Source organism: Escherichia sp. E4742, from assembly GCF_005843885.1.
GTDB lineage: Bacteria > Pseudomonadota > Gammaproteobacteria > Enterobacterales > Enterobacteriaceae > Escherichia.
Window position 1 is genome coordinate 1,324,983 of sequence record NZ_CP040443.1, and the last position, 115,343, is coordinate 1,440,325.

Consider the following 115,343-nt stretch of genomic DNA (forward strand, 5'->3'; position numbering starts at 1 on the left):
GCGTTATGCCCACCTTGGTTTTCGTATTGCTGATGAAACCCTGGCGCTGATGCGCGAGATGACCCACGCGGGCGAACTGGAACATCTTACGCCTGAACGGGTGTGGAAAGAGACGGAAAGCGCCCTCACCACCCGCAATCCACAAGTGTTCTTCCAGGTGCTGCGCGATTGCGGCGCACTGCTCGTTTTATTCCCGGAAATTGACGCCCTGTTCGGCGTTCCGGCCCCCGCCAAATGGCATCCGGAAATCGACACCGGGATTCATACCTTAATGACGCTCTCCATGGCGGCGATGCTAAGTCCACAGGTCGATGTCCGTTTCGCGACGTTATGCCACGATCTCGGTAAAGGGCTGACGCCGCCGGAGCTTTGGCCACGTCATCACGGTCACGGCCCGGCGGGTGTGAAGTTAGTGGAACAACTGTGCCAGCGTCTGCGTGTGCCAAATGAAATTCGCGATTTAGCCAAACTGGTGGCTGAGTTTCACGATCTCATCCACACCTTCCCAATGCTGAACCCGAAAACCATTGTTAAATTGTTTGATTCCATTGACGCCTGGCGTAAGCCGCAACGTGTAGAGCAACTGGCGCTGACCAGCGAAGCAGACGTGCGCGGCAGAACCGGTTTTGAATCGGCGGACTACCCGCAAGGCCGCTGGTTGCGCGAAGCCTGGGAAGTGGCGCAGTCAGTGCCGACAAAAGCCGTCGTTGAAGCAGGATTTAAAGGTGTGGAGATTCGCGAAGAGCTGACCCGCCGCCGGATCGCAGCGGTAGCCAGCTGGAAGGAACAACGTTGTCCAAAACCTGAGTAAGTATTGGTCATTTTGCCGGATGCGGCGTAAACGCCTTATCCGGCTACATGTCAACGACGGTAGTAGGCCTGATAAGACGCGCCAGCGTCGCATCAGGCATTGATTGCCGGATGCGGTGTGAACGCCTTCTCTGGCCTACGCTATCGTAGACAATTCCAGGCATCCGACACTATTCTTCACATCAAAAGAACACTACATACACCGCAGCCGCCACAATAAAGCGATAAATGGCGAACGGAATAAACGAAATGCGCTTAATCAGCTGCAGGAAGGTTTTAATCGCAATCAGCGCCACCACAAAGGCGGTGATAAACCCAACGGCAAACATCGGGATATCGCCGGTTGTCAGGAAGCCCCAGCTTTTGTAGAGATCGAGCGCCGTTGCGCCCATCATCATCGGCACCGCCAGCAGGAACGAGAACTCAGAAGCTGCGTAACGGCTCACGCCCATCAGCATCCCACCGGAAATAGTTGCCCCGGAACGGGAGAAACCCGGCCACAGCGCCAGACACTGGAAGCAGCCAATCATAAACGCCTGGCGATAGGTCATATCATCCAGACCCGGCGCACGCGGCTCTTTCGGCTTCAGGCATTCAGCGGCAATCAGCAATAGACCGCCAACGACCAGCGCATACATCACATTTATCGGGTTAAACAACGACTTAATCGTATCGTGGAATAAAAGTCCCAACACCACCGCCGGGATCATCCCCAGCAAAATGTGGATCAGCGTTAAACGCCCTTTGCTTTCTCCTTCGCGCTGCAACGGACGGCCAAAATGAATGCCAATCAAACCAAACAGACGCCGCCAGAACATGACAACCACAGCCAAAATCGATCCTAACTGGATCACAACTTCAAAGGTTTTCGCCGTGTCGCCCTCAAACCCCAACAAGTGACCGACAATAATCATATGGCCCGTGCTGGATACCGGCAGAAATTCTGTCAATCCTTCGACCACACCCAATATTGCCGCTATCAGCAGCGAGTGCATATCGCTCATCAATAAACCCCTAAATTATAAAAATGTAACGCTTGTCCGAACTACTGCAGTATGACCAGGTTATAACCGTTTGGTTTAACAGCTGTAAAATTAATTATTTTCTTTCAGATTATTGCCACGCTCAATGATTACGCCAACATTCGCCGCCCGCGCCACTGCGCCTGGCTTGCTAAGTTTGATGCGAACCCACGGCGAATTAAAGCGAGTTAACAGCAGCTCCGCCACCTCTTCCGCCACGCGTTCCACCAGCGCAAAACGCGCCCCCTCGACGTGGCTGACCACCGTTTCTGCAATATCAGCGTAACTGAGGCAATCCGCCACATCATCACTTTTCGCCGCTTTACGGTTATCCCACGCCATTTCGATATCGAACACCAGCTTCTGTTCGATGGTCTGTTCCCAGTCGTAAACACCAATAGTGGTGATTACCGAAAGTTGCTCTATAAATACAATATCCATCACGTCCTGCCTGCTTTTTGGCTAACCGGATACCACTTCCGGCGAAATGTGCGTATTATCCACAGATTCATCGTTGAACACGAATTTTCAAAACGGAACAGCTTATGAGTGCAATCGCGCCTGGAATGATCCTCATCGCGTACCTCTGCGGCTCCATTTCCAGTGCCATTCTGGTTTGCCGCCTTTGTGGCTTGCCCGACCCGCGAACCAGCGGCTCCGGTAATCCTGGCGCGACCAACGTTTTACGCATGGGTGGCAAAGGAGCAGCCGTAGCAGTGCTGATCTTTGACGTTCTAAAAGGTATGTTGCCTGTCTGGGGAGCATATGAATTAGGCGTCAGCCCATTTTGGCTGGGATTAATTGCGATTGCCGCCTGTCTTGGACACATCTGGCCCGTTTTCTTCGGTTTTAAAGGGGGAAAAGGCGTTGCCACCGCTTTTGGCGCTATTGCTCCGATCGGCTGGGATTTAACGGGCGTGATGGCGGGGACCTGGCTGCTTACCGTGCTATTGAGTGGATATTCGTCGCTGGGGGCGATTGTCAGCGCACTGATTGCTCCATTTTACGTCTGGTGGTTCAAGCCACAATTCACCTTCCCGGTTTCGATGCTCTCTTGCCTGATCCTGCTGCGTCATCATGACAACATCCAGCGTCTGTGGCGTCACCAGGAGACAAAAATCTGGACGAAATTCAAAAGAAAGCGCGAAAAAGATCCGCAGTGATTTTTCAGCCCGTGCTTATCCTTTTCACAGGCTGAATCATAGTCTTACGCAGCCGGTAACTCCGCCAGCGGCCAGCGCGGACGCACGCTGACACCAAGATCCGCAGTCGCACCTGCTTTAAAACGCACCATTCCGGCATAGGCGATCATCGCACCGTTATCAGTACAAAATTCCGGGCGCGCGTAGAACACTTCGCCGCGACGCTTTTTCATCATTTCCGCCAGTTTCGCCCGCAGAGTGCGGTTAGCACTCACGCCACCTGCCATTACCAGCCGCTTGAAGCCAGTCTGATCCAGCGCACGCTTACATTTAATCATCAGCGTATCGACCACCGCATCTTCAAAGGCGCGGGCAATATCGGCACGGGTCTGGTCGTCGGTGCCGTTGTCACGAATCGTGTTCGCGGCGAAGGTTTTCAGGCCAGAGAAGCTGAAATCCAGCCCCGGACGGTCGGTCATCGGGCGCGGGAAGACAAAGCGTCCGGCTGTACCCTGCGCTGCCATTTTCGACAGCAGCGGTCCGCCTGGATAATCCAGCCCCAGCAGCTTTGCGGTTTTATCAAACGCTTCACCAGCAGCATCATCGATAGACTCGCCGAGCAGCTCGTACTGACCAATGCCAGTCACGCTGATTAACTGCGTATGACCGCCGGAAACCAACAGCGCGACAAACGGAAATTCCGGCGGGTTATCTTCCAGCATTGGCGCTAACAGATGCCCTTCCATATGGTGTACCGGGATCGCCGGAACATCCCAGGCAAACGCCAGAGAACGCCCCACGGTCGCGCCAACCAGCAGCGCGCCGACTAATCCTGGGCCTGCGGTATAGGCCACAGCGTCAATGTCTTTTGCCGTTAAACCAGACTCCTTCAGCGCCGCCTGGATCAACGGTACGGTTTTACGCACGTGATCGCGGGAGGCCAGTTCAGGCACAACGCCGCCGTAGTCAGCGTGCAATTTCACCTGACTATACAATTGGTTGGCTAACAAACCTTTTTCATCGTCGTAAATGGCGATGCCAGTTTCATCGCAGGAAGTTTCAATACCCAGTACACGCATGACTTGTTTTACCTCGCTTTATTACCGCGCAGTGTAGGACCAATGCGGGTTGATGTAAAACTTTGTTCGCCCCTGGATAAAGCCTCGTGTATACTCCCCACCCTTATAAAAGTCCCTTTCAAAAGAGGCCGCGGTGCTTTACAAAGCAGCAGCAATTGCAGTAAAATTCCGCACCATTTTGAAATAAGCTGGCGTTGATGCCAGCGGCAAACCGAATTAATCAAAGGTGAGAGGCACATGCCGGTAATTAAAGTACGTGAAAACGAGCCGTTCGACGTAGCTCTGCGTCGCTTCAAGCGTTCCTGCGAAAAAGCAGGTGTTCTGGCGGAAGTTCGTCGTCGTGAGTTCTATGAAAAACCGACTACCGAACGTAAGCGCGCTAAAGCTTCTGCAGTGAAACGTCACGCGAAGAAACTGGCTCGCGAAAACGCACGCCGCACTCGTCTGTACTAATTCCCTGAGAGCTTTGCTCTCCGATCAGACCGAGTTGTAGTTGTAAGGCCGTGCTTCCGAAAGGAATGCGCGGCTTATTTTCGTTTATGAATTGCTAAAAATCGGGGCCTATGGCTGGACGAATCCCACGCGTATTCATTAATGATCTGCTGGCACGCACTGACATCGTCGATCTGATCGATGCCCGTGTGAAGCTGAAAAAGCAGGGCAAGAATTTTCACGCGTGTTGTCCATTCCACAACGAGAAAACCCCGTCATTCACCGTTAACGGTGAGAAACAGTTTTACCACTGCTTTGGATGTGGCGCGCACGGCAACGCGATCGACTTTCTGATGAACTACGACAAGCTCGAGTTCGTCGAAACGGTCGAAGAGCTGGCAGCAATGCACAATCTTGAAGTGCCCTTTGAAGCAGGCAGCGGCCCCAGCCAGATCGAGCGCCATCAACGGCAAACGCTTTATCAGTTGATGGACGGTCTGAATACGTTTTACCAACAATCTTTACAGCAACCTGTTGCCACGTCTGCGCGCCAGTATCTGGAAAAACGCGGATTAAGCCACGAGGTTATCGCCCGCTTTGCGATTGGTTTTGCGCCCCCCGGCTGGGACAACGTCCTGAAACGGTTTGGTGGCAATCCAGAAAATCGTCAGTCATTGATTGATGCGGGCATGTTGGTCACTAACGATCAGGGTCGCAGTTACGATCGTTTCCGCGAGCGGGTGATGTTCCCTATTCGCGATAAACGCGGTCGGGTGATTGGTTTTGGCGGGCGCGTGCTGGGCAACGATACCCCCAAGTACCTGAACTCGCCGGAAACTGATATTTTCCATAAAGGCCGCCAGCTTTACGGTCTTTATGAAGCGCAGCAGGATAACGCTGAACCCAATCGTCTGCTTGTGGTCGAAGGCTATATGGACGTAGTGGCGCTGGCGCAATACGGCATTAATTACGCCGTTGCGTCGCTGGGTACGTCAACCACTGCCGATCACATACAGCTGTTGTTCCGCGCAACCAACAATGTCATTTGCTGTTATGACGGTGACCGCGCAGGTCGCGATGCCGCCTGGCGAGCGCTGGAAACGGCGCTGCCTTACATGACAGACGGTCGTCAGCTACGTTTTATGTTTTTGCCTGATGGCGAAGACCCTGACACGCTGGTGCGCAAAGAAGGTAAAGAGGCGTTTGAAGCGCGGATGGAGCAGGCGATGCCGCTCTCCGCATTTCTGTTTAACAGCCTGATGCCGCAAGTTGATCTGAGCACCCCAGACGGGCGCGCGCGTTTGAGTACGCTGGCACTGCCATTGATATCGCAGGTGCCGGGCGAAACGCTGCGAATATATCTTCGTCAGGAATTAGGCAATAAGTTAGGCATACTTGATGACAGCCAGCTTGAACGATTAATGCCAAAAGCGGCAGAGAGTGGCGTTTCTCGCCCTGTTCCGCAGCTAAAACGCACGACCATGCGTATACTTATAGGGTTGCTGGTGCAAAATCCGGAATTAGCGACGTTGGTCCCGCCGCTTGAGAATCTGGATGAAAATAAGCTCCCTGGACTTGGCTTATTCAGAGAACTGGTCAACACTTGTCTCTCTCAGCCAGGTCTGACCACCGGGCAACTTTTAGAGCACTATCGTGGTACAAATAATGCTGCCACCCTTGAAAAACTGTCGATGTGGGACGATATAGCAGATAGGAATATTGCTGAGCAAACCTTCACCGACTCACTCAACCATATGTTTGATTCGCTGCTTGAACTGCGTCAGGAAGAGTTAATCGCTCGTGAGCGCACGCATGGTTTAAGCAACGAAGAACGCCTGGAACTCTGGACATTGAACCAGGAACTGGCGAAAAAGTGATTTAACGGCTTAAGTGCCGAATAGCGATCGGGAAGCCCCCGACAGCCGCACTGAGAGGCAGCGGCAAATATATAAGTACGCCCTCGTAATTATCGTTGGCGGTAAACAGCCGTTGGATTTCAGCGTTAACACCTGAAGGACATCGGGTCAATCGCCCAACACCAACCTCATGAAATAAGTGTGGATACCGTCTTATGGAGCAAAACCCGCAGTCACAGCTGAAACTTCTTGTCACCCGTGGTAAGGAGCAAGGCTATCTGACCTATGCCGAGGTCAATGACCATCTGCCGGAAGATATCGTCGATTCAGATCAGATCGAAGACATCATCCAAATGATCAACGACATGGGCATTCAGGTGATGGAAGAAGCGCCGGATGCCGATGATCTGATGCTGGCTGAAAACACCGCGGACGAAGATGCTGCCGAAGCCGCCGCGCAGGTGCTTTCCAGCGTGGAATCTGAAATCGGGCGCACGACTGACCCGGTACGCATGTACATGCGTGAAATGGGCACCGTTGAACTGTTGACCCGCGAAGGCGAAATTGACATCGCTAAACGTATTGAAGACGGGATCAACCAGGTTCAATGCTCCGTTGCTGAATACCCGGAAGCGATCACCTATCTGCTGGAACAGTACGATCGTGTGGAAGCAGAAGAAGCGCGTCTGTCCGATCTGATCACCGGCTTTGTTGACCCGAACGCAGAAGAAGATCTGGCACCAACCGCCACTCACGTCGGTTCAGAGCTTTCCCAGGAAGATCTGGACGATGACGAAGATGAAGACGAAGAAGATGCTGACGACGATACCGCCGACGATGACAACAGCATCGACCCGGAACTGGCTCGTGAAAAATTTGCTGAACTGCGCGCTCAGTACGTTGTAACGCGTGACACCATCAAAGCGAAAGGCCGTAGCCATGCAGCCGCCCAGGAAGAGATCCTGAAACTGTCTGAAGTGTTCAAACAGTTCCGCCTGGTGCCGAAGCAGTTTGACTACCTGGTCAACAGCATGCGCGTCATGATGGACCGCGTTCGTACGCAAGAACGTCTGATCATGAAGCTCTGCGTTGAGCAGTGCAAAATGCCGAAGAAAAACTTCATCACCCTGTTTACCGGCAATGAAACCAGCGATACCTGGTTCAATGCGGCAATTGCGATGAACAAGCCGTGGTCGGAAAAACTGCACGATGTCTCTGAAGAAGTACATCGCGCTCTGCAGAAACTGCAACAGATTGAAGAAGAAACCGGCCTGACCATCGAGCAGGTTAAAGATATCAACCGTCGCATGTCCATCGGTGAAGCAAAAGCCCGCCGTGCGAAGAAAGAGATGGTTGAAGCGAACTTACGTCTGGTTATTTCTATCGCTAAGAAATACACCAACCGTGGCTTGCAGTTCCTCGATCTGATTCAGGAAGGCAACATCGGTCTGATGAAAGCGGTTGATAAGTTCGAATACCGTCGTGGTTACAAGTTCTCCACCTACGCAACCTGGTGGATCCGTCAGGCGATCACCCGCTCTATCGCGGATCAGGCACGCACCATCCGTATTCCAGTGCATATGATTGAGACCATCAACAAGCTCAACCGTATTTCTCGCCAGATGCTGCAAGAGATGGGCCGCGAACCGACGCCGGAAGAGCTGGCTGAACGTATGCTGATGCCGGAAGATAAGATCCGCAAAGTGCTGAAGATCGCCAAAGAGCCAATCTCCATGGAAACGCCGATCGGTGATGATGAAGATTCGCATCTGGGGGATTTCATCGAGGATACTACCCTCGAGCTGCCGCTGGATTCTGCGACCACCGAAAGCCTGCGTGCGGCAACGCACGACGTGCTGGCTGGCCTGACCGCGCGTGAAGCGAAAGTTCTGCGTATGCGTTTTGGTATCGACATGAACACCGACCACACGCTGGAAGAAGTGGGTAAACAGTTCGACGTTACCCGTGAACGTATCCGTCAGATCGAGGCGAAGGCGCTGCGTAAACTGCGTCACCCGAGCCGTTCTGAAGTACTGCGTAGCTTCCTGGACGATTAATCGGTAGCCGGATAAGGCGTTTACGCCGCATCCGGCACTTGTCCCTTTGCACAAACGCCACATTTTCGGTGGCGTTTTTTATCGCCCACGCACCACCAGTGCCTGGTCCAGTTCCCGATACGCCTCCACCAGCTTTTCCAGAGAAACGCGACTTAAACCGCTGGGATTTGGCAGTACCCAAATCTGCGTCGAACCAATGGTGAGCGTTTGTTTCCCCCACTGTGCGCCGCGCTGGCTGAATCCCTGCTCATAGGCCTGTTTGCCCAGAATCGCCAACGCCTGAGGCTGATAATCTTCAATTTTTTCAATCAGCTTACGCCCGCCTGCGTGCAGCTCCTGCTTTGACACTTCATTGGCTTGCACCGTTGGACGGTCTACCAGTTTGGTCACTCCACAACGATAATCCAGCAAATGCTGCGCCTCCTGCGGCTTCAACTGACGGTCGGTAAATCCGGCCTGATAAATCACCTTCCAGAAGCGATTCGCCGGATGGGCAAACGGAAAGCCAGACTCTGCGGAAGAAAGACCCGGATTGATGCCACAAAACACCACACGCAATCCTGGCGCAAGAATATCGTCAACCATATTAACTCCTGAACAACACAACCCGCAGGAAGTATAACGAATTGAAAACACATTGTTTATAAAAACAGCAGCCGCGCGGTAATGGCTGGATCGCGGCACGGAGTTACTTTATAATCCGCTACCATGGCCCCTTAGCTCAGTGGTTAGAGCAGGCGACTCATAATCGCTTGGTCGCTGGTTCAAGTCCAGCAGGGGCCACCAGACATAGCAAAGGCTGACGAGAAATCGTCAGCCTTTTTCTTTTCATATATCAATTACTTTGCGTGCCAGTAAGCCGCTGCGCGTACCCGTTGAGGATCATACTGTTCCGCTTCAAAGCGGCGGCTTAAATTCTTCACCACCTTCCCTTCGCCGGTTATCCAGATGAAGTAATCATCGGCAGGGATTTGCATCTGCGCCAGACGCGCATCTACCGCCTGCTCATCATGCGCCAACCATTCGATATTAAAACCATCAAGGTGCGCGAGATAATCCTGACAGGCGTTATCCCGCACGCTGACCAGCGCGGTAACTTGCGGTTTAGCAGCATGTTTGCTCAACGTTTCCAGGCGGCGGCGTAGTGCGGGCATCCCGGACTCATCGCAAACATACAGCTGATACGCGTAATCCTCTGGCACCACCAGCGAACCGCGCGGACCTGCCACCGTGAGTTTATCGCCCGGTTGCGCCTGCATCGCCCAGCCGCTGGCGACCCCACCGTCGTGAATAAAGAAATCGATCGCCAGTTCATGGCGTTGTTCGTCATACAGCGGCGTATAGTCACGCGACGGTGGGCGTGGTCCTTCCGGCCAGACGATCCCCTCTTCCGTTACCGTTGGCGGCACAAAGTGAGCGTCAGATTGAGGAAAGAAGAGTTTGCAGTGATCGTCAAAGCCGCGCGACGTAAAGCCGTCCAGCGCCTCGCCGCCGAGGACAATGCGCTGAAAACCGGCGCTGATGCGCTCAACGCGTAACACAGTCAGTTCACGGAAGCGCAGATCATTGCGAACGCGCTGCGGGTAGCGGGGGGAGTTATTCATTGTTATCGCCTTCTTGATAGTAATCAGATATATCTAAATAATTTTCGCAAATGATAATGATTGTTAATCATGATAAATGCAAGCGATTTGTATAACTGATATATCTATAATCTGATAAGACAAGTAGCCTTCTCTCAGGCGTCATCGCTCAATGCCGGATGCGGCGTGAACGCCTTGTCCGGCCTGGATGTGACGTGCGTCTGCGTTTAAAAATCATTTTTATACTTGCAAGAATACTCAGATCAGATATAAATTAGATATATCTAATTGAGCAAAAGGAGGCTGATATGAGCCATCATCACGAAGGGTGTTGTAAACATGAAGGCCAGCCACGCCATGAAGGCTGCTGCAAAGGTGAGAAGTCAGAACACGAGCACTGTGGGCACGGTCACCAGCATGAACACGGTCAATGCTGTGGTGGTCGCCACGGTCGCGGCGGCGGTCGTCGGCAGCGTTTCTTTGGTCACGGTGAATTGCGCCTGGTGATTCTGGATATTCTCTCGCGCGATGACAGCCACGGTTACGAGTTGATTAAAGCGATTGAGAATCTGACCCAGGGGAATTACACCCCAAGCCCAGGCGTCATCTACCCGACGCTGGATTTTCTGCAGGAGCAGTCGCTGATTACCATCCGCGAAGAGGAAGGCGGCAAAAAGCAGATTGCGTTGACCGAACAAGGCGCGCAGTGGCTGGAAGAAAACCGCGAACAGCTGGAGATGATTGAAGAACGCATCAAAGCGCGTTGCGTTGGTGCGGCGCTGCGCCAAAACCCGCAAATGAAGCGAGCGCTGGATAATTTTAAAGCGGTGTTGGATTTACGCGTCAATCAGAGCGACATCAGCGACGCGCAGATAAAAAAGATCATTGCGGTGATCGACCGCGCCGCGTTTGATATTACGCAACTGGATTAATCACCGATTGCCGGATGCGGCGTGAACGCCTTATCCACCTACATACCCCGTAGGCCTGATAAGATGCGTCAGCATCGCATCAGGCATCGTGTACCAACCGCCGGATGCGGCGTGAACGCCTTATCCAGCCTACACACCCCGTAGGCCTGATAAGATGCGCCAACATCGCATCTGGCATCGTGCTCCAACCGCTGGATGCGGCGTGAACGCCTTATCCAGCCTATACACCCCGTAGGCCTGATAAGATGCGCCAGCATCGCATCAGGCATCGTGTACCAACCGCCGGATGCGGCGTGAACGCCTTATCCAGCCTACACACCCCGTAGGCCTGATAAGATGCGCCAGCATCGCATCAGGCATCGTGCTCCAACCGCCGGATCGTGAACGCCTTATCCCGCCTATACACTCCGTAGGCCTGATAAGATGCGTCAGCATCGCATCAGGCATCGTGTACCAACCATCGGATGCGACATACCGATTAATGCAACACCGTCACCGCGTCTTCCAGTCGGCTGGCGCGGTGTTTTACCATCGCCGACACCTGCGCACTCTCTTCTACCAACTCGGCGTTTTTCTGGGTGATCAGGTTAAGCTCATCCACCGCACGGGTCAGGCTGGAAAGCCCATCGGCCTGTTCCAGCGTTGAATGGCTGATCTGGGCGATCAACTGCGTGACGTTTTTTACCTGCACCACAATATCGTCCATCGTCCGTCCGGCTGCGTGCACCTGCTGCGAACCGGATTGCACCTTATCAGCACTGGCATCGATCAACTTGCGAATATCGTTGGCAGCATTGGCACTGCGGCTGGCTAAATGACGCACTTCCCCTGCCACCACTGCAAAACCTTTGCCCTGTTCTCCGGCACGCGCCGCTTCCACCGCCGCATTCAGGGCCAGAATATTGGTCTGAAACGCAATATCGTTAATCAGCGAAGTAATGGTGCCAATGCGCTGGGTACTGTCGGCGATATCGTCCATCGTCTTGATCACCGTGGTCATCGCTTCCCCGCCCTGCACCGCCGCATTACTGGCGGTGATAGAAAGTTTATCTGCAGCCGAAGCAGTAGCTGAGTTCTGTTTCACCGACGCTGCCATCTGGTTCATGGTCGCTACCGTTTGCTGGACATTATCTACCGTCTGCTGAGTATGCTCGTTCAGTTCATCAGTGCCTTTCGCCAGCGTCTCGCTGCCGTTTCTGACACTGGACACCTGGCTTGAAACATCGTTAATTAGCCAACGGCACATCAGGCCTAGCTGCCCTACCGCGCGTAATGTTAGCCCCAGCTCATCGCTGCGATTCAAATGCTCAACACTATTACGCTCTCCGGTCGCCACCTTCAGCGCCTGGCTGGCGACATTTTCTATCGGTCGTACAATTTGCCATTCAAAACAGGTATTTCCCAACAACATCACTAACGCACAGAGGAAATACGTCACCACCGGGGCTGCAACAAACCAAAGCATGGCCGCCAGCACGAAAAACAGCAGCGTCATCACTCCACGCGTTCGCCAGCGAAGCGGTAATGAAGGCAATTTTCCCAACCAACCGTTACGTACCACCAGCCCTTTATGGATACGTTTATTGGTACGTCCGGCGTTTAGCGCCTTGTACAGCGGCTCTACCGCCGCGATCTCTTCATCCGTCGCCCGCGTGCGAATCGACATATAGCCACTGATTTTGCCCTCACGCACCATCGGCACTGCATTCGCCCGTATCCAATAATGGTCGCCATTTTTGCGGCGATTTTTCACAATACCACTCCAGGGTTCCCCTTTTTTCAGGGTGTACCACATATCAGCAAACGCCGCTTTTGGCATATCCGGGTGACGCACCATGTTGTGCGGCTGGCCCTGTAACTCCTGCAAGGTATAGCCACTCACTTGCACGAAAGAATCATTGGCGTGGGTGATATAGCTTTGCAGATCGGTAGTGGACATCAGGGTAGTATCGTCAGCCAGCGGGGTATTTTGCTGGGTGACATACGGATGAGAAGACATAATCGCGTCCTGTGCTGGTTATATGGTTGTTAACTTCTTGTCGGAAGTTATGTCGGCCCCGGCGCGGTTATCTTTAGCACTTTAATTTGATTTAGATCGCAATTTGCGATTAACACACAAGTTCTAATCCCTTGATTTAAAATACTTTCATTCTGTTATTATCCGAGAACGTTAATTATCTTGCCCAAAAATCAGACATTTATTGCCCTGAAAGAATGCATTTGCACAGCGATCGCAAAATTCCCCCCCCGATAAAATCGGGCAAAATAACAACAACAGTTAACAATTAGAATTAAATGTTGCACATATGATAACGCAATTTGTGTTTATCCCGATTTTCGCGATCGCAGCCGGAGTGGCGCAATCCCTGCAATACTTAAATCGGTATCATGTGATACGCGAGCCTCCGGAGCATATTTTGAACAGGTTACCTTCGAGCGCATCGGCTTTAGCGTGCAGCGCCCACGCCCTGAATCTCATTGAAAAGCGAACGCTGGATCATGAGGAGATGAAAGCACTTAACCGGGAGGTGATTGAATACTTCAAAGAGCATGTCAATCCGGGGTTTTTAGAGTATCGCAAATCTGTTACCGCTGGCGGGGATTACGGAGCCGTAGAGTGGCAAGCGGGAGGTTTAAATACGCTTGTCGACACCCAGGGACAGGAGTTTATCGACTGCCTGGGAGGTTTTGGAATTTTCAACGTGGGGCACCGTAATCCAGTTGTGGTTTCCGCCGTACAGAATCAACTTGCGAAACAACCGCTGCACAGCCAGGAGTTGCTCGACCCATTACGGGCGATGCTGGCGAAAACCCTTGCCGCGCTAACGCCCGGTAAACTGAAATACAGCTTCTTCTGTAATAGCGGCACCGAGTCTGTTGAAGCGGCGCTGAAACTGGCGAAGGCTTACCAGTCACCGCGCGGCAAGTTTACTTTTATCGCCACCAGCGGCGCGTTCCACGGTAAATCGCTTGGCGCACTGTCAGCCACGGCGAAATCGACTTTCCGCAAACCGTTTATGCCGTTACTGCCGGGCTTCCGTCATGTACCGTTTGGCAATATCGAGGCCATGCGCACAGCCCTTAGCGAGTGCAAAAAAACCGGTGATGATGTGGCTGCGGTGATCCTTGAGCCGATTCAGGGCGAAGGTGGTGTAATTCTGCCGCCGCCGGGTTATCTCACCGCCGTGCGTAAGTTGTGCGATGAGTTCGGCGCACTGATGATCCTTGATGAAGTACAAACAGGCATGGGGCGCACGGGCAAGATGTTCGCCTGCGAGCATGAGAACGTCCAGCCGGACATCCTGTGTCTGGCAAAAGCCCTCGGCGGCGGCGTGATGCCGATTGGCGCAACCATCGCCACTGAAGAGGTGTTCTCAGTCCTGTTCGACAACCCGTTCCTGCATACCACCACCTTTGGCGGCAACCCGCTGGCCTGTGCGGCGGCACTGGCGACCATCAATGTGTTGCTGGAGCAGAACTTACCGGCTCAGGCTGAACAAAAAGGCGATATGTTGCTGGACGGTTTCCGTCAACTGGCGCGGGAATATCCCGATCTGGTACAGGAAGCGCGTGGAAAAGGGATGTTGATGGCGATTGAGTTTGTTGATAACGAAATCGGCTATAACTTTGCCAGCGAGATGTTCCGCCAGCGCGTACTGGTAGCCGGAACGCTCAATAACGCCAAAACGATCCGCATTGAACCGCCACTGACACTGACCATTGAACAGTGTGAACTGGTGATCAAAGCGGCGCGTAAGGCGCTGGCGGCCATGCGAGTAAGTGTCGAAGAAGCGTAATATCAAATCGGATGGCGATGCAACGTCGCCATCCGATCTTTTTATACGATACGTACGCCCGCAGGCATCATCCGCTCCGGCGTTAACAGCACGCTTTCACTGCCGTCATCGGTCTCCGCACACAACAGCATACATTCCGACGTTTCACCGCGCATTTTTGCTTTTTGCAGATTGCACAAGACCACCACCGTTTTCCCCATCAGCTCTTCTTCGCTGTAGTACGGCACCAGGCTGGTCACGGTTTGCAGCGTTTTTTCACCGACATCTACCTGTACGATGTACAACTTGTCGGCGTTTTCATGGCGTTTCACTTCCACAATTTTCCCGACACGCATTTCCAGACGCGCAAAATCAGCGTAAGCCACGGTTTCCATTGCTTCCTCCTTTCGAGTAAAATTTTACTAAACTATAGCAAAAGTTTTTCTCAATCCTGTAGGCTAAAAATGGAGAATGCAGGCGTGATCACATTCGTAAGCCGCTGTGTTACCGTTACAGCGTCAAAGAAACGCGCTTTATTTACTGAAAACAGGTGACCCGATAAGCACTTCCTCTACAATGGAAGCGCACATCAGGGAAAGTAAAAAAGGTAAACATGGCAACACTAAAAGACATCGCAATCGAAGCTGGCGTATCCCTGGCGACAGTATCCAGGGTCTTAAATGACGATCCGACATTGAATGTGAAAGAAGAGACGAAACATCGCATTCTCGAGATCGCCGAAAAGCTGGAGTACAAGACCAGTAGCGCCCGTAAACTACAGACAGGCGCAGTCAACCAACACCATATTCTGGCTATCTACAGCTACCAACAGGAGCTGGAGATCAACGATCCTTACTATCTGGCGATCCGCCACGGCATTGAAACCCAGTGCGAAAAGCTGGCGATCGAACTGACCAACTGTTATGAACACAACGGATTGCCGGACATTAAAAACGTCACCGGTATTTTAATTGTCGGCAAACCCACGCCCGCCCTGCGCGCCGCTGCCAGCGCATTGACCGACAATATCTGTTTTATCGACTTTCACGAACCCGGCAGTAATTACGACGCGGTAGATATCGATCTGGCACGCATCAGTAAAGAAATCATCGACTTTTATATCGATCAGGGCGTTAATCGCATTGGTTTTATTGGCGGCGAGGACTTGCCTGGCAAGGCGGATATTCGTGAGGTCGCCTTTGCGGAATATGGCCGACTGAAACAAGTGGTACGCGAAGAAGACATCTGGCGCGGCGGTTTTTCCAGTTCGTCGGGCTATGAACTGGCAAAACAGATGCTGGCGCGGGAAGACTATCCGAAGGCACTGTTTGTTGCTTCCGATTCCATTGCTATCGGCGTACTGCGGGCAATTCATGAACGTGGCCTGAACATCCCACAGGATATTTCGCTTATTAGCGTGAACGACATCCCCACCGCGCGATTTACCTTTCCGCCGCTCTCCACCGTGCGCATCCATTCCGAAATGATGGGAAGCCAGGGCGTTAACCTGGTGTATGAAAAGGCCCGCGATGGTCGCGCGCTGCCGCTGTTGGTCTTCGTTCCCAGTAAATTAAAACTGCGCGGCACGACCCGTTAAATCCCCTTACACACTGTCCGGCAATCGTTTTTGCCGGACAGTGCTGCCGTTTATTTTCGTGATCCAGTTAAAGTAAATGCATTTACCTGCTACTTTTTAGTAAAAATTTTACTAAACTCCCCAGCAATTACACAAACTACCATCACCATGAATGGTTCCGATTTCTCTCTACCGGGAGGCCCTATGAATCGCTGGGAAAACATTCAGCTCACCCACGAAAACCGACTTGCGCCGCGTGCGTACTTTTTTTCATATGACTCTGTTGCGCAGGCGCGTACTTTTGCCCGTGAAACCAGCAGCCTGTTTCTACCCTTATGCGGTCAGTGGAATTTCCACTTTTTTGACCATCCGCTGCAAGTACCAGAAGCCTTCACCTCTGAGTTAATGGCTGACTGGGGGCATATTACCGTCCCCGCCATGTGGCAAATGGAAGGCCACGGCAAACTGCAATATACCGACGAAGGTTTTCCGTTCCCCATCGATGTGCCGTTTGTCCCCAGCGATAACCCAACCGGTGCCTATCAACGTATTTTCACCCTCAGCGACGGCTGGCAGGGTAAACAGACGCTGATTAAATTTGACGGCGTCGAAACCTATTTTGAAGTCTACGTTAACGGTCAGTATGTGGGTTTCAGCAAAGGCAGCCGCCTGACCGCAGAGTTTGACATCAGCGCGATGGTAAAAACCGGCGACAACCTGTTGTGTGTGCGCGTGATGCAGTGGGCGGACTCTACCTACGTGGAAGACCAGGATATGTGGTGGTCAGCGGGGATCTTCCGCGATGTTTATCTGATCGGTAAACAACCGACGCACATTAACGATTTCACCGTGCGCACCGACTTTGACGAAGCCTATTGCGATGCCACACTTTCCTGCGAAGTGGTGCTGGAAAATCTCGCCGCCTCCCCTGTCGTAACAACGCTGGAATATACTCTGTTGGACGGCGAGCGTGTGGTACACAGCGGCGCCATTGAGCATCTGGCAATTGAAAAACTGACCAGCGCCAGCTTTGCTTTTACTGTCGAACAGCCACAGCAATGGTCGGCAGAATCCCCTTATCTTTACCATCTGGTCATGACGCTGAAAGACGCCGACGGCAATGTTCTGGAAGTGGTGCCGCAACGCGTCGGCTTCCGTGATATCAAAGTGCGCGACGGTCTGTTCTGGATCAATAACCGTTATGTGATGCTGCACGGGGTAAACCGTCACGACAACGATCATCGCAAAGGTCGTGCCGTTGGGATGGATCGCGTCGAGAAAGATCTCCAGTTGATGAAGCAGCACAACATCAACTCCGTGCGTACCGCTCACTACCCGAACGATCCGCGTTTCTACGAACTGTGTGATATCTACGGCCTGTTTGTGATGGCGGAAACCGACGTCGAATCGCACGGCTTTGCTAATGTCGGCGATATCAGCCGCATTACTGACGATCCGCAGTGGGAAAAGGTCTACGTTGAGCGCATCGTTCGCCATATTCACGCGCAGAAAAACCATCCGTCGATCATCATCTGGTCGCTGGGCAATGAATCCGGCTATGGCTGTAACATCCGCGCGATGTACCACGCAGCGAAGGCGCTCGATGACACGCGTCTGGTGCACTACGAAGAAGATCGCGATGCTGAAGTGGTCGATATTATTTCCACCATGTACACCCGCGTGCCGCTGATGAATGAGTTTGGTGAATACCCGCATCCGAAGCCGCGCATCATCTGCGAATACGCTCATGCGATGGGGAACGGACCTGGCGGGCTGACGGAATACCAGAACGTCTTCTATAAGCACGATTGCATTCAGGGTCATTACGTCTGGGAATGGTGCGACCACGGAATTCAGGCGCAGGATGACAACGGCAATGTCTGGTATAAATTCGGCGGCGACTACGGCGACTATCCCAACAACTATAACTTCTGTCTTGATGGTTTGATCTATTCCGATCAGACGCCGGGACCAGGCCTGAAAGAGTACAAACAGGTTATTGCGCCGGTAAAAATCCATGCGCTGGATCTGACTCGTGGCGAGCTGAAAGTAGAAAATAAACTGTGGTTTACCACGCTTGATGACTACACCCTACACGCAGAGGTACGCGCCGAAGGTGAAACGCTCGCAACGCAGCAGATTAAGCTGCGCGACGTTGCGCCAAACAGCGAAGCGCCATTGCACATTACGCTGCCGCAACTGGACGCCCGCGAAGCGTTCCTCAACATTACGGTGACCAAAGATTCCCGCACCCGCTACAGCGAAGCCGGACACCCTATCGCCACTTATCAGTTCCCACTGAAGGAAAACACCGCGCAGCCAGTGCCTTTCGCGCCGAATAATGCTCGTCCGCTGACGCTGGAAGACGATCGTTTGAGTTGCACCGTTCGCGGCTACAACTTCGCGATCACCTTCTCAAAAATGAGTGGCAAACCGACATCCTGGCAGGTGAATGGCGAATCGCTGCTGACCCGCGAGCCAAAGATCAACTTCTTCAAGCCGATGATCGACAACCACAAGCAGGAGTACGAAGGGTTGTGGCAGCCGAATCATTTGCAGATTATGCAGGAACATCTGCGCGACTTTGCCGTTGAACAGAGCGATGGCGAAGTGTTGATCATCAGCCGCACGGTTATTGCCCCACCGGTGTTTGATTTCGGAATGCGCTGCACCTACATCTGGCGCATCGCTGCCGATGGCCAGGTTAACGTGGCGCTTTCCGGCGAGCGTTACGGCGACTATCCGCACATCATTCCGTGCATCGGTTTCACCATGGGGATTAACGGCGAATACGACCAGGTGGCGTACTACGGACGCGGGCCGGGCGAAAACTACGCTGACAGCCAGCAGGCTAACATCATCGATATCTGGCGCAGCACCGTCGATGCCATGTTCGAGAACTATCCCTTCCCACAGAACAACGGCAACCGTCAGCATGTCCGCTGGGCGGCGCTGACAAACCGCCACGGCAACGGCCTGCTGGTGGTTCCGCAGCGCCCAATTAACTTCAGCGCCTGGCACTATACCCAGGAAAACATCCACGCTGCCCAGCACTGTAACGAGCTGCAGCGCAGTGATGACATCACCCTGAATCTTGACCACCAGTTGCTTGGCCTCGGCTCCAACTCCTGGGGCAGCGAGGTGCTGGACTCCTGGCGCGTCTGGTTCCGTGACTTCAGTTACGGATTTACGTTGCTTCCGGTTTCTGGCGGAGAAGCTACCGCGCAAAGCCTGGCGTCGTATGAGTTCGGCGCAGGGTTCTTTTCCACGAATTTGCACAGCGAGAATAAGCAATGAGGATCATCGATAACTTAGAACAGTTCCGCCAGATTTACGCCTCTGGCAAGAAGTGGCAACGCTGCGTTGAAGCGATTGAAAATATCGACAACATTCAACCCGGCGTCGCCCACTCCATTGGTGACTCATTGACCTACCGTGTGGAAAATGACTCCGCGACCGATGCGTTATTTACCGGGCATCGTCGTTATTTTGAAGTGCATTACTACCTGCAAGGGCAGCAAAAGATTGAATATGCGCCGAAAGAGACATTACAGGTAGTGGAATATTATCGTGATGAAACTGACCGCGAATATTTAAAAGGCTGCGGAGAAACCGTTGAGGTCCACGAAGGACAAATTGTTATTTGCGATATCCATGAAGCGTATCGGTTTATCTGCAATAACGCGGTCAAAAAAGTGGTTCTCAAAGTCACCATCGAAGATGGTTATTTCCATAACAAATAACAACTACGGCGGCAAAAGGAGTTTGCCGCCACCGCTACCCTACTCATTTTCGGAGATGTGTTATGTCTGATACCAAACGTAATACAATCGGTAAATTCGGCTTGCTCTCGCTGACTTTTGCCGCCGTTTACAGCTTTAACAACGTTATCAATAATAATATTGAGCTTGGACTGGCCTCGGCACCGATGTTTTTCCTCGCAACGATTTTTTATTTTATTCCCTTCTGTCTAATCATCGCAGAATTCGTCTCGTTAAATAAAAACTCGGAAGCCGGTGTCTACGCGTGGGTAAAAAGCTCGCTGGGTGGACGTTGGGCATTTATTACTGCCTATACCTACTGGTTCGTAAACCTGTTCTTTTTCACCTCGTTGTTGCCGCGCGTTATTGCTTATGCATCGTATGCTTTCCTCGGCTACGAATATATTATGACGCCGGTTGCCACCACCATTATCAGTATGGTGCTGTTCGCCTTCTCCACCTGGGTTTCTACCAACGGGGCGAAAATGCTGGGGCCAATCACCTCCGTCACTTCAACGCTGATGCTGCTGTTAACGCTCTCCTACATTTTACTGGCAGGAACGGCGCTGGTTGGCGGCGTACAGCCTGCCGATCCGATCACCGTTGACGCGATGATCCCGAACTTCAACTGGGCGTTCCTCGGCGTTACCACCTGGATCTTTATGGCCGCAGGTGGCGCGGAGTCCGTCGCGGTGTACGTTAACGACGTCAAAGGCGGGTCGAAATCGTTCGTTAAAGTGATCATCCTCGCCGGGATTTTCATTGGCGTACTGTATTCCGTCTCCTCGGTGCTGATTAACGTCTTCGTCAGCAGCAAAGAGTTGAAATTTACCGGCGGATCGGTGCAGGTATTCCACGGCATGGCGGCGTATTTTGGTCTGCCGGAAGCGTTGATGAATCGTTTTGTCGGTCTGGTGTCCTTTACCGCGATGTTCGGCTCCCTGCTGATGTGGACTGCAACACCGGTGAAAATTTTCTTCTCCGAAATCCCGGAAGGCATCTTTGGTAAGAAAACCGTCGAACTGAACGAAAACGGCGTTCCGGCGCGCGCGGCGTGGCTCCAGTTCCTGATCGTAATTCCGCTGATGATTATCCCGATGCTCGGTTCCAATACCGTGCAGGATCTGATGAATACCATTATTAATATGACTGCCGCCGCGTCCATGCTTCCGCCGTTATTCATCATGCTGGCGTATCTGAATTTACGCGCCAAATTAGATCACCTGCCACGCGATTTCCGTATGGGCTCCCGCCGCACCGGTATTATCATTGTTTCAATGCTGATTGCGATATTTACCGTAGGGTTTGTTGCTTCGACATTCCCGACTGGCGCGAATATTATGACCATCATCTTTTATAACGTCGGCGGTATTGTTATCTTCCTCGGCTTTGCGTGGTGGAAATACAGTAAATATATAAAAGGATTAACGGCTGAAGAGCGCCATATTGAAGCGACGCCAGCCAGCAATGTTGATTAAGCAGAATAATAAAAAATGAGCAGGCATTTTCCCTCTTCCTGGATGGGGAGAGGGAAAATAGTTTCTGCCTTAATATTTTTATAATTACAACGATAAAAGGCTGTATTTTTTCTTTAGCTCATGGATTAACACAATGAAATTAATCACTGCACCATGCAGAGCATTACTTGCTCTGCCGTTTTGCTACGCCTTTTCTGCGGCCGCTGAAGAAGTGCGTCCGGCAGAACATGACGACACAAAAACACCCGCAATTACCTCAACGTCTTCTCCTTCATTTCGTTTTTACGGTGAATTAGGGGTCGGTGGGTATATGGATTTAGAGGGTGAGAATAAACATAAATACAGCGACGGCACTTATATCGAAGGCGGTCTGGAGATGAAATATGGCTCCTGGTTCGGCCTGATTTACGGCGAAGGCTGGACCGTGCAGGCCGACCACGACGGCAATGCCTGGGTGCCTGACCATAGCTGGGGCGGTTTTGAAGGTGGGATTAACCGTTTCTATGGCGGTTATCGCACCAATGATGGCACCGAAATCATGCTCAGTCTGCGTCAGGATTCCTCACTGGATGACCTGCAATGGTGGGGCGACTTCACACCCGATCTGGGCTACGTCATTCCCAATACCCGCGACATTATGACCGCGCTGAAGGTGCAGAACTTAAGCGGTAACTTCCGCTATAGCGTCACCGCCACGCCTGCCGGACATCATGACGAAAGCAAAGCCTGGCTACATTTTGGTAAATACGATCGCTACGACGACAAATACACCTATCCGGCAATGATGAACGGTTACATCCAGTACGACCTTGCCGAAGGCATCACCTGGATGAACGGTCTGGAAATCACCGACGGCACAGGACAACTCTATCTCACTGGCCTGCTTACCCCTAACTTCGCCGCCCGCGCCTGGCACCATACCGGACGCGCCGACGGGCTGGACGTACCGGGCAGCGAAAGCGGGATGATGGTGAGCGCCATGTATGAAGCGTTAAAGGGCGTTTATCTCTCGACCGCTTACACCTACGCCAGACATCGCCCTGACCACGCTGACAATGAAACCACCTCTTTCATGCAGTTTGGTATCTGGTACGAATACGGCGGCGGACGTTTCGCAACGGCTTTTGACAGCCGCTTCTACATGAAAAATGCCTCTAACGATCCCAGCGACCAAATCTTCCTGATGCAATATTTTTACTGGTAATAAGGACAGTAATCTCATGAAAATCAAAACCATTTTAACGCCAGTAGCCTGTGCTCTGCTGATGAGCTTTTCCGCCCATGCCGCTAACGCCGACAATTATAAAAACGTGATTAACCGTACCGGCGCGCCGCAGTACATGAAGGATTACGATTACGACGATCACCAGCGTTTTAATCCGTTTTTCGATCTCGGTGCCTGGCATGGTCATCTGTTGCCAGACGGCCCGAACACCATGGGCGGTTTTCCGGGCGTTGCGCTGCTGACGGAAGAGTACATCAACTTTATGGCCAGCAATTTCGACCGCCTGACCGTCTTGCAGGATGGCAAGAAAGTCAACTTCACGCTGGAGGCATACAGTATCCCCGGCGCGCTGGTGCAAAAACTGACAGCAAAAGATGTGCAGGTCGAAATGACTCTGCGCTTCGCCACGCCGCGCACCTCACTACTGGAAACCAAAATCACCAGCAATAAACCGCTGGATTTGGTGTGGGACGGCGAGCTGCTGGAAAAACTGGAAGCGAAGGAAGGGAAACCGCTTTCCGATAAAACTATTGCTGGTGAGTACCCTGACTATCAGCGCAAAATCAGCGCCACCCGTGATGGCCTGAAAGTTACCTTTGGCAAAGTGCGCGCCACCTGGGATCTGCTGACCTCCGGCGAATCAGAATATCAGGTGCATAAATCCCTGCCAGTGCAGACTGAAATCAATGGTAATCGCTTTACCAGTAAGGCACATATCAACGGTTCGACCACGCTCTATACCACCTATTCCCACCTGTTGACCGCTCAGGAAGTTAGCAAAGAGCAAATGCAGATCCGCGATATTCTTGCGCGTCCGGCGTTTTATCTCACCGCCTCGCAGCAACGCTGGGAAGAGTATCTGAAGAAAGGATTAACCAATCCGGATGCAACGTCGGAACAGACGCGCGTCGCGGTGAAAGCAATCGAAACGCTCAACGGTAACTGGCGCTCGCCTGGCGGCGCGGTGAAATACAACACCGTCACGCCGTCGGTGACCGGGCGCTGGTTCTCCGGCAATCAGACCTGGCCGTGGGATACCTGGAAGCAGGCGTTTGCGATGGCGCATTTCAATCCGGACATCGCCAAAGAGAATATCCGCGCGGTCTTTTCCTGGCAGATCCAGCCTGGCGACACTGTACGTCCGCAGGATGTAGGCTTTGTCCCCGACCTGATTGCATGGAACCTTAGCCCCGAGCGTGGCGGCGATGGCGGCAACTGGAACGAACGTAATACCAAACCCAGCCTTGCCGCCTGGTCGGTGATGGAAGTGTACAACGTCACCCATGATAAAACCTGGCTGGCAGAGATGTACCCGAAACTGGTGGCCTATCACGACTGGTGGTTACGTAACCGCGATCATAACGGCAACGGCGTGCCGGAATATGGCGCGACCCGCGATAAAGCCCACAACACCGAGAGCGGTGAGATGCTGTTTACGGTGAAAAAAGGCGACAAAGAAGAGACGCAGTCTGGCCTGAACAACTACGCCCGCGTGGTGGAGAAAGGCCAGTATGACAGTCTGGAAATTCCGGCACAGGTTGCTGCGTCGTGGGAATCGGGGCGTGATGACGCCGCCGTCTTTGGGTTTATCGACAAAGAACAGCTGGATAAATATGTCGCTAACGGCGGCAAACGTAGCGACTGGACGGTGAAATTCGCCGAAAACCGCAGTCAGGACGGAACGTTGCTGGGCTACTCGCTATTGCAGGAGTCGGTGGATCAGGCCAGCTATATGTACAGCGATAACCATTATCTGGCGGAGATGGCAACCATCCTCGGTAAGCCGGAAGAGGCCAAACGCTATCGCCAGTTGGCACAGCAGCTCGCAGACTACATCAACACCTGTATGTTCGACCCGACTACGCAGTTCTACTATGACGTGCGCATTGAAGATAAACCGCTGGCGAACGGCTGCGCGGGCAAACCGATTGTCGAGCGAGGTAAAGGACCGGAGGGCTGGTCGCCGCTGTTTAACGGTGCAGCAACGCAAGCCAACGCCGACGCGGTGGTGAAGGTGATGCTGGACACTAAAGAGTTCAACACTTTTGTACCGCTGGGAACGGCGGCGTTAACGAACCCGGCCTTTGGCGCGGATATTTACTGGCGCGGGCGCGTATGGGTGGATCAGTTCTGGTTTGGTCTGAAAGGGATGGAACGTTACGGTTATCGCGATGATGCCCTGAAGCTGGCGGATACGTTCTTCCAGCACGCCAAAGGATTAACCGCCGATGGTCCGATTCAGGAGAATTACAATCCGCTGACCGGCGCACAGCAAGGCGCACCAAATTTCTCCTGGAGTGCCGCGCATTTGTATATGTTGTATAACGATTTTTTCCGTAAGCAGTAATTTGCAACAGCTGGCGGATGCGGCGTAAACGCCTTATCCGCCCTACATGTGCGTTCCGTAGGCCGGATAAGACGCAGCAAGCGTCGCATCCGGCGTTACCCCCGGGCGTATTCTTTTTGAATCCCATCACAAACCCCGCATTCCCCTTTTCCCTTTTCTCCGGCGACGGCTAAATTAGAACTCATCCGACCACATAACAATTATTTTACATACTGGACAATTTTATGAGCTACCCGTCGCTGTTCGCCCCGCTTGATTTAGGCTTCACCACGTTAAAAAACCGTGTGTTGATGGGCTCAATGCACACCGGGCTGGAGGAATATCCAGACGGTGCCGAGCGGCTGTCGGCGTTTTATGCTGAACGCGCCCGTCACGGCGTGGCGCTGATCGTCAGCGGCGGCATTGCACCAGATTTAACAGGCGTTGGCATGGAAGGTGGCGCAATGCTCAACGACGTCAGCCAGATCCCACACCATCGCACCATTACCGAAGCCGTACATCAGGAAGGCGGCAAAATTGCCCTGCAAATTTTGCATACCGGGCGCTACAGCTACCAGCCGCATCTGGTCGCTCCCTCCGCACTGCAGGCGCCAATCAACCGCTTCGTTCCCCATGAGTTAAGCCACGAAGAAATCCTGCAACTGATCGACAATTTCGCCCGCTGTGCGCAACTGGCGCGAGAAGCCGGATACGATGGCGTAGAGGTGATGGGTTCCGAAGGGTATTTGATCAACGAATTTCTGACACTGCGCACCAATCAGCGTAGCGACCTGTGGGGCGGCGATTACCGCAACCGGATGCGATTTGCCGTAGAAGTAGTGCGTGCGGTGCGCGAACGCGTTGGCAACGACTTCATTATTATCTACCGGCTGTCGATGCTCGACCTGGTAGAAGGCGGCGGGACTTTTGCAGAAACGGTAGAACTGGCGCAGGCCATTGAAGCTGCGGGCGCAACCATTATCAACACCGGAATAGGCTGGCACGAAGCGCGGATTCCGACCATCGCCACACCGGTGCCGCGCGGGGCATTTAGCTGGGTCACGCGCAAACTGAAAGGCCACGTTTCGCTGCCACTGGTGACCACCAACCGAATTAACGATCCGCAGGTTGCCGACGATATTCTCTCGCGCGGTGATGCGGATATGGTATCGATGGCGCGACCGTTTCTTGCTGATGCCGAGCTGCTGTCAAAAGCGCAATCGGGGCGAGCCGATGAAATCAACACCTGCATTGGCTGCAACCAGGCCTGCCTCGATCAGATCTTCGTTGGCAAAGTCACCTCGTGCCTGGTGAATCCTCGCGCCTGCCATGAAACCAAAATGCCGCTCCTTCCCGCCATGCAGAAAAAAAATCTGGCGGTGGTCGGTGCGGGACCTGCTGGGCTGGCGTTTGCCATTAACGCGGCGGCGCGTGGGCATCAGGTAACATTGTTTGATGCGCACAGCGAGATCGGCGGGCAGTTTAATATCGCCAAACAGATCCCCGGCAAAGAGGAGTTTTACGAAACATTGCGCTACTACCGCAGGATGATCGAAGTGACGGGCGTGATGCTAAAACTCAATCACACCGTGACGGCGGAGCAGTTACAGGCGTTTGATGAAACGATCCTTGCCAGCGGGATCGTACCGCGCATTCCGCCCATTGACGGGATCGATCATCCGAAGGTGTTGAGTTATATCGATGTCCTGCGCGACAAAACGCCGGTGGGCAACAAAGTCGCCATTATCGGTTGTGGCGGAATTGGTTTTGATACGGCGATGTATTTGAGTCAGCCGGGTGAATCCACCAGCCAGAACATCGCCGAGTTCTGTAATGAGTGGGGGATCGACAGTAGCCTGCAACAGGCTGGTGGCTTAAGCCCGCAGGGAATGCAGATCCCCCGTAGTCCACGACAAATCGTGATGCTCCAACGCAAAGCCAGCAAACCAGGACAAGGGTTGGGCAAAACCACCGGCTGGATTCATCGCACCACCCTGCTCTCGCGCGGCGTGAAAATGATCCCTGGCGTAAGTTATCAGAAGATCGACGATGACGGGCTGCATGTGGTGATCAACGGTGAACCGCAAATTTTGGCGGTAGATCATGTGGTGATCTGCGCGGGGCAGGAGCCAAACCGCGCGCTGGCACAACCCTTAATCGATGCAGGAAAAACCGTGCATTTGATTGGCGGCTGCGACGTGGCTATGGAGCTGGACGCACGGCGAGCGATTGCCCAGGGAACACGGCTTGCGCTGGAGATTTAAATCGTGCATTGAGGTGCCGGATGAGACGCTTGCCGCGTCTTATCCGGCCTGGGGGTAACGTGCTGAACGTAGGCCGGATAAGGCGTTCACGCCGCATCCGGCAGGTCGTATTAATCAATAAACAAGGCGGGAGAAATGCCGAATCGCGTTGCCAGTTTTTTAGCGTGTTCCAGCGTTAATTTTCTCTTCCCGTTCAAAACGCGTGACACCATCGATTTACTGCCAATTTCCGGAAGATCAGAAAGGGTTAAACCGTATTGATCCATCAGGGTACGAATCACAGCAACACCGCCAGGCATGGCTTGAGCCATGGCATTAAATTCAGCAAATTCAGACGCTGATTCTTCCCACGCTGTGATTTTGGCACACACCAGATCCAGCAAGGGGTTTTCAGGATCGTTGAGCAGCAGATGATCGACCAGTTCCAGCGCCTGGGCGTATTGTTCTTCGTTCTGGATACCCGCCAGAAAAGGTGCCACAGCGGTTAGCTTTTCTCCTGCTTGCAAGATGTCGGCAATCGCAATCATTTTTTCCTTACACAATTAATTCAAGCATAGGGTGACTTTTCTATTTTTAATGGTGTATTCCAGTCTAACTTAAATGGACTGTTAGCCACATCCTGATGTTTATTTATAATCACGACTCTATTGTGATAGCAGCCTAATTTTTTAAGATCATGTTGTTGATCTTCCCCACTCCACCAAAGATAACCATATAAATAGCTTTTATTAAATTCGTTCCATGATGAAAAACTTTTCTGAATTTTTGATGTTACATCAAAGACTTCTTTCATATAACGTTGTTCATCTATCCATCCTGCTAAATAGTAATCCGCTAATAAATGATTTGCTCGACTTAAATCCCATGCGAGAATCGCATTGTTGCCAAAATCAAGAAGAGCATCATGCATTACTCTCATTTTAGGCAGTAATTTTTTATCAGTGAGATTTTCGAATAATGTTTGCCAGTTTTGCTCTGTATCTAAATTTATGACATTTTCAGTTAGATGATTAAACTCCTGGAGAAATTGTTCGTTATGGCGGCCATCAACAAGTGACTGGACCATCTCCATACCCGCAGATATGTCTTTTACCCCCCAGAATCGTTTACAACGACCTTTTGCAGTAAAACGATTATCTTTATTATACTCATGGCCCGCTAATAACCGATAATCACCGCGATTTAATACTGTAATTACAAGGTGCGTTCCATTAACATAACGCATCGTATCATTTAGCAGTGGAGCATTGTCTCTTTTTTTACGTTTTCTTTTTACATCCATCCACGCCCACGTCAGAGCAACAGGAACAGTAACAGCAAGTCCTAGCAAAATATATTTATCCATAATTATTCCAATCAATGATATGCTGATGAAGATCGTTAAGAATATAGAATGACAACCAGACAAAAAAGTCCTTAAACAGACCTCTTCTATTTAGAATTATTTTATTTAAATTAACAGATTAAAAATAATGGAATAACAATAAATTCAATTACCGGATCGGGTATTTCAACCACAATCCGGCATTGCGCATAAATCTTATCGACGACGCCCCAACTTCACCGCTTTCAGCACCACAAATTTATTATTCGTGGCAATAGTGGTGCAGTTGCCGAAAATTTTCTTCAGTTTGTGGAAGTAATCCAGATGGCGGTTGGCAACGATATACAGCTCGCCGTTGATTTTCAGGCAGCGGCGGGCGTGGTGGAACATCTCCCATGCGACGTTATCGGTCAGCGCATGTTGCTGGTGAAACGGCGGGTTGCAGAGCACAGCATTAAAGCGGAAAGGCTCCACGCCGGAGAGCGCGTTGTTGATCATAAATTCGCAGCGATCCAACGCCTCAGGCATGTTGGTTTCAACGTTCAAACGGCTGGAAGCAACCGCCATCGGCGATTCATCGACAAACACCACTTTCGCCTGCGGGTTTTTATCAAGCAGCGTCAGGCCAATAACGCCGTTACCACAGCCGAGATCGACAATCTCACCTTCGAGATTCTCCGGCAGATGTTGCATAAAGAAGCGCGCGCCAATATCCAGTCCGGTGCGGGAGAAGACATTCGCATGGTTGTGGATAGTCCAGTCAGTACCTTCCAGCTTCCAGCTAACCGTCTGTGGTGCATCAGCCAGCGGCGGCTCGTTGAATGTACAGTTAATCAGGCGCGCTTTTTTCCATGCCAGCGTGGTGGTGGTCGGGCCAAGTACTTTTTCGAACAGTTCCAGCGTGGAAGTGTGAATGTCACGGGCTTTGGCACCGGCAATAATACGTGTATCCGACGTGACCACTTTGCGCAGTGCGCGCAGTTGCTGTTCCAGCAATGCCAGTGTTTTCGGTACTTTGATCAGCACCACGCCCGGCTGTTGCGGGTAGTCAGCGGTACTGTCGAGAAACTTCACGCTCGACTCATCAATCCCGTTGAGGCGTAAATTCTCACGCGTCGCCAGTTCGCTGATGTATGAGTCGCCGATGCTGTACGGCTTATGTTCCGCCAGCGCACAGCTTAACGCGCCAAAAGCATCATTCAGGATTAACACCGGGCCGCGGATTTCTGTATCGTCCAACTGTTGCAGCAAATATTCATCCGCCGCTTCCCACGCCTGTAGCGGGTTAACGTCATCCGTCGCCGGAAAACGTTGTAGTGTCAGTGAACGGAAACCGTTGTCTAAGTGGCTCATCGGCCCTCCTGAATGATAAAATTTCGACGTTGCCCCTGAAAAGGGTGCGTGAGTATACCCTTTTTCTCTTTTTCGTGGGCGGTTATGAGCAATCTTACTTATCTTCAGGGTTATCCCGAGCAACTGCTTTCCCAGGTGCGCACGCTGATTAATGAACAGCGTCTGGGTGATGTGCTGGCAAAACGCTATCCGGGAACGCACGACTACGCCACCGATAAAGCCCTCTGGCAATATACTCAGGATCTGAAAAATCAGTTTCTGCGCAATGCCCCGCCGATCAATAAAGTGATGTATGACAATAAGATCCACGTGCTGAAAAACGCACTCGGGTTACATACCGCTGTTTCACGTGTGCAGGGCGGCAAGCTGAAAGCGAAGGCGGAGATCCGCGTCGCCACCGTGTTTCGCAATGCGCCGGAACCGTTTTTACGTATGATCGTCGTCCATGAACTGGCGCATCTGAAAGAGAAAGAGCACAACAAAGCGTTCTATCAGTTGTGCTGCCATATGGAACCGCAGTACCACCAGCTTGAGTTCGACACTCGCCTGTGGCTGACGCAGCTTACGCTTGAGCAGGCCAAAATCTGAAAATGATCTCAGGCGCTATCTTTTCCTCCTTTAGCGCCTAAAATCGACCTCCCCTCTATCGTTAAGGATAACGACCATGCTGCGCGCATTTGCCCGCCTCCTTCGCCGCATTTGTTTTTCTCGCCGGACTCTCAAAATTACCTGTTTATTGTTGCTTGTAGCAGGCGCGACGATTTTTATCGCCGATCGGGCAATGGTCAACGCCAGCCAACAACTCACCTGGAGTGACGTCAACGCCGTTCCGGCACGTAACGTGGGTTTATTGCTGGGGGCGAGACCGGGTAATCGCTACTTTACCCGACGCATTGATACCGCCGCAGAGTTGTACCACGCAGGAAAAGTAAAATGGTTACTGGTCAGTGGCGATAACGGACGTAAAAATTACGATGAAGCGTCAGGCATGCAGCAGGCTTTGATCGCTAAGGGCATACCGGCAAAAGTGATCTTCTGTGACTATGCCGGATTCTCAACGCTTGATTCAGTGGTACGTGCCAATAAAGTGTTTGGGGAAAACCATATCACCATTATTTCGCAGGAATTTCATAACCAACGCGCCATCTGGCTGGCAAAACAGTACGGCATCGATGCTATCGGGTTTAACGCGCCAGACCTGAATATGAAGCATGGTTTGTATACTCAGCTGCGGGAGAAACTCGCCAGGGTTAGAGCGGTGGTAGACGCAAAAATCCTCCATCGCCAGCCAAAATATCTCGGACCGTCGGTCATGATTGGCCCGTTTAGTGAGCATGGTTGTCCGGCGCAGAAATAATGCGTATCCGCGCACGTCGAAGATGAAAAAGGCGTGCTACATTGACGGCAGAATCCCTTTATGGAGTATCCCCGCGTTATGATACGTTTCGCCGTGATTGGTACGAACTGGATCACTCACCAGTTCATCGAGGCCGCACATGAAAGCGGTAAATATAAGTTAACCGCCGTCTATTCCCGCAGCCTTGAACAGGCCCAGCACTTCGCCAATGAGTTTTCTGTCGAGCATCTGTTTACGTCGCTGGAAGCAATGGCGGAAAGCGATGCTATTGACGCGGTGTATATTGCCAGCCCGAACGCCCTGCACTTTTCCCAGACGCAGCTTTTTCTGAGCCACAAAATCCATGTGATTTGCGAGAAACCACTGGCGTCGAATTTGGCGGAAGTGGATGCGGCCATTGCCTGTGCGCGGGAAAATCAGGTGGTGCTGTTTGAAGCATTTAAAACGGCCTGCCTGCCTAACTTTCATCTGTTACGCCAGGCGCTGCCAAAAGTCGGCAAACTGCGGAAAGTCTTTTTCAACTACTGCCAGTATTCCTCGCGTTATCAACGCTATCTGGATGGTGAGAATCCCAACACCTTCAATCCGGCGTTCTCTAACGGTTCGATTATGGATATCGGCTTTTACTGCCTGGCGTCGGCGGTGGCGTTATTTGGTGAGCCGAACAGCGTACAGGCGAGCGCCAGTTTACTGGCAAGCGGCGTGGATGCCCACGGCGTGGTGGTGATGGATTACGGTGATTTCAGCGTTACATTGCAGCACTCAAAAGTCAGTGATTCTGTCCTGGCAAGCGAGATTCAGGGCGAAGCGGGATCGCTGGTGATTGAAAAACTCTCTGAATGCCAGAAAGTCTGCTTTGTACCGCGCGGCAGCCAGATGCAGGATCTCACCCAACCGCAGCATATTAATACCATGCTCTACGAAGCAGAGCTGTTTGCTGAACTGGTGGATGAGCATCTGATTAATCATCCGGGGCTGGCGGTCAGTCGCATTACCGCCAAACTGCTGACTGAGATCCGCCGCCAGACTGGGGTCGTTTTTCCGGCTGATAGCGTAAATCTATAATTGTTACCGTAAAGCAGTGTAAAAGGCATGTAACAGACCATTGACTGGATGAATGGTCTGTCATACTTTGTTACCTGCAAAGGGGAGTAACTTCATTGCCGGTCGATCGTCATTACGATGTGTGAAAAACCACATCCGGTCACCGGGCAACCCGAAAGGAATACGCAGACGTATTCTTTTGAGACTGATGACAAACGCGAAATTGCCTGATGCGCTACGCTTATCAGGCCTACATAGTTCCTGCAATCTTTTGAATTTGCATGATTTTGTAGGCCGGATAAGGCGTTCACGCCGCATCCGGCATAAACGCAGGCACTTTGTCACCAATCTGAAAGGAATACGCAGACGTATTCCTTTTTTGTTGTAAGTGAGACCTTGCCGGAAGGCGAGGTCTATGCATAAAAAGCAGCGGCTGACGTCTTCCGACGTTGGCCGTTTTTTTTATGTGTAAGGAACTTCTATGAATACTGTCGGCACGCCGTTGCTATGGGGCGGATTTGCTGTTGTTGTCGCCATTATGCTGGCTATCGACCTGTTATTACAGGGGCGTCGTGGCGCGCATGCCATGACCATGAAACAGGCTGCGGCCTGGTCACTGGTCTGGGTGACGCTGTCGTTACTGTTTAATGCCGCTTTCTGGTGGTATCTGGCTCAGACACAGGGGCGCGAAGTCGCGGACCCGCAGGCGCTGGCCTTCCTCACAGGTTATCTGATTGAGAAATCGCTGGCGGTCGATAACGTCTTTGTCTGGCTGATGTTGTTCAGCTATTTCTCTGTTCCGGCAGCATTACAACGCCGCGTGCTGGTGTATGGCGTGCTCGGAGCGATTGTTCTGCGTACCATCATGATCTTCACCGGTAGTTGGCTGATTTCTCAGTTCGACTGGATCCTGTATATCTTCGGCGCCTTCCTGCTGTTTACCGGCGTGAAGATGGCGCTCGCCCATGAAGATGAATCAGGGATTGGCGACAAGCCGTTGGTGCGCTGGTTGCGCGGTCATTTGCGTATGACCGACACCATCGACAACGAGCATTTCTTTGTGCGTAAGAATGGCTTGTTGTATGCCACGCCGCTGATGCTGGTGCTGATTCTGGTGGAGTTGAGCGACGTGATTTTCGCCGTGGATAGCATTCCGGCTATCTTCGCCGTGACTACCGACCCGTTTATTGTGCTGACCTCAAACTTGTTTGCGATCCTCGGCCTGCGTGCGATGTATTTCCTGCTGGCGGGCGTAGCAGAGCGTTTCTCGATGCTCAAATATGGCCTGGCGGTGATTCTGGTGTTTATCGGTATCAAGATGCTGATTGTCGACTTCTACCATATTCCGATCGCCGTCTCGCTGGGCGTGGTGTTTGGCATTCTGGTGATGACGTTTATTATCAACGCCTGGGTGAATTATCGGCATGATAAGCAGCGGGTAGAATAATTCGCATTAAAACGCATACACCACTAGGTCAGGCACAACTATGTGATGTTCTCTTCTGGTTGCGCTCCTTTTCAGTGCAATGCCATATAAAGTCACTGGCGCAAGGAGCGCGCAGGGGGAGGACAATCGCCTCCTCCCCCTGCACCCCCGGGCTCTGGCGAACAAAATCGCCGCTGCGCGGTGCCCTCAGCTTATCCCTTCCGGCTATCGGGTACGGGCGCGAGGTAACATCCCTGTAAAACGCGCCCTCAGCCCACATCCATGTGGGCTGCCCCGGCCTTCAGGGAACGCCTCGGCGATTTTGACGCCACCAACACCGGTGCGGTTTATCAGTCTGCAACAAACACAACTAAACCTAATCAAGGATCAGGAGATGCCAGTTTGCTTTACCCACGAATATGTCAAACAAATGTAACCATTAAGTTGCAAAACATGACCTCCCTTTAAAATCCAGCATTTTTCGCTTCCCGAAGCTGTAACTTTCCTTATACTCGACCTTGCAAACACTTTGTTACATCCTGAAAGATGCGTCGACAGAACGCACCAGGGATGTGCGATAACACAATGAAAGGATCGAAAAATGACTACGCAACGTTCACCGGGGCTATTCCGGCGTCTGGCTCATGGCAGCCTGGTAAAACAAATCCTGGTCGGCCTTGTTCTGGGGATTCTCCTGGCATGGATCTCAAAACCGGCGGCTGAAGCTGTTGGTCTGTTAGGCACGTTATTCGTTGGCGCATTGAAAGCTGTAGCGCCAATTCTGGTGCTGATGCTGGTAATGGCTTCCATCGCTAACCACCAGCACGGGCAGAAAACCAATATCCGCCCTATTTTGTTCCTCTATCTGCTGGGTACTTTCTCTGCCGCACTGGCCGCAGTCGTTTTCAGCTTCGCCTTCCCTTCGACCCTGCATTTGTCCAGTAGCGCGGGCGATATTTCCCCGCCGTCAGGCATCGTGGAAGTGATGCGTGGGCTGGTGTTGAGCATGGTTTCTAACCCTATTGAGGCTCTGCTGAAAGGTAACTACATCGGGATTCTGGTGTGGGCCATTGGCCTTGGTTTCGCTCTGCGTCACGGTAACGAAACCACCAAAAACCTGGTCAACGATATGTCGAATGCCGTTACCTTTATGGTGAAACTGGTAATTCGTTTCGCACCAATCGGTATTTTTGGTCTGGTTTCTTCTACGCTGGCAACCACCGGTTTCTCCACACTGTGGGGCTACGCGCAACTGCTGGTCGTGCTGGTTGGCTGTATGTTGCTGGTGGCGCTGGTGGTTAACCCATTGCTGGTGTGGTGGAAAATTCGTCGTAACCCGTTCCCGCTGGTGCTGCTGTGCCTGCGCGAAAGCGGCGTGTACGCCTTTTTCACCCGTAGCTCGGCGGCGAATATTCCAGTAAACATGGCATTGTGTGAAAAGCTGAATCTGGACCGCGATACCTATTCCGTTTCTATTCCGCTGGGTGCCACCATCAATATGGCAGGCGCAGCAATCACCATTACCGTGTTGACGCTGGCTGCGGTTAATACGCTGGGTATTCCGGTCGATCTACCCACAGCGCTGCTGTTGAGCGTAGTGGCTTCTCTGTGCGCCTGTGGCGCATCCGGCGTGGCGGGGGGTTCTCTGCTGCTGATCCCGCTGGCCTGTAATATGTTCGGTATTTCGAACGATATCGCCATGCAGGTGGTTGCCGTCGGCTTTATCATCGGCGTATTGCAGGACTCCTGCGAAACCGCGCTGAACTCTTCAACTGACGTGCTGTTCACCGCAGCCGCGTGCCAGGCGGAAGACGAGCGTCTGGCAAATAGCGCCCTGCGTAATTAATACTTAGCCCCTTTCGTCAACGGCGGAAGGGGTTTTCTCTACTTTAAATGGATCAATTCCCCTTTTCTGCATCCGCCAGAAACGAATGATATTCAGGCCATTCATCAGTAGAAAACTACCTTCAATCATCGTGCCGCCAATCGACCCGGCCCAGATGTTGTGAGTTAACCAGCAACAAGTAGAAAACCACATCACGCAGCGCATGGTCAGCCCTTTAAAGCGAAATAGCGCCCAGGTACTGACAATCGTGCCAATGACCGGCAGCAGCTCCATCGGATGATGGAACTTCGCCAGACCAACTCCTCCCGTCAGCACGATGAAGATCGCCATTATCCATAAACTACGGGTACGCAGAGTAATTAACGTACGGATAGCATTGAGGATTGAGCTGGCCCCCGCCGGGAAGACGCCCATCAGGAAAAAATGTATGCCGATAAATACGCTATAGATGGAAAGCTGAATTTTGAAGCGACGTTCATCGCGGTTGAAGAATGTTGTAATACCAATCAGAAAGGCGATGACACCCACGCCCTGGGCCAGCCAATACGCGGTCATGATAAATCCTTAGCAGGTATGGAAAAGCAAACGGCGCTTCGAGTTAGAAACGCCGCTTCAGATTGCTGACAAAGTGCATCTCATTTCTTGCCGGATGCGACGTAAACGCCTTATCCAGCCTACAAGATCGTGCAACTTTACTATATTGCGAAGCGCATCAGGCAATTATGCGTTTATCAACAACCTTAAACGGCGCTTCACATTATGAAACGCCGTTTATTATTCACAACTTATTTCGACTTTACAGCGTTACGCCGCTTTTAAAGATCGCCAGTTCGCGGAAGTCGTTACGCTCGTTGCAGGTTTGCTTACCGTTGGCAAACTCAACGATGGTATCGATAAATTCTTCCAGCAACTGCGGCATCGCTTTACCGTGGATCAGCTGACCCGCGTCAAAGTCGATCCAGTGTTTTTTCTTCGCTGCCAGTTCGCTGTTGGTGGCGATTTTAACCGTCGGCACGAAACCACCATACGGCGTGCCGCGACCGGTACTAAACAGCACCATGTGGCAGCCCGCACCCGCCAGGGCGCTGGTCGCTACGGCATCGTTACCCGGTGCACTTAACAGGTTCAGCCCTGGTGTTTTCAAACGTTCGCCGTAGCGCAGCACGTCTACCACCTGGCTGGAGCCCGCTTTCTGGGTACAGCCGAGAGATTTATCTTCCAGCGTGGTGATACCACCCGCTTTGTTCCCCGGCGATGGGTTTTCGTAGATCGGCTGGTCATGGGCAATAAAGTACTGTTTGAAGTCGTTGACCATGGTGACCAGTTTTTCAAACGTCGCTTCATCGCGACAATGGTCCATCAGCAATTGCTCTGCGCCGAACATTTCCGGTACTTCGGTCAGCACGGTAGTGCCGCCGTTAGCAATCACATAGTCAGAGAAACGCCCCAGCATTGGGTTAGCAGTAATACCGGAAAGACCGTCAGAACCACCGCACTCCAGACCAAACTTCAGTTCGCTGAGTTTGCCTGGCTCGCGTTTATCGTTGCGCATCACGTTATACAGCTGATGCAGATGCTCGATCCCGGCTTCAATCTCATCATCCTGCTGTTGGCAGATCATGAAGTGAACGCGTTCAGGATCGATATCGCCCAGCGTTTCACGGAAAGCATCAACCTGGTTGTTTTCACAGCCCAGACCAATGACCAACACGGCGCCTGCGTTCGGATGACGCACCATGTTTTGCAGCATGGTGCGGGTATTAATGTGATCGTCGCCCAGCTGCGAGCAGCCGTAGGTGTGGCTGAAGAGGAACACGCCGTCAGTACCTTCAGCGTTGTTCGTCTCTTTCAAAAAACGGTTCTGGATCTGTCGCGCGATGCCGTTGACGCAGCCCACGGTCGGCAGGATCCACAACTCGTTACGTACCCCGACATCACCGTTAGCGCGACGATAGATCTGCACTTCACGATCTGCCGCTTGCGCAGGCAGATCCTGAAAATCAGGTTGATAGCGATACTGATCCAGATCGCTCAGATTCGTGCGCGTATTGTGGGCGTGAACGTGTTCCCCCGCCGCAATATCCGCCAATGCATAACCAATCGGCAGGCCATATTTGATGACGTTGGCCCCTTTTGCGATATCCGTTAACGCAAATTTATGTCCACGAGCAACATCCTGGCGCAGCGTTACGGTCTGGTTATCGACACTGATTTCTGTGCCTTCAGCCAAATCCGCTAAAGCGACCGCGACGTTATCCAGCGCATGGATCTTGATGTATTGCATATCAACCCCAGACCTTAGTTCAGTTCAATGGCGAAGTAGTCACGCGCATTGTTAAAGCAAATATTTTTCACCATCTCGCCCAGCAGGTTGATGTCCGCCGGCGCTTCGCCCGCTTCCACCCAGCGGCCAATCATCTGGCACAGAATGCGGCGGAAGTACTCGTGACGGGTGTATGACAGGAAGCTACGGCTGTCAGTCAGCATACCGACAAAGCGGCTCAGCAGACCGAGCTGCGCCAGTTGGGTCATCTGACGTTCCATACCGTCTTTCTGATCGTTAAACCACCAGCCGGAACCGAACTGCATTTTGCCTGGCATACCTTCGCCCTGGAAGTTACCGATCATGGTGCCCAGCACTTCGTTATCGCGCGGGTTCAGGCAGTAGAGAATGGTTTTCGGCAGCAGGTTTTCTTCGTTCTGTTTGCTCAGCAGCTTAGACAGTTCTTCCGCCATCGGACGGTCGTTGATGGAGTCAAAGCCTACATCCGGCCCCAGCAGTTTGAACTGACGCAGGTTGTTATTACGCAGCGCGCCAATGTGGTACTGCTGTACCCAGCCGCGACGCGCATATTCGGCGCCCAGGAATACCAGCACCGCAGTTTTGAACTGTGCGACTTCATGCTCACTCAGGGTTTCGCCAGCCAGACGGCGTGCCAGGATGCTATCCAGTTCCGCTTCGTTCGCTTCGGCAAACATCACCACGTCCAGCGCGTGGTCAGAGACTTTACAGCCGTGAGCCGCGAAGTGATCCAGACGTTTGGTCAGGGCAGTTTGCAGGTCTGCAAAGCGGCGAATGTCGGTATCGGAAACTTCACCCAGCTTCGCCATGTAGTCGTTAAAGGTCGCCTGTTCAATGTTGAAGGCTTTATCCGGACGCCAGCTCGGCAGCACTTTAATAGTGAAAGAGCCGTCTTTGGCAATCTCTGCGTGATGCTCCAGAGAGTCGATCGGGTCGTCGGTGGTGCCGACCATTTTCACGTTCATCTGCTGCATGATGCCGCGCGCGGAGAATTTGTCCTGCGCCAGCAGTTCGTTACATTCGTTCCAGATTTCATCTGCAGTAGACGGAGACAGCAGTTTGCCAGTGATGCCAAACGGACGACGCAGTTCGAGGTGCGTCCAGTGGTATAACGGGTTACCGATCGTGTGCGGAACGGTCGCCGCCCAGGCATCAAACTTCTCACGGTCAGATGCATCACCAGTACACAGGCGCTCAGCAACACCATTGGTACGCATTGCACGCCATTTGTAGTGGTCGCCTTTCAGCCAGATGTCATACAGATTCTTAAAGCGATAGTCTTCTGCGATTTGCTGCGGCGGTAAATGGCAGTGGTAGTCGAAAATCGGCTGGTCTTTTGCGTAGTCGTGATACAGACGGCGGGCAAATTCAGTATCTAACAGGAAATCTTCAGTCATAAACGGAGTCATTATCGTCTTCCTCTCAACGAGTGAGCTAGCTTGCTTAGGGTGCGATGCTGACAAAGTTATCACACCAATTTCCAGAGCCCGAAGATATTTTCGTGAGTTAGATCAATAAACGTAGTTAAAAAAATTACTCTCAAAGTGGTAAATCCCTCTGCAAGCCGCGCCAGTCCTGGCTTCGCTCTCATCCAGTAATGCCCCTACAAATATTCCCACATTTGTGATGGCTCTCACCTTTTAAAGTTGTATGACAAGTTATCTTTCTGCCGTCGCAAATCATAAGTCGACGGAATGCAAATTGCCGATTCATTCATTTGTTAGATGAATTGGGTTGACCGGTACGGAAGCCGAATTAGCACGAAACTTTCATGGCAGCGTTCGGGGTGTACCGGTTTTTTTTTCGGTCATCCGGTCGTAACTAACATCCTCTGCCCCAGGCAGGATGATGACCGCGCTTATTGCGGATATAACAAAACGATGAGGTTTTACATGCGTAAAATTAAAGGGTTACGTTGGTACATGATCGCATTGGTGACGCTCGGCACCGTGCTCGGTTACCTGACGCGTAACACTGTGGCGGCAGCTGCACCAACTCTGATGGAAGAGTTAAACATCTCCACCCAACAGTATTCCTACATCATCGCAGCCTATTCTGCTGCATATACGGTCATGCAACCTGTAGCGGGTTATGTACTGGATGTTCTGGGGACGAAAATCGGTTACGCAATGTTTGCCGTGCTGTGGGCGGTATTCTGTGGCGCAACTGCACTGGCTGGTAGCTGGGGCGGTCTGGCGATTGCCCGTGGTGCGGTAGGTGCGGCAGAAGCAGCGATGATCCCTGCAGGTCTGAAAGCCAGTTCCGAATGGTTCCCGGCGAAAGAACGCTCCATCGCAGTAGGTTACTTTAACGTTGGTTCCTCAATTGGTGCGATGATTGCGCCGCCGCTGGTGGTATGGGCAATCGTGATGCACAGCTGGCAGATGGCGTTTATCATCTCCGGTGCACTGAGCTTTATCTGGGCGATGGCATGGCTGATTTTCTATAAACATCCACGCGACCAGAAACATCTGACCGATGAAGAACGCGACTACATTATTAATGGTCAGGAAGCCCAGCACCAGGTTGGCGCGGCGAAGAAAATGTCCGTTGGTCAGATCCTGCGTAACCGTCAGTTCTGGGGTATCGCATTACCGCGCTTCCTGGCTGAACCGGCCTGGGGTACTTTCAACGCGTGGATCCCGCTGTTCATGTTTAAAGTTTACGGCTTTAACCTGAAAGAGATCGCGATGTTCGCCTGGATGCCAATGCTGTTTGCTGACCTTGGTTGTATCCTCGGTGGTTACCTGCCGCCACTGTTCCAGCGTTGGTTTGGTGTGAACCTGATTGTTTCCCGTAAGATGGTGGTAACACTGGGTGCGGTACTGATGATTGGCCCAGGTATGATCGGTCTGTTCACCAACCCGTATGTCGCGATTATGCTGCTGTGTATCGGTGGTTTTGCTCACCAGGCACTGTCTGGCGCGCTGATTACCCTCTCTTCTGACGTGTTTGGTCGTAACGAAGTGGCAACGGCAAACGGTCTGACCGGGATGTCTGCATGGCTGGCAAGTACGCTGTTTGCGCTGGTTGTAGGTGCACTGGCTGACACCATCGGCTTCAGCCCGCTGTTTGCAGTGCTGGCAGTGTTCGACCTGTTAGGCGCGCTGGTTATCTGGACGGTATTGCAGAACAAACCAGCGATTGAGGTGGCGCAGGAAACACATAACGATCCCGCCCCGCAACATTAACGCTTAGCGTGAGTTTTAATGTCGAAGCCGCCTGTTCTGGCGGCTTCGTTGTTTATGCGTTTGTCCGGCCTACAGGGTTAATTGATGGTTGGTAGAGACGGAGTAAAAATTACCGATAGTTTCCCCATGTAGTACCCGGCCTGTTTGTCCATCACGCTGAATTTATCGACTACCAGGGTTAATGGCGTGGGGACGCACATAACGGCGTAACGAATACCTGGCAACACAACTGGTCGAACACGCTTCAGGTTAATGCTGTTCCAGACCATGTTTTCATTATTGCGCACGTCAATTTGCCCGCCCGTTTCCGGGTTATACATTTTTACCCGGTAATCAATACGTTCCGAGGCATCTGTCGATGCTCCCCCCTGACGATAGATCGAGAAGTCGCCATCTCCTCGTCCGGCTGCCGGGCGACCTTCATCTTTAAGCTGGATTTCATAACTGATGGCGTTGCCGTTAAAACCATCGTACAGGCACATATCCAGTGTGGTCAGATCCTGAGCATAGTTACTGCCATTGACGCTCCCTGTCGGATGTAGATCAAGCTGTACCCGTGGCGTGGCGTGAGCGAACTCCGGGAAGAAGATGTCGATATGGTTGGGGTCGAGCGTATTAAGCGTGATATCTGCAACATAATCCGTTCCAGGAGAGGAAAAACGTAATTTAACAGAACCTTCCCAGACGCCGCCGATTGGTAATTTTTTCATTTCGGCTTGCTCAAGATACAGCGTTAAAGGCTTTGCATTCGCAAGATGTTGAACACTACCATCGGCATCACTTCGACACTGAAAGCCAGTACCATTGGTCAAAGCAACTTGAGTCGACCATCCATTACATGGCCCACCAGGATTCCAGACCTCAGCATCCATATAACCTTTAATTTTGACAGGCCAACGCATACCACTGCGCTTCTCCGTCAAATAAATCTGCACAGTAGAAGAGTTGCCTGATGCAGTGCAGGTCTGTTGCGAATCAGGAAAATTACACTGATAATTTGACCACGTAGTGCCGTAATTTACTGCTGGTGGATCTTCCCTGTTCCAGAAGTAATAATCAGCCCTGCCAGTTGCCAAATCGTAGGTTATATTAGCCGTAACGTTAGTTGCCGCCTGAGCACCAGTAACCACACCAAATAAACTCAAAATCACGGCAATCAATCGATTTCTCATGGTGCAACCTCCCTTTGCGCCGTCTGTACGTTTTCTCGTAATTTGGGCTGTTTTAACTGCGCCTGTAGCTGAATGGACTCTGGCAGTTGCGAATAACTCACGATGCTACAATTCACATCCCCGCTATATCGAATGCTGGCACGTTTCTTTAAAACGTTGAGTGGGCATTTAAGAAATTGCTGCCCGGAAAGCAGATACAGTTCTTTTTGGTTACCGCTGATCTCCAGGGTAAATCCGCCGTCTTCAGCGACCAACAGCATGGCGCTGTTCAGACCGACCAACGGGAATTTCTCTACCGAAGCGGGCAATAACAAGCGGCCAATATAGTTGTAGCTAAAGCTGGCTGATACTTCGCGGTAGCGTAATTTGCCTGGTAACAACATTAACTCACGATTACCCGCACCGTTAATAATGTTGGTAGTTCCTTGCTGATTACCCTGGCTGCTGTCGTTAACTTCCACAAAGCCCGACTGGAATCCCGGATACGGAAATAACACGCTATCACTTTGACTCAGTTGCAGCGTTCTGCTGCCCGCCACTCGCGCTTCGATTTGCAGATCCTGACTCTCTTCATCTTGTTCAGTAAATCCTTTTACATCTACTAATACCGCACCGAGCAGATCATCTGTTCCACTGGCTCCCAGATTAATTCCGTAACGACTCACCGCCAGCGTGGACCTGTAAGTCCCTGTAAAGGCAGAGAGATGATCATGATTCTTGCGATCGTAACTGTCTGATACGGTGCCGTAGAGATTACCGTATTGACCATCCCAGCGACCGTTAACTGCGCTGTTTATGGTATCGGTGTTCAGGCCGCCGACGGTCACGCCAAGCTCTTTATGGCTGAATGAATCGTTATAAAAGGTATGCGATAACTGCCAGGACGTTTGATCGCCATCCTGATCGCTATAGCGATAGTCGGTAGCAACATTGGTCGAATGGCTGTTGTTATTACTGTCCATCGTTGGCGTGTCTGATAACGAAAACGACAAGTACAAGCCGTTGTCGTCATTATCGCCACCGTTGTCATTACGATGGAAAACACCGACAGAAGTACTCAAAATCCAGTCACGCATCACAAAAGCGCGGGAAGCACTAAGTTGTACAGTTTCGGAGATACTTTGCGCTGTTGTCTGGCGAAGATAGTTATTTTCAAAGCTCTGCTGTTTATCCCAACGCAGACTATCATCGGTGTTATTTTGCGTGCGGGTATAACCCAGCATCATGTTCCAGCCGATAAGATTCTGTGAAACCGTCGCGGAAATACTTTCATAACAGCTTAAGGCGTTGTAGCTTTCTCTGCTGTCGGTTGTACAAACATCACCGTCGGAGTTGGTGCGATAAAAGCCCAGCGTCGGCCATCCCGAATTACTCCAGTTAACCTGCTGCATATCACCTTTGCCGCCATCATCATTGCGGAACAGACTGGCACCGATAGCAAGATTCCCCGCCCCGCCTAAACTCGACGTCCAGTTATTACCGAGTTCGAATGAATTCACATCATCGGCATTCGCCAGCCCTGCATAAAGCTCATATTGCGGATGTAATGGCAGACGCACCCCCAACTGATAAGCAGAACTTTCGTCATCGGCAGCCTGGGATGTGGTTTTCCCTGCCTGTAAAAACCACTGCGCATTTCCATCAGTCAGGCCGCCTGTTTTGGTAAACGGCACAAGCTCGGTGCGGGTGAGTTGGTTATTTTCATAGACTTTTAACGCCACGCTGTAGCTACCTGGCGGAAAGGAACTGGTATCAATAAATTGCGAACCACTATTGAGATAGAACGATCCCAGAAGTTGTTCATTGCGCCAGGCATCAACACGTGAATTACGCGAAAGCAGAATCATTACCGGCGTACCCTGCTGGCTTTGCGTCTGGTTTAAATAGCTGAGTGTCGACCCGATACGCATTCCGTCGATTGCGCCGAGTGGCAAAAAGTTAAAAGTAAAGTTTCCGCCTTGCGCATTAAATAGTGTGCGGTTGTCCATCCGACCAGCCTGCACATAATAGCGACGTAAAAAATCATAACGATAATAGAGATCGCTGACATCTGCATTACTATCACTGGCATCATCTGCATCATAGCCGTTGAAATTCCAGTGAGCGCCTATATAGCTATTTTCTGTTATTCCCAGCGCGCCCTTACCCTGCAGAGACAACGATTGATAATCATCCTGTGCCAACACATTGATGTCTTGTTGATGTATAAAGGCGTTAACCGTATTTTTGTCTGGATTTAAATACAAGGATCTGGCGTCAAAAATAGAACTCCATTGCGGATTAATAAATAACGTTGCTGAACTGTCTTCATCGTTAAAGATAATTTCAACAGAATCAGTATTGATAAAACCACACCCTGAATCGGTACGCAAATAACCGCAAGCCATTTCTCCATGACGATCCAATGGCTGTGAGAGTCTCGCTTTAACGATCTGCGCTATTTTTTGATCTTCCGCATCCAGTTCCAGCTTGTTGTATAAACCAGTTGAGTCCAGAAATGTTACGGTATCAAGATTAACCATTGCATAATATTTACCGAGACTTTTTCCGGCGTAATAAACCTCGATATACTCCTGCTGCCCCTGTGCAATAACTTCAAATCCGGCGGGAATTTTGGTTAATGTTGCCCATGCAGGGCTGAGACTAGCAAGGATAAAAATAGCCAGTAATTTTTTATCCATGGCAATCCTGTAATCCATAACAAATACTAAAACAATTAAAATAAGGGAGGACGCGCCCCCCTTTGTTACGTGTTAATTCTGTTATCCGGATTAGATATCCTGGGACAGATAAATGCTTACTACGCCACGGTAGATACCTGTTTCCAGAACACCTTTGGTGGTTTGAGCAAACATCAGGTTTTTAGCCAGAGAACCGTTAGTTAACGCATCGGAAGCAAAGATTTTGGTTGCGGTAAAAGTGGTTGCTGCATCAGCTTTAATTTCTTCGCCACCCCAGGTTACTGTCAGCGGAACAATCTTGGTAGCGTCCAGACTTTGAACCAGTTGCGCTGGGGAAACTAACTGCATTTTCACGTTTTTGGTCACGTCATTTGACCAGATTTTAGTCATCAACTGATAAGATTGCAGACCCTGACCCGGCAGATATTGCATTTCTACTGCTTTCGGCAGCGCAGTGTTATCGGTCTGAGTCATGTCCAGAGCGGCGTCAACGTTAGCCGTAACAGTAATATCCTTTTGTACTGCTAACGCGGAGCCTGCAACGGAAAACAGTGCAGCGACCAGAAGAGATTTTGCAAATACCTTTTTCATTATTATTCCTTTGTTTATTACAATGATAATTAATGGATCGCCAGCTCAAACTCGCCATTATCCTTAGTGATCCAGTTATTATATTTGACTACGATTTTTTCGTCGCCAGATATGCTTTCTAACATCCTGTCTTGTCCAGGGAAGATATTTTTATTTACGGTCTGCGTTCTACATTTTACAGAACGATTATTCTTACAATAGTCAATGGTTAATATTTTCAGACGTTGATTGCCATTATTAATTAACTTATTATCGGCACTGATATCTAACTTCGCTACAGGCTGCTGAGGGGGAACGCTGACAACAATGCCCCAAATTAAGTTAACCGTTAATTGCATGGCGAGATCTTTTTTATTAACCGTTGCATCATCAATGCTGGGTACGGCTTCAAATTTAACCCGATAGTTTTTTTCTTTTTGCTCAGGTTCCATTGCCACGAAACGCACGGTCTTACTGCTTCCGCCGGGTAAAGCAAATTTGGGTGGCATTACTACAAGTTGGTTCGCATCGCCAGATATCACTTCAACTTCTTTTTCTTGTGCCGTTGAAGGATTATCGATACGAAATACCGTTGCTTTAATATATTGAACTTCATTCGTTTTCGATATTACGCGAACACTTCCTTCTCCCTGACTGTTAATCGAAACCGCCATAGGATAAACCGTCATATTTGCTTGTCCTGGCATTGAACAGGAAAAAAGAATACAAACCAGAATAAATGGAACTCTTATGCATTTCACAATGATATTTTCTTTTACGAAAGTTATCGAATGCGTGCATTAGATTGATTGAGGCGGGAAATGTCAAAACAATAATATATTGGCCATATAAATCTTATTTATTGAAATTACCCTTAACTTACTGAAAAATATGATACGCGACAACATCACTTGCTAAAAATTAGGAATTTATAAAGATACAAATTACATATATATATTAATTTCATATAAATACCAGTAATAAAACTACCATGGCATACCCATAGATAAAGTGGTATGATAACTTTGTCCGCATTCCACTCCGGGAGACGCATATGGAAATCACTGAACCACGCCGTTTGTACCAACAGCTCGCCGCTGACCTGAAAGAGCGCATCGAGCAGGGCGTCTATCTGGTGGGTGATAAACTGCCCGCCGAACGTTTTATTTCTGATGAAAAAAACGTCAGCCGCACCGTGGTTCGTGAAGCCATCATCATGCTTGAAGTCGAGGGCTATGTAGAAGTACGCAAAGGCTCGGGAATTCATGTGGTTTCCAACCAGCCTCGCCATCAGCAGGCGGCGGACGCGAATATGGAATTTGCCAATTACGGTCCGTTTGAACTGCTCCAGGCACGTCAACTTATCGAAAGCAATATTGCCGAGTTTGCTGCAACCCAGGTAACGAAGCAGGACATCATGAAACTGATGGCCATCCAGGAGCAGGCGCGCGGCGAACAATGCTTCCGTGATTCCGAGTGGGATTTGCAGTTTCATATTCAGGTCGCATTAGCGACGCAGAACTCTGCACTGGCTGCCATCGTTGAGAAAATGTGGACCCAGCGTAGTCATAACCCGTACTGGAAAAAACTGCACGAGCACATTGATTCCCGTACCGTCGATAACTGGTGTGATGACCACGATCAGATCCTCAAAGCGTTGATACGCAAAGATCCTCATGCCGCCAAACTTGCAATGTGGCAGCACCTGGAAAATACCAAAATTATGTTGTTTAACGAAACCAGTGACGATTTCGAGTTCAATGCCGACCGCTATTTGTTCGCCGAGAATCCTGTCGTTCATCTGGATACTGTGGCCAACAGCAGCAAATAAACTCCCATTTCTGACAGGCGCAGCAACGCGCCTGTTCGCTTTATCAGTAAGCGAAAAGTATAAAGTGTCAGCCTGTGTAAATCCTCTCGCCACCCTCCTCTGCAATCAGCAAAATCAGACTCCACGGACATGTAATTTTGATAACGAACAACGTTGACCTTTGTTACAATTAGATTCAATTTGAATTTATGCTATTAAATGTTTTCTTATCTCACGTTTTAACAGGGAATAGTTCAGGCCGTATTGGTGTCTCGACCCGCAATATATACAACAACAGCAATAACCTGACGGGTGTGCATCATTTAAAACCGGCGTGGCGTTAACCGATTCACCAGGAATAATGAATGGAACTTTTGACCCAATTGCTGCAAGCCCTGTGGGCGCAGGATTTTGAAACCCTGGCCAATCCGTCGATGATTGGCATGTTGTATTTTGTCTTGTTTGTGATTTTGTTCCTCGAAAACGGCTTGCTTCCAGCGGCCTTTTTACCCGGCGACAGCTTGCTGGTGTTGGTCGGTGTATTGATTGCCAAAGGCGCAATGGGTTACCCGCAAACCATTATGCTGCTAACTGTTGCTGCCAGCCTCGGTTGCTGGGTCAGCTACATACAGGGGCGATGGCTGGGCAATACCCGCACCGTACAAAACTGGCTATCCCATTTACCTGCGCACTACCACCAACGCGCACACCATCTTTTTCATAAACACGGTTTATCTGCGCTGTTAATTGGTCGCTTTATCGCATTTGTCAGAACATTACTGCCGACCATTGCCGGACTGTCAGGGCTGAATAACGCCCGCTTCCAGTTCTTCAACTGGATGAGCGGTTTGCTGTGGGTATTGATCCTGACAACCTTAGGTTACATGCTCGGCAAGACGCCGGTATTTTTGAAGTATGAGGACCAGCTGATGTCATGCCTGATGCTGCTCCCGGTGGTGCTGCTGGTGTTCGGCCTGGCAGGTTCTCTTGTTGTTTTATGGAAAAAGAAATATGGAAATCGGGGGTAAAGGATGCAAATACCTCGCATGTCGCTTCGCCAGCTAGCCTGGTTCGGCGCTGCTATATTGCTGGCTGGCACGCTGCTGCTGGCCTGGTCTGCGGTTCGTCAACAAGAATCCACGCTGGCGATCCGCGCCATTCATCAAGGGACGACGATGCCGGACGGTTTTTCCATCTGGCATCACCTTGATGCTCATGGCATTCCTTTCAAAAGCATCACCCCTAAGAATGACACACTGTTGATTACGTTTGATTCCAGCGATCAAAGTGCCGCCGCCAAAGCGGTCCTCGACAGAACATTGCCTCATGGCTACATCATTGCGCAGCAGGACGATAATAATCAGGCCATGCAATGGCTGACCCGGCTGCGGGATAATTCTCATCGCTTCGGATAACTTCCTGTTATCCGAAACATATCACTCACTTTGGTGATTTCACCGTTACTGTCTATGATTAATAAGGCGGTGGTTAATACCACCGCCTCGTTGTCTGGACAATCGTTCCTCTGTAATGGGTCCGAGTCACAATGGAAGGTTCAAGAATGAAATACCACATCGCTTTAGCTGTTTCTCTTTTTGCTCTTAGTGTCAGTAGTTATGCCACTACCCTTTGTCAGGAAAAGGAGCAAAATATCCTTAAGGAGATCAGCTATGCCGAAAAACATCAAAACCAGAATCGTATCAACGGCCTGAACAAAGCCCTTAGTGAAGTGCGGGCGAATTGTTCAGATAACCAGTTGCGTGCCGATCATCAAAAGAAAATCGCGAAGCAGAAAGATGAAGTGGCAGAACGCAAGCATGATTTAGCCGAGGCGAAACAAAAAGGCGATGCGGATAAGATTGCTAAACGCGAACGGAAACTAGCAGAAGCGCAGGAAGAGCTGAAAAAGCTGGAAGCGCGCGACTACTAATCCCCAATAGTTAATACTTACTCACCTGGAGAAAACTATGTCGAAAGAACACACTACGGAACATCTGCGTGCTGAGTTGAAATCCCTGTCCGATACGCTGGAAGAGGTGCTTAGCTCCTCTGGCGAAAAGTCAAAAGAAGAGCTGAGTAAGATTCGAAGCAAAGCGGAACAGGCTCTGAAACAGAGCCGCTATCGTCTGGGTGAAACCGGTGATGCGATTGCTAAACAAACCCGCGAAGCGGCGGCGCGTGCCGATGAGTATGTGCGTGAAAATACGTGGGCGGGGGTTGGTATTGGCGCAGCCATCGGCGTGGTGCTGGGCGTTCTGCTGTCGCGTCGTTAATTATGGCGGAAACTCATCACGCGCAAGGGCCCGGTAAAAGCGTTCTGGGCATCGGGCAGCGAATTGTCACCATCATGGTCGAAATGGTGGAGACGCGTCTGCGGCTGGCGGTGGTTGAACTGGAAGAAGAAAAAGCCAATATCTTTCAGCTTTTACTGATGCTCGGCCTGACGATGCTTTTCGCTGCATTTGGTCTTATGAGCCTGATGGTGCTGATTATCTGGGCCGTTGATCCGCAATATCGCCTGAATGCAATGATTGCCACCACTGTGGTGTTGCTGCTTCTGGCACTCATCGGCGGTATCTGGACGTTACGCAAGTCGCGCAAATCCACCTTGCTGCGCCATACGCGTCACGAACTGGCAAACGATCGACAACTTCTCGAGGAGGAGTCCCGTGAGCAGTAAAGTCGAACGTGAACAACGTAAGGCACAACTGCTTCGTCAGATCCAGCAGCAACGACTGGATCTTTCCGCTAGTCGGCGTGACTGGCTGGAGGCAACGGGTGCCTATGATCGCCGCTGGAATATGCTGTTGAGCCTGCGTTCCTGGGCGCTGGTCGGCAGCAGCGTGATGGCTATCTGGACTATTCGTCATCCGAATATGCTGGTCCGCTGGGCCAGGCGCGGTTTTGGCGTCTGGAGTGCGTGGCGTCTGGTTAAAACCACCCTCAATCAGCAACAGCTTCGCGGTTAACTTCCTCTCTGGCCGGAACTACTCCGGCCTTATCCCTCAAATTTTTTGAAAAAATTTGACAGTTTTCCTTGCTAACAATCAGCATTCACCACGTTTATTATTCTCTCCATCGACAGCAATGACGCTAATGCCGCGCCCTTGCACAAAAAAACAATCAGCAGCCTGAGTGGCGCAGTGGAGAGTATGATGAAAAAATTAGAAGATGTTGGTGTACTGGTAGCACGTATTTTAATGCCGATTCTGTTCATTACCGCAGGCTGGGGAAAAATTACTGGCTACGCTGGTACTCAACAATATATGGAAGCAATGGGCGTCCCGGGCTTTATGCTGCCGCTGGTGATTCTGCTTGAGTTTGGTGGTGGTCTGGCAATCCTGTTTGGTTTCCTGACTCGCACCACCGCGCTGTTTACCGCTGGCTTTACACTGTTGACGGCGTTTTTATTTCACAGCAACTTTGCCGAAGGCGTCAATTCGCTGATGTTCATGAAAAACCTGACAATTTCTGGCGGATTCCTGCTGCTGGCGATTACCGGACCGGGCGCGTATAGCATCGACCGTCTGCTGAATAAAAAGTGGTAAGCACGCGCTATACTTAACGATAAAAAACGAGGGGGAAGCTCCTCGTTTTTGCTATTGGAGGAAAGAAAAATGGGTCAACTGATTGACGGCGTCTGGCATGACACCTGGTACGACACCAAATCCACTGGCGGTAAATTTCAACGTTCAGCTTCTGCATTTCGTAACTGGCTCACTGCCGATGGCGCGCCAGGCCCTACTGGCAAAGGCGGTTTTGCCGCAGAAAAAGATCGTTATCATCTCTATGTTTCACTCGCCTGCCCGTGGGCGCACCGCACGTTGATCATGCGTAAACTCAAAGGACTGGAACCGTTTATTTCCGTTTCCGTGGTGAATCCGCTGATGCTGGAAAACGGCTGGACCTTTGATGACAGTTTCCCGGGTGCAACCGGCGACACGCTCTATCAACATGAATTCCTGTACCAGCTTTATCTCCACGCTGATCCACACTACAGCGGACGAGTCACTGTTCCCGTGCTATGGGACAAAAAGAACCACACCATTGTCAGCAACGAATCAGCGGAAATCATCCGTATGTTCAATACCGCGTTTGATGCACTGGGCGCGAAAGCGGGAGATTATTATCCTCCTGCACTGCAAACTAAAATTGACGAACTTAACGGCTGGATATACGACACCGTAAATAATGGCGTCTATAAAGCTGGTTTTGCCACCAGCCAGGAAGCCTACGACGAGGCGGTGGTGAAAGTGTTTGAATCACTGGCGCGTCTGGAACAGATATTAGGGCAGCATCGCTTCCTGACGGGTAACCAGTTAACCGAAGCCGATATTCGCCTGTGGACCACGCTGGTTCGTTTTGATCCGGTGTATGTCACCCACTTCAAGTGCGATAAGCACCGTATCAGCGATTACTTGAATTTGTATGGCTTCCTGCGCGATATCTATCAGATGCCGGGAATAGCCGAAACCGTCAATTTCGACCATATCCGTAATCACTACTTCCGCAGCCATAAGACCATCAACCCAACGGGAATTATTTCGATTGGCCCGTGGCAGGATCTCGATGAACCGCACGGGCGGGATGTTCGCTTCGGTTAAACAAAGGCACCCTTCGTGGTGCCACTGGTTGTTGGCTAAGTGCGTGTTGTTATGTCGGATGCGGCGTGAACGCCTTATCTGACCTACAAAACATCGTACATTCAATATATTGCAGAAGCCGCCCAGGCCAGATAAGCGTAGCGCATCAGGCGATTTTGCGCTTGCCCTTATCCTTCACAGCGCCTTATTAATTCATCTCGATAATATTTACTGCAAATTCATTCATGTCTATTCTTAATTTGCTGCTTTAAAAACAAGTGATTGAGCAAAATTGAGGCAAAAATGGACTGGTATCTGAAAGTACTAAAAAATTATGTCGGTTTCCGGGGGCGTGCACGGCGCAAAGAGTACTGGATGTTTATTCTGGTCAACATCATCTTTACGCTCGTGCTGGGACTGCTGGATAAAATGCTGGGCTGGCAACGTGCCGGTGGCGAAGGCATCCTGACGACTATCTATGGCATTCTGGTGTTTTTGCCGTGGTGGGCAGTACAGTTCCGTCGCCTGCATGACACCGACCGTTCGGCGTGGTGGGTGCTACTGTTCTTAATTCCGGTTATCGGTTGGCTAATTATCATCATCTTTAACTGCCAGCCGGGGACGCCAGGCGAAAACCGCTTTGGACCCGATCCGAAACTGGAGCAGGAATAATAATTAAGCACCTTGTATAAAGGTGCTTCAGATTGTTGACAAAGTGCGCTTTGTTTATGCCGGATGCGGCGTAAACGCCTTATCCAGCCTACAAAATCTCCAAAATTCAATATATTGCAGTGACTGCGTAGGCCTGATAAGCGTAGCGCATCAGGCAGTTTTGCGTTTGTCTGCAGCCAAAAGTACCTTGCAAAAGGTGCTTAATCGTTTATTTTCCGGCGAATAATTTTGGAATTTCCCGCAAACACCAGGATTTTGCTTCCCCCATACTGTCGCGACGCCAGGCCATAATAATATCGATTTCGCTGGTCGATTCCGGACTGACGACACGCAACCGCCCTTCAGCAATATCTTTTTCCACCATCGGATACGGCATAGTTGCCACGCCAAGCCCAGCCAGTAACGCCTGGCGTTTATCTTCAATAGTGCTCACCGTTAAGCGCGGCTGTTTGTCCAGTAGCTGTACGGTCAATACCGGGCGCTCACGAGCGGTATCCGCCACCGCAATTCCGCGATATTTCACGCGCGTCACTTCAGAGAGCGGTTCCGGCTCCTGATGAATCGGGTGATCCGGCGCAGCCACGTAGACGTTCATCAAGGTGTAAAGCTTACGAGAGTTGATTTCCGACGAGGAGCGAAAATGCATATCCGGCGCGATAACAATATCTGCTCGCCCCTGTTCCAGCCGCTCCCACGCCCCCGCCAGCACCTCAGTAATGATTGCCAGTTGGGTATTGGCTTTCGCCGCCAGTTTGTCGATCAACGGGAAAAAAGCAGGCGTAGGCACCAGCGCCTCGGTCACAATAGTGAGATGTGTTTCCCAACCACGCGCGAGGGCTTCGGCATCGGTGGTCAGTTTATCTGCCGCCTCCAGCAGAACGCGTCCCCGCTCCAGCAACATTCGCCCGACATTGGTGAATTTGGTGCGATGGCCCGAGCGGTCAAACAGCACCACATCAAGCTCTTCTTCCAGCTTTTGCATGGTGTAACTAAGCGCAGAAGGCACGCGTCCCAGCTCATCGGCCGCCGCCGCAAAACTACCACGGCGATCAATAGCATCCATAACCCTTAGTGCTTCCAGCGTTAACGCCCTTTCTTTGGCCATTTCGTTCTCATTCAGGAAATTTGAACATACCGGGCAGAATATCTGGCTAACAATGTAGCGTCCAGCCCCTTACCATAAAAGGAAGTAAAGAGAGGTCAAGAATTATGATTACTACCCGAACTGCCAGGCAGTGTGGACAAGCAGACTACGGATGGTTGCAGGCCCGGTATACTTTTTCCTTTGGACACTACTTCGACCCGAAATTGTTAGGCTATGCCTCCCTGCGCGTGCTTAACCAGGAAGTGTTGGCTCCAGGTGCCGCCTTCCAGCCACGTACTTATCCCAAAGTTGATATTTTGAATGTGATTCTCGACGGAGAAGCAGAGTATCGGGACAGCGAAGGCAATCATGTACAGGCCCGCGCCGGTGAAGCCTTATTGCTTTCTACTCAGCCGGGCGTGAGTTATAGCGAACATAATATCAGCAAAGACAAAGCGTTAACGCGAATGCAGCTCTGGCTGGATACCTGCCCACAACGGGAGAATCCGCTGATTCAAAAACTGGCGCTGAATATGGACAAGCAGCAATTAATCGCCTCGCCAGATGGCGCGAAAGGTAGCCTGCAACTGCGCCAGCAGGTGTGGCTGCATCATATCGTGCTCGACAAAGGCGAAAGTGCGAATTTCCAGTTGCATGGGCCACGCGCGTATTTGCAGTCTATTCACGGTCAATTTCATGCGCTTACACATCACGAAGAGAAAGCTGCGCTGACCTGCGGTGATGGCGCATTTATTCGTGACGAGGCTAACATTACACTCGTTGCTGATTCCCCGCTGCGCGCTTTGCTGATAGATTTACCTGTCTAGTTTTTTTACAGGGAGAAGATGATGAGTAAAAAATCGGCGAAAAAACGTCAGCCAGTAAAGTCCGTTGCAGCGAAAGAAACCACCCGCGCTACCAAAAATTTTGGCTATGAAGAGATGTTGAGTGAGCTGGAGGCGATAGTCGCCGACGCCGAAATACGGTTAGCCGAGGATGAAGCTACCGCATAAAAACAGGTTGCCGGATGCGGCGTAAACGCCTTATCCGGCCTACAAAACCAACAAATTGCACAATTCGTAGGCCGGATAAGATGCGCCAGCATCGCATCCGGCATCAGGTACAAAACCCAACAACATCAACAAATTGCACAATTCGTAAGCCGGATAAGATGCGCCAGCATCGCATCCGGCATCAGGTACAAAACCCAACAACATCAACAAATTGCACAATCCGTAGGCCGGATAAGATGCGCCAGCATCGCATCCGGCATCAGGCACAAAACCCAACAACATCAATAAATTGCACAATTCGTAAGCCGGATAAGATGCGCCAGCATCGCATCCGGCATCAGGTACGATATCCGAAATCCGGCGCTTATCTGGCCTTGCTCGCCATAATCTCGATAATCTGCCGATCCGTTTGCTGCATTGAATGACTTGCCAGCGCGCACAGATTGGCGATTGACTGCTCAACATCATGCGCCACAATCCCTTCATTGCCGGTCACGGCGGTATCATCCAGCGCCATTAACACCGCTTTCCACGCTGCCGAGGCACTGGTCGAAACCTTCATCGCGCAACTGTTCGACGCGCCATCGCAAATCATACCGCTAACATCACCAATCATACTGCTGATCGCCATCGAGATCGTTTCATAACGACCATCCACCAGCCATGCCATCCCGGCAGCGGCGCCCATTGCTGCCGTTGTTGCAGCACACAGCGCAGACAAACGCGGCAACTGGTTATGGATGTAAATCGCGCTCAAATGCGAAAGCATCAGCGCACGCGCCAGCCGTTCATCATCCGCCCCGAAGTGTTCCGCGACCACCACCACGGGCATTGTCGCGGTGATCCCCTGGTTGCCAGAACCGGAGTTACTCATCGCCGGAAGCGTTGCGCCGCCCATACGCGCATCAGATGCCGCGCTGGTACGAATCACAATGGATGAAGAGAGATCTTTCGCCAGCAAACCGCGTGCACACTGTTTTTCCAGCGTAGCGCCAATATGCAGCCCCCAGTTCCCACTCAAACCTTCCTGCGATAACGCGCAGTTTAATTTCGCAGAATCGAGAATAAAGCGGATCGCCTCAAACGGGACTTCATTGACGAACTTCAGGATCTCGGCGAGCGTTGTTCTGGAGAGCACCGCCAGCGGCGACTCTTGCTCTCCCTCTGTCACGCACGCCTGCTGGGCAAACACCACGCCATTGTGCGTCTCAATATGCACAATGTTGGTATGTCCACCGACGATGGTGACACAAGCCCACTGCTCGCCGTTCCAGACTTTGGCGCGTGAGAAGAGGATTTCATCGCAAGGTTCCTGGATCTTGACCGAGACTTTCCCCGCCGCCAGCAACGCTTTGGCATCGGCAATTGCCTGCGCCGTTGCGTCTTTCAGCACTTCCAGCCCAGCTTTGGCATTCCCACCTAACGCGCCCAGTGCTGCCGCAATCGGCAGCCCCACCATTCCCGTACCGGGAACGGTGACGCCCAGACCGTTCTTCATCAGATTTGGCGAAACCCAGGCTTCTACACGTTCAACCGGACCTTCCAGTTCTGCCGCAGCAACCGCCGCCGCCAGCGCCAGTGAAATCGGTTCAGTACATCCCAGCGCCGGTTTTACTTCCTCCTGAACTGCAAGGATGTAACGCTGCCATAACGGATTTAAAGTCGAATCAAACATAATAAAAACCTTAAAATTTCAGGTAAATCATGAAAATGCCAGGAACGGAGAAACGCAAAGCAACAAACCGGTGACGATAATCAGGTACAGAGAGGCACCTTTGTATTTGTGCAATGCCGGTACTTTGTAAACCAACCACGCTGGGATCAGGCACCCTACCATGCCGAAAATAGGGCTACAGATAGAGGTAAAGCTCAACACTGGCGCATTCAGTACGATGGCGCTCCAGGCCAGTAAAATGGCAAAAATCATGATGCCGCGCTGAACGAGATTTTCGTTAATCTTCTCAGCTGGCATCTTGCGGCGCAGGATGTTCATTACGATCCCTTGCGTTGCTTCACGAAAGCCTAAATAGACGCCAAAGAACGCGGTCATTACGGCAAAGATATTGAGGATGACGCTGACCACTTTCACCCATGCTGCACCGTCGCCGCTAATAAATTGAGCTGCAATCGCCAGCGCGGAAATATTCTGCTCGTAGGCTTTTACTGCTTCGTCATGTCCCATCGCCAGCGTGAACGACACTGCGTAGAAAAAGACGGTGACAAACAGGATCCCAAACGCAATGTTCATCGCCCGCAACGCTTTATGTCGCGCTACTTCGATCGATTTTTCTCGCGAACGATAGGAAATCACCATCGGGCTTAACGTCTGAATAAACAGAATCGAGGTTAAGGTAAACGGCAGTGTGATAATGGCGTTTTTCACCAGCAGCCCCAGCGGCGGCAGCGAACCGACGTTATACAGATGCCACATCCCGACCATCGATACACCCAGCGCCGCCACCACCAGCAGTTTGGTCAGCACCATGCCGGTCGAAATTTTGAATAACAGTTTCTCGCCGCGTGAAGATATCGCGACCAGAATACAAATCAGTACCAGGCCATAAAACGGACTGTCAGACAGCAATCCTTCCGTCACGCCGAAAGTATGCAGATAGGAGGCGCTATCGTTAGTGATGGCGGTGGAGTAAACAAACATCCAAATAACCAGCATCACAAAGTAAAGTGCACCTAACAAAATGCCCCAGTTTTTACCCAAATAACCACTAATGACACTCGGGTAATCTTTACACTCTGGAGATTCCGCCAGCGTATTAATAAACAATCGCTGAAACAGATACATTGCCGGGTAGCCAATCACTGATGAGAGCAAAAATACCCACAATCCCATCAATCCGACCTGCACCGGGAGAAAAACTATCCCCGCGCCAATCGCCATCCCAATACTCATAATCACCCAACCGGTGTCGGTACTGTCGAATTTGATAGCTTCACGCCATTCACTTTCGCTCATTCCAGCACGACCCGCCGGGGTCGAAGCGTCTGCAATGACGCCTTTATTCGTTGCAATTTCCATAATTTCTCGCTCAATATTTTGTAGGGCTTTTTATTTTTTTCGAGCCGCATCAAGGCGATACGCGGTCTACGTTTTTTTGCAGGCGAGTTATTAGAATGAAGAAATGATACGCGTGAGGTCAGAGAAAATCTTCACAATCAAGACTTTGAAATAGCAATTATGGATAATAATTTTCTATTAAATCAATCTTAGAGAAATAGTTATTCTCTATTTGCGGCAGATCACAATAAAAAAGGGTGCACATTTTGTGCACCCCAGTATAAACGCGGATGAGATATCAGCCGCAGACCACTTTAATGGCCAGTCCTCCGCGTGAAGTTTCGCGGTATTTATCGTTCATATCTTTGCCGGTTTCGTACATCGTCTCGATAACTTTATCGAGAGAAACACGCGGTGCGGAAGTGCGTCCCATCGCCATCCGCGCGGCGTTCACGGCTTTAACAGCATTAATAGCATTGCGTTCAATACACGGAATTTGCACCTGCCCGGCAACCGGATCGCAGGTCAGTCCCAGGTTGTGTTCCATAGCGATTTCCGCCGCATTGCACACCTGCGCCGGGCTGCCGCCCAGCAGTTCGGTTAACCCTGCCGCCGCCATTGAACAGGCCACGCCAATTTCGCCCTGACAGCCCACTTCCGCACCAGAAATGGAGGCATTCATTTTATACAGCGCACCGATAGCGCCAGCTGCCAGCAGAAAACGGGCAATGGAGCGCTCATTGAGCGGGCGGCGGAATTTATCGTAATAGGCCAGCACCGCAGGAATAATGCCGCAAGCACCGTTAGTTGGCGCTGTCACAACACGTCCGCCAGCGGCGTTTTCTTCGCTGACTGCCAGAGCAAACATATTGATCCAGTCGATCACGTTCATCGGATCGTTAGAGATATTGTCGCTGGAAACCAGCAAACGCCGCAGCGCCACCGCCCGACGTGGCACATTGAGCGGGCCTGGCAACACACCTTCGGTATTCATACCGCGTTCAATACCGTCATGCATCACCTGCCAGATACGCGAAAAACCAGCATCAATTTCGGCTTTGCTACGTAGCGCCAACTCGTTTTGCAGCATCAAACCAGAAATAGATAACCCGTTGTAATCACACATTTTCAACAGCTCACCTGCTGAATGGAAATCGTAAGGGACGAGCGTTTCAACATCCAGTGACATGCCGAATTGTTCTTCTTCGACAATAAATCCGCCACCGACTGAATAATAGGTTTTGCTTAACAGTTCTTCCTGCTCTTTCCACGCGGTAATACGCATCCCATTCTCATGACGGGGCAGCGTTTCCGCATGGAAAATAATGTTCTTTGCCACTGGGAAATCAACGACATGTGCGCCCGCTGCCACCGGCAACCTTCCGCTGCGCGTCACTAATTCAATAAATGCAGGTATCTCATCAATAACAACGTCCTGCGGACTATTTCCTGCCAGTCCCATGATGATAGCGATATCCGTGGCGTGACCTTTGCCCGTCAGTGACAACGATCCATAAAGATCGACCACAATGTGGCTCGTCGCGGTTAATAAGCCGCTCTTCTCCAGTCGATCAATAAAACTTTTTCCGGCATTCATTGGCCCCACGGTATGAGAACTGGAGGGACCAATCCCAATTTTGAAAATATCGAATGCACTAATCATATCCACACCCTCGGATTGCCGTTCGTGAAGAGGAGCGGAGCGACCCTGCGATCGCCCCGCTCAAGAGCTTTATGCGTTGCGTACCGCGATAGCTTCAATTTCCAGCTTCACATCTTTCGGCAAACGCGCTACCTGCACGCAGCTGCGTGTCGGGTAGGTCGCCTGATGCTCATCAAAAAACTGCTTGTAGACTTCATTGATGGTGCCAAAGTCATTAAGGTCGGTAATGAACACCGTCATCTTCACGATATCGCCAACGGTCAGCCCGGCAGCAACCACGATCGCTTTGACGTTTTCCAGACTTAAACGCGCCTGATCTTTCACGTCCGCAGGGATCTCCCCGGTCTGCGGGCAAACCGGAATTTGTCCGGAGGTGAAGACCATGCTGCCTAAATCAACGCCCTGAACATATGGGCCGATTGCGCCTGGCGCACGTTGCGTTTCGATAATCTTTTTCATACATCCTCCGGCATCAAAGCGCCTGGGTAAAGGTTCGTGAAATCACATCCTGCTGCTGTTCACGGGTCAGTGCGTTGAAGCGCACGGCGTAGCCAGAGACACGGATTGTCAGGTTCGGGTATTTTTCCGGGTGCTCAATGGCATCCAGCAACATTTCCCGATTCATAACGTTGACGTTGAGGTGCTGACCACCTTCCACATCCGCTTCGTGGTGAAAATAACCATCCAGCAGGCCGACAAGGTTGGTTTTGCGTACCGGATCTTCTTTGCCCAGCGCCGCAGGGACAATTGAGAAGGTGTACGAAATACCGTCTTTGGCGTAGGTGAACGGCAGCTTGGCAACGGAGGTCAGCGAAGCCACGGCCCCTTTGCGGTCACGACCGTGCATCGGGTTAGCACCTGGTGCGAACGGTGTACCGGCGCGACGACCATCCGGTGTGTTACCGGTTTTCTGGCCGTACACCACGTTAGAGGTGATGGTCAGAATCGACTGAGTTGGTACAGCGTTACGATAGGTTGGCAGGGCTTTAATTTTCTTCATAAAGCGTTCAACCAGGTCGCAAGCAATGCTGTCTACGCGCTCGTCGTTGTTGCCGTACTGCGGATATTCGCCGTCGATTTCAAAGTCGACCGCCAGGCCGTTTTCGTCACGAATCGGTTTCACGCGGGCATATTTAATTGCGGAAAGTGAATCCGTCGCCACCGACAGGCCCGCAATACCACATGCCATCGTGCGATAAACATCACGATCGTGCAGCGCCATCAGTGAGGCTTCGTAGCTGTACTTGTCATGCATGTAATGGATGATGTTCAGCGCGCTGATGTACTGCACTGCCAACCAGTCCATGAAATGGTCGAGGCTGCTCATGACTTTGTCGTAGTCCAGAACGTCGTCCATCAGTGGTGCTGTTTTCGGGCCGACCTGAATCTTCAGCTTCTCATCCACCCCGCCGTTAATTGCGTACAGCAGCGTTTTCGCCAGGTTAGCGCGTGCGCCGAAGAACTGCATCTGCTTACCAATCACCATCGGGCTGACGCAGCAGGCAATCGCGTAATCATCGCTGTTGAAGTCAGTACGCATCAGATCGTCGTTTTCATACTGCAAGGAAGAGGTGACGATCGACACCTGCGCGGCATACTTTTTGAAGGCAATCGGTAATTCTTCCGACCACAGAATGGTCAGGTTAGGTTCCGGTGCAGGCCCCATAGTGTGCAGAGTGTGCAAATAGCGGAAGGAGTTTTTGGTCACCAGGGTACGACCGTCCAGCCCCATCCCGCCGATGACTTCCGTTGCCCAGATAGGGTCGCCGGAGAACAGCGAATCAAATTCCGGCGTACGCAGGAAGCGCACCATGCGGATCTTCATGATGAAGTGGTCGATCAATTCCTGCGCCTGCTGCTCGTTGAGCACACCGGCTTTGAAGTCACGTTCAATGTAGATATCGAGGAACGATGCAGTACGGCCCAGCGACATCGCGCCGCCGTTTTGCGATTTCACCGCCGCCAGGTAAGCGAAGTAGAGCCACTGCACCGCTTCCTGCGCATTCTGCGCTGGACGAGAGATGTCGAAGCCGTATTTCGCCGCCATTTCCTGAATCTGCAGCAGCGCATGACGATGTTCTGCCAGCTCTTCACGCAGACGGATGGTGGCTTCCAGATCTTGCCCTTTTTCCAGACGAGACTGGAGATCGGCAAATTGTAGTTCGCGTTCACGGACCAGATAACTGATGCCGTACAACGCCACGCGGCGATAGTCACCGATAATACGTCCACGGCCATAACCGTCCGGCAGACCAGTCAGTACGCCAGATTTACGGCAGCGCAGCATATCCGGTGAGTAAACATCAAATACGCCCTGGTTATGGGTTTTACGCAGATCGGTAAACACGTATTCAAATTCGCTGTCCATTTCACGGCCATAGGCGTGGAATGAACTTTTAATCATGTTGATGCCGCCGAACGGATGCAGCGCACGTTTCAGTGGCGCATCTGTTTGCAGGCCAACGATTTTTTCCAACGGCTGGTTGATATAACCGGCATCATGGGCAGTAATAGTGGTGGCAATATTGGTATCGAAATCAACCGGCGCATGGGTCGCGTTTTCGATACGAATACCTTCCATCACCTTTTCCCATAATGCCGTAGTGGCTGGCGTCGCTTCGGCGAGGAAAGATTCATCCCCTTCATACGGTGTATAGTTATGTTGAATAAAATCGCGGACATTAATTTCGTTTTTCCAGTCCGTACCTTTAAAGCCAAGCCATGCGTCGGCGTACAGCTTATCGCTGGTATCAATATCTACCTTCATGAAAAATAATCTCTCTACAATACTTCAACTAAATTATGCAAATTCTGCGGGTGCTTTAACTTTGCCTAAATGAATTGCATCTAGCGCAATCATTTTTTCTTCATTAGTCGGAATAACGGCGCAAATTACGCGCGCATTTTCACTGGACACAATTCTTTCACCGTAAGCGTTAGAGCGATTATTCATTTCTGCATCAATCTCTACGCCTAATACAGTCAAATGCTCCATGACCAGACGACGAATTAAACTTGAATTCTCACCTATTCCACCGGTGAATATAATTCCATCCAGGCGATGTAATGAGGCAGCGTGTCCGGCAATATGACGGGCAATTCGGTGAACAAAGGTTTTAATTGCCAGTTGTGCACGTTCATGACCTTCATGCCAGGCTTTTTCCAGTACACGCAGGTCGGAAGAAAGACCGGAAATCCCCAATAGCCCCGATTCTTTATTCACCACGCGTTCCAGGTCGCCAAGGCTCTGGTTGGTTTGACTGGCCACCCAGGACATCGCGCCGAAGTCGACATCGCCACTGCGCGTCCCCATCATCAACCCTTCCAGCGGCGTCATCCCCATTGAGGTGTCCACGCTCTGCCCGTTACGAACCGCGCAAATAGACGCGCCATTGCCAAGATGCGCCACCACCAGGCCTGAGTCATCTTCCGCCAGATCCAGCAGAGAATGCGCGCGCTGGGAAACATAGCGGTGAGACGTGCCGTGGAAGCCATAGCGGCGCACCCCCAGCTCTTCGTAATATTTCCACGGCAGGCCGTATAAATACGCTTCCGGGGCCATTGTCTGGTGGAAGCTGGTATCAAATACTGCTACCTGAGTTACGCCAGGAAATAATTGCTGGGCAGATTCAATGCCACTTAAATTGGCGTAATTATGCAGCGGCGCCAGTGGAGAAACGCGACGGATATTATCAATGACTTCATCGGTAATAATGGCGGACTCGGTAAAAATACTGCCGCCGTGAGCGATGCGGTGGCCAATTAAGGCCACGCTGTCATTTAAATTCCGCTTTTCCAGTTCAAACGCAATTGCCTTCAATGCACCTTCGTAGCTGTGGTGAGCCAGCGGTGCTGGCTCTCCTCCATTTACGGATAAGAATGCATTTTCCGAATTAATACCGTCGGCAATACCTGACATTAATACTTCACAGTTCGAGGCATCCAACACGGAAAACTTAATTGAAGACGAACCACAGTTAATAACCAAAACAACCGGAAATTCATTCATCTCTTTTCTCATCCTGAGTTACGGATTAAAACAGTTTGTACACGATGTTCAGGATGGTCAGCAGACCAATCACGGTAACAAACACGTTATCCAGACGACCACGGTATTTCGCCAGCGACGGCGCTTTACGGATGGCATACATCGGCAACAGGCACAGCAGTGAAGCGATAATCGGCGCGCCCATGGCTTCAATCAGGTCCAGAATGTTCGGGTTGGCGTAAGCAACTACCCAGGTGGAACCCATGATGAAGATCATGCTGATGGTGTTCAGTTTGCCGGAAGACACTTTCGTCTTATCGCCTTTGTAGCCGAACTTCAGTACCAGACCGTTCAGACCTTCCAGCGTTCCCAGATAGTGACCGAAGAAAGATTTGAAGATAGCAACCAGTGCGATGATAGAAGCGGCATATTCCAGTACGGTGGCGAACGTCGATTTCTCACCGGACATGGAAGCAAAGTGGTTAGCCAGATAAGAAAGCACCGGAATGTTCTGTGCTTTTGCTTCCGCCATGTTTGCCGGAGACAGCGTAAACAGGCAGCTGAAGGCAAAGAACATCACCACGGCAACCATCAGCATGCTGGCACGGGAGATGATCTGTGAGCATTTCTGCTCAGTGAAGTCGCGACCGAAGTCTTTCTCATACTCTTCACGCTTAGAAACGACGAAGGAAGAGACGATTGGCGAGAAGTTAAAGGAGAAGACCATGATGGAAATCCCCAACCAGACGGTGATCAGGATACCGTCATGACCGGTTAACGTCAGCGCGCCGAGGTCAACTTGATCGATAACCGCAGAGTTCCAGTAAGGGATCAGCGACAGAGAAATCAGCACCAGGCTGGCGATAAACGGCCACACCAGGTAACTCATCACTTTAACCATCAGATCCTTACCAAACCAAATGACGAACGCCATCAGCAGCAGCAGGAACAGCGCCACGAAGCCGCGGTTCAACGCCGCAAAGCCAAGCTGGTTTTCCCAGAACGTCATAAAGGTGTTGGTAATAGTGACGCCATAAATCCACAACAGTGGGCAAATCGCGAAGAAGTACAGGAACGTGATGACCACGCCACCAGTTTTACCAAAGTGCTCTTCCACCGTTTCCGTAATGTTGCCGGAAGGGTTAGAGCCAGAAAGACACAGACGCGCCAGCGCCCGGTGGCAATAAAACGCGATGGGGTATGCCAATACCAACATCAGAAGAATCGGGATCAGTCCGCCAAAACCTGCGCGGATAGGGAAGAACAGCACGCCAGCACCAATAGCTGTGCCGAACAAACCCAACGTCCATGTGGTATCTGATTTACGCCAGGACGATTGTTTTGTCTGGCTGGATACAATGCTATCTGAAGTACTCATATCCTATCCTCAACGAATTAATTAAGCGTCAACGAAACCGGTGATTTGAGAGACGCGAGAAAGATCGATATTACCGCCGGAAATAATGCTGACGGTTTTTCTGTTTTGAATATATTGGTCTAATTTACCGCTTAATAACGCAGCACATGCCAGAGCGCCTGCGCCTTCGGTGACGACTTTATTGCGCTGAATTAAGGCAATCATACTGTTTCTGATTTCGTCTTCGCTGACCAACACGATGTCATCGACTAATTCACGAACGATTTCGTAAGTTAAATTACCCGGGCGGGCGACATCACAACCATCCGCCAGGGTGCCGGTAGTTCGGTGCGTGGTTATTTCTCCCGAGTGGAAAGAAGCCGCCATGCCGTGAACGTTTTCTGATTGCACACCAATAACACGAATTGTCGGGTTAATAGATTTAATCGCTACCGCAATACCAGCAATTAAACCGCCACCGCCAATTGGCACAATCACATTATCGACATCATAGAGATCTTCCATAATTTCCAGGCCAATCGTTCCCTGACCGGCAATCACTTTCGGATCATCATAAGGTGGGATAAAAATACGGCCTTCCGTTTCGACAATTTCGCTAACTTTGGCGATGGTATCGTTAAAGTTGTCGCCGTGCAGAACAACTTCAGCGGAGTAGTCACATGTCGCCGCGACCTTGGATTTTGGCGCGCCTTTCGGCATTACTACTTTCCCGTCGATGCCCAGCATGGCGCAGGAGAGCGAAACCCCTTGCGCATGGTTACCCGCAGAACAGGCCACCACACCTTTGCGTTTTTCAGCATCGGTTAAAGAGCTTAATTTATTAAATGCGCCACGAATTTTAAATGAACCAGTACGCTGCATATTTTCAAACTTAAGGAATATTTCACCTTTGCAACGTTCACTAAAATAATTGGATCGAGGCATGCCTGTTTTATAAATTCGCCCAGCCAGTCGTTGTTTTGCTTCAATAATGTCATCAATAGCAACCGGGAGATCGTATGTAATATGCATGATAAACCTCTTAACCTGAATTAAATATGTAGGTAACCGTAACCGACACCCGAAAAAAGACAGGTGGATTATTTATGTTTGAGAAAAACAAATAACTAATCAGCTTCTATTAATTGTCTTCGTCTACACCCATTATAAGATGAATACTCTTTGGCTAGTTCAACCAAAACCGATGCTGCTTTTTTAATACGATAATTTTTTGACCATACCGCGGCATATCGCGCCACGGGCAACGTTTCTTCAACCGGAATAGTAATAAATTGATTAGAACCAAAAGGTGAAGTCATATCACAAGGAATCACGGTTAAGAAATCAGCATTGAGAACAAGATTATAAATTGTCACGACTGAGTCGGTTTTAACGATGTTTTCAATACTGATGCCATTTCTTTGTAACGTGGTGAGAAGTTCGCTGTAGTATCCCATATTAGTTTGCGGCAACACCCACTGTTCGTTTTTCAACGACTCCAGCGTGGTAGTGCCGGTGCATGTTCGGGACTTGCTGGCCACCAGCACAAACTCGGACTCGAACAGCGGCTCAACATGCAAATCCTGAAGCTTCATCTCTGCACTTAACGTACCAATCGCAAAATCGAGGCGTCCGTCGCGGATAGCAGGTAAGAACGAGGACAACTGAGCTTCATACATTGAGACTTGCGCTCTCGGGAACACCTCTTTGAATTTGTTGATCATCCCGGACATAAAGGTAAAGCCAATTAGCGAAGGAAAACCAAATGAGACTTCCACCACAGCTTCAGAGGACATACCGCTTATCTCATTAACCATATTTTTCATTTCGCGGGTAATGGATTCGGAACGTGAGAGCAACAATTGACCCGCTGGCGTCAGCGTTACACCGGTATTTTTCCGTACCACTAATTCCACGCCAAAATAATCTTCAATATCATTAATGATTTTACTTACAGCAGGTTGAGTTAAACCTAATTCTTTTGCAGCCGAGCCAATAGAGCCACTTCTGATGACTTCCTGAAAGACTACCAGGTGCTGCGTTTTAGGAAGAAGAATAGTGCTCATATCGACCTGCATTAATTACCTCATTGACGACATGAAGTGTATCAAAATGGAATGAATAGGATATGTGCGACCACTCACAAATTAACTTTCAATTGCTTTCCAGGCATCTACTTAAATCAACATAAATCTTTAATATCAATGAGTTAATGTAATTAAATCAGCGTAAAGCCTGACTTTTATCAAAAAACAAAGGGGGGGATAACCATATTTTATGGCGATAACAACACGCTTTATATGGCTTATTAAAAAATGTCCTGCGACGATATTTCAAGCAAATATCGTGTATTTCTCAGGCGAATTTTAAGTTAAATTTAATGAGCAAGTTATCAAATTTTATTATAAACAAATCATATTTACAGGTAAATAATGCGCCGCGTCACATTTTTTCGCGGAATTTGTTGGTCGCAAAACATTTATTTTATCAATATTTTAAAAAATCGAATACAGATATCGATCATCTCGAACAATTGATTAACGTCAACTTTTACCATCATAGCAGGACGTCATTTTGTGAATGCAATCGTTTTCCATGATTTCTGCTGTCCTCATAATGCACGGATAGCATTTTGTGTTGATGATCACAAAACTAATAATTCATATTTGAAGGTAAGTAATCCTGGGAGACAACAAGGGTGACGAAAAAAGAGTATTTATACTGAAAAAAAGAAACTGACCGATAAGCCGCTTTCTTTTGGGTATAACGTCGTGGACAGTCATTCATCTTACTGCCGCGCAAAAGCAAAAACCAGCCAGATTGCGCTGGCGGGTTTTCGTTGAAGAGGTGAAACTGACCGATAAGCCGCTTTCTTTTGGGTATAGTGTCGTGGACAGTCATTCATCTTACCGCCGCGCAAAAGCAAAAACCCGCCAGATTGCGCTGGCGGGTTTTCGTTGAAGAGGTGAAACTGACCGATAAGCCGCTTTCTTTTGGGTATAGTGTCGTGGACAGTCATTCATCTTACCGCCGCGCAAAAGCAAAAACCCGCCAGTTTGCGCTGGCGGGTTTTCGTTAAATCAGGTGAAACTGACCGATAAGCCGGGTTCTGTCGTGGACAGTCATTCATCTAGGCCAGCAATCGCTCACTGGCTCAAGCAGCCTACCCGGGTTCAGTACGGGCCGTACCTTATGAACCCCTATTTGGCCTTGCTCCGGGTGGAGTTTACCGTGCCACGGACTGTTACCAGCCGCGCGGTGCGCTCTTACCGCACCCTTTCACCCTTACCTGATCCCACTCGCGTGGGCCATCGGCGGTTTGCTCTCTGTTGCACTGGTCGTGGGTTTCCCCCCCAGGCGTTACCTGGCACCCTGCCCTATGGAGCCCGGACTTTCCTCCCCTCCGCCCGTCTCCCCCGAAGAGGACGACGACGAAGCGGCGACTGTCTGGTCAGCTTCGCCGCGCAGTATAGAGGGTTTACACGCCCTTGTCACCCCGCGTTGCGCATTCCAATCGCCAGTGTTGCAGCAATATTGCGCGAAGCTCGGTAAATATTGTCATAAGCCCCGCTGAAAGCTTCATCCAGCGTAACAATACTGTTTAACACGCTGAATACAGCATCGATACCATGCTGGTGCACAACGCCAACATCCTTCGTAAGACTACCCGCAATGCCAATTACCGGTTTATTGTATTTATTCGCCACATTAGCCACCCCAATCGGTACTTTGCCATGGATGCTCTGGCTATCAATGCGCCCTTCTCCGGTGATAACCAGCGTGCAATCGTGAATATGTTCTTCCAGATTTAAGGCCGTAGTCACAATCTCAATGCCGCTCTTTAGCTCTGCGCCAGGAAACTCCATTAGCCAAAGATACGCGAAGCGCCGCTGTCGCCCACCAGCGGATTGGTAACATCACAGGCGACAAGAATCGTACAATTCTTTTCTTTAAACGCGGATCAAGGCCAGAAATATCAATGGTATTCAGAGTATTGAGACTGCTGCCGCCATTTCAATAAACGCAGTTTTACCGTCACCAGAGATCCCCCAACTGGCAGTATTTAACCCGGCACCGGTGACTTGATAATTCAATTCGTAGCCCGATAGCACACGTTTATCGGGCATAGTGAGTCACAGCGAAGACGCGTGCTCCTCGACCAGAATCACTTCAACCCCTGCCTTTCGCAGCCCTTCCAGGCTATCTGCAGGAATGCCTTTATCGACAATGATCATGTCGATCCGCTGGGTATCGATGATCTTATGTAGGCTGGATCGGTTGAACTTACTGGAATCGGTGACCACGATGATCCGTTCCGCAACTTCGCACATCCGACGGTTTAAACGGGCTTCATCTTCATTATGCGTGCTGACGCCACGCTCCAGATCAATAGCATCTACGCCAAGAAACAGCATATCGAAGTGGTAATTTTGCAGCGATTGTTCAGCCTGATCGCCATAAAAAGATTGTGACTGACGGCGCAAATGCCCGCCGGTCATCAGAAGCTCAACACCTTCCGCTTCCAGCAAAGCATTGGCCACGTTCATACCGTTGGTCATCGCAATTACGTCAGTGTGCTTGCGCATCAGACGAGCAATCTCAAAAGTGGTGGTCCCGGAATCGAGGATCACCCGATGACCTGGCTGAATCAACTCAACGGCAGCTTTCGCAACGCTGCGTTTCATCGCCGTGTTGAGCGCGCTTTTATCTTCCACTGATGGCTCGACTGACGGCGTCGTGCTATCGCAGATCAACGCGCCCCCATAGGCCCGCACAGCGATCCCCTGCTTTTCCAGAAACGCCAGATCGTTACGGATCGTCACAGTAGATACACCATACAATGCCGATAGATCATTAACTTGCACACTTCCTTGCTGGCGCAGGCGTTGAATGATCTGCTCTCGTCGCTCACTGGTGCCTGTCACTCGCTTCTCGCCTGAAGCGTCGGTATTACTCATAGTAAGTCCTTTCGTAAAACTTTCGTTTCATTTCTTTTTGCCTATTAACGCCTTTCTATTAAGCAAATGCAAGCCCACCTTGCCCATTGACGCAAGCTACGCTCGTTTCAGTAACTTTCATTGTGTTTCTTTTGTGAATCAGATCAGAAAACTATTATCTTTCGTTTTATTTTTATCTCACCATGCCGCAGTATCAATTGAAACAAAACGAAAGATTAAAGTTGCAGTAATCTGAACTGGAGAGGAAAGTGAAACATCTGACAGAAATGGTGAGACAGCATAAAGAGGGCAAAACAAATGGGATTTATGCCGTTTGTTCCGCACATCCGCTGGTGCTGGAAGCTGCAATCCGCTACGCCTGTGCAAACCAAACGCCGCTACTGATTGAAGCGACGTCCAATCAGGTGGACCAGTTCGGCGGTTATACCGGAATGACGCCCGCCGATTTTCGCGGCTTTGTTTGCCAGCTTGCTGACTCGCTGAATTTCCCACAGGACGCGTTGATTCTGGGTGGCGACCATCTGGGGCCAAACCGCTGGCAAAACCTGCCTGCCGCTCAGGCGATGGTCAATGCCGATGATTTGATTAAAAGCTACGTCGCGGCAGGATTCAAAAAAATTCACCTTGATTGCAGCATGTCCTGTCAGGACGATCCGGTTCCCTTAACCGATGGCATCGTTGCCGAACGCGCCGCTCGTCTGGCGAAAGTGGCGGAAGAAACCTGCCGTGAACACTTTGGCGAGGCTGATCTGGTGTATGTCATTGGCACCGAAGTTCCGGTGCCTGGCGGCGCACATGAAACCTTAAGCGAACTGGCTGTCACCACGCCGGATGCCGCCCGCACCACGCTGGAAGCCCATCGTCACGCTTTTGAAAAGCAAGGTCTGAATGCCATCTGGCCGCGCATCATCGCGCTGGTAGTTCAGCCTGGCGTCGAATTCGATCACACCAACGTTATTGATTATCAGCCCGCCAAAGCGGCTGCCTTAAGCCAGATGATCGAAAACTACGAAACGCTGATTTTCGAAGCTCACTCTACGGATTATCAAACGCCGCAATCGTTACGTCAGTTGGTTCTTGACCACTTTGCCATTCTGAAAGTCGGCCCGGCGCTGACCTTCGCCCTGCGTGAAGCCCTGTTCTCTCTGGCAGCGATTGAAGAAGAACTGGTGCCAGCGAAAGCCTGTTCCGGTCTGCGTCAGGTACTGGAAAACGTGATGCTCGACCGCCCGGAATACTGGCAAAGCCACTACCACGGTGACGGCAACGCACGTCGTCTGGCGCGTGGTTATAGCTACTCGGATCGCGTGCGCTACTACTGGCCGGACAGCCAGATTGATGACGCTTTCGCCCATCTGGTTCGTAATCTGGCGGATTCACCGATTCCGCTACCGCTCATCAGCCAGTATCTGCCGCTGCAGTACGTGAAAGTTCGCTCCGGCGAGCTGCAACCGACGCCACGGGCGTTAATTATCAACCACATTCAAGACATCCTGGCGCAGTACCACACAGCCTGTGAAGGCCAATAACCAAAACAAAGAGGAACACGCTATGCCAAATATTGTTTTAAGCCGGATTGATGAACGCTTGATTCACGGTCAGGTCGGCGTTCAGTGGGTCGGATTTGCGGGGGCAAATCTGGTGCTGGTAGCCAATGATGAGGTTGCCGAAGATCCGGTACAACAAAACCTGATGGAAATGGTGCTGGCAGAAGGGATCGCCGTACGTTTCTGGTCGCTGCAAAAAGTTATCGACAACATTCATCGCGCCGCCGATCGGCAGAAAATCCTGCTGGTTTGTAAAACACCCGCCGATTTCCTGACGCTTGTTAAAGGTGGCGTCCCGGTTAGCCGCATTAACGTTGGCAATATGCACTACGCCAATGGCAAGCAGCAAATCGCCAAAACGGTTTCTGTGGATGCGGGCGATATCGCGGCGTTTAACGATCTGAAAGCCGCTGGAGTGGAATGCTTCGTTCAGGGCGTCCCGACAGAGCCTGCTGTGGACCTCTTTAAATTGCTTTGAGGGATTCATCATGGAAATCAGTCTGTTGCAGGCATTTGCGTTGGGCATTATCGCCTTTATCGCTGGCCTGGATATGTTTAACGGCTTAACCCATATGCACCGCCCGGTGGTCCTCGGCCCGTTGGTCGGGCTGGTACTTGGCGATCTGCATACCGGTATTTTAACCGGCGGTACGCTGGAACTGGTGTGGATGGGGCTGGCCCCGCTGGCGGGCGCACAGCCGCCTAACGTGATTATCGGTACTATCGTCGGCACAGCGTTTGCCATTACCACTGGCGTGAAACCCGATGTCGCGGTCGGCGTCGCCGTACCTTTCGCTGTCGCAGTACAGATGGGGATTACCTTCCTGTTCTCGGTGATGTCTGGCGTGATGTCTCGCTGCGACAGGATGGCGGAGAACGCCGATACACGCGGCATTGAGCGCGTGAACTATCTGGCGCTGCTGGCACTCGGTACCTTCTATTTTCTCTGCGCTTTCCTGCCTATCTACTTCGGCGCGGAACATGCAAAAACCATCATTGATGTCCTGCCGCAACGATTAATCGACGGCCTCGGCGTCGCGGGCGGCATCATGCCAGCAATCGGTTTCGCCGTGCTGCTGAAAATCATGATGAAAAACGTCTACATCCCCTACTTCATCCTGGGCTTTGTTGCCGCCGCCTGGCTCAAGCTGCCGGTGCTGGCTATTGCTGCCGCTGCGCTGGCGATGGCGCTGATCGACCTGCTGCGTAAATCTCCTGAACCGACTCAACCTGCGGCACAGAAAGAGGAATTTGAAGATGGCATCTAATCAAACCACCCTGCCGAACGTCAGCGAAAATGAAGAAACACTGCTGACTGGCGTCAATGAAAACGTGTATGAAGATCAGAGCATTGGCGCGGAGCTGACGAAAAAAGATATCAACCGCGTCGCCTGGCGTTCCATGCTTTTACAAGCGTCTTTTAACTACGAACGTATGCAGGCTTCCGGTTGGCTGTACGGTCTGCTGCCAGCACTGAAAAAGATCCACACTAATAAACGCGACCTGGCGCGCGCCATGAAGGGGCATATGGGTTTCTTCAATACCCATCCGTTTCTGGTGACGTTTGTGATCGGCATTATCCTTGCGATGGAGCGTTCTAAGCAGGACGTTAACAGTATTCAGAGCACCAAAATTGCCGTCGGTGCGCCACTCGGCGGGATTGGCGATGCGATGTTCTGGCTAACGCTACTGCCGATTTGTGGCGGGATAGGTGCAAGCCTCGCGCTACAAGGCTCTATTCTCGGCGCAGTCGTATTTATTGTACTGTTCAACGTGGTGCATCTCGGTTTGCGTTTTGGTCTTGCGCATTACGCGTATCGAATGGGCGTAGCAGCGATCCCGCTGATTAAAGCGAATACCAAAAAAGTCGGCCATGCAGCGTCTATCGTTGGGATGACGGTAATCGGTGCGCTGGTAGCAACCTATGTCCGATTAAGCACCACGCTGGAAATCACGGCGGGCGACGCAGTGGTTAAGTTACAGGCTGATGTTATCGACAAACTGATGCCTGCCTTCTTACCACTGGTCTACACCCTGACCATGTTCTGGTTGGTACGCCGCGGCTGGAGTCCGCTGCGCCTGATTGCGGTGACCGTGGTTCTCGGCATCGTCGGTAAATTTTGCCATTTTCTTTAAATACAATGAGGTATTAGATGTTAAGTATTATTTTGACAGGGCATGGCGGATTTGCCAGCGGCATGGAAAAAGCGATGAAGCAAATCCTCGGTGAGCAATCGCAGTTTATCGCCATCGATTTTCCGGAAACCTCAAGCACCGCGCTGCTTACATCGCAGCTTGAAGAGGCTATCGCCCAACTTGATTGTGAAGACGGCATTGTTTTTCTAACCGATTTGCTGGGCGGCACACCGTTTCGCGTGGCTTCAACGCTGGCAATGCAAAAACCGGGCTGTGAAGTGATCACCGGCACCAATTTGCAACTATTACTGGAAATGGTGCTGGAGCGCGAAGGTTTAAGTAGCGAAGAATTCCGCGTGCAGGCGCTGGAGTGTGGACACCGTGGGCTGACCAGTCTGGTGGACGAGTTAGGTCGCTGCCATGAAGAATGTCCGGTCGAGGAAGGAATATGAGGTAAGCGCCCCGCCGCTGTTAGTAAAAGACAGTGAGTGGCGTTTTACACTTTCGTTTCTTTATCTGGCTTTTACTTCCCCCCGAGGCTTTTTTTCTTTTGTTTTGACTTTTGCACCGGTGTCGGATGCGACGCTGGCGCGTCTTATCCGACCTACGGTTGGTGACAGCCAGGCTGGATAAGGCGTTTACGCCGCATCCGGCAATCGGTGCACATATCCACGCCATCATGCAATCCCTTTCACTTCCCTTATCTTTTCTTTCAACGATCACAGATTTCGTTTTATTTCCTTTTTCTCCATTGAAGTTTCAGTTTCTTTTCTATAAATTTTAATCAACGAAAGACATCACAAAGTGAAATGAAACGAAAGGCAAGCGAAAGCTACCACGCCGGAAGTCAAGTTCATCAGACTAAGGATTGAGTTATGCCAGAAAATTACACCCCTGCTGCCGCGACCACCGGCACATGGACTGAAGAAGAGATCCGTCATCAGCCTCGCGCATGGATCCGTTCACTCACCAACATCGACGCGCTACGTTCCGCGCTCAATAACTTCCTTGAACCGTTACTGCGCAAAGAGAATCTGCGGGTAATCCTGACCGGAGCCGGAACCTCGGCATTTATCGGTGACATCATCGCGCCGTGGCTTGCCAGCCATACCGGCAAAAACTTCAGCGCCGTACCGACCACCGATCTGGTTACCAATCCAATGGACTACCTGAATCCAGCTCATCCGCTTCTGTTGATCTCCTTCGGGCGTTCCGGCAACAGCCCGGAAAGCGTTGCTGCCGTGGAACTGGCTAATCAGTTTGTACCGGAGTGCTATCACCTGCCGATCACCTGCAACGAAGCGGGTGCTCTTTACCAAAACGCGATCAACAGCGACAACGCGTTTGCCCTGCTGATGCCCGCAGAAACGCACGATCGCGGCTTTGCGATGACCAGCAGCATCACCACCATGATGGCCAGCTGCCTCGCGGTTTTCGCACCTGAGACGATCAACAGCCAGACCTTCCGCGACGTAGCGGATCGTTGCCAGGCGATCGTGACCTCGCTCGGCGATTTCAGCGAAGGCGTGTTTGGTTACGCCCCCTGGAAACGGATCGTTTATCTCGGCAGCGGTGGCTTACAGGGCGCGGCACGCGAGTCGGCGCTAAAAGTGCTGGAACTGACGGCGGGTAAACTGGCGGCCTTTTATGATTCCCCGACCGGATTCCGTCATGGCCCGAAATCGCTGGTCGATGACGAAACGCTGGTAGTGGTGTTTGTCTCCAGCCACCCTTACACCCGTCAGTATGATCTTGATCTGCTGGCAGAACTCCGCCATGACAACCAGGCAATGCGCGTAATCGCCATCGCCGCTGAAAGCAACGACGTTGTTGCCGCCGGCCCGCATATCATCCTGCCGCCATCCCGTCACTTTATCGACGTTGAGCAGGCATTTTGCTTCCTGATGTACGCCCAGACGTTTGCACTGATGCAGTCGCTGCATATAGGCAATACGCCGGATTCCCCATCAGCCAGTGGCACCGTAAACCGCGTGGTGCAAGGCGTAATCATTCATCCGTGGCAGGCATAAGAGGATCGCATTATGAGCATTATCTCCACCAAATATCTGTTACAGGACGCCCAGGCCAATGGCTACGCGGTGCCTGCGTTTAACATCCATAACGCCGAGACGATCCAGGCGATCCTCGAAGTATGTAGCGAAATGCGATCGCCGGTGATCCTCGCCGGGACGCCTGGCACCTTTAAGCATATCGCGCTGGAAGAGATCTACGCCCTGTGTAGCGCCTATTCCACAACCTACAACATGCCGCTGGCGCTGCATCTCGATCACCACGAATCGCTGGATGATATTCGCCGTAAAGTCCACGCAGGCGTGCGCAGTGCGATGATCGACGGCAGTCACTTCCCGTTTGCCGAAAACGTGAAGCTGGTGAAATCGGTTGTCGACTTCTGCCACTCGCAGGATTGCAGCGTGGAAGCAGAACTGGGCCGTCTGGGCGGTGTGGAAGATGATATGAGCGTTGACGCCGAAAGCGCGTTTCTCACCGACCCACAAGAAGCCAGACGCTTTGTCGAACTGACTGGCGTCGACAGCCTGGCGGTGGCGATTGGTACGGCGCACGGCTTATACAGCAAAACGCCGAAGATTGATTTCCAGCGACTGGCGGAAATTCGTGAAGTGGTGGATGTTCCTCTGGTGCTGCATGGTGCCAGCGATGTCCCGGATGAATTTGTCCGTCGCACTATTGAACTTGGCGTCACAAAAGTGAACGTTGCCACAGAATTAAAAATTGCTTTCGCAGGCGCAGTAAAAGCGTGGTTTGCGGAAAATCCGCAGGGTAATGATCCTCGCTATTATATGCGCGTCGGCATGGATGCAATGAAAGAAGTGGTCAGAAATAAAATTAATGTCTGTGGTTCAGCAAATAGAATTTCAGCATAATCATTAGTTTTATACGATTTATTAATAAGTACTGCTCGACTAATATCGGGTAGTGCCTTAATGATAAAGGAAATGAGTAAACCTTAATAAATACATCAGTACAATGTCGCAACGATAATATATTTAAAAAAATTATATTATTCAACTTTTATGGTGAGGATTACAGAATGAGCAGTCCAAATATTCTCTTAACCCGTATTGATAACCGTCTGGTTCATGGCCAGGTTGGCGTGACCTGGACATCCACCATCGGTGCGAATCTGCTGGTGGTCGTGGATGATGTTGTCGCTAACGATGATATCCAACAAAAACTGATGGGTATTACTGCGGAAACCTACGGCTTTGGTATCCGTTTCTTTACTGTCGAAAAAACCATTAACGTCATCGGCAAGGCTGCGCCACATCAGAAGATTTTCCTGATTTGCCGTACGCCGCAAACGGTGCGTAAATTGGTCGAAGGTGGCATTGATCTGAAAGATGTCAACGTCGGCAATATGCATTTCTCGGAAGGGAAAAAGCAAATCAGCAGTAAAGTGTATGTCGATTCTCAAGATCTCACGGACTTACATTTTATTAAACAACGCGGCGTGAATATTTTTATCCAGGACGTCCCCGGCGATCAAAAAGAACAAATTCCTGACTAAATCTAAAATCGCCTTAATATTGGTTTGAGGTAATAAAAATGCATGAAATAACCCTAATTCAGGGATTATCCCTGGCGGCATTAGTATTCGTTCTGGGGATTGATTTTTGGCTGGAAGCCTTATTTTTATTCCGCCCGATAATCGTTTGTACCCTGACTGGCGCTATTCTCGGTGATATTCAAACTGGCTTAATTACCGGTGGTCTGACAGAACTGGCTTTCGCCGGATTAACCCCTGCCGGTGGTGTTCAGCCGCCTAACCCGATTATGGCGGGTCTGATGACTACCGTTATTGCATGGTCTACGGGCGTCGATGCAAAAACGGCGATTGGTCTTGGTCTGCCGTTTAGCCTGTTAATGCAGTACGTCATTCTGTTCTTCTATTCGGCATTCTCGCTATTTATGAGCAAAGCCGATAAATGCGCACAAGAGGCAGATACGGCAGCGTTTTCCCGACTTAACTGGACAACGATGCTGATTGTCGCTTCAGCGTATGCAGTGATTGCTTTCCTCTGTACTTACCTGGCGCAGGGTGCGATGCAGGCGCTGGTAAAAGCAATGCCCGCCTGGTTGACCCACGGCTTTGAAGTGGCTGGCGGCATTCTACCTGCCGTTGGTTTTGGCTTGCTGCTGCGCGTGATGTTCAAAGCGCAATATATCCCTTACCTGATCGCCGGTTTCCTGTTTGTTTGTTACATCCAGGTCAGCAACCTGTTGCCGGTTGCCGTACTGGGAGCAGGCTTTGCGGTGTATGAGTTTTTCAATGCGAAATCCCGGCAGCAAGCGCAACCGCAGCCCGTTGCCAGTAAAAATGAAGAAGAGGACTACAGCAATGGGATCTGAAATCAGTAAAAAAGATATCACCCGTCTGGGCTTTCGTTCGTCGCTGCTGCAAGCGAGCTTTAACTACGAAAGGATGCAGGCAGGCGGCTTTACCTGGGCGATGTTGCCAATCCTGAAAAAGATTTATAAGGACGACAAACCGGGCTTAAGCGCGGCGATGAAAGATAACCTCGAATTTATTAATACCCACCCGAATCTGGTCGGATTCCTGATGGGGTTATTAATTTCGATGGAAGAGAAAGGGGAAAACCGCGACACCATTAAAGGCCTTAAAGTGGCGCTGTTTGGTCCAATCGCCGGGATTGGCGATGCGATTTTCTGGTTCACTTTGTTGCCGATTATGGCGGGAATTTGCTCATCATTTGCCAGCCAGGGAAACCTGCTGGGGCCGATACTGTTCTTCGCCGTGTACCTGATTATCTTTTTCCTGCGCGTCGGCTGGACCCACGTTGGTTATTCGGTCGGCGTAAAGGCTATCGATAAAGTTAGAGAAAACTCGCAGATGATCGCCCGTTCGGCAACCATCCTCGGGATCACGGTAATTGGCGGGCTGATCGCTTCATATGTGCATATTAACGTGGTGACGTCGTTTGCTATCGACAGTGCCCACAGCGTCGCCCTGCAACAGGATTTCTTCGATAAAGTCTTCCCGAATATTTTGCCGATGGCTTATACCCTGCTGATGTATTACTTCCTGCGGGTGAAAAAAGCGCATCCGGTGCTGTTAATCGGCGTGACTTTTGTGCTCTCTATTGTTTGTTCCGCATTCGGCATTTTATAAATGGAACGAGGCACCGCGTCTGACGGTGCCTCTTTACTTAAGGAATTTCATCCTGTGCAAATCCTTCAGCAAGTTGAAAACTATGCGGCGTTAGGTGAACGTGCCAGCGAATATTTATTAGGTGTGATTCGTAGTAAACCGAACGCCGTGATCTGCCTGGCGACAGGAGCCACGCCATTACTGACGTATTATTATCTGGTGGAAAAAATCCACCAGCAGCACGTTGATGTCAGCCAGCTGACCTTCGTGAAGCTCGACGAATGGGTGGATCTGCCATTAACCCTGCCCGGCACCTGCGAAACCTTCCTTCAGCAGCATATCGTGCAGCCGCTGGGGTTACGTGAAGACCAGCTCATCAGCTTTCGCTCCGAAGAGATAAACGAGACAGAATGCGAGCGGGTAACGAATCTGATTGCGCGCAAAGGCGGTCTCGATTTGTGCGTTCTCGGACTAGGGAAAAACGGTCATCTTGGGCTGAACGAACCGGGAGAAAGCCTGCAACCGGCCTGCCATATCAGCCAACTTGATGCCAGAACGCAGCAACACGAGATGTTAAAAACCGCTGGTCGCCCCGTGACTCGTGGAATCACCTTAGGCTTGAAGGATATTCTCAATGCCCGCGAAGTTTTGTTACTGGTGACTGGCGAAGGAAAGCAGGATGCGACAGAACGTTTTCTCACGGCTAAAGTCTCCACCACTATCCCGGCTTCGTTTTTATGGCTGCATAACCATTTCACATGCGTGATTGATGAAATGTGTCGTCGTTAACATCCCCCTTAGCCCGGCAAAATAAAAAAAGTGCTCATGAGTTTTGAGCACTTCGTTCCGGTTCAGTATGAACATCCCCCGTTATTATTCCATCACAATGTAAACCTACAGGTTGACAAAAAGATAGCAAAAAATCAGACTAACAAAAAACGCGATAAAAATTTTCCAGTCATGTTGTTAAGTGTGGCCAGAGAAGAATTGTTTGTTCTTAGCGCAATTGATCGCGCGGAATTCATTGCTGCTATTGACGATTTCGAAGAGTTAGGTCCCTGCTCTTCCCTGGTAAATACCGAAAAAGTTCAAGGGGATATGTATGAAATTAAAACACATAGTCAGAGCCACTGGTTAAGGGGGTTTTATTTTCACTTTCATCAAGGGCTATGGGTCATCACACATATCTTTACTAAAAAAACGAACAAAACGCCTAAAGCCAACATCGAGTTAGGTTTAGCACGTTATAAGGCCTTTCTTTCGACAAACAAAGCAAGCTCCCGGGAGAAATAGAAATGAAGAAAAATATCGAGTTACATCACTGGGAAGAGGTGAAAACAGAATTACTTAAGGACGAAGCAACCGCGAATGCTCTTGATGTTGTTGTACAACGCAAAGCCGTTCTTTCCCAACTCGTGGACAAACGCAAAGCTCTCAATCTGAGCCAAACCGCTGTAGCGAAGCAACTTGGTGTTACCCGACAAGCAGTGAGTAAATTTGAAAAAGGAGAAAGTTCACCAACGTTAGATGTTGTTTTTAGTTATGCAAATGCTATCGGCATCGATCTGTTCGGCTCACTAAAACGACTGATTGTTTAGCAAGTGGCCCCTGGGTTCTTCAAACGGGGCCACGGAGAGATATCACTCCCCTTGCTGCTCCAGCGCATACTTATACAGCGCATTTTTCTTCACGCCGTGAATTTCTGCGGCCAGCGCCGCTGCTTTTTTCAGCGGCAGTTCTGCCTGTAACAGCGCCAGCGTGCGCAGGGCATCGGCGGGTAAGTCCTCTTCCTGCGCTTTATGTCCTTCGACAATCAGTACCATTTCGCCTTTGCGGCGGTTTTCATCTTCTTTTACCCACGCCAGCAGCTCGCCAACGGGCGCGCCGTGAATGGTTTCCCAGGTTTTGGTGAGCTCACGTGCCAGCACCACGTAGCGCGATTCGCCTAATACCGCAACGATATCTTCAAGGCTATCTAGCAGACGGTGGGTGGATTCATAAAAAATCAGCGTACGTGGTTCCGCTTCAATGGCTTTCAACGCATCGCGGCGGCCTTTTGATTTGGCAGGCAGGAAGCCTTCATAACAAAAACGATCTGATGGTAAACCCGCAGCGCTTAACGCAGTGATGGCAGCACACGGCCCCGGTAGTGGCACTACGCGAACTCCCGCTTCCCGGCAGGTACGCACCAGATGGTAGCCCGGGTCGTTAATCAGCGGCGTTCCGGCATCGGAAACCAGCGCAATGTTTTGCCCTTCCTGTAGCTTCGCCAGCAACGTTTCGGCTTTTTGTTGTTCATTATGGTCATGAAGCGCGAACAACCGGGCGTTTATCCCAAAATGTTGCAGCAGTAAACCAGTATGACGGGTATCCTCGGCAGCAATCAGATCAACGGCCTGCAATACCTCAAGCGCACGCTGGGTAATGTCCGCCAGATTACCGATTGGCGTAGGTACAATATAGAGCTGGCCTTGAGAATTATCCGCCGATTGGTGTTGTTTCATTGTGTCGTCCGTATTGCCGATTTAATATTGAGCATTGCGTAAAAAAAATATCACTGGATACATTATGGTACCCTCAACATTTTCTCGTTTGAAAGCCGCGCGTTGTCTGCCTGTTGTTCTGGCAGCCCTGATTTTCGCCGGTTGTGGCACCCATACCCCCGATCAGTCCACTGCCTACATGCAGGGGACGGCGCAGGCCGATTCTGCCTTTTATCTACAGCAGATGCAGCAAAGCTCTGATGATACCAGGATCAACTGGCAATTACTCGCCATTCGTGCACTGGTGAAAGAAGGCAAAACCGGGCAAGCGGTGGAGTTGTTTAACCAACTACCGCAAGAACTAAACGATACCCAGCGTCGCGAGAAAACGCTGCTGGCGGTAGAAATCAAGCTGGCACAAAAAGATTTTACTGGCGCACAGACCTTGTTGGCAAAAATCACGCCGACCGATTTAGAACAAAACCAGCAGGCGCGCTACTGGCAGGCGAAAATCGATGCCAGCCAGGGACGTCCTTCCATTGAATTACTGCGTGCGTTAGTCGCCCAGGAACCTCTGCTCGGCGCGAAGGAAAAGCAACAGAATATTGACGCTACCTGGCAGGCGCTATCGTCCATGACCCAACAGCAGGCGAATACGCTGGTGATTAACGCCGACGAAAATATCCTGCAAGGCTGGCTGGATCTGCAACGCGTCTGGTTTGATAACCGTAACGATCCCAACATGATGAAAGCCGGGATCGCCGACTGGCAAAAACGTTATCCGAACAACCCGGGCGCGAAAATGCTGCCAACGCAGTTGGTAAACGTAAAAGCTTTCAAACCAGCGTCAACCAATAAAATCGCCCTGCTGCTGCCGTTGAATGGTCAGGCTGCGGTATTTGGTCGCACAATTCAGCAAGGCTTTGAAGCGGCGAAAAACATTGGCACTCAGCCAGTGGCTGTTCAGGTAGCTGCCGCACCTGCCGCTGACGTAGCAGAACAACCCCAGCCACAAACCGTGGATGGCGTTGCCAGCCCGGCACAAGCCTCGGTTAGCGATCTAACGGGTGAAGAAACCGCAGCGCAGCCGGTGCCTGTAAGCTCCCCTGCGGCAAGTACTGCGGCGGTAAGCACGCCAGCGAATCCAGCCGCAGAACTGAAAATCTACGATACCTCTTCACAACCGCTTAGCCAGATCCTCAACCAGGTTCAGCAGGACGGCGCGAGCATTGTGGTCGGTCCGCTGCTGAAAAATAACGTTGAGGAGTTGCTGAAGAGCAACACGCCACTGAACGTACTGGCGCTGAATCAGCCGGAAAATATCGAAAACCGCGCTAATATCTGTTACTTCGCGCTATCGCCGGAAGATGAAGCACGCGATGCGGCACGTCATATTCGTGACCAGGGGAAACAGGCGCCGCTGGTGCTGATCCCGCGCAGTTCGCTTGGCGACCGCGTAGCAAACGCCTTCGCGCAAGAGTGGCAGAAATTGGGTGGCGGCACCGTTCTGCAACAAAAATTTGGTTCCATCAGCGAATTACGCGCGGGCGTGAACGGCGGCTCCGGCATCGCCTTAACGGGTAGCCCGATTACCCCCAGAGCGACAACCGATTCCGGCATGACCACAAACAATCCGACGCTGCAAACCACCCCAACCGATGACCAGTTCACTAATAACGGTGGACGTGTCGACGCGGTCTATATTGTGGCAACGCCGGGCGAAATCGCTTTCGTCAAACCGATGATCGCCATGCGTAACGGCAGCCATAGCGGCGCAACGCTGTACGCCAGTTCCCGCAGCGCACAAGGCTCCGCTGGCCCTGATTTCCGACTTGAGATGGAAGGATTACAGTACAGCGAGATCCCGATGCTGGCGGGCGGTAATCTACCGTTAATGCAGCAAGCACTAAGCGCAGTGAATAACGATTATTCGCTGGCTCGCATGTATGCAATGGGTGTTGATGCCTGGTCGTTGGCAAATCATTTCTCACAAATGCGCCAGGTTCAGGGTTTTGAAATCAACGGTAATACCGGAGGTCTGACGGCTAACCCGGATTGCGTGATTAACAGGAAGTTATCATGGCTACAGTACCAACAAGGTCAGGTAGTCCCCGCCAGTTAACCACTAAACAGACCGGCGATGCGTGGGAAGCGCAAGCGCGTCGCTGGCTGGAAGGCAAAGGACTGCGGTTTATCGCCGCTAACGTGAACGAGCGTGGCGGCGAGATCGATCTGATAATGCGTGAAGGCCAGACCACCGTTTTTGTCGAAGTGCGCTACCGCCGCTCTGCCCTATACGGCGGCGCGGTAGCCAGTGTGACCCGCAGCAAACAACACAAATTATTACAGACTGCCCGCTTGTGGCTCGCGCGTCATAATGGGAGTTTTGATACTGTGGATTGCCGGTTCGATGTGGTAGCCTTCACCGGGAATGAGATTGAGTGGATTAAGGATGCCTTTAATGACCACTCATAATTAAGGTTTAAGGATTAGCGTGCAAGAAAGAATTAAAGCTTGCTTCACTGAAAGCATTCAAACTCAAATTGCGGCAGCAGAGGCGCTTCCGGATGCCATCTCCCGTGCAGCCATGACGCTGGTTCAGTCTCTGCTCAATGGCAACAAAATCCTCTGTTGTGGTAATGGAACCTCCGCTGCCAACGCACAGCATTTTGCTGCCAGCATGATCAACCGTTTCGAAACGGAGCGGCCCAGCCTACCTGCCATTGCACTAAATACTGATAATGTTGTCTTAACGGCGATTGCCAACGATCGCTTACATGATGAAGTGTATGCAAAACAGGTGCGGGCGCTGGGGCATGCGGGAGACGTGTTGTTAGCCATTTCTACTCGCGGTAACAGCCGCGATATCGTAAAAGCCGTTGAAGCCGCCGTTACGCGTGATATGACCATTGTGGCATTAACCGGCTATGACGGCGGTGAACTTGCAGGTTTGTTAGGGCCGCAGGATGTGGAGATCCGCATTCCTTCGCATCGTAGTGCTCGCATTCAGGAAATGCATATGCTGACGGTAAATTGCCTGTGCGATCTGATCGATAACACGCTTTTCCCTCACCAGGATGATTAAGGAGAATACATGAAGGCATTATCGCCAATCGCAGTCCTTATTTCCGCGCTGCTGTTGCAAGGTTGTGTTGCCGCTGCCGTTGTGGGTACTGCTGCTGTGGGTACCAAAGCCGCAACTGACCCACGCAGTGTCGGTACCCAGGTGGACGATGGTACTCTGGAAGTGCGCGTGAACAGCGCATTGTCGAAAGACGAACAGATTAAGAAAGAAGCGCGTATTAATGTAACGGCCTATCAGGGCAAAGTGCTGCTGGTTGGGCAGTCACCAAACTCTGAGCTTTCGGCTCGCGCCAAACAGATTGCTATGGGCGTAGATGGCGCGAATGAAGTGTATAACGAGATTCGTCAGGGCCAGCCAATTGGTCTGGGCGAAGCATCTAACGATACGTGGATCACCACCAAAGTGCGTTCGCAGCTCTTAACCAGCGATCTGGTGAAATCGTCCAACGTGAAAGTGACCACCGAAAATGGTGAAGTGTTCCTGATGGGGCTGGTGACTGAACGTGAAGCGAAAGCGGCAGCAGATATTGCCAGCCGGGTTAGCGGCGTGAAGCGTGTAACCACAGCGTTTACGTTTATTAAATAGCAGCCCCTTGTAATGCCTGATGCGACGCTTGCCGCGTCTTATCAGGCCTACAACGACTACAACGATGCAAACCGTAGGTCGGATAAGGCGTTTACGCCGCATCCGACTGCCGTTGCCTGATGCGACGCTTGCGCGTCTTATCAGGCCTACAACGCCGCATCCAACATGTTTTCCCTCGAATCAGGCCAACAGCGCCAGACTACCGACAATCACACCAGATACCGCCACCATCGCCCCCGTCAGCCATAAGGCTTTCGCCGGAAACGCTTTACGCAACATTATCAGCGACGGCAAACTTACCGCCGGGAGCGTCATCAACAATGCCAGCGCCGGAGCAGTTCCCATACCTGCCAGCATCATCGTTTGCACAATTGGAATTTCTGCCGCCGTCGGAATGACAAACAAGCATCCTGCTACCGCCATCGCCACCACCCACATCAGGCTGTTATCGACAGCACCATCGGCATGGGGGAATAACCAGACGCGAGCGGCACCCAACGCCAGAACTGCAAGGATGTAAACCGGGATCGTACTCCAGAAAAGCGTCCATAGCGCCCTGCCCCAGCGGCTAAAAAACCCGCCCTGCGATTCCGGTATGTCAATTTCGACTGGTGCCTGCGTTTGCGGTGTTTCACGCACCCATTTTTGCACCAACGTCGCAATCAGCAACACCATCACCAGCCCCGCCACCAGACGAATCGCGGCAAAGCCCCAGCCAAGGACAAACCCCATAAACACCAGCGTCGCCGGGTTTAACAACGGATTCCCCATCCAGAATGCCAGCGCACCGCCCATCGACACCTGCTGACGACGCATTCCCGCCGCGACCGGAGCCGCACAGCAGGTACACATCATGCCCGGCAGCGAAAACAGCGTTCCCAGCAGCGTGCCGCGAAAGCGCGATTGCCCAAGCGTGCGCAGCAGCCAGTCACGCGGGATCAGCACCTGAATCAACGAGCCGAGGATCACCCCCAGCACCGCCGCTTTCCATACTGCGAGGAAATAGATCATCGCGTAATCCCACGCCGCCTTCCACGGATTAGCATCCGCCTGCGCCAGGATAGATTTACCGATGCTGTGGGTTTCGGCGGCGGTAAACGCTTTGCCGTAGTAGGGTTGCCATTTCACATACCAAAGTCCGGCAATGACAACGAGAAAGAAAAGCGCGGGTTTCCACCACTGAATGGGCGTTGCCGCCTGAGATGAAGACTGACCAGTCATAGCATTCCCCAGGAATAAGTTATGATAATTGAGCGCGTGAATATTACGCTCACTATCAATTCTTGGGAATAATTATTCAGCTCTTTTGCGTAGTTCTGAAGAGGTTAAAATGGTCACGCCTTCATGCTCAGGCCGCATCGCCTCTGCCAACATGACCCGCGCCACGTCTCTCGCATCAATGGATTTCCAGTTGCCAGGCAGCAAACGGAACAGTGGCGCAAAAAGCGTTTCGTTCATCCGCTGCTTGCTACGATCGCCCAGCAACATCGACGGACGCGCAATGGTCAGTTTCGGCCAGTTCTGGGCGATTAACGCTTCTTCCATCTCCCCTTTGACGCGGTTATAGAAAAACGGCGAATGCGCGTTTGCCCCCATCGCACTGACCACCAGCATATGCTGCGCACCCAGTCGCCGCCCGGTTAATGCGGTGTCCACCACCAGCGTGTAATCAGCATGAATAAACGCCTCTTTGCTCCCCGCTTCTCGCCGCGTGGTGCCCAGACAACAAAACACAATATCTATCGGATCGGTGACCTGCGCCAGCGCGTCGGTCAATTGTGGATCATGGGGATTAAACACGCCTGGCATATCGCCCAACGGGCGTCTCGTCGGCGCAGCAATGGAGTTTACTTTCGGTTCGTTAATCAACATCCGCAGCAGGTGACCGCCCACCAGCCCCGTTGCGCCTGTAATCAGTACCTGACTCATCTTCGCTCCTTTACAGAATTGTCCGCCTTGCGCTCCCCGGTACATGCACCAGGCTTAATAGTCTACGAGGTAATTATCCCCGATTGTGGAAAATTCGCCTCATCCAATGCAACAACGCGGAGGAAGCATGAGTAAGAAGATTGCCGTTTTAATCACTGATGAATTTGAGGATTCAGAATTTACTTCACCCGCAGACGAGTTCCGTAAAGCCGGACACGAAGTTATTACCATTGAAAAACAAGCGGGTAAAACGGTGAAAGGGAAAAAAGGGGAAGCCAGCGTCACCATCGATAAATCCATCGATGAAGTGACGCCAGCAGAATTTGATGCCCTGCTGCTACCGGGCGGTCATTCACCGGATTATCTGCGTGGCGACAACCGTTTTGTCACCTTTACCCGAGATTTTGTGAATAGCAGCAAACCTGTTTTCGCTATCTGTCACGGCCCGCAGCTGCTGATCAGCGCCGATGTGATTCGGGGGCGCAAACTGACCGCCGTTAAACCGATCATTATTGATGTTAAAAACGCGGGCGCGGAATTTTACGATCAGGAAGTGGTGGTCGATAAAGATCAGCTGGTTACCAGCCGGACGCCGGACGATCTGCCAGCGTTTAACCGCGAGGCGTTACGCCTGCTCGGTGCCTGAGCCGCGTAACCAAATCATTTTTTTACCAAAGCCCAGCGTGTTGTCGGTGAATTTGATTTCATCGAGTCGGATTTCCCACACCGGTGCCGACAGCATTCTGGCAACCGGAAAGCGACGATTGTACGCCTGGCGCGCAAGGTCGCTTTCCTCACCTTCCAGTCTGCGGATCTCACCTTTAAACTGCACGCCGCGAATTAACGCTACCGTTTTCGGCTGACCGTTTACCGTTCCGGCAACCGCCGCCTGCGGCCCGCTCATCTGCGCGTGACGCGTTTTTTCTTCCGTCAAAATGTAGAAGGCAACTTTCTGCGCATCAAAAAGATAAAAGGCATTGGCGCACCACAGTTCCCCTTCCTGCTGCACACACCAGGTGACAACATGTTGTTTTGCCAGCCAACGGCTGATGGCGGTGAGTGTTTCCATTGCTGTTCTCTTTTATACTGTGGACCAGACCTTAACATGTGACGCAGACGATGACACCCTGGTTTCTTTACTTGATCCGTACCGCCGACAATAAGCTTTATACCGGGATCACCACGGATGTTGAACGCCGCTATCAGCAACACCAGAGCGGCAAAGGAGCAAAAGCACTGCGTGGAAAAGGAGAGCTGACACTGGAATTTTTCGCGCTGGTTGGCGACCGTTCGCTGGCACTACGGGCAGAATATCGCGTTAAGCAACTGACAAAACGGCAAAAAGAGCGTCTGGTAGCGGAAGGCACAGGGTTTGCAGAGTTATTAAGGAGTCTGCAAACCCCGGAGATTAAAAGCGATTGAAGTGATCGTGATACTCAACCAGCCCGGTTACGCCGTTCAGCGCGTCATCTGCTAAACGATGTACCTGGAAGGCGCTTTCAGTGCCCGGCCAGCGGCAACGCAGATCGTGATGCGCCGCCAGTTCAAAGCCGAAACGGCTGTACAGCGCCGGATCGCCCAGCGTCACCACTGCGGCATAGCCAAACTCATTAAGCGAATCGAGTCCTTCATAGACCAGTTGGCGTGCCAGCCCTTGCCCACGGTATTTTTCATCAACCGCCAGCGGTGCCATGCCAACCCATTGCAGGTCTTCGCCCTGCACATCTACCGGACTAAATGCCACATAGCCAATGACCTGACCTTCGTCATCTGTCGCCACCAGCCCCAGCGTCAGAAAGCCATCTTCACGCAGATCGTGAACCAGCTTCGCTTCCGCATCGCTTTCGAATGAACGACGCAGCAGGGCATCAATACCCGGCGCATCAATGGGAATTTCTACTCGAATTAGCATGGTTCACCTACCGATGTCTGTTTGGTTTCAGGCGCGGTTTTCATTCCCGCCTCAACAAAATCCGCCAGTTGCAGCAGCATCATACGTAAGGCTTTCGGCATCTGCTCCAGTTCAATGGCGTCCATCAGGTTTTTCACATACAGCCCCAGCTCCGTATCGCCTTCAATCATCAGCCGACGCTGGAAGAAGAGCGTGTCTGGATCTTGTTTACGCGCCGCAATCATCAGCAGATCGCTGGCGTCGGCACTAAAACTCACATCAGCTTGCGCGTTCTGGCTGACCACCAGTTTGCCATTCACCACCGAGGTAAACCATTGCAGGTCAATATCACGCACATGAATACTTAACCAGCGGCCTTCAAGAAACTCCAGCTCGCCATCGTCCAGCGCCTGGCGGAATTGCCAGCTTAAGACTTGCTCAAGAACCTGGCGTTTAAGCGCAAATGGCGTCAGTTTTACCGGTACACTCAACAGAGATGGCCCCAAATGCACAATGCGGGAACGCAGTTTATCCAACACGAGTTTTACTCCCTGCTTCAACAATCATCCTATTTTGCCATATTGGAAAAATAACATAGCGGTATAAATCAACAATTCCATATGAAATTGCTGCTACCACCAATACAACTTTAACTGCCTTAAATCAAAAATTGTCGCAGCAGGGTTAACTAAAATCCCAGTTCGTTAACATTTTTGCGCTTTGACTGCGCAACCTTCAGGAAAAATTATGGAGCTGCTCTGCCCTGCCGGAAATCTCCCGGCGCTTAAGGCGGCCATCGAAAACGGCGCAGATGCTGTTTATATCGGGCTAAAAGATGATACTAATGCCCGTCACTTCGCCGGCCTTAACTTTACCGAGAAAAAATTGCAGGAAGCGGTGAGTTTTGTTCATCAACATCACCGCAAACTTCACATCGCAATTAACACTTTTGCACATCCGGACGGTTACGCCCGTTGGCAGCGCGCCGTGGATATGGCGGCGCAGCTGGGTGCCGACGCGCTGATCCTCGCCGACCTCGCCATGCTGGAGTACGCCGCCGAGCGATACCCACATATTGAGCGTCACGTATCGGTGCAGGCTTCGGCGACCAATGAAGAGGCGATTAACTTTTATCATCGTCATTTTGACGTTGCTCGCGTGGTGCTGCCGCGCGTGTTGTCGATTCATCAGGTGAAACAGCTGGCACGGGTCACACCTGTACCGCTGGAAGTGTTCGCTTTCGGCAGCCTGTGCATTATGTCGGAAGGTCGTTGCTATCTGTCGTCGTATCTGACGGGTGAGTCGCCCAACACCGTGGGCGCGTGTTCTCCGGCCCGCTTCGTGCGCTGGCAACAAACGCCGCAGGGGCTGGAATCCCGCCTGAACGAAGTGCTGATCGACCGTTATCAGGACGGCGAAAACGCAGGTTATCCGACGTTGTGTAAAGGGCGTTATCTGGTGGACGGCGAGCGTTATCACGCGCTGGAAGAACCAACCAGTCTCAATACCCTGGAACTGCTGCCGGAGTTAATGGCGGCGAATATTGCTTCGGTGAAAATTGAAGGCCGCCAGCGTAGCCCGGCGTATGTCAGCCAGGTGGCGAAAGTCTGGCGTCAGGCTATCGACCGTTGTAAGGCCGATCCGCAAAACTTCATACCGCAAAGCGCGTGGATGGAGACGCTCGGGTCGATGTCCGAAGGCACGCAGACCACCCTTGGCGCGTATCACCGTAAATGGCAGTGAGAAAAGCAATGAAATATTCCTTAGGGCCAGTGCTGTGGTACTGGCCAAAAGAGACGCTGGAAGAATTTTATCAGCAGGCCGCCGCCAGCAGCGCCGACGTGATTTATCTTGGTGAAGCGGTATGCAGCAAGCGCCGGGCAACTAAAGTTGGCGACTGGCTGGAGATGGCTAAATCGCTCGCCGGAAGTGGCAAGCAGATTGTGCTCTCCACGCTGGCGCTGGTGCAGGCATCCTCCGAACTGGGCGAACTGAAACGCTATGTTGAGAACGGTGAGTTTCTGATTGAAGCCAGCGATCTCGGCGTGGTGAATATGTGCGCTGAGCGCAAACTGCCGTTCGTCGCCGGGCATGCGCTGAACTGCTACAACGCGGTGACGCTGAAAATATTGCTTAAACAGGGCATGATGCGCTGGTGTATGCCGGTGGAGCTTTCCCGCGACTGGCTGGTGAATCTGCTTAATCAGTGCGATGAACTGGGCATTCGCAACCAGTTTGAAGTGGAAGTCTTGAGCTACGGTCATCTGCCGCTGGCCTACTCCGCCCGCTGCTTTACCGCGCGTTCGGAAGACCGCCCGAAAGATGAGTGTGAAACCTGCTGCATTAAGTATCCGAACGGGCGCAACGTGCTGTCGCAGGAAAACCAACAAGTGTTTGTACTTAACGGAATTCAGACCATGAGCGGCTACGTGTACAACCTCGGTAACGACCTGGCATCCATGCAGGGGCTGGTCGATGTGGTCCGCCTGTCACCGCAGGGTACTGACACTTTCGCGATGCTCGACGCCTTCCGCGCCAATGAAAATGGCGCTGCGCCACTGCCGTTGACGGCAAACAGCGATTGTAACGGCTACTGGAGACGGCTGGCCGGGCTGGAGCTGCAAGCGTAAGTAAATAGCTCACTTTGTTAACAACTTTAACTACTCTTTAATGCAGTATTAAAGATTAATCGGTAACAAAGTGAGCTGTTATGACTGATAAAACCATTCCGTTTTCGCTACTCGATCTGGCCCCCATTCCCGAAGGTTCTTCAGCGCGAGAAGCGTTCTCCCACTCTCTCGATCTCGCCCGTCTGGCTGAAAAGCGCGGCTATCATCGCTACTGGCTGGCGGAACACCACAATATGACCGGCATTGCCAGTGCTGCCACATCGGTATTGATTGGCTATCTGGCGGCGAACACCACCACGCTGCATCTGGGTTCCGGCGGCGTGATGTTGCCGAATCACTCACCGTTGGTAATTGCCGAACAGTTTGGCACGCTCAATACGCTCTATCCGGGGCGAATCGATTTGGGGCTGGGTCGCGCGCCAGGCAGCGACCAGCGAACCATGATGGCTCTACGTCGTCATATGAGCGGCGATATTGATAATTTCCCCCGCGATGTTGCAGAGCTGGTGGACTGGTTTGACGCCCGCGATCCCAATCCGCATGTGCGTCCGGTGCCTGGCTATGGCGAGAAAATTCCCGTGTGGTTGTTAGGCTCCAGCCTTTACAGCGCACAACTGGCGGCACAGCTTGGCCTGCCGTTTGCGTTTGCCTCACACTTCGCGCCGGATATGCTGCTCCAGGCGCTGCATCTTTATCGCAGCAACTTCAAACCGTCAGCACGGCTGGAAAAACCGTACGCGATGGTGTGCATCAATATTATCGCCGCCGACAGCAACCGCGATGCCGAATTCCTGTTTACCTCGATGCAGCAAGCCTTTGTGAAGCTGCGCCGTGGCGAAACCGGGCAACTGCCGCCGCCGATTCAGAATATGGATCAGTTCTGGTCGCCGTCTGAGCAGTATGGCGTGCAGCAGGCACTGAGTATGTCGCTGGTGGGCGATAAAGCGAAAGTGCGTCATGGATTGCAGTCGATCCTGCGCGAAACCGACGCCGATGAGATTATGGTTAACGGGCAGATTTTCGATCACCAGGCGCGGCTGCATTCATTTGAGCTGGCAATGGATGTGAAGGAAGAGTTGTTGGGATAGTGTGTTTTATTTTGTCGGATACGGCAGGAAGCCTTATCCGACCTGACAACGCGTTCTACGTAGGCCTGATAAGAGAAGCGCATCAGGCATTGTGCAGGCAGCAGACATGTCGGATAAGGCACCGCTGATTACTGATACACCGGCAGCAAATTAAAGCTCGATAAAATATGGATCAATGCGTTACCAACGCCAAACACCAGAATCAGCACGATCATCGGTTTGCCGCCCCAGACGCGGAATTTCGGACTACCAAAGCGTTTACGTGATGCGCGGGCCAGCAACGCCGGAACTATTGCCGCCCAGATGGTAGCCGCTAAGCCAGCATAACCAATGGCATACAAGAATCCGTTCGGGAACAGCAGACCACCCACAACAGGCGGTGCAAAGGTCAAGAGTGCCGTTTTAAAGCGTCCCAGAGCCGAGTCGTCGAAACCAAACAGATCTGCCAGATAGTCAAACAAACCCAGCGTAACGCCAAGGAACGAACTCGCTACCGCAAAGTTTGAGAACACCACCAACAACAGATCCAGACTACGGCTGTTCAGCACACCGCTTAACGCCTGTACCAGCACATCAATGTTGCCGCCCTTCTCCGCAATGCCGATAAACTCCGGACGTGGAATGTTACCCATCGTCGCCAGCAACCAGATGGTATACAGCGCCAGCGCCATCAGCGTACCGTACACCAGGCATTTCACGATGGTTTTCGGATCTTTGCCGTAATACTTCATCAGGCTTGGCACGTTACCGTGATAACCAAACGACGCCAGGCAGAAAGGCAGGGTCATCAGCAAATACGGCGCATAAGACGCATTGCTTTCGGCGACGTTGAACAATGTCGCAGGCTGCACATGCCCCAGCAGGCTACCGAAGGTGAGGAAGAAGGTAATGACTTTCGCCCCCAGCACAATCGCCGTCATGCGGCTGACGGCTTTAGTGCTCAACCACACCACAAACGCCACCAACAGTGCAAAACCAAAACCCGCTGCCCGTGCCGGGACGTTCAGCGACATCTCCGCGAAAGTGTGATGCAAAATCGAACCGCTGGCAGAAATATAGGCGTAGGTCAGAATATAGAGCACAAAGGCAATAGATATGCCGTTGACCACGTTCCAGCCTTTGCCCAGCAAGTCTTTGGTGATGGTGTCAAAACTCGAACCGATTCGATAATTCAGGTTAGCTTCCAGAATCATCAAGCCGGAATGCAGCATACAGAACCAGGTGAAGATCAGCGCCGCCATTGACCAGAAGAACCACGCACCGGACATAACCACTGGCAGAGAAAACATCCCTGCGCCAATAATGGTGCCGCCGATAATCACCACGCCGCCAAGCAGCGACGGTGACGTTTGGGTGGTGGTTAGTGTTGCCATGAGGGCTTCTCTCCAGTGAAAAATAGTGCGACTGCGTTGTTATGCATTGCACTGTACCAGTACATGAGTACAAAAGACAGAAAAAAAGCCCCGATTGTTAAAATCGGGGCTGTATATATTATTTTACAGATTGTTTTCGCTGTTCAGCGATGATTACGCATCACCACCGAAACGACGACGACCGGTAGAGTCATCACGACGCGGTGCGCGGCTTTCACGACGTTCGCCGCTAAAACGACGACCATCACCACGACCACCTTCACGACGTTCACCGCTGAAGTTACGACCGCCTTCACGACGCTCGCCACCGACACCACGACCACCGCCACGACGTTCACCGCCAGTATGCGGCTGTGCATCGCCCAGCAGCTGCATGTTCATCGGTTTGTTGAGAATGCGAGTACGCGTAAAGTGTTGCAGCACTTCACCCGGCATACCTTTCGGCAGTTCGATGGTGGAGTGAGAAGCAAACAGCTTGATGTTACCAATGTAACGGCTGCTGATGTCGCCTTCGTTAGCAATCGCGCCAACGATATGACGAACTTCAACGCCATCATCACGGCCCACTTCAATGCGGTACAGCTGCATGTCGCCAACATCACGACGTTCACGACGCGGACGATCTTCACGGTCGCCACGCGGGCCACGGTCGTTACGATCGCGCGGACCACGGTCATCACGCTCACGGAATTCACGTTTTGGACGCATCGGCGCATCTGGTGGAACAATCAGAGTACGTTCACCCTGTGCCATTTTCAGCAGTGCGGCTGCCAGAGTTTCGAGATCCAGCTCTTCACCTTCTGCAGTCGGCTGAATTTTGCTCAGCAGTGCGCGGTATTGATCCAGATCGCTGCTTTCCAGCTGCTGCTGTACTTTAGCGGCGAATTTTTCCAGACGGCGTTTGCCCAGCAGTTCTGCGTTCGGCAGTTCTACTTCCGGAATAGTCAGCTTCATAGTACGTTCAATGTTGCGCAGCAGACGACGCTCGCGGTTCTCAACGAACAGCAGCGCGCGGCCAGCACGACCCGCACGACCGGTACGACCGATACGGTGAACGTAAGACTCAGAATCCATCGGGATATCGTAGTTAACCACCAGGCTGATACGCTCAACGTCCAGACCACGGGCCGCAACGTCGGTCGCAATCAGGATGTCCAGACGACCGTCTTTCAGGCGTTCCAGAGTCTGCTCACGCAGCGCCTGGTTCATGTCACCGTTCAGCGCAGCGCTGTTGTAGCCGTTACGCTCAAGAGCTTCAGCCACTTCCAGAGTCGCATTTTTGGTACGAACGAAGATAATCGCCGCATCAAAATCTTCCGCTTCCAGGAAACGTACCAGTGCTTCGTTTTTACGCATACCCCAGACAGTCCAGTAGCTCTGGCTGATGTCAGGACGGGTAGTCACGCTGGACTGAATGCGCACTTCCTGCGGCTCTTTCATAAAGCGGCGGGTAATGCGACGAATCGCTTCCGGCATGGTTGCTGAGAACAGAGCGGTCTGATGACCTTCCGGGATCTGCGCCATAATGGTTTCAACATCTTCGATGAAGCCCATGCGCAGCATTTCGTCAGCTTCATCCAGAACCAGACCGCTCAGTTTAGAGAGGTCCAGAGTGCCACGTTTCAGGTGGTCCAGCAGACGGCCCGGAGTACCGACAACGATCTGCGGCCCCTGACGCAGGGCGCGTAATTGCACGTCATAACGCTGGCCGCCGTACAGGGCAACCACGTTTACGCCGCGCATGTGTTTAGAGAAATCCGTCATTGCCTCAGCAACCTGTACCGCCAGTTCGCGGGTCGGTGCCAGCACCAGAATCTGTGGTGCTTTCAGCTCAGGATCAAGATTCTGCAGCAAAGGTAAAGAGAATGCTGCAGTTTTTCCGCTCCCCGTCTGGGCCATACCCAGAACGTCGCGGCCATTCAGCAGATGTGGAATACACTCTGCCTGAATTGGAGATGGTTTTTCGTAACCCAGATCGTTAAGGGCTTCAAGGATAGGAGCCTTCAGGCCCAGATCTGCAAAAGTGGTTTCGAATTCAGCCATGTAGTACGTGTGCCTCAAAATTAATGGCGGCCAGTCTACATAACTCATCATGAAATTGATCAGCAATTTTCATTGAAAAGTGTGAACCGGCTCAAAGTAGGTGTATTAACGAACAACAACGCCCTCACCCGTTAAGGTGATGGCAATCAAAAAAGATTACGGGCTGATGTGTACGTCAGCTATTGCTGGTCCGATTCTGCCAGGTCATCTTGGTCCTGGCCCAGGAGCGATAATTCCAACAATGCGTATCGGTGCTCAACAAAGTTATGAACGTTGTTGGCAACCGCCAGTTTGAACAGTGCCGTGGCGCTGTCCAAATCCCCCAGACTTAGGTAGTACTTACCTAAATAGAAGTTGGTTTCACTGAGATGCTCAGCGAGCGAGGTGTTATCCGTTGCGTCCGCCTTGAGCCTATCCATTAACGTTTGTTCGCTAATGTTGCCCAGGTAGAACTCGACAATGTTCCATCCCCACTGCTCCTTGTCCGATTTTTCGAAGTGCTGTTTCAACACTTCTTTAGCCTGCTTCTCATCGAGCTTCTGCTCGGCGAGATAAAGCCACAGACTACGGAAAGGATCATTGGGATCGTCTTGATAAAACGCCAGCAGATCATCTTGCGCTAACTTGTCACGACCGCCGTAATATAATGCGATCCCGCGATTCAAGTGCGCGTAGTTGTAAGTTGGATCAAGCTCAAGTACAGAATCAAACGCTTCATAGGCAGCATCAAAATTGCCTGCCTGCGTTAAATATATGCCTAAGTAATTGAATACTTCAGGCATATCCGGTCGGATTGCCAGCGCTTGCGAAAAATCGTTACGCGCTAATGCCCTCAGACCGAGACTATCATACAACACTCCGCGCTCATATAAAAGCTGTGCGCGTTCGTCATCGGTTAAAGCCCGACTGGCAAGGATTTGTTCCATACGTGCCAGAATCACTTCCTGCTGTAAAGTCGGTTGCAATGGTACCGCGAGGACTTCACTTTTACGCCAGGAAGTATTACTGCATCCTGCAAGCGTAAGTGCTGTCGCAACGAAACACCAGCGCAAAAAAGGCTTCATTTCCCACTCCCGAAGACCACGGTTGAATGAACGTCCTGTTCCCGGTTGCTAACAAGGCGTCCTGCCCGGTTAAAAGCCCCCCGCAACAGCGGAGGGCAAATGGCAACCTTACTCGCCCTGTTCAGCAGCCGGAGCTTCCGGTGCTGCAGCAGGTTGAGACTGCTCAGTCGCTTCTTTAATGCTCAGACGGATACGGCCCTGGCGATCAACTTCCAGAACTTTAACCGGTACTTCCTGACCCATCTGCAGGTAATCGGTCACTTTCTCAACGCGTTTGTCAGCGATTTGAGAGATGTGGACCAGACCTTCTTTACCGCCACCAATGGCAACAAATGCGCCAAAGTCAACGATACGGGTCACTTTACCATTGTAGACGCGGCCCACTTCGATTTCTGCAGTGATTTCTTCGATACGACGAATCGCGTGTTTCGCTTTCTCGCCATCGGTCGCTGCGATCTTCACAGTACCGTCATCTTCGATTTCGATGGTGGTGCCGGTTTCTTCGGTCAGGGCACGGATAACAGAACCGCCTTTACCGATAACGTCTTTGATCTTGTCCGGGTTGATCTTGATGGTATGGATACGCGGTGCGAACTCAGAGATATCGCCACGCGGCGCGTTGATCGCCTGTTCCATTACGCCCAGGATGTGCAGACGCGCACCTTTAGCCTGGTTCAGTGCAACCTGCATGATCTCTTTGGTGATACCTTCAATTTTGATATCCATCTGCAGTGCAGAGATACCGTCGCGGGAACCCGCAACTTTGAAGTCCATATCGCCCAGATGGTCTTCGTCACCCAAAATGTCAGACAGTACAACGTAGTTGTCGCCTTCTTTCACCAGACCCATTGCGATACCCGCAACAGCGGCTTTGATCGGCACACCTGCGTCCATCAGCGCCAGAGAGGCGCCGCACACGGAAGCCATAGAAGAGGAACCGTTGGATTCGGTGATTTCAGACACAACACGTACGGTGTACGGGAATTTGTCCATATCCGGCATTACTGCCAGCACGCCGCGCTTCGCCAGACGACCGTGACCAATTTCACGACGCTTCGGAGAACCGACCATGCCGGTTTCACCTACGGAGTACGGAGGGAAGTTGTAGTGGAACAGGAAGGTGTCAGTACGTTCGCCCATCAGTTCATCAAGAACTTGCGCGTCACGTGCAGTACCCAGCGTTGCGGTAACCAGCGCCTGCGTTTCACCACGGGTGAACAGCGCAGAACCGTGAGTACGCGGCAGCACGCCAGTACGCACATCCAGACCACGGATCATATCTTTTTCACGACCGTCGATACGCGGTTCGCCTGCCAGTACGCGGCTACGAACAACATTTTTCTCGATAGCGTGCAGAATTTCACCCAGTTCGTTTTCGTCCAGGGTTTCATCTTCAGCAAGCAGCGTAGCGATGGTTTCAGATTTGATCACGTCAACCTGCGCATAACGCTCTTGTTTGTCGGTGATGCGGTAAGCATCGCTCAGACGAGCTTCAGCCAGTGCAGCAACGCGCGCGTTCAGAGTTTCGTTTACCGGCTCCGGCTGCCAGTCCCAACGCGGTTTACCGGCTTCTTTCACCAGTTCATTGATGTTCTGAATAACAACCTGCTGTTGTTCATGACCGAACACTACTGCGCCCAGCATCTGGTCTTCGCTCAGCAGTTCAGCTTCAGATTCAACCATCAGTACAGCGGCTTCAGTACCCGCAACAACCAGATCCAGTTTGCTCTCTTTCAGCTCGTCCTGAGTCGGGTTCAGTACGTACTGGTCATTGATGTAACCTACGCGGGCAGCACCAATCGGACCATTGAACGGAATACCAGACAGAGACAGTGCTGCGGAAGCACCAATCATCGCGACGATATCCGGGTTAACCTGCGGGTTAACAGAAACCACGGTGGCGATAACCTGAACTTCGTTGACGAAGCCTTCCGGGAACAGCGGGCGAATCGGGCGGTCAATCAGACGCGCGATCAGGGTTTCGCCTTCGCTTGGGCGGCCTTCACGACGGAAGAAGCTACCCGGGATACGACCAGCAGCGTAGGTACGCTCCTGATAGTTAACGGTCAGAGGGAAGAAGTCCTGACCTGGTTTGGCTTTTTTCTGGCCGACAACGGTAACAAATACCGCGGTGTCATCCATGCTAACCATAACAGCGGCAGTGGCTTGACGCGCCATCATGCCGGTTTCCAGAGTCACGGTGTGTTGGCCGTACTGGAATTTACGAACGATCGGATTAAGCAATGTAATACCCTTTTCTTTCTTAGACAGCACCTTACGGTACTGGTGTTAATACCCGATCTTCTGCGCATCCTCGCGACTAATGACAACCCTAACCCAGCCAAATGTGGGTAAAGCCTCTCATTAGCCGCGCGAACCTCTGCAACGGAAGATCATTCATAGCAACAATACATTAGTTTCCAGTGAATTGCTGCCGTCAGTTTGAAAAAAGGGGCCACTCAGGCCCCTTTTCTGAAACTCGCAAGAATTAGCGACGCAGACCCAGGCGCTCGATGAGCTGGGTGTAACGTGCTACGTCTTTACGTTTCAGGTAGTCGAGCAGTTTACGACGCTGAGAAACCATGCGCAGCAGACCACGACGGCTGTGGTGATCTTTTTTGTGCTCTGCAAAGTGGCCCTGCAGGTGGTTGATCTGTGCAGTCAGCAGTGCTACCTGAACTTCGGTAGAACCGGTGTCGTTTTCACCACGACCAAACTCAGAAACGATTTTAGCTGTTGCTTCAGTACTTAGAGACATTTTAAAACTCCAAAGTATATAGAATGAAAGGACGCCGATCTCTAATTCAGCGATCCCAGTGTACGTTACGCAAAGTGTTAAACAATTTACGCGACGTTAAGCGGCAGTATTCTACTCGTAGCGACCTGTTATCGCAAGACGGTTAACATTACGCCGGATATTCAACCACCAGGCGACGAGGCGCAACGCGGCCTTCATCGTCAATTTCACCCATACCGATAAACTTGCCATTCTCACCTTCTGTAACACGAACCAGTCCTTCCAGCGGCGCACCAGATGTACGAACTGGGTTACCATTTTTGAAGTAAACAGAAGACGTTAACGGAAGATTCACCACCGGATAGTCCGAAGCTGGACTGTCCATTGGCATCAGTAATGGATCAAGTAACTCCGCAGCCGGAATATCCTGCTGTTCAGCTTGCTCAACAAGTTCACGCAGGTGCTCCAGGGTCACCATCCGTTCAACCGGATATTTACTTACCGCCAGACGACGCAGGTAAATGACATGCGCGCCACAGCCGAGTTTTTCACCCAGGTCATCAATGATGGTGCGGATATAAGTGCCTTTTGAGCAGTGAATTTCCAGCTCCAGCTCATTGCCTTCATGGCGAATAAACAGCAATTCATAAACGGTAATCGGGCGCGCTTCACGTGGAACTTCAATGCCCTGACGCGCGTATTCGTACAGTTTTTTGCCCTGATATTTCAGTGCTGAATACATCGAAGGGATCTGTTCGATATCGCCACGGAAGGTATCCAGCGCCGCCGCCAGTTGCTCTGCACTAAAGGTTACCGGACGTTCTTCAACGATTTGTCCATCGGCGTCAGAAGTATCGGTACGCTGTCCAAGACGAGCAATCACCCGATAGCGTTTGTCGGAGTCCAGCAGATACTGGGAAAACTTCGTCGCTTCCCCGAGGCAAATCGGCAACATGCCAGTTGCCAGCGGGTCCAGCGCGCCGGTGTGTCCGGCACGGTTGGCGTTATATATACGTTTCACTTTTTGCAGCGCATCGTTGCTGGACATACCCTGCGGTTTATCCAGCAACAAAACGCCGTTAATGTCGCGGCCGCGACGACGAGGACGACTCATTAGTCCTCCTTGCTGTCGTCCGGGTTAACACGACGCTCTTCGTCATGTTTGACCACGCTGGTCACCAGGTTTGACATACGCATCCCTTCAACCAGTGAGTTGTCGTAGAAGAAAGTCAGTTCCGGCACGATACGCAAGCGCATCGCTTTACCCAGCAGGCTGCGGATGAAACCAGAAGCTTCCTGCAACGCTTTGATGCCCGCTTTAACCGCGTCTTCATCTTTGTCGTTGAGGAACGTCACATATACTTTGGCATACGCCAGGTCACGAGACATTTCGACACCGGAAACGGTGGTCATCATGCCCAGACGAGGATCTTTAATTTCGCGTTGCAGGATGAGAGCGATCTCTTTTTGCATTTCCTGCGCTACGCGCTGCGGGCGACCAAATTCTTTCGCCATAATAAATTCTCCTGACAAAAAAGGGGCTGTTAGCCCCTTTTTAAAATTAATTTCAGGTGGAAGGGCTGTTCACGTAGGCCTGGTAAGACGCGCCAGCGTCGCATCAGGCAATCCATGCCGGATGCAGCGTAGACGCCTTATCCCGCATGGAACCCTAAAAACCTTAAGCGATGGTACGTTGGATCTCGATGATTTCGAATACTTCGATCACATCGCCAGTGCGGACGTCGTTGTAGTTCTTAACGCCGATACCACATTCCATACCGTTACGGACTTCGTTAACGTCATCTTTGAAGCGGCGCAGGGACTCCAGCTCGCCTTCGTAGATAACCACGTTGTCGCGCAGAACGCGGATCGGGTTGTGACGTTTAACCACACCTTCGGTAACCATACAGCCTGCGATGGCACCAAATTTCGGCGATTTGAACACGTCACGAACTTCCGCCAGACCGATAATCTGCTGTTTCAGTTCAGGAGACAGCATACCGCTCATCGCCGCTTTCACTTCGTCGATCAGGTTATAGATGACGGAGTAGTAACGCAGATCCAGGCTTTCCGCTTCAATCACTTTACGTGCAGAGGCATCAGCACGAACGTTAAAGCCAACCAGAATCGCGTTGGATGCAGCGGCCAGGGTCGCGTCGGTTTCGGTGATACCACCTACGCCAGAACCGATGATCTTCACTTTAACTTCGTCAGTAGACAGTTTCAGCAAGGAGTCGGAGATCGCTTCCACAGAACCTTGTACGTCTGCCTTCAGGACGATATTCACTTCGTGAACTTCGCCTTCGGTCATGTTGGCGAACATGTTCTCGAGTTTAGATTTCTGCTGACGAGCCAGTTTAACTTCGCGGAATTTGCCCTGACGGTACAGTGCAACTTCACGTGCTTTCTTCTCGTCACGTACAACGGTAACTTCATCACCCGCAGCCGGAACACCGGACAAGCCGAGGATTTCCACCGGAATGGACGGACCCGCTTCCAGCACTTCCTGACCCAGTTCGTTACGCATCGCACGAACACGACCGTATTCGAAGCCACACAGAACGATATCGCCCTTATGCAGAGTACCTTCGCGTACCAGTACAGTAGCAACCGGACCACGACCTTTATCGAGGAAGGATTCGATAACCGCACCGCTCGCCATCCCGTTACGTACGGCTTTCAGTTCAAGGACTTCAGCCTGCAGCAGGATAGCATCCAACAGTTCATCAATACCGGTACCCGCTTTTGCAGATACGTGTACGAACTGGCTTTCGCCGCCCCACTCTTCTGGCAGGATGCCGTACTGAGAGAGTTCGTTCTTAACGCGATCCGGATCGGCTTCTGGTTTATCGATTTTGTTCACAGCAACCACCACCGGAACACCCGCCGCTTTCGCGTGCTGGATAGCTTCGATGGTCTGCGGCATTACGCCGTCGTCTGCAGCAACAACCAGGACTACGATGTCCGTTGCCTGCGCACCACGTGCACGCATTGAAGTAAACGCGGCGTGCCCCGGGGTGTCCAGGAAGGTGATCATGCCGTTTTCAGTTTCAACGTGGTATGCACCGATGTGCTGGGTAATGCCGCCTGCTTCGCCAGAGGCCACTTTCGTTGAACGAATGTAGTCCAGCAGAGAAGTTTTACCGTGGTCAACGTGACCCATGATGGTCACAACCGGCGCGCGCGGTTCAGCCGCAGCACCTGTGTCACGGTCGCTCATTACCGCTTCTTCCAGCTCGTTTTCACGACGCAGGATAACTTTGTGGCCCATCTCTTCGGCTACCAGCTGTGCGGTTTCCTGATCGATAACCTGGTTGATGGTTGCCATTGCGCCCAGTTTCATCATCGCTTTGATGACTTGAGAGCCTTTAACCGCCATCTTGTTAGCCAGTTCGCCAACGGTGATGGTTTCACCGATCACCACATCACGGTTAACAGCCTGAGCTGGTTTCTGGAAGCTCTGCTGCAGCGAAGAACCTTTACGTTTTCCGCCTTTACCACCACGTACTGCTGCGCGCGCTTCTTCGCGATCGGCCTTAGATTCAGAGTGTTTGTTGCCTTTTTTCGGACGCGCTGCTTTCGCGTTACGACCACGGCCACGGCCGCCTTCGACTTCACGATCGCTTTCGTCTTCTGCCTGACGGGCATGTTGAGAGGTAGTAACGTGATAATCGCTGGAATCTTCAGTCGGTTCCGCGTTATCAGTCCATTTGTTTTCTTCCGCCATACGACGTGCTTCTTCAGCAACGCGACGTGCTTCTTCTTCGAGTTTACGACGCGCTTCTTCTTCAGCTTTACGCTTGAGCTCTGCAGCTTCCTGCTCACGGCGGGCTTTTTCAGCCTGGGCGGTTTTAGTCATATCGTCTTGTTGATTGCTCACTTTGTCTTTTTCCGCAGCTTCACGTTTCGCTTGTTCAGCGGCTTCACGTTTAGCTTGTTCTGCGGCCTCACGTTCAGCTTTTTGTTGCGCCTCGCGTTTGGCCGATTCTTCTGCCTCACGACGGGCTTGCTCTTCCGCTTCACGCTGCGCTTGCTCTTCCGCCGCAAGGCGCTCGGCCTCTTGCGGGTCACGTTTCACAAAGGTGCGTTTCTTGCGGACTTCGATTTGTACCGATTTGCTTTTTCCACCGGTACCAGGAATGTTAAGGGTGCTGCGTGTTTTACGCTGCAGCGTTAATTTGTCCGGACCTGAATTTTTCTGGTTCAGGTGGTCAATTAAAGCCTGTTTCTCTTGTGCGGACACAGAGTCGTCAGCAGACTTCCGGATACCTGCATCAGCAAATTGCTGTACCAGGCGTTCCACGGAGGTCTGTCGCTCTGCGGCCAGCGTTTTAATCGTTACATCTGTCATGCTGTTCCTTCCTGCTACAGTTTATTACGCTTCGTCACCGAACCAGCAAATATTACGGGCAGCCATAATCAGTGCTCCGGCTTTTTCGTCGGTCAACCCTTCGATATCAGCCAGATCATCAATGCCCTGTTCGGCGAGATCTTCCAGCGTACAAACGCCACGGGCGGCCAGTTTGAATGCCAAATCACGATCTATCCCTTCAAGGTTCAGCAGATCGTCAGCCGGTTTGTTATCACCGAGGCTTTCTTCCTGGGCCTGTGCAATGGTGGCCAGTGCATTTTTAGCACGCTCACGCAGTGCTTCAACGGTCGGCTCATCAAGGCCTTCGATTTCCAACAGCTCTTTCATCGGCACATAGGCCAGTTCTTCCAACGTTGAGAAACCTTCTTCTACCAGGACAGTCGCGAAGTCTTCGTCAATGTCGAGATAACGGGTAAAGGTGTCAATCGCTGCATGCGCTTCCGCCTGATGCTTAGCCTGCAGGTCGTCAACGGTCATCACGTTGAGTTCCCAACCGCTGAGCTGCGAAGCCAGACGCACGTTCTGACCGTTACGGCCAATCGCCTGCGCCAGGTTACCGGCTTCAACGGCGATATCCATGGTGTGTTTATCTTCATCCACCACGATAGAAGCAACGTCTGCCGGTGCCATCGCATTAATCACGAACTGCGCCGGGTTATCATCCCACAGGACGATATCGATACGCTCGCCGCCCAGTTCAGTAGAAACCGCCTGAACACGCGCGCCACGCATACCTACGCAAGCACCTACCGGATCGATACGTTTATCGTTGGTTTTCACCGCGATTTTCGCACGAGAACCCGGGTCGCGAGCCGCTGCTTTAATTTCAATCACTTCTTCGCCGATTTCTGGCACTTCAATGCGGAACAGTTCGATCAGCATTTCCGGCTTGGAACGGGTAACGAACAGTTGCGCGCCACGCGCTTCCGGGCGAACGGAATAAAGCACGCCACGAACGCGGTCGCCAGGGCGGAAGTTTTCACGCGGCAGCATATCTTCGCGCAGGATCACGGCTTCAGCGTTGTTGCCCAGATCCAGAGAGATGTTGTCGCGGTTTACTTTTTTCACCACGCCGGTGATGATTTCACCTTCGTGTTCACGGAACTGATCAACCACCATCGCACGTTCGGCTTCACGCACTTTCTGCACGATAACCTGTTTTGCCGTCTGGGTGGTGATACGGTCAAAGGTAACAGACTCAATCTGATCTTCAACGTAATCGCCCAGGTTCAGGCTTTCATCTTCATAACGTGCGGCTTCAAGGGTGATTTCCTTGGTCGGCTGGGTGACTTCATCAACAACTAACCAGCGACGGAAGGTGTCAAAATCACCGCTTTTGCGATCGATCTGTACGCGGACGTCGATCTCTTGTTCATATTTTTTCTTTGTTGCTGTCGCCAGCGCGCTTTCCAATGCTTCGAAAATCTTCTCGCGAGGTAGCGCCTTTTCATTGGATACGGCTTCAACTACAGCCAAAATTTCTTTGTTCATCGCGGGCTTTTCACCTCATCCAGACTATTAAAAGTGGGGAACCAGGTTCGCCTTCTGGATATTACTCAGCGCGAACACTTCATCTTTACCTTCGACGGTAACTGTGATCATTTCACCGTCTACCGCTTTGATAACGCCCTGCCATTTACGACGGTTTTGTACCGCCATACGGAGAACCAGAGTCACCTCTTCTCCGACAAAACGGGCGTAGTGTTCAGCCGTGAACAGTGGGCGATCGAGACCCGGTGAGGAGACTTCCAGGTTATAAGCAACGGTGATGGGATCTTCAACATCCAGCACAGCACTTACCTGGTGGCTCACATCAGCACAATCATCAACATTGATGCCATCTTCACTATCAATATAGATGCGCAGTGTGGATGTGCGACCGCGAATAAACTCGATGCCAACCAGCTCAAAACCCAGGGCCTCAACTGGCGCAGTAATCATCTCTGTTAATTTTTGCTCTAATGTGGACAAGCCCACCCCCAAGACATAAAAAAAGGGCCTAAAGCCCAGTTATTCTGTAGTCAGATAACAAAAAACCCCGATAAATCGGGGCTTTATATAACTGAACCCTATAACCGCAACTGCGGTCTGGAGCACTTTCCAGAAGGATTTTTTCAAATCCCACTACGAAGGCCGAAGTCTTCACAGTATATTTGAAAAAGAACTCTAAGGGAAAGTGGTTGCGGGGGCCGGATTTGAACCGACGACCTTCGGGTTATGAGCCCGACGAGCTACCAGGCTGCTCCACCCCGCGCCTGAAACGTGGCAAATTCTACTCGTTTTGGGTAAAAAATGCAAATACTGCTGGGATTTGGTGTACCGAGACGGGACGTAAAATCTGCGGGCATTATAGTGATCCACGCCACATTTTGTCAACATTTATTGCTAATCACATGAATGAATATCCAGTTCACTTTCATTTGTTGAATACTTTTGTCTTCTCCTGCTCTCCCTTAAGTGCATTATTTTACAAAAAACACACTAAACTCTTCCTGTCTCCGATAAAAGATGATTAAATGAAAACTCATTTATTTTGCATAAAAATTCAGTCAGAGCGGAAATCCAGGCTCATCATCAGTTAATTAAGCAGGGTGTTATTTTATGACGACGATTCTCAAGCATCTCCCGGTAGGTCAACGTATTGGTATCGCTTTTTCTGGCGGTCTGGACACCAGTGCCGCACTGCTGTGGATGCGAAAAAAGGGAGCGGTTCCTTATGCATATACTGCAAACCTGGGCCAGCCAGACGAAGAGGATTACGATGCGATCCCTCGTCGTGCCATGGAATACGGCGCGGAGAACGCACGTCTGATCGACTGCCGCAAACAACTGGTGGCTGAAGGTATTGCCGCTATTCAATGTGGCGCATTTCATAACACCACCGGCGGCCTGACCTATTTCAACACGACGCCGCTGGGCCGCGCCGTGACCGGCACCATGCTGGTTGCTGCCATGAAAGAAGATGGCGTGAATATCTGGGGTGACGGCAGCACCTATAAAGGAAACGACATCGAACGTTTCTATCGTTACGGTCTGCTGACCAATGCTGAACTGCAGATTTACAAACCGTGGCTTGATACTGACTTTATTGATGAACTGGGCGGCCGTCATGAAATGTCTGAATTCATGATTGCCTGCGGTTTCGACTACAAAATGTCTGTCGAAAAAGCCTACTCCACGGACTCCAACATGCTTGGTGCAACGCATGAAGCGAAGGATCTGGAATACCTCAACTCCAGCGTCAAAATCGTCAACCCGATTATGGGCGTGAAGTTCTGGGATGAGAGCGTGAAGATCCCGGCAGAAGAAGTCACAGTACGCTTTGAGCAAGGTCATCCAGTGGCGCTGAACGGTAAAACCTTTAGCGACGACGTAGAAATGATGCTGGAAGCTAACCGCATCGGCGGTCGTCACGGCCTGGGCATGAGCGACCAGATTGAAAACCGTATCATCGAAGCGAAAAGCCGTGGTATTTACGAGGCTCCGGGGATGGCACTGCTACATATCGCTTATGAACGTCTGTTGACCGGTATTCACAACGAAGACACCATTGAGCAGTATCATGCACATGGTCGTCAATTGGGCCGTCTGCTGTACCAGGGGCGTTGGTTTGACTCCCAGGCGCTGATGCTGCGTGACTCTCTGCAACGCTGGGTTGCCAGCCAGATCACTGGTGAAGTGACGCTGGAACTGCGTCGCGGGAACGATTATTCAATCCTGAATACCGTCTCTGACAACCTGACCTATAAAGCAGAGCGTTTGACCATGGAGAAAGGCGACTCTATGTTTACGGCTGAAGATCGTATTGGTCAACTGACCATGCGTAACCTGGATATTACCGATACCCGCGAGAAGCTGTTCGGTTATGCCAAAACTGGACTGCTCTCCTCCTCCGCCTCTTCGGGCGTGCCGCAGGTGGAGAATCTGGAAAATAAAGGCCAGTAATATCAGAGCTTTCGTGCTAAAGGCCGCCGATGCGGCCTTTTTTACGACCAATAAAATCTGATTGCGCATAACGATTTAGATGTCTGTTCCAGCAAAGCTGGGCAATATCATGAGTTCATTAATATCGCTTGTCGCATGCAAACTGAAGCTAAACGCACTATTGTGCGCCGATTCGTTTTGACGTTCGAAAGACAACGGGACAACGGAAATTGATCAAGTTGATGACATTCAGGATGGATCAATAAAAATGAAAAAAGACGCTTTTCAGCGTCTCTTTTTTGGAATTTGGTACCGAGGACGGGACTTGAACCCGTAAGCCCTATTGGGCACTACCACCTCAAGGTAGCGTGTCTACCAATTCCACCACCTCGGCACGGATACTACTTTTTAGTTCGGGATATCGCTGGTCGGCTTAGCCGGAGCAGTTGGCTGAGTTTGTTCGGTTTTCGCCGGCGCACTCAAGTTTTCCCATTCGCTACCTTTATTGGTCTTGTTGCTGTTGATGTTACCCAGCACCAGACTGATGATGAAGAACAACGTTGCCAGCACAGCCGTCATACGGGTCATGAAGTTGCCAGAACCACTTGAACCAAACAGCGTAGCGGAAGCGCCTGCTCCGAAGGAGGCTCCCATATCAGCGCCTTTACCTTGCTGCAGCATGATCAGACCTACAAGGCCAATTGCTACAATAAGGAAAACTACTAAAAGAGCTTCGTACATAATCAACCTGTTCCTTGCGGAGTTGCCGCGTACCAATGCTTCAACCAATAAAGCGGGAGTTTTTAATCTTTCCCACTGAAGCGGGTGTGAATACTAACCAAAGCGAATGACCTTCGCAAGGGCAATTTTATCGCATTGTATCAACTGCGGAAAAAAACAGCAAAACCGATGTGCTTAAGAAGAACAAAGGCGACAATCGCCGCCTTTTTAGCCAGTTAGCTATCGAATCAAACTGCTTTTACCGCGTCAGCGATGCGATGCGCAAATTCGGTTACCTGCGCTTCGTCTTCACCTTCTACCATCACGCGAATTAACGGCTCGGTGCCAGATTTACGCAGCAACACGCGTCCACGGTTGCCCAGCGCAGCTTCAACCTCTGCGGTCACGGCTTTAACTGACTCATGCTCAAGCGGATCGCCGCTACCTGCGGTGTAACGCACATTAACCAGAATCTGCGGGAACATTTTCATGCCGCTGCAAAGGTCGTGCAGGCTCATATGGTTACGCGCCATCGCCGCCAGCACCTGCAAACCAGCAACGATGCCGTCACCGGTAGTGGTTTTATCCAGCAGGATCACATGGCCGGAGTTCTCGGCACCGATGCGCCAGCCTTTCTCCTGCATTTTTTCCAGTACGTAGCGGTCGCCCACTTTCGCACGAGCAAATGGAATACCTAACTGTTTCAGCGCCAGTTCCAGCCCCATGTTGCTCATCAATGTACCCACAGCACCACCACGCAGCTGGCCCTGACGAAGACCTTCACGCGCGATGATATACATGATCTGATCGCCATCGACTTTATTGCCTTCATGGTCAACCATAATCACGCGGTCGCCGTCACCGTCAAAGGCGATACCGAGATCTGCTTTTTCAGCCAGTACGCGCGCCTGTAACGCACGAACATCAGTTGCGCCCACTTCGGCATTGATGTTTACGCCGTTCGGCTCACAACCGATAGCGATAACATTCGCTCCCAGCTCGCGCAGCACGTTCGGCGCAATGTGATAAGTCGCGCCGTTGGCGCAATCCACCACAATTTTCAGTTCGCTCAAACTAAGTTCATTCGGGAACGTGGCTTTACAAAATTCGATATAGCGACCCGCTGCGTCAACGATACGGCTGGCTTTACCCAGTTCTGCCGAATCAACGCAGCTGATCTCTTTTTCCATTTCCGCTTCGATGGCCTCTTCTACCGCATCCGGTAGTTTGGTGCCGTCGATGGAGAAGAATTTAATGCCATTATCGTAGAATGGGTTATGTGATGCAGAAATTACAATCCCAGCTTCTGCGCGGAAGGTACGTGTCAGATAAGCCACGGCCGGTGTTGGCATCGGGCCAGTGAAGAGTGCGGAAAGACCGGCAGCCGCCAGACCCGCCTCCAGCGCCGACTCCAGCATATAGCCAGAAATACGCGTGTCTTTACCAATAATGATCTTACGGGAGCCGTGGCGCGCCAGCACTTTACCCGCAGCCCACCCCAGCTTAAGCACAAAATCAGGCGTGATCGGCGCATCCCCAACACGACCACGAATCCCATCGGTACCGAAATATTTACGATTACTCATAGCGTTTGTTTTCCTTTGCAGACAGAGTGGCTTCCACCACTCGCATCGCTTCTACGGTTTCTTTGACGTCATGAACACGAATAATGTGCGCGCCTTGCATTGCGGCAATGACCGCACAGGCCAGACTACCGCTCAGGCGCTCGGACGGCCCCACGTTCAACAGCTGTCCAATCATCGATTTTCGTGACATACCCACCAACAGCGGCAGGTTGAAATGATGAAATTCAGCCAGACGCGCCAGTAATGCATAGTTGTGATGGAGATTTTTACCGAAACCGAATCCGGGGTCGAGCAACAATTTCTCTTTTGCGATACCAGCCTGTTCGCAGCGTGCTATTTGCTCAACAAAGTAGCGATTTACCTCGGCAAAGACATCGTCATACTTCGGTGCTTCCTGCATGGTCTTTGGGTTTCCCTGCATATGCATCAGGCAAACTGGCAAACCAGTTTCAGCGGCAGCTTCCAGGGCGCCAGGTTCGGAAAGGGAGCGAATATCATTAATGATGTGAGCGCCTGCTTTCGCTGACTCACGGATCACTTCTGGTTTGGATGTATCCACTGAGATCCAGACTTCAAAGCGTTGAGCAATTGCCTCAACCACAGGAATAACACGTTGCAACTCTTCTTCAACGCTCACTTCCGCAGCCCCTGGACGTGTGGACTCGCCGCCAACGTCAATGATCGTTGCGCCAGCATTGATCATCAGATTCGCATGTTTCACCGCATCAATCAGCGAATTATGCGTGCCGCCATCGGAGAAAGAATCAGGCGTGACGTTGAGGATCCCCATTACGTGAGGATGGCTAAGGTCCAGTGAAGAGCCCTGGGCAAAGAGTTTCATGGTGTTATCCCTGGTATGAATTGATAAGAAAAAACCCCGGAGCACGCCCCGGGGTTTTCGGTACAAATACAGTCATCTGATGCGGGAACTTACTTGTCGCCTAACTGCTCTGACATGGTGTTACCCGGGTTCGGCGTACGCGGTTCATCAACCGGACGAGGAGCCTTTGGACTACCATTGTCGCCAGAATTGTTAGAAGCGCCTGGTTCTTCCCAGCCCGCTGGCGGGCGTACATCGCGACGTGCCATCAGGTCGTCAATCTGCGGTGCATCGATGGTTTCATATTTCATGAGCGCATCTTTCATCGCATGCAGAATATCCAGGTTGTCGTTCAACAACTGACGCGCACGATTGTAGTTACGCTCAATCAGTAACTTCACTTCCTGGTCGATGATACGCGCAGTTTCATCGGACATATGTTTCGCTTTCGCCACGCTACGACCGAGGAACACTTCACCTTCTTCTTCCGCGTACAGCAGCGGACCAAGTTTTTCGGAGAAGCCCCACTGGGTCACCATGTTACGCGCCAGGTTGGTCGCAACTTTAATATCGTTGGACGCCCCGGTAGAAACATGTTCCGGCCCGTAGATGATCTCTTCTGCCAGACGACCACCGTACAGCGTAGAAATCTGGCTTTCCAGTTTCTGACGGCTGGCACTGATTGCGTCGCCTTCAGGCAGGAAGAAGGTCACACCCAACGCACGTCCGCGCGGGATAATCGTCACTTTGTGCACCGGATCGTGTTCCGGCACCAGGCGACCGATAATCGCATGGCCTGCTTCGTGGTATGCAGTCGATTCTTTCTGCGCTTCCGTCATCACCATGGAGCGACGTTCCGCACCCATCATGATTTTGTCTTTCGCTTTCTCGAACTCAACCATCGACACAACGCGTTTGTTGCCTCGAGCAGCGAACAGTGCCGCTTCGTTCACCAGGTTCGCCAGGTCAGCACCGGAGAAACCAGGAGTACCACGGGCAATGATTGCCGCATCAACATCTGGTGCCAACGGTACGCGACGCATGTGAACTTTCAGGATCTGCTCACGACCGCGAACATCTGGCAGACCAACCACAACCTGACGGTCGAAACGGCCAGGACGCAGCAGCGCTGGGTCGAGAACGTCCGGACGGTTAGTCGCGGCGATAACGATTATACCTTCGTTACCTTCGAAGCCATCCATCTCAACCAGCATCTGGTTCAGAGTCTGTTCACGTTCATCGTGACCACCGCCCAGACCTGCGCCACGTTGGCGGCCGACGGCGTCGATTTCATCGATAAAGATGATACACGGTGCCGCTTTCTTCGCCTGTTCGAACATGTCACGAACACGGGACGCACCCACACCGACGAACATTTCTACGAAGTCAGAACCGGAGATAGTAAAGAACGGAACTTTCGCTTCGCCTGCAATCGCTTTCGCCAACAGCGTTTTACCGGTACCCGGAGGACCGACCATCAGGACGCCTTTCGGGATCTTACCGCCGAGTTTCTGGAAGCGGCTTGGCTCGCGCAGATACTCAACCAGTTCAGCAACTTCTTCTTTTGCTTCGTCGCAGCCCGCAACGTCAGCAAAGGTCGTTTTGATCTGATCTTCCGTCAGCATGCGCGCTTTGCTCTTACCGAACGACATGGCACCTTTACCACCGCCGCCCTGCATTTGACGCATGAAGAAGATCCAGACACCAATCAGCAACAGCATCGGGAACCAAGAGATGAAGATAGAAGCCAGCAGGCTTGGCTCTTCAGGCGGTTCACCGACAACCTTGACGTTCTTGGTCAGCAGGTTATCCAGTAACTTCGGATCCTGAACCGGAATGTAAGTGGTATAACGGTTACTATCTTTCTTGGTAACGTTGATTTCACGTCCGTTGATACGCGCTTCACGAACCTGGTCGTTATTGACCTCTTGTAGGAAGGTAGAGTAATCCACCTTACGTCCATTAGACTCGCTGGGCCCAAAGCTCTGGAATACTGACATCAGCACAACGGCAATGACCAGCCAGAGTATTAGGTTTTTCGCCATGTCACTCAAGGGATTAACCTCTTATTACAACTGTGTTAAAAACAGCGTCAGGATACTCTATATCCAGCATCTTTCAAACTTTCGTCTGAAATCTCCCGGTTAGGGTTTACGCCCGGTCGCTACAATATACACTTCCCGCGAACGTGCACGAGAAGAGTCCGGCTTACGAACTTTGACCTTCGTAAACAGGGAGCGAATTTCCCTTAGATACTCATCGAAACCTTCGCCCTGGAACACCTTCACTACAAAACTGCCACCTGGCGCTAATACATCACGACACATTTCTAGCGCCAGTTCCACCAGATACATGGCACGGGGGATATCCACCGCCGGTGTTCCGCTCATGTTTGGTGCCATATCGGACATGACAACCTGGACTTTGCTGTCGCCTACGCGCTCCAGCAGTGCTTTCATCACCAGTTCATCACGAAAATCGCCCTGAAGAAAGTCCACACCAACGATAGGATCCATAGGTAAAAGATCGCAAGCGATGATACGGCCTTTGCCGCCAATTTGGGTGACCACATATTGTGACCAACCACCTGGCGCAGCACCAAGGTCGACAACCGTCATTCCCGGTTTAAAGAGTTTGTCACTTTGCTGTATTTCATCAAGTTTAAACCAGGCACGGGAACGTAACCCCTTTTTCTGTGCCTGTTGAACATATTTATCGCTAAAGTGTTCCTGAAGCCAGCGACTGGAGCTGGCAGAACGCTTCTTACCTGTCATTTAACTTTCCCATTGGGATAACTCATCGTAACCAATTGCGTAAATTTTTACGCGCCTATTTGGCGATATATGGGAGATGGCGGTAGAATGACCCGTTTTCAATCCCAACGTAAGCAAAAAAATACGATGAATCTGAGTACTAAACAAAAACAGCACCTGAAAGGTCTGGCACATCCGCTCAAGCCAGTTGTTCTGCTTGGCAGTAATGGTTTGACCGAAGGGGTGCTGGCCGAGATTGAACAAGCGTTAGAGCACCATGAACTCATCAAGGTGAAAATCGCCACTGAAGATCGCGAAACTAAAACCTTGATCGTGGAAGCTATCGTGCGCGAAACCGGCGCCTGTAATGTACAGGTCATCGGTAAAACGCTGGTGCTTTATCGTCCAACTAAAGAACGTAAAATCTCGCTGCCACGCTAAGATTATCCTAAAGTTACACACATTTGCTGTGTAAAACGAGGGATTTTCCGCAAGCAGGAGAGCAAAATGCCACGCTCTGTTCGTTGATAAAAGGCCGCATAGCGGCCTTTTTCCTTTCTTTACAATACATCAACATTTTGAGTATTGGGTAATTCTTACAGGTATTCCACCTTAATTACTTCAAATTCTACATCGCCGCCCGGCGTTTTGATGACCACTACATCATCTTCTTCTTTGCCAATCAGTCCACGAGCGATAGGCGAGTTAACAGAAATCAGGTTCTGTTTAAAGTCAGCTTCGTCATCGCCTACGATGCGATAGGTCTGTTCTTCATCAGAATCCAGATTCAAAACCGTCACGGTAGCGCCAAAAATCACGCGACCATTGTTTGGCATTTTGGTGACATCAATTACCTGCGCGTTCGACAGCTTGGCTTCGATATCTTTGATACGGCCTTCGCAAAAACCCTGCTGTTCACGAGCTGCGTGGTATTCGGCGTTTTCTTTCAGGTCGCCATGCTCACGCGCTTCCGCGATAGCAGCAATGATTTCAGGACGGCGCACAGATTTCAGAAAATCCAGCTCTTCGCGTAATTTTTCAGCGCCGCGTAAGGTCATCGGAATAGCTTGCATTTGTTATACCTCTTGAATATTCCTGATGGGGAGAGTCTCCACTCGCCCCGGCTGTTCGGCATGCCCGGCACAACTCCTCGTCGGGGCCAGAAGCAAAAAAATACCGACCCGGGAACAGGTCCCAGGCCAGCAATAATTCACATTTTGATAGTCATTTTACCCTGAAGTTCCCGAAGGGTCATCGTTTACTTTATAGGGCGTTGCGCCGTAGTATGACGGCTCGATTCCAGGTTGTTAGCGCGAGATTATGCGATTTTCCAGATTTATCATCGGATTGACCAGCTGTATAGCGTTCAGTGTTCAGGCCGCAAATGTTGATGAGTACATTACTCAACTCCCCGCTGGCGCCAACCTTGCCCTGATGGTGCAAAAAGTCGGCGCGTCTGCCCCCGCTATTGATTACCATAGTCAGCAAATGGCGCTGCCCGCCAGTACGCAGAAGGTGATCACTGCGCTGGCGGCGTTGATTCAACTTGGCCCCGATTTTCGTTTTACCACGACGCTTGAAACCAAAGGCAATGTGGAGAACGGCGTACTCAAGGGTGACTTAGTGGCGCGATTTGGTGCCGATCCGACGCTAAAACGTCAGGATATTCGTAATATGGTGGCGACCCTGAAAAAATCAGGCG

General features: G+C 51.3%; 113 protein-coding genes, 3 tRNA genes, 1 other RNA gene and 1 pseudogene (2 of these 118 cut by a window edge). 61 read left to right on the forward strand and 57 right to left on the reverse strand.

Translation table 11 applies throughout. The annotated features are described in order from the left end of the window. Positions 1-811, forward strand: the 3' portion of a protein-coding gene (gene cca / locus FEM44_RS06355) for a fused tRNA nucleotidyltransferase/2',3'-cyclic phosphodiesterase/2' nucleotidase/phosphatase Cca (protein WP_135523984.1). 428 nt of this gene lie to the left of the window's left edge; the window shows 811 of its 1,239 coding nt (coding positions 429-1,239); its start codon lies beyond the left edge, outside the window; it ends in the stop codon at positions 809-811. A 181-nt stretch (positions 812-992) separates the two neighbouring features. Here cca and bacA read toward each other — a convergent pair whose 3' ends face one another. Next, the gene (gene bacA / locus FEM44_RS06360; protein ID WP_135523983.1) at positions 993-1,814 is read right to left on the reverse strand and encodes an undecaprenyl-diphosphate phosphatase; all 822 of its coding nucleotides are present in this window, start codon (positions 1,812-1,814) and stop codon (positions 993-995) included. A gap of 90 nt (positions 1,815-1,904) precedes the next feature. Then, positions 1,905-2,273: a bifunctional dihydroneopterin aldolase/7,8-dihydroneopterin epimerase gene (folB, locus tag FEM44_RS06365; RefSeq protein ID WP_010347879.1), complete on the reverse strand. Its 369-nt coding sequence runs from the start codon at positions 2,271-2,273 to the stop codon at positions 1,905-1,907. Positions 2,274-2,377: 104 nt separating this feature from the next. On the opposite strand from folB, the gene plsY reads away from it, so the two are divergent. Then, a complete protein-coding gene (gene plsY / locus FEM44_RS06370; protein WP_135523982.1) occupies positions 2,378-2,995 on the forward strand; it encodes a glycerol-3-phosphate 1-O-acyltransferase PlsY in 618 nt (205 codons plus the stop codon). A 44-nt stretch (positions 2,996-3,039) separates the two neighbouring features. Here the strand turns inward: plsY and tsaD are convergent, their stop codons facing one another. After that, positions 3,040-4,053 carry a tRNA (adenosine(37)-N6)-threonylcarbamoyltransferase complex transferase subunit TsaD gene (gene tsaD / locus FEM44_RS06375; protein ID WP_001264352.1) on the reverse strand — a complete coding sequence of 338 codons (1,014 nt, stop codon included), beginning with the start codon at positions 4,051-4,053 and terminating at the stop codon, positions 3,040-3,042. 237 nt (positions 4,054-4,290) lie between these two features. On the opposite strand from tsaD, the gene rpsU reads away from it, so the two are divergent. From rpsU to rpoD, 3 genes are all read left to right on the forward strand, one after another. Then, the gene (rpsU, locus tag FEM44_RS06380; protein WP_001144069.1) at positions 4,291-4,506 is read left to right on the forward strand and encodes a 30S ribosomal protein S21; all 216 of its coding nucleotides are present in this window, start codon (positions 4,291-4,293) and stop codon (positions 4,504-4,506) included. 110 nt (positions 4,507-4,616) lie between these two features. Continuing rightward, positions 4,617-6,362 (forward strand): DNA primase, encoded by a 1,746-nt coding sequence (gene dnaG, locus FEM44_RS06385; protein ID WP_000918828.1) that lies wholly within the window; start codon positions 4,617-4,619, stop codon positions 6,360-6,362. A 194-nt stretch (positions 6,363-6,556) separates the two neighbouring features. Then, positions 6,557-8,398, forward strand: coding sequence for an RNA polymerase sigma factor RpoD (gene rpoD / locus FEM44_RS06390; protein ID WP_130223894.1), 1,842 nt, complete (start codon positions 6,557-6,559; stop codon positions 8,396-8,398). A 78-nt stretch (positions 8,399-8,476) separates the two neighbouring features. On the opposite strand, the gene mug is transcribed toward rpoD, so the two are convergent. Beyond that, positions 8,477-8,983 carry a G/U mismatch-specific DNA glycosylase gene (gene mug, locus FEM44_RS06395; protein WP_000227303.1) on the reverse strand — a complete coding sequence of 169 codons (507 nt, stop codon included), beginning with the start codon at positions 8,981-8,983 and terminating at the stop codon, positions 8,477-8,479. Positions 8,984-9,108: 125 nt separating this feature from the next. Between mug and FEM44_RS06400 the strand changes: the two genes are divergently transcribed. Next, positions 9,109-9,184: transfer RNA gene (locus tag FEM44_RS06400), tRNA-Ile, on the forward strand. A gap of 53 nt (positions 9,185-9,237) precedes the next feature. On the opposite strand, the gene nfeF is transcribed toward FEM44_RS06400, so the two are convergent. Next, entirely contained in the window at positions 9,238-10,002 is a 765-nt protein-coding gene (gene nfeF, locus FEM44_RS06405; protein WP_135523981.1) for an NADPH-dependent ferric chelate reductase NfeF, read from the reverse strand. 287 nt (positions 10,003-10,289) lie between these two features. Here nfeF and nfeR point away from each other — a divergent pair, with 287 nt between their 5' ends. Beyond that, positions 10,290-10,913, forward strand: coding sequence for a DNA-binding transcriptional regulator NfeR (gene nfeR, locus FEM44_RS06410; RefSeq protein WP_135523980.1), 624 nt, complete (start codon positions 10,290-10,292; stop codon positions 10,911-10,913). Positions 10,914-11,391: 478 nt separating this feature from the next. Here the strand turns inward: nfeR and aer are convergent, their stop codons facing one another. Then, positions 11,392-12,912 (reverse strand): aerotaxis sensor receptor Aer, encoded by a 1,521-nt coding sequence (aer, locus tag FEM44_RS06415; RefSeq protein WP_135523978.1) that lies wholly within the window; start codon positions 12,910-12,912, stop codon positions 11,392-11,394. A gap of 418 nt (positions 12,913-13,330) precedes the next feature. Here aer and ygjG point away from each other — a divergent pair, with 418 nt between their 5' ends. Continuing rightward, entirely contained in the window at positions 13,331-14,710 is a 1,380-nt protein-coding gene (ygjG, locus tag FEM44_RS06420) for a putrescine aminotransferase (protein ID WP_001309772.1), read from the forward strand. A gap of 41 nt (positions 14,711-14,751) precedes the next feature. On the opposite strand, the gene FEM44_RS06425 is transcribed toward ygjG, so the two are convergent. Next, positions 14,752-15,084: a tRNA-binding protein gene (locus tag FEM44_RS06425; RefSeq protein ID WP_000450588.1), complete on the reverse strand. Its 333-nt coding sequence runs from the start codon at positions 15,082-15,084 to the stop codon at positions 14,752-14,754. Between the two features lie 218 nt (positions 15,085-15,302). Here FEM44_RS06425 and ebgR point away from each other — a divergent pair, with 218 nt between their 5' ends. From ebgR to fadH, 7 genes are all read left to right on the forward strand, one after another. Continuing rightward, a complete protein-coding gene (gene ebgR, locus FEM44_RS06430; protein ID WP_135523976.1) occupies positions 15,303-16,286 on the forward strand; it encodes a transcriptional regulator EbgR in 984 nt (327 codons plus the stop codon). Positions 16,287-16,469: 183 nt separating this feature from the next. Next, positions 16,470-19,562 carry a beta-galactosidase subunit alpha gene (gene ebgA / locus FEM44_RS06435; protein ID WP_135523975.1) on the forward strand — a complete coding sequence of 1,031 codons (3,093 nt, stop codon included), beginning with the start codon at positions 16,470-16,472 and terminating at the stop codon, positions 19,560-19,562. Further along, positions 19,559-20,008 (forward strand): beta-galactosidase subunit beta, encoded by a 450-nt coding sequence (locus FEM44_RS06440; protein WP_001219943.1) that lies wholly within the window; start codon positions 19,559-19,561, stop codon positions 20,006-20,008. Before ebgA ends, FEM44_RS06440 begins: the two co-directional genes overlap by 4 nt. Before the next feature lie 62 nt (positions 20,009-20,070). After that, positions 20,071-21,504, forward strand: coding sequence for an amino acid permease (locus tag FEM44_RS06445; protein WP_135523974.1), 1,434 nt, complete (start codon positions 20,071-20,073; stop codon positions 21,502-21,504). Between the two features lie 133 nt (positions 21,505-21,637). Beyond that, positions 21,638-22,708, forward strand: coding sequence for a protein YgjJ (ygjJ, locus tag FEM44_RS06450; RefSeq protein ID WP_135523973.1), 1,071 nt, complete (start codon positions 21,638-21,640; stop codon positions 22,706-22,708). A gap of 16 nt (positions 22,709-22,724) precedes the next feature. Next, entirely contained in the window at positions 22,725-25,076 is a 2,352-nt protein-coding gene (ygjK, locus tag FEM44_RS06455) for an alpha-glucosidase (protein WP_135523972.1), read from the forward strand. Positions 25,077-25,300: 224 nt separating this feature from the next. After that, positions 25,301-27,319, forward strand: a complete 2,019-nt coding sequence (gene fadH / locus FEM44_RS06460) for an NADPH-dependent 2,4-dienoyl-CoA reductase (protein WP_135523971.1) — start codon at positions 25,301-25,303, stop codon at positions 27,317-27,319. Positions 27,320-27,429: 110 nt separating this feature from the next. Here fadH and higA read toward each other — a convergent pair whose 3' ends face one another. From higA to rlmG, 3 genes are all read right to left on the reverse strand, one after another. After that, positions 27,430-27,846: a type II toxin-antitoxin system antitoxin HigA gene (gene higA, locus FEM44_RS06465; protein WP_135523970.1), complete on the reverse strand. Its 417-nt coding sequence runs from the start codon at positions 27,844-27,846 to the stop codon at positions 27,430-27,432. 20 nt (positions 27,847-27,866) lie between these two features. Continuing rightward, positions 27,867-28,664, reverse strand: coding sequence for a DUF1266 domain-containing protein (locus tag FEM44_RS06470; RefSeq protein WP_138158947.1), 798 nt, complete (start codon positions 28,662-28,664; stop codon positions 27,867-27,869). A gap of 195 nt (positions 28,665-28,859) precedes the next feature. Next, positions 28,860-29,996, reverse strand: coding sequence for a 23S rRNA (guanine(1835)-N(2))-methyltransferase RlmG (gene rlmG, locus FEM44_RS06475; protein WP_000018683.1), 1,137 nt, complete (start codon positions 29,994-29,996; stop codon positions 28,860-28,862). An 84-nt stretch (positions 29,997-30,080) separates the two neighbouring features. Here rlmG and FEM44_RS06480 point away from each other — a divergent pair, with 84 nt between their 5' ends. From FEM44_RS06480 to sstT, 5 genes are all read left to right on the forward strand, one after another. Next, positions 30,081-30,584, forward strand: a complete 504-nt coding sequence (locus tag FEM44_RS06480) for a M48 metallopeptidase family protein (RefSeq protein WP_130259073.1) — start codon at positions 30,081-30,083, stop codon at positions 30,582-30,584. Between the two features lie 76 nt (positions 30,585-30,660). Next, on the forward strand, positions 30,661-31,353 hold the full coding sequence (locus FEM44_RS06485; RefSeq protein ID WP_135523969.1) for a SanA/YdcF family protein: 693 nt from the start codon (positions 30,661-30,663) through the stop codon (positions 31,351-31,353). 78 nt (positions 31,354-31,431) lie between these two features. After that, positions 31,432-32,418, forward strand: a complete 987-nt coding sequence (locus tag FEM44_RS06490) for a Gfo/Idh/MocA family protein (protein WP_135523968.1) — start codon at positions 31,432-31,434, stop codon at positions 32,416-32,418. A 460-nt stretch (positions 32,419-32,878) separates the two neighbouring features. After that, positions 32,879-33,844, forward strand: coding sequence for a TerC family membrane protein Alx (alx, locus tag FEM44_RS06495; protein ID WP_001098791.1), 966 nt, complete (start codon positions 32,879-32,881; stop codon positions 33,842-33,844). Positions 33,845-34,424: 580 nt separating this feature from the next. Beyond that, entirely contained in the window at positions 34,425-35,669 is a 1,245-nt protein-coding gene (gene sstT / locus FEM44_RS06500) for a serine/threonine transporter SstT (protein ID WP_135523965.1), read from the forward strand. A 3-nt stretch (positions 35,670-35,672) separates the two neighbouring features. On the opposite strand, the gene FEM44_RS06505 is transcribed toward sstT, so the two are convergent. From FEM44_RS06505 to uxaC, 3 genes are all read right to left on the reverse strand, one after another. Further along, complete coding sequence (locus FEM44_RS06505) at positions 35,673-36,224, reverse strand: YgjV family protein (RefSeq protein WP_135523964.1); 552 nt, start codon at positions 36,222-36,224, stop codon at positions 35,673-35,675. Between the two features lie 241 nt (positions 36,225-36,465). Continuing rightward, on the reverse strand, positions 36,466-37,953 hold the full coding sequence (gene uxaA, locus FEM44_RS06510) for an altronate dehydratase (RefSeq protein WP_130218271.1): 1,488 nt from the start codon (positions 37,951-37,953) through the stop codon (positions 36,466-36,468). A 14-nt stretch (positions 37,954-37,967) separates the two neighbouring features. After that, positions 37,968-39,380 (reverse strand): glucuronate isomerase, encoded by a 1,413-nt coding sequence (uxaC, locus tag FEM44_RS06515; protein WP_053292087.1) that lies wholly within the window; start codon positions 39,378-39,380, stop codon positions 37,968-37,970. A 483-nt stretch (positions 39,381-39,863) separates the two neighbouring features. Between uxaC and exuT the strand changes: the two genes are divergently transcribed. Continuing rightward, positions 39,864-41,162: a hexuronate transporter ExuT gene (gene exuT / locus FEM44_RS06520; RefSeq protein ID WP_130218273.1), complete on the forward strand. Its 1,299-nt coding sequence runs from the start codon at positions 39,864-39,866 to the stop codon at positions 41,160-41,162. Between the two features lie 77 nt (positions 41,163-41,239). Here the strand turns inward: exuT and FEM44_RS06525 are convergent, their stop codons facing one another. From FEM44_RS06525 to FEM44_RS06540, 4 genes are all read right to left on the reverse strand, one after another. Next, the gene (locus FEM44_RS06525; RefSeq protein WP_135523963.1) at positions 41,240-42,334 is read right to left on the reverse strand and encodes a CfaE/CblD family pilus tip adhesin; all 1,095 of its coding nucleotides are present in this window, start codon (positions 42,332-42,334) and stop codon (positions 41,240-41,242) included. Further along, positions 42,331-45,015, reverse strand: coding sequence for a TcfC E-set like domain-containing protein (locus FEM44_RS06530; protein ID WP_135523962.1), 2,685 nt, complete (start codon positions 45,013-45,015; stop codon positions 42,331-42,333). The genes FEM44_RS06525 and FEM44_RS06530 overlap by 4 nt, the downstream gene beginning before the upstream one ends. Before the next feature lie 90 nt (positions 45,016-45,105). Next, positions 45,106-45,606: a CS1 type fimbrial major subunit gene (locus FEM44_RS06535; RefSeq protein ID WP_135523961.1), complete on the reverse strand. Its 501-nt coding sequence runs from the start codon at positions 45,604-45,606 to the stop codon at positions 45,106-45,108. 29 nt (positions 45,607-45,635) lie between these two features. Then, entirely contained in the window at positions 45,636-46,292 is a 657-nt protein-coding gene (locus FEM44_RS06540) for a fimbria/pilus periplasmic chaperone (RefSeq protein ID WP_167850689.1), read from the reverse strand. 347 nt (positions 46,293-46,639) lie between these two features. Between FEM44_RS06540 and exuR the strand changes: the two genes are divergently transcribed. The 11 genes from exuR (at position 46,640) to FEM44_RS06590 (ending at position 52,650) form a co-directional block, all read left to right on the forward strand. After that, a complete protein-coding gene (gene exuR, locus FEM44_RS06545; RefSeq protein WP_064529587.1) occupies positions 46,640-47,416 on the forward strand; it encodes a transcriptional regulator ExuR in 777 nt (258 codons plus the stop codon). Between the two features lie 188 nt (positions 47,417-47,604). Further along, positions 47,605-47,739 carry a hypothetical protein gene (locus FEM44_RS25970; RefSeq protein WP_441316611.1) on the forward strand — a complete coding sequence of 45 codons (135 nt, stop codon included), beginning with the start codon at positions 47,605-47,607 and terminating at the stop codon, positions 47,737-47,739. Between the two features lie 21 nt (positions 47,740-47,760). After that, entirely contained in the window at positions 47,761-48,423 is a 663-nt protein-coding gene (yqjA, locus tag FEM44_RS06550; RefSeq protein ID WP_064529586.1) for a DedA family general envelope maintenance protein YqjA, read from the forward strand. Between the two features lie 3 nt (positions 48,424-48,426). After that, positions 48,427-48,810, forward strand: a complete 384-nt coding sequence (mzrA, locus tag FEM44_RS06555; RefSeq protein ID WP_130210390.1) for an EnvZ/OmpR regulon moderator MzrA — start codon at positions 48,427-48,429, stop codon at positions 48,808-48,810. Positions 48,811-48,956: 146 nt separating this feature from the next. Beyond that, on the forward strand, positions 48,957-49,325 hold the full coding sequence (gene yqjC, locus FEM44_RS06560; RefSeq protein ID WP_135523960.1) for a DUF1090 family protein YqjC: 369 nt from the start codon (positions 48,957-48,959) through the stop codon (positions 49,323-49,325). Between the two features lie 37 nt (positions 49,326-49,362). Beyond that, the gene (locus FEM44_RS06565; RefSeq protein WP_135523959.1) at positions 49,363-49,668 is read left to right on the forward strand and encodes a DUF883 family protein; all 306 of its coding nucleotides are present in this window, start codon (positions 49,363-49,365) and stop codon (positions 49,666-49,668) included. A gap of 2 nt (positions 49,669-49,670) precedes the next feature. Continuing rightward, positions 49,671-50,075: a phage holin family protein gene (locus tag FEM44_RS06570; protein ID WP_130223850.1), complete on the forward strand. Its 405-nt coding sequence runs from the start codon at positions 49,671-49,673 to the stop codon at positions 50,073-50,075. Further along, a complete protein-coding gene (locus FEM44_RS06575; RefSeq protein WP_130218279.1) occupies positions 50,065-50,364 on the forward strand; it encodes a YqjK-like family protein in 300 nt (99 codons plus the stop codon). Before FEM44_RS06570 ends, FEM44_RS06575 begins: the two co-directional genes overlap by 11 nt. 186 nt (positions 50,365-50,550) lie before the next feature. Continuing rightward, positions 50,551-50,943: a DoxX family protein gene (locus tag FEM44_RS06580; RefSeq protein WP_000732240.1), complete on the forward strand. Its 393-nt coding sequence runs from the start codon at positions 50,551-50,553 to the stop codon at positions 50,941-50,943. 69 nt (positions 50,944-51,012) lie between these two features. Further along, positions 51,013-51,999, forward strand: coding sequence for a glutathionyl-hydroquinone reductase YqjG (yqjG, locus tag FEM44_RS06585; RefSeq protein ID WP_130210378.1), 987 nt, complete (start codon positions 51,013-51,015; stop codon positions 51,997-51,999). A gap of 282 nt (positions 52,000-52,281) precedes the next feature. Continuing rightward, on the forward strand, positions 52,282-52,650 hold the full coding sequence (locus FEM44_RS06590; protein ID WP_135523957.1) for a DUF805 domain-containing protein: 369 nt from the start codon (positions 52,282-52,284) through the stop codon (positions 52,648-52,650). Positions 52,651-52,858: 208 nt separating this feature from the next. On the opposite strand, the gene yhaJ is transcribed toward FEM44_RS06590, so the two are convergent. After that, positions 52,859-53,755 carry a DNA-binding transcriptional regulator YhaJ gene (gene yhaJ, locus FEM44_RS06595; RefSeq protein ID WP_001041008.1) on the reverse strand — a complete coding sequence of 299 codons (897 nt, stop codon included), beginning with the start codon at positions 53,753-53,755 and terminating at the stop codon, positions 52,859-52,861. Between the two features lie 104 nt (positions 53,756-53,859). Between yhaJ and FEM44_RS06600 the strand changes: the two genes are divergently transcribed. After that, complete coding sequence (locus FEM44_RS06600; RefSeq protein ID WP_135523956.1) at positions 53,860-54,561, forward strand: pirin family protein; 702 nt, start codon at positions 53,860-53,862, stop codon at positions 54,559-54,561. A 21-nt stretch (positions 54,562-54,582) separates the two neighbouring features. Beyond that, positions 54,583-54,747, forward strand: coding sequence for a protein YhaL (gene yhaL / locus FEM44_RS06605; RefSeq protein WP_074399591.1), 165 nt, complete (start codon positions 54,583-54,585; stop codon positions 54,745-54,747). Between the two features lie 39 nt (positions 54,748-54,786). Here the strand turns inward: yhaL and FEM44_RS06610 are convergent, their stop codons facing one another. The 10 genes from FEM44_RS06610 to tdcA form a co-directional block, all read right to left on the reverse strand. Further along, positions 54,787-55,029, reverse strand: coding sequence for a hypothetical protein (locus tag FEM44_RS06610; RefSeq protein WP_138158950.1), 243 nt, complete (start codon positions 55,027-55,029; stop codon positions 54,787-54,789). 82 nt (positions 55,030-55,111) lie between these two features. Beyond that, the gene (gene cyuA / locus FEM44_RS06615) at positions 55,112-56,422 is read right to left on the reverse strand and encodes a cysteine desulfidase (RefSeq protein WP_135523952.1); all 1,311 of its coding nucleotides are present in this window, start codon (positions 56,420-56,422) and stop codon (positions 55,112-55,114) included. A gap of 27 nt (positions 56,423-56,449) precedes the next feature. Further along, positions 56,450-57,781, reverse strand: coding sequence for an amino acid permease (locus tag FEM44_RS06620; RefSeq protein ID WP_130210814.1), 1,332 nt, complete (start codon positions 57,779-57,781; stop codon positions 56,450-56,452). A 277-nt stretch (positions 57,782-58,058) separates the two neighbouring features. Further along, a complete protein-coding gene (gene tdcG / locus FEM44_RS06625) occupies positions 58,059-59,423 on the reverse strand; it encodes an L-serine ammonia-lyase (RefSeq protein ID WP_135523951.1) in 1,365 nt (454 codons plus the stop codon). Positions 59,424-59,492: 69 nt separating this feature from the next. Beyond that, positions 59,493-59,882 carry an enamine/imine deaminase gene (locus FEM44_RS06630; protein WP_064529572.1) on the reverse strand — a complete coding sequence of 130 codons (390 nt, stop codon included), beginning with the start codon at positions 59,880-59,882 and terminating at the stop codon, positions 59,493-59,495. Between the two features lie 13 nt (positions 59,883-59,895). Continuing rightward, on the reverse strand, positions 59,896-62,190 hold the full coding sequence (gene tdcE / locus FEM44_RS06635; protein ID WP_135523950.1) for a 2-ketobutyrate formate-lyase/pyruvate formate-lyase: 2,295 nt from the start codon (positions 62,188-62,190) through the stop codon (positions 59,896-59,898). A 33-nt stretch (positions 62,191-62,223) separates the two neighbouring features. Continuing rightward, positions 62,224-63,432, reverse strand: a complete 1,209-nt coding sequence (gene tdcD / locus FEM44_RS06640; RefSeq protein ID WP_135523949.1) for a propionate kinase — start codon at positions 63,430-63,432, stop codon at positions 62,224-62,226. A gap of 25 nt (positions 63,433-63,457) precedes the next feature. Then, on the reverse strand, positions 63,458-64,789 hold the full coding sequence (gene tdcC / locus FEM44_RS06645; RefSeq protein ID WP_135523948.1) for a threonine/serine transporter TdcC: 1,332 nt from the start codon (positions 64,787-64,789) through the stop codon (positions 63,458-63,460). Positions 64,790-64,810: 21 nt separating this feature from the next. Continuing rightward, a complete protein-coding gene (gene tdcB / locus FEM44_RS06650; RefSeq protein WP_000548353.1) occupies positions 64,811-65,800 on the reverse strand; it encodes a bifunctional threonine ammonia-lyase/L-serine ammonia-lyase TdcB in 990 nt (329 codons plus the stop codon). A gap of 95 nt (positions 65,801-65,895) precedes the next feature. Further along, positions 65,896-66,834: a transcriptional regulator TdcA gene (tdcA, locus tag FEM44_RS06655; protein ID WP_130210820.1), complete on the reverse strand. Its 939-nt coding sequence runs from the start codon at positions 66,832-66,834 to the stop codon at positions 65,896-65,898. 314 nt (positions 66,835-67,148) lie between these two features. Between tdcA and tdcR the strand changes: the two genes are divergently transcribed. Continuing rightward, positions 67,149-67,367 (forward strand): transcriptional activator TdcR, encoded by a 219-nt coding sequence (gene tdcR, locus FEM44_RS06660; RefSeq protein ID WP_217496767.1) that lies wholly within the window; start codon positions 67,149-67,151, stop codon positions 67,365-67,367. 285 nt (positions 67,368-67,652) lie between these two features. Further along, entirely contained in the window at positions 67,653-67,847 is a 195-nt protein-coding gene (locus FEM44_RS06665; RefSeq protein ID WP_138158952.1) for a hypothetical protein, read from the forward strand. Positions 67,848-67,850: 3 nt separating this feature from the next. Here the strand turns inward: FEM44_RS06665 and rnpB are convergent. The 4 genes and pseudogenes from rnpB to agaR form a co-directional block, all read right to left on the reverse strand. Next, positions 67,851-68,227, reverse strand: an RNA gene (rnpB, locus tag FEM44_RS06670) — RNase P RNA component class A. 32 nt (positions 68,228-68,259) lie between these two features. Then, positions 68,260-68,779, reverse strand: a pseudogene (locus FEM44_RS06675) (glycerate kinase); the annotation flags it as partial. Then, complete coding sequence (locus FEM44_RS06680) at positions 68,755-68,895, reverse strand: glycerate kinase (protein ID WP_138158954.1); 141 nt, start codon at positions 68,893-68,895, stop codon at positions 68,755-68,757. The pseudogene FEM44_RS06675 and the gene FEM44_RS06680, both read right to left, overlap by 25 nt. A 6-nt stretch (positions 68,896-68,901) precedes the next feature. Continuing rightward, positions 68,902-69,726: an aga operon transcriptional regulator AgaR gene (gene agaR / locus FEM44_RS06685; RefSeq protein WP_135523947.1), complete on the reverse strand. Its 825-nt coding sequence runs from the start codon at positions 69,724-69,726 to the stop codon at positions 68,902-68,904. 248 nt (positions 69,727-69,974) lie between these two features. Between agaR and kbaZ the strand changes: the two genes are divergently transcribed. The 13 genes from kbaZ (at position 69,975) to FEM44_RS06750 (ending at position 80,156) form a co-directional block, all read left to right on the forward strand. Next, complete coding sequence (kbaZ, locus tag FEM44_RS06690) at positions 69,975-71,255, forward strand: tagatose-bisphosphate aldolase subunit KbaZ (protein ID WP_135523946.1); 1,281 nt, start codon at positions 69,975-69,977, stop codon at positions 71,253-71,255. Positions 71,256-71,277: 22 nt separating this feature from the next. After that, positions 71,278-71,751, forward strand: a complete 474-nt coding sequence (gene agaV, locus FEM44_RS06695) for a PTS N-acetylgalactosamine transporter subunit IIB (RefSeq protein WP_002461030.1) — start codon at positions 71,278-71,280, stop codon at positions 71,749-71,751. A gap of 10 nt (positions 71,752-71,761) precedes the next feature. Further along, positions 71,762-72,541 (forward strand): PTS N-acetylgalactosamine transporter subunit IIC, encoded by a 780-nt coding sequence (gene agaW, locus FEM44_RS06700; RefSeq protein ID WP_000406214.1) that lies wholly within the window; start codon positions 71,762-71,764, stop codon positions 72,539-72,541. After that, complete coding sequence (gene agaE, locus FEM44_RS06705; protein ID WP_001295548.1) at positions 72,531-73,409, forward strand: PTS N-acetylgalactosamine transporter subunit IID; 879 nt, start codon at positions 72,531-72,533, stop codon at positions 73,407-73,409. The genes agaW and agaE overlap by 11 nt, the downstream gene beginning before the upstream one ends. A 17-nt stretch (positions 73,410-73,426) precedes the next feature. Beyond that, entirely contained in the window at positions 73,427-73,861 is a 435-nt protein-coding gene (gene agaF, locus FEM44_RS06710; RefSeq protein ID WP_000948829.1) for a PTS galactosamine/N-acetylgalactosamine transporter subunit IIA, read from the forward strand. Between the two features lie 423 nt (positions 73,862-74,284). Continuing rightward, on the forward strand, positions 74,285-75,439 hold the full coding sequence (locus FEM44_RS06715; RefSeq protein ID WP_135523945.1) for an AgaS family sugar isomerase: 1,155 nt from the start codon (positions 74,285-74,287) through the stop codon (positions 75,437-75,439). A 12-nt stretch (positions 75,440-75,451) separates the two neighbouring features. Further along, positions 75,452-76,312: a tagatose-bisphosphate aldolase subunit KbaY gene (gene kbaY / locus FEM44_RS06720; RefSeq protein WP_135519703.1), complete on the forward strand. Its 861-nt coding sequence runs from the start codon at positions 75,452-75,454 to the stop codon at positions 76,310-76,312. Positions 76,313-76,479: 167 nt separating this feature from the next. Continuing rightward, a complete protein-coding gene (agaB, locus tag FEM44_RS06725; protein WP_135523944.1) occupies positions 76,480-76,956 on the forward strand; it encodes a PTS galactosamine transporter subunit IIB in 477 nt (158 codons plus the stop codon). A 38-nt stretch (positions 76,957-76,994) separates the two neighbouring features. Next, complete coding sequence (agaC, locus tag FEM44_RS06730) at positions 76,995-77,798, forward strand: PTS galactosamine transporter subunit IIC (RefSeq protein ID WP_135523943.1); 804 nt, start codon at positions 76,995-76,997, stop codon at positions 77,796-77,798. After that, positions 77,788-78,579, forward strand: a complete 792-nt coding sequence (gene agaD / locus FEM44_RS06735; RefSeq protein ID WP_135523942.1) for a PTS galactosamine transporter subunit IID — start codon at positions 77,788-77,790, stop codon at positions 78,577-78,579. The genes agaC and agaD overlap by 11 nt, the downstream gene beginning before the upstream one ends. After that, on the forward strand, positions 78,580-79,347 hold the full coding sequence (locus FEM44_RS06740; RefSeq protein ID WP_135523941.1) for a galactosamine-6-phosphate isomerase: 768 nt from the start codon (positions 78,580-78,582) through the stop codon (positions 79,345-79,347). 36 nt (positions 79,348-79,383) lie between these two features. After that, complete coding sequence (locus tag FEM44_RS06745) at positions 79,384-79,851, forward strand: type II toxin-antitoxin system RelE/ParE family toxin (RefSeq protein WP_240726910.1); 468 nt, start codon at positions 79,384-79,386, stop codon at positions 79,849-79,851. Between the two features lie 2 nt (positions 79,852-79,853). Next, positions 79,854-80,156: a helix-turn-helix domain-containing protein gene (locus FEM44_RS06750; protein WP_135523940.1), complete on the forward strand. Its 303-nt coding sequence runs from the start codon at positions 79,854-79,856 to the stop codon at positions 80,154-80,156. 42 nt (positions 80,157-80,198) lie between these two features. Here FEM44_RS06750 and rsmI read toward each other — a convergent pair whose 3' ends face one another. Next, positions 80,199-81,062 carry a 16S rRNA (cytidine(1402)-2'-O)-methyltransferase gene (rsmI, locus tag FEM44_RS06755; RefSeq protein ID WP_135523939.1) on the reverse strand — a complete coding sequence of 288 codons (864 nt, stop codon included), beginning with the start codon at positions 81,060-81,062 and terminating at the stop codon, positions 80,199-80,201. A gap of 64 nt (positions 81,063-81,126) precedes the next feature. Between rsmI and lpoA the strand changes: the two genes are divergently transcribed. Genes lpoA through dolP form a run of 4 tightly spaced genes read left to right on the forward strand, consistent with a single transcriptional unit; the run spans position 81,127 to position 84,711 of the window. After that, the gene (gene lpoA / locus FEM44_RS06760; protein WP_135523938.1) at positions 81,127-83,163 is read left to right on the forward strand and encodes a penicillin-binding protein activator LpoA; all 2,037 of its coding nucleotides are present in this window, start codon (positions 81,127-81,129) and stop codon (positions 83,161-83,163) included. Next, the gene (locus tag FEM44_RS06765; RefSeq protein WP_135523937.1) at positions 83,121-83,516 is read left to right on the forward strand and encodes a YraN family protein; all 396 of its coding nucleotides are present in this window, start codon (positions 83,121-83,123) and stop codon (positions 83,514-83,516) included. The genes lpoA and FEM44_RS06765 overlap by 43 nt, the downstream gene beginning before the upstream one ends. Before the next feature lie 19 nt (positions 83,517-83,535). Then, positions 83,536-84,126, forward strand: coding sequence for a DnaA initiator-associating protein DiaA (gene diaA / locus FEM44_RS06770; protein ID WP_001158034.1), 591 nt, complete (start codon positions 83,536-83,538; stop codon positions 84,124-84,126). 9 nt (positions 84,127-84,135) lie between these two features. Then, the gene (gene dolP / locus FEM44_RS06775; RefSeq protein ID WP_000646037.1) at positions 84,136-84,711 is read left to right on the forward strand and encodes a division/outer membrane stress-associated lipid-binding lipoprotein; all 576 of its coding nucleotides are present in this window, start codon (positions 84,136-84,138) and stop codon (positions 84,709-84,711) included. A 180-nt stretch (positions 84,712-84,891) separates the two neighbouring features. Here dolP and FEM44_RS06780 read toward each other — a convergent pair whose 3' ends face one another. Together FEM44_RS06780 and FEM44_RS06785 are read right to left on the reverse strand one after the other, a co-directional pair. Further along, on the reverse strand, positions 84,892-85,932 hold the full coding sequence (locus FEM44_RS06780) for a permease (protein WP_135523936.1): 1,041 nt from the start codon (positions 85,930-85,932) through the stop codon (positions 84,892-84,894). 72 nt (positions 85,933-86,004) lie between these two features. Continuing rightward, the gene (locus FEM44_RS06785) at positions 86,005-86,640 is read right to left on the reverse strand and encodes an NAD(P)H-binding protein (RefSeq protein ID WP_135523935.1); all 636 of its coding nucleotides are present in this window, start codon (positions 86,638-86,640) and stop codon (positions 86,005-86,007) included. A gap of 127 nt (positions 86,641-86,767) precedes the next feature. Here FEM44_RS06785 and yhbO point away from each other — a divergent pair, with 127 nt between their 5' ends. Next, the gene (gene yhbO, locus FEM44_RS06790) at positions 86,768-87,286 is read left to right on the forward strand and encodes a protein/nucleic acid deglycase (protein WP_119177640.1); all 519 of its coding nucleotides are present in this window, start codon (positions 86,768-86,770) and stop codon (positions 87,284-87,286) included. On the opposite strand, the gene FEM44_RS06795 is transcribed toward yhbO, so the two are convergent. Continuing rightward, positions 87,266-87,709, reverse strand: coding sequence for a YhbP family protein (locus FEM44_RS06795; RefSeq protein ID WP_001613905.1), 444 nt, complete (start codon positions 87,707-87,709; stop codon positions 87,266-87,268). The two genes, yhbO and FEM44_RS06795, sit on opposite strands and share 21 nt — an antisense overlap. A 50-nt stretch (positions 87,710-87,759) precedes the next feature. On the opposite strand from FEM44_RS06795, the gene yhbQ reads away from it, so the two are divergent. Next, a complete protein-coding gene (yhbQ, locus tag FEM44_RS06800) occupies positions 87,760-88,062 on the forward strand; it encodes a DNA damage response exodeoxyribonuclease YhbQ (RefSeq protein ID WP_135523934.1) in 303 nt (100 codons plus the stop codon). Here the strand turns inward: yhbQ and FEM44_RS06805 are convergent. Then, on the reverse strand, positions 88,049-88,552 hold the full coding sequence (locus FEM44_RS06805; RefSeq protein ID WP_000908553.1) for a GNAT family N-acetyltransferase: 504 nt from the start codon (positions 88,550-88,552) through the stop codon (positions 88,049-88,051). The two genes, yhbQ and FEM44_RS06805, sit on opposite strands and share 14 nt — an antisense overlap. After that, a complete protein-coding gene (gene ubiT, locus FEM44_RS06810) occupies positions 88,546-89,070 on the reverse strand; it encodes a ubiquinone anaerobic biosynthesis accessory factor UbiT (protein WP_046081285.1) in 525 nt (174 codons plus the stop codon). Before ubiT ends, FEM44_RS06805 begins: the two co-directional genes overlap by 7 nt. A gap of 208 nt (positions 89,071-89,278) precedes the next feature. Between ubiT and ubiU the strand changes: the two genes are divergently transcribed. From ubiU to FEM44_RS06825, 3 genes are all read left to right on the forward strand, one after another. After that, positions 89,279-90,274, forward strand: a complete 996-nt coding sequence (ubiU, locus tag FEM44_RS06815; RefSeq protein WP_130204614.1) for a ubiquinone anaerobic biosynthesis protein UbiU — start codon at positions 89,279-89,281, stop codon at positions 90,272-90,274. A gap of 8 nt (positions 90,275-90,282) precedes the next feature. Further along, complete coding sequence (locus FEM44_RS06820; RefSeq protein WP_024165327.1) at positions 90,283-91,161, forward strand: U32 family peptidase; 879 nt, start codon at positions 90,283-90,285, stop codon at positions 91,159-91,161. A gap of 80 nt (positions 91,162-91,241) precedes the next feature. Beyond that, positions 91,242-92,249 carry a luciferase-like monooxygenase gene (locus FEM44_RS06825; protein WP_135523933.1) on the forward strand — a complete coding sequence of 336 codons (1,008 nt, stop codon included), beginning with the start codon at positions 91,242-91,244 and terminating at the stop codon, positions 92,247-92,249. Positions 92,250-92,377: 128 nt separating this feature from the next. Here the strand turns inward: FEM44_RS06825 and mtr are convergent, their stop codons facing one another. The 12 genes from mtr to FEM44_RS06885 form a co-directional block, all read right to left on the reverse strand. Then, positions 92,378-93,622, reverse strand: coding sequence for a tryptophan permease (gene mtr, locus FEM44_RS06830; RefSeq protein ID WP_064529541.1), 1,245 nt, complete (start codon positions 93,620-93,622; stop codon positions 92,378-92,380). Positions 93,623-93,775: 153 nt separating this feature from the next. Further along, complete coding sequence (deaD, locus tag FEM44_RS06835) at positions 93,776-95,665, reverse strand: ATP-dependent RNA helicase DeaD (RefSeq protein ID WP_135523932.1); 1,890 nt, start codon at positions 95,663-95,665, stop codon at positions 93,776-93,778. Further along, positions 95,658-95,738, reverse strand: coding sequence for a protein YrbN (gene yrbN / locus FEM44_RS06840; RefSeq protein ID WP_010723222.1), 81 nt, complete (start codon positions 95,736-95,738; stop codon positions 95,658-95,660). The genes deaD and yrbN overlap by 8 nt, the downstream gene beginning before the upstream one ends. Before the next feature lie 106 nt (positions 95,739-95,844). Further along, complete coding sequence (gene nlpI / locus FEM44_RS06845) at positions 95,845-96,729, reverse strand: lipoprotein NlpI (RefSeq protein WP_130204604.1); 885 nt, start codon at positions 96,727-96,729, stop codon at positions 95,845-95,847. Between the two features lie 108 nt (positions 96,730-96,837). Continuing rightward, positions 96,838-98,973, reverse strand: coding sequence for a polyribonucleotide nucleotidyltransferase (gene pnp / locus FEM44_RS06850; protein ID WP_135523931.1), 2,136 nt, complete (start codon positions 98,971-98,973; stop codon positions 96,838-96,840). Positions 98,974-99,217: 244 nt separating this feature from the next. Continuing rightward, positions 99,218-99,487 (reverse strand): 30S ribosomal protein S15, encoded by a 270-nt coding sequence (gene rpsO / locus FEM44_RS06855; RefSeq protein WP_000059470.1) that lies wholly within the window; start codon positions 99,485-99,487, stop codon positions 99,218-99,220. Positions 99,488-99,635: 148 nt separating this feature from the next. Further along, on the reverse strand, positions 99,636-100,580 hold the full coding sequence (truB, locus tag FEM44_RS06860; protein WP_000089698.1) for a tRNA pseudouridine(55) synthase TruB: 945 nt from the start codon (positions 100,578-100,580) through the stop codon (positions 99,636-99,638). Next, positions 100,580-100,981, reverse strand: coding sequence for a 30S ribosome-binding factor RbfA (rbfA, locus tag FEM44_RS06865; protein ID WP_001040205.1), 402 nt, complete (start codon positions 100,979-100,981; stop codon positions 100,580-100,582). The genes truB and rbfA overlap by 1 nt, the downstream gene beginning before the upstream one ends. Before the next feature lie 163 nt (positions 100,982-101,144). Next, positions 101,145-103,817, reverse strand: a complete 2,673-nt coding sequence (infB, locus tag FEM44_RS06870) for a translation initiation factor IF-2 (protein ID WP_135523930.1) — start codon at positions 103,815-103,817, stop codon at positions 101,145-101,147. Between the two features lie 24 nt (positions 103,818-103,841). After that, positions 103,842-105,329: a transcription termination factor NusA gene (nusA, locus tag FEM44_RS06875; protein ID WP_130204598.1), complete on the reverse strand. Its 1,488-nt coding sequence runs from the start codon at positions 105,327-105,329 to the stop codon at positions 103,842-103,844. A gap of 27 nt (positions 105,330-105,356) precedes the next feature. Then, positions 105,357-105,809 (reverse strand): ribosome maturation factor RimP, encoded by a 453-nt coding sequence (gene rimP, locus FEM44_RS06880; RefSeq protein ID WP_001300397.1) that lies wholly within the window; start codon positions 105,807-105,809, stop codon positions 105,357-105,359. Positions 105,810-106,015: 206 nt separating this feature from the next. Then, positions 106,016-106,092 (reverse strand) — tRNA-Met (locus tag FEM44_RS06885). A 347-nt stretch (positions 106,093-106,439) separates the two neighbouring features. Between FEM44_RS06885 and argG the strand changes: the two genes are divergently transcribed. Next, positions 106,440-107,783 (forward strand): argininosuccinate synthase, encoded by a 1,344-nt coding sequence (gene argG / locus FEM44_RS06890; RefSeq protein ID WP_130219211.1) that lies wholly within the window; start codon positions 106,440-106,442, stop codon positions 107,781-107,783. 286 nt (positions 107,784-108,069) lie between these two features. Here argG and FEM44_RS06895 read toward each other — a convergent pair. From FEM44_RS06895 to rlmE, 6 genes are all read right to left on the reverse strand, one after another. After that, positions 108,070-108,156, reverse strand: a tRNA-Leu gene (locus FEM44_RS06895). 14 nt (positions 108,157-108,170) lie between these two features. Beyond that, positions 108,171-108,503, reverse strand: a complete 333-nt coding sequence (secG, locus tag FEM44_RS06900; protein WP_135523929.1) for a preprotein translocase subunit SecG — start codon at positions 108,501-108,503, stop codon at positions 108,171-108,173. 227 nt (positions 108,504-108,730) lie between these two features. Continuing rightward, positions 108,731-110,068 (reverse strand): phosphoglucosamine mutase, encoded by a 1,338-nt coding sequence (glmM, locus tag FEM44_RS06905; RefSeq protein WP_000071134.1) that lies wholly within the window; start codon positions 110,066-110,068, stop codon positions 108,731-108,733. After that, positions 110,061-110,909 carry a dihydropteroate synthase gene (folP, locus tag FEM44_RS06910; protein WP_131160910.1) on the reverse strand — a complete coding sequence of 283 codons (849 nt, stop codon included), beginning with the start codon at positions 110,907-110,909 and terminating at the stop codon, positions 110,061-110,063. The genes glmM and folP overlap by 8 nt, the downstream gene beginning before the upstream one ends. A gap of 89 nt (positions 110,910-110,998) precedes the next feature. Next, the gene (gene ftsH, locus FEM44_RS06915; protein WP_135523928.1) at positions 110,999-112,933 is read right to left on the reverse strand and encodes an ATP-dependent zinc metalloprotease FtsH; all 1,935 of its coding nucleotides are present in this window, start codon (positions 112,931-112,933) and stop codon (positions 110,999-111,001) included. A 99-nt stretch (positions 112,934-113,032) separates the two neighbouring features. Continuing rightward, positions 113,033-113,662 (reverse strand): 23S rRNA (uridine(2552)-2'-O)-methyltransferase RlmE, encoded by a 630-nt coding sequence (rlmE, locus tag FEM44_RS06920; RefSeq protein ID WP_000145975.1) that lies wholly within the window; start codon positions 113,660-113,662, stop codon positions 113,033-113,035. A gap of 126 nt (positions 113,663-113,788) precedes the next feature. Here rlmE and yhbY point away from each other — a divergent pair, with 126 nt between their 5' ends. After that, complete coding sequence (yhbY, locus tag FEM44_RS06925) at positions 113,789-114,082, forward strand: ribosome assembly RNA-binding protein YhbY (protein WP_001054420.1); 294 nt, start codon at positions 113,789-113,791, stop codon at positions 114,080-114,082. A 155-nt stretch (positions 114,083-114,237) separates the two neighbouring features. Here the strand turns inward: yhbY and greA are convergent, their stop codons facing one another. Then, positions 114,238-114,714, reverse strand: coding sequence for a transcription elongation factor GreA (gene greA, locus FEM44_RS06930; RefSeq protein WP_064529530.1), 477 nt, complete (start codon positions 114,712-114,714; stop codon positions 114,238-114,240). Positions 114,715-114,961: 247 nt separating this feature from the next. Between greA and dacB the strand changes: the two genes are divergently transcribed. Next, a protein-coding gene (gene dacB, locus FEM44_RS06935; protein WP_130204590.1) for a serine-type D-Ala-D-Ala carboxypeptidase crosses the window boundary here: on the forward strand, positions 114,962-115,343 show its 5' portion. 1,052 nt of this gene lie beyond the right edge of the window; only the first 382 of its 1,434 coding nucleotides appear in the window; it begins with the start codon at positions 114,962-114,964; the stop codon falls past the right edge of the window.

Excerpts from the sequence above, each read along its gene's own strand:
- bacA (WP_135523983.1), bottom strand. The coding sequence starts at position 1,814 with ATGAGCGATATGCACTCGCTGCTGATAGCGGCAATATTGGGTGTGGTC.
- folB (WP_010347879.1), bottom strand. The coding sequence starts at position 2,273 with ATGGATATTGTATTTATAGAGCAACTTTCGGTAATCACCACTATTGGT.
- plsY (WP_135523982.1), top strand. The coding sequence starts at position 2,378 with ATGAGTGCAATCGCGCCTGGAATGATCCTCATCGCGTACCTCTGCGGC.
- tsaD (WP_001264352.1), bottom strand. The coding sequence starts at position 4,053 with ATGCGTGTACTGGGTATTGAAACTTCCTGCGATGAAACTGGCATCGCC.
- rpsU (WP_001144069.1), top strand. The coding sequence starts at position 4,291 with ATGCCGGTAATTAAAGTACGTGAAAACGAGCCGTTCGACGTAGCTCTG.
- dnaG (WP_000918828.1), top strand. The coding sequence starts at position 4,617 with ATGGCTGGACGAATCCCACGCGTATTCATTAATGATCTGCTGGCACGC.
- rpoD (WP_130223894.1), top strand. The coding sequence starts at position 6,557 with ATGGAGCAAAACCCGCAGTCACAGCTGAAACTTCTTGTCACCCGTGGT.
- mug (WP_000227303.1), bottom strand. The coding sequence starts at position 8,983 with ATGGTTGACGATATTCTTGCGCCAGGATTGCGTGTGGTGTTTTGTGGC.
- nfeF (WP_135523981.1), bottom strand. The coding sequence starts at position 10,002 with ATGAATAACTCCCCCCGCTACCCGCAGCGCGTTCGCAATGATCTGCGC.
- nfeR (WP_135523980.1), top strand. The coding sequence starts at position 10,290 with ATGAGCCATCATCACGAAGGGTGTTGTAAACATGAAGGCCAGCCACGC.
- aer (WP_135523978.1), bottom strand. The coding sequence starts at position 12,912 with ATGTCTTCTCATCCGTATGTCACCCAGCAAAATACCCCGCTGGCTGAC.
- FEM44_RS06425 (WP_000450588.1), bottom strand. The coding sequence starts at position 15,084 with ATGGAAACCGTGGCTTACGCTGATTTTGCGCGTCTGGAAATGCGTGTC.
- ebgR (WP_135523976.1), top strand. The coding sequence starts at position 15,303 with ATGGCAACACTAAAAGACATCGCAATCGAAGCTGGCGTATCCCTGGCG.
- ebgA (WP_135523975.1), top strand. The coding sequence starts at position 16,470 with ATGAATCGCTGGGAAAACATTCAGCTCACCCACGAAAACCGACTTGCG.
- FEM44_RS06440 (WP_001219943.1), top strand. The coding sequence starts at position 19,559 with ATGAGGATCATCGATAACTTAGAACAGTTCCGCCAGATTTACGCCTCT.
- FEM44_RS06445 (WP_135523974.1), top strand. The coding sequence starts at position 20,071 with ATGTCTGATACCAAACGTAATACAATCGGTAAATTCGGCTTGCTCTCG.
- ygjJ (WP_135523973.1), top strand. The coding sequence starts at position 21,638 with ATGAAATTAATCACTGCACCATGCAGAGCATTACTTGCTCTGCCGTTT.
- ygjK (WP_135523972.1), top strand. The coding sequence starts at position 22,725 with ATGAAAATCAAAACCATTTTAACGCCAGTAGCCTGTGCTCTGCTGATG.
- fadH (WP_135523971.1), top strand. The coding sequence starts at position 25,301 with ATGAGCTACCCGTCGCTGTTCGCCCCGCTTGATTTAGGCTTCACCACG.
- higA (WP_135523970.1), bottom strand. The coding sequence starts at position 27,846 with ATGATTGCGATTGCCGACATCTTGCAAGCAGGAGAAAAGCTAACCGCT.
- FEM44_RS06470 (WP_138158947.1), bottom strand. The coding sequence starts at position 28,664 with ATGGATAAATATATTTTGCTAGGACTTGCTGTTACTGTTCCTGTTGCT.
- rlmG (WP_000018683.1), bottom strand. The coding sequence starts at position 29,996 with ATGAGCCACTTAGACAACGGTTTCCGTTCACTGACACTACAACGTTTT.
- FEM44_RS06480 (WP_130259073.1), top strand. The coding sequence starts at position 30,081 with ATGAGCAATCTTACTTATCTTCAGGGTTATCCCGAGCAACTGCTTTCC.
- FEM44_RS06485 (WP_135523969.1), top strand. The coding sequence starts at position 30,661 with ATGCTGCGCGCATTTGCCCGCCTCCTTCGCCGCATTTGTTTTTCTCGC.
- FEM44_RS06490 (WP_135523968.1), top strand. The coding sequence starts at position 31,432 with ATGATACGTTTCGCCGTGATTGGTACGAACTGGATCACTCACCAGTTC.
- alx (WP_001098791.1), top strand. The coding sequence starts at position 32,879 with ATGAATACTGTCGGCACGCCGTTGCTATGGGGCGGATTTGCTGTTGTT.
- sstT (WP_135523965.1), top strand. The coding sequence starts at position 34,425 with ATGACTACGCAACGTTCACCGGGGCTATTCCGGCGTCTGGCTCATGGC.
- FEM44_RS06505 (WP_135523964.1), bottom strand. The coding sequence starts at position 36,224 with ATGACCGCGTATTGGCTGGCCCAGGGCGTGGGTGTCATCGCCTTTCTG.
- uxaA (WP_130218271.1), bottom strand. The coding sequence starts at position 37,953 with ATGCAATACATCAAGATCCATGCGCTGGATAACGTCGCGGTCGCTTTA.
- uxaC (WP_053292087.1), bottom strand. The coding sequence starts at position 39,380 with ATGACTCCGTTTATGACTGAAGATTTCCTGTTAGATACTGAATTTGCC.
- exuT (WP_130218273.1), top strand. The coding sequence starts at position 39,864 with ATGCGTAAAATTAAAGGGTTACGTTGGTACATGATCGCATTGGTGACG.
- FEM44_RS06525 (WP_135523963.1), bottom strand. The coding sequence starts at position 42,334 with ATGAGAAATCGATTGATTGCCGTGATTTTGAGTTTATTTGGTGTGGTT.
- FEM44_RS06530 (WP_135523962.1), bottom strand. The coding sequence starts at position 45,015 with ATGGATAAAAAATTACTGGCTATTTTTATCCTTGCTAGTCTCAGCCCT.
- FEM44_RS06535 (WP_135523961.1), bottom strand. The coding sequence starts at position 45,606 with ATGAAAAAGGTATTTGCAAAATCTCTTCTGGTCGCTGCACTGTTTTCC.
- FEM44_RS06540 (WP_167850689.1), bottom strand. The coding sequence starts at position 46,292 with ATGCCAGGACAAGCAAATATGACGGTTTATCCTATGGCGGTTTCGATT.
- exuR (WP_064529587.1), top strand. The coding sequence starts at position 46,640 with ATGGAAATCACTGAACCACGCCGTTTGTACCAACAGCTCGCCGCTGAC.
- FEM44_RS25970 (WP_441316611.1), top strand. The coding sequence starts at position 47,605 with ATGCTATTAAATGTTTTCTTATCTCACGTTTTAACAGGGAATAGTTCA.
- yqjA (WP_064529586.1), top strand. The coding sequence starts at position 47,761 with ATGGAACTTTTGACCCAATTGCTGCAAGCCCTGTGGGCGCAGGATTTT.
- mzrA (WP_130210390.1), top strand. The coding sequence starts at position 48,427 with ATGCAAATACCTCGCATGTCGCTTCGCCAGCTAGCCTGGTTCGGCGCT.
- yqjC (WP_135523960.1), top strand. The coding sequence starts at position 48,957 with ATGAAATACCACATCGCTTTAGCTGTTTCTCTTTTTGCTCTTAGTGTC.
- FEM44_RS06565 (WP_135523959.1), top strand. The coding sequence starts at position 49,363 with ATGTCGAAAGAACACACTACGGAACATCTGCGTGCTGAGTTGAAATCC.
- FEM44_RS06570 (WP_130223850.1), top strand. The coding sequence starts at position 49,671 with ATGGCGGAAACTCATCACGCGCAAGGGCCCGGTAAAAGCGTTCTGGGC.
- FEM44_RS06580 (WP_000732240.1), top strand. The coding sequence starts at position 50,551 with ATGAAAAAATTAGAAGATGTTGGTGTACTGGTAGCACGTATTTTAATG.
- yqjG (WP_130210378.1), top strand. The coding sequence starts at position 51,013 with ATGGGTCAACTGATTGACGGCGTCTGGCATGACACCTGGTACGACACC.
- FEM44_RS06590 (WP_135523957.1), top strand. The coding sequence starts at position 52,282 with ATGGACTGGTATCTGAAAGTACTAAAAAATTATGTCGGTTTCCGGGGG.
- yhaJ (WP_001041008.1), bottom strand. The coding sequence starts at position 53,755 with ATGGCCAAAGAAAGGGCGTTAACGCTGGAAGCACTAAGGGTTATGGAT.
- FEM44_RS06600 (WP_135523956.1), top strand. The coding sequence starts at position 53,860 with ATGATTACTACCCGAACTGCCAGGCAGTGTGGACAAGCAGACTACGGA.
- yhaL (WP_074399591.1), top strand. The coding sequence starts at position 54,583 with ATGAGTAAAAAATCGGCGAAAAAACGTCAGCCAGTAAAGTCCGTTGCA.
- FEM44_RS06610 (WP_138158950.1), bottom strand. The coding sequence starts at position 55,029 with ATGTTGTTGGGTTTTGTGCCTGATGCCGGATGCGATGCTGGCGCATCT.
- cyuA (WP_135523952.1), bottom strand. The coding sequence starts at position 56,422 with ATGTTTGATTCGACTTTAAATCCGTTATGGCAGCGTTACATCCTTGCA.
- FEM44_RS06620 (WP_130210814.1), bottom strand. The coding sequence starts at position 57,781 with ATGGAAATTGCAACGAATAAAGGCGTCATTGCAGACGCTTCGACCCCG.
- tdcG (WP_135523951.1), bottom strand. The coding sequence starts at position 59,423 with ATGATTAGTGCATTCGATATTTTCAAAATTGGGATTGGTCCCTCCAGT.
- FEM44_RS06630 (WP_064529572.1), bottom strand. The coding sequence starts at position 59,882 with ATGAAAAAGATTATCGAAACGCAACGTGCGCCAGGCGCAATCGGCCCA.
- tdcE (WP_135523950.1), bottom strand. The coding sequence starts at position 62,190 with ATGAAGGTAGATATTGATACCAGCGATAAGCTGTACGCCGACGCATGG.
- tdcD (WP_135523949.1), bottom strand. The coding sequence starts at position 63,432 with ATGAATGAATTTCCGGTTGTTTTGGTTATTAACTGTGGTTCGTCTTCA.
- tdcC (WP_135523948.1), bottom strand. The coding sequence starts at position 64,789 with ATGAGTACTTCAGATAGCATTGTATCCAGCCAGACAAAACAATCGTCC.
- tdcB (WP_000548353.1), bottom strand. The coding sequence starts at position 65,800 with ATGCATATTACATACGATCTCCCGGTTGCTATTGATGACATTATTGAA.
- tdcA (WP_130210820.1), bottom strand. The coding sequence starts at position 66,834 with ATGAGCACTATTCTTCTTCCTAAAACGCAGCACCTGGTAGTCTTTCAG.
- tdcR (WP_217496767.1), top strand. The coding sequence starts at position 67,149 with ATGAGCAAGTTATCAAATTTTATTATAAACAAATCATATTTACAGGTA.
- FEM44_RS06680 (WP_138158954.1), bottom strand. The coding sequence starts at position 68,895 with ATGCCCGATAAACGTGTGCTATCGGGCTACGAATTGAATTATCAAGTC.
- agaR (WP_135523947.1), bottom strand. The coding sequence starts at position 69,726 with ATGAGTAATACCGACGCTTCAGGCGAGAAGCGAGTGACAGGCACCAGT.
- agaV (WP_002461030.1), top strand. The coding sequence starts at position 71,278 with ATGCCAAATATTGTTTTAAGCCGGATTGATGAACGCTTGATTCACGGT.
- agaW (WP_000406214.1), top strand. The coding sequence starts at position 71,762 with ATGGAAATCAGTCTGTTGCAGGCATTTGCGTTGGGCATTATCGCCTTT.
- agaE (WP_001295548.1), top strand. The coding sequence starts at position 72,531 with ATGGCATCTAATCAAACCACCCTGCCGAACGTCAGCGAAAATGAAGAA.
- agaF (WP_000948829.1), top strand. The coding sequence starts at position 73,427 with ATGTTAAGTATTATTTTGACAGGGCATGGCGGATTTGCCAGCGGCATG.
- FEM44_RS06715 (WP_135523945.1), top strand. The coding sequence starts at position 74,285 with ATGCCAGAAAATTACACCCCTGCTGCCGCGACCACCGGCACATGGACT.
- kbaY (WP_135519703.1), top strand. The coding sequence starts at position 75,452 with ATGAGCATTATCTCCACCAAATATCTGTTACAGGACGCCCAGGCCAAT.
- agaB (WP_135523944.1), top strand. The coding sequence starts at position 76,480 with ATGAGCAGTCCAAATATTCTCTTAACCCGTATTGATAACCGTCTGGTT.
- agaC (WP_135523943.1), top strand. The coding sequence starts at position 76,995 with ATGCATGAAATAACCCTAATTCAGGGATTATCCCTGGCGGCATTAGTA.
- agaD (WP_135523942.1), top strand. The coding sequence starts at position 77,788 with ATGGGATCTGAAATCAGTAAAAAAGATATCACCCGTCTGGGCTTTCGT.
- FEM44_RS06740 (WP_135523941.1), top strand. The coding sequence starts at position 78,580 with ATGGAACGAGGCACCGCGTCTGACGGTGCCTCTTTACTTAAGGAATTT.
- FEM44_RS06745 (WP_240726910.1), top strand. The coding sequence starts at position 79,384 with ATGAGTTTTGAGCACTTCGTTCCGGTTCAGTATGAACATCCCCCGTTA.
- FEM44_RS06750 (WP_135523940.1), top strand. The coding sequence starts at position 79,854 with ATGAAGAAAAATATCGAGTTACATCACTGGGAAGAGGTGAAAACAGAA.
- rsmI (WP_135523939.1), bottom strand. The coding sequence starts at position 81,062 with ATGAAACAACACCAATCGGCGGATAATTCTCAAGGCCAGCTCTATATT.
- lpoA (WP_135523938.1), top strand. The coding sequence starts at position 81,127 with ATGGTACCCTCAACATTTTCTCGTTTGAAAGCCGCGCGTTGTCTGCCT.
- FEM44_RS06765 (WP_135523937.1), top strand. The coding sequence starts at position 83,121 with ATGGCTACAGTACCAACAAGGTCAGGTAGTCCCCGCCAGTTAACCACT.
- dolP (WP_000646037.1), top strand. The coding sequence starts at position 84,136 with ATGAAGGCATTATCGCCAATCGCAGTCCTTATTTCCGCGCTGCTGTTG.
- FEM44_RS06780 (WP_135523936.1), bottom strand. The coding sequence starts at position 85,932 with ATGACTGGTCAGTCTTCATCTCAGGCGGCAACGCCCATTCAGTGGTGG.
- FEM44_RS06785 (WP_135523935.1), bottom strand. The coding sequence starts at position 86,640 with ATGAGTCAGGTACTGATTACAGGCGCAACGGGGCTGGTGGGCGGTCAC.
- yhbO (WP_119177640.1), top strand. The coding sequence starts at position 86,768 with ATGAGTAAGAAGATTGCCGTTTTAATCACTGATGAATTTGAGGATTCA.
- FEM44_RS06795 (WP_001613905.1), bottom strand. The coding sequence starts at position 87,709 with ATGGAAACACTCACCGCCATCAGCCGTTGGCTGGCAAAACAACATGTT.
- yhbQ (WP_135523934.1), top strand. The coding sequence starts at position 87,760 with ATGACACCCTGGTTTCTTTACTTGATCCGTACCGCCGACAATAAGCTT.
- FEM44_RS06805 (WP_000908553.1), bottom strand. The coding sequence starts at position 88,552 with ATGCTAATTCGAGTAGAAATTCCCATTGATGCGCCGGGTATTGATGCC.
- ubiU (WP_130204614.1), top strand. The coding sequence starts at position 89,279 with ATGGAGCTGCTCTGCCCTGCCGGAAATCTCCCGGCGCTTAAGGCGGCC.
- FEM44_RS06820 (WP_024165327.1), top strand. The coding sequence starts at position 90,283 with ATGAAATATTCCTTAGGGCCAGTGCTGTGGTACTGGCCAAAAGAGACG.
- FEM44_RS06825 (WP_135523933.1), top strand. The coding sequence starts at position 91,242 with ATGACTGATAAAACCATTCCGTTTTCGCTACTCGATCTGGCCCCCATT.
- mtr (WP_064529541.1), bottom strand. The coding sequence starts at position 93,622 with ATGGCAACACTAACCACCACCCAAACGTCACCGTCGCTGCTTGGCGGC.
- deaD (WP_135523932.1), bottom strand. The coding sequence starts at position 95,665 with ATGGCTGAATTCGAAACCACTTTTGCAGATCTGGGCCTGAAGGCTCCT.
- yrbN (WP_010723222.1), bottom strand. The coding sequence starts at position 95,738 with ATGAAAATTGCTGATCAATTTCATGATGAGTTATGTAGACTGGCCGCC.
- nlpI (WP_130204604.1), bottom strand. The coding sequence starts at position 96,729 with ATGAAGCCTTTTTTGCGCTGGTGTTTCGTTGCGACAGCACTTACGCTT.
- rpsO (WP_000059470.1), bottom strand. The coding sequence starts at position 99,487 with ATGTCTCTAAGTACTGAAGCAACAGCTAAAATCGTTTCTGAGTTTGGT.
- truB (WP_000089698.1), bottom strand. The coding sequence starts at position 100,580 with ATGAGTCGTCCTCGTCGTCGCGGCCGCGACATTAACGGCGTTTTGTTG.
- rbfA (WP_001040205.1), bottom strand. The coding sequence starts at position 100,981 with ATGGCGAAAGAATTTGGTCGCCCGCAGCGCGTAGCGCAGGAAATGCAA.
- infB (WP_135523930.1), bottom strand. The coding sequence starts at position 103,817 with ATGACAGATGTAACGATTAAAACGCTGGCCGCAGAGCGACAGACCTCC.
- nusA (WP_130204598.1), bottom strand. The coding sequence starts at position 105,329 with ATGAACAAAGAAATTTTGGCTGTAGTTGAAGCCGTATCCAATGAAAAG.
- argG (WP_130219211.1), top strand. The coding sequence starts at position 106,440 with ATGACGACGATTCTCAAGCATCTCCCGGTAGGTCAACGTATTGGTATC.
- secG (WP_135523929.1), bottom strand. The coding sequence starts at position 108,503 with ATGTACGAAGCTCTTTTAGTAGTTTTCCTTATTGTAGCAATTGGCCTT.
- glmM (WP_000071134.1), bottom strand. The coding sequence starts at position 110,068 with ATGAGTAATCGTAAATATTTCGGTACCGATGGGATTCGTGGTCGTGTT.
- folP (WP_131160910.1), bottom strand. The coding sequence starts at position 110,909 with ATGAAACTCTTTGCCCAGGGCTCTTCACTGGACCTTAGCCATCCTCAC.
- ftsH (WP_135523928.1), bottom strand. The coding sequence starts at position 112,933 with ATGGCGAAAAACCTAATACTCTGGCTGGTCATTGCCGTTGTGCTGATG.
- rlmE (WP_000145975.1), bottom strand. The coding sequence starts at position 113,662 with ATGACAGGTAAGAAGCGTTCTGCCAGCTCCAGTCGCTGGCTTCAGGAA.
- yhbY (WP_001054420.1), top strand. The coding sequence starts at position 113,789 with ATGAATCTGAGTACTAAACAAAAACAGCACCTGAAAGGTCTGGCACAT.
- greA (WP_064529530.1), bottom strand. The coding sequence starts at position 114,714 with ATGCAAGCTATTCCGATGACCTTACGCGGCGCTGAAAAATTACGCGAA.